This is a genomic window from Chryseobacterium wanjuense, from assembly GCF_900111495.1.
GTDB lineage: Bacteria > Bacteroidota > Bacteroidia > Flavobacteriales > Weeksellaceae > Chryseobacterium > Chryseobacterium wanjuense.
Map to the genome: position 1 here is coordinate 864,041 of NZ_FOIU01000001.1, position 115,343 is coordinate 979,383.

The window sequence follows — 115,343 nt, forward strand, 5'->3', positions numbered from 1 at the left end:
TGTAGAGCACTTTACAAGAGCTGCTTCTAAAGAATTTGGTTCTAGAGGAATTTCTGTAACGGCAGTTGCTCCGGGGCCAATGGATACCCCCTTTTTCTACGGGCAGGAAAGTGCAGATGCAGTTGCATATCACAAATCAGCTTCAGCTTTAGGAGGTCTTACTAACATCAAAGATATCGCTCCATTAGTTGAGTTTCTGGTAACTGATGGATGGTGGATTACCGGGCAGACCATTTTTGCAAACGGGGGATACACTACTAGATAATTCATTAAAAACCAGTTGTTATTTATTTAACAGCTGGTTTTTCCATCTACAATATATAATCTTCTTAAAATAATGAGCGAACAAAATAATGTAATTAGTGGAAGCTAATAACCTAAGGTGACGATATATTTGCCTTTAAAAAAAAATACTATTCTGAGTATTCTTTTAACAATTGTCTGTATCCCATCAGAATAGAGGACTTGGATATAAATCCTACAAATCTGTTTTCTTCGTCTACTACAGGTAAATTCCAAACTCCTGTATCATCAAAGACCTGAAGGATTTCCAAAGGTTTATCTTCTTTATGAAAAACAGCTGGCGGAGCTTTCATAATTTGTATAATATTTTTAGGGACATCATGATCCCCAAACAGGTAAGGCCTGATATCATCTATAGAAAACATTCCTCTTAAGGCTCTTTTGTCATCTACCACTGCAAATATATTCTTATTGCTTTTTTTGAAGAGTTCGAACATTTCACTTACCGATATATTTTCATTAATAGTCTGAGAATTATAATCTATAAAGTCCTCACTATGGAGTGCAGAAAGAAGATTTCTGTCGTGTTTATCGGTAAAAATCTTACCCTGGTCGGCCATTGACTGAAGCTCAGGAGATATGGGAGAGAACCATTTGGCAATGAGATAGGATATGACAGAAGCGATCATCAAAGGAATGAATAAATCATATCCGAAACTTGATTCTGCAATTAGAAATATAGCTGTAAGAGGGGCATATAAAACTCCGCTCATTGCACCAGCCATTCCTACAAGGACAAGGTTGGTGACCGGTACTTCGGTAAATCCGATTTGTTGGCATATCAATGCAAATAAATATCCTACAGTTCCCCCCGCAAAAAGAGAAGGTGCAAAATTACCTCCGTTCCCTCCACTGAAAATAGTAAAAGATGTGGCGAATGCTTTTAATAAGCAGACCAATAGCAGATAAAGGATTATAGTCCATTCCCTGATTTCAAAATACCTGAAAAAGCTGTTCTCAATGATTCGTTGGGTATTACCATTGGTAAATGCTTTTATTGTATCATATCCTTCTCCAAATAGAGGAGGAAACAAAACGCATAGAAATGACAACACTGCACCACCAAGCATCGCTTTCCGAAGACGTGTCAGGGAAAGCTTTTTGAGAAAATGTTCTACTTTTTGAGAAATAATAACAAAATAGCGGGCATATAAGCCGGTTACAATTCCCAAGATAAGATAATAGGGTACGTTTTTATAATTAAATGATTCCCTGGTATAAAATCTAAACAGGATGTCTTCCTGAAGTAAGATTCTTGACAGAAGGCTGCCGCATACAGCTGCCACAACCAGTGGAATGAAGTCTGTAAAGACAACCCCTGTTAATAAAATTTCAAAGGCAAACATAATTCCTGCAATCGGGGCATTGAATGCAGAAGCGATTCCCGCTGTGGCTCCTGCTGCCAATAATAAAGTTCTTTCTTTGTACCCAAGTCTATAGGTTTGGGCATAGTTTGAACCGATAGCAGCACCTGTTACAGCAATGGGGCTCTCTAAACCCGCAGACCCACCTAATCCGACTGTAATAGCACTTTGTACAATTTGGGAATACATTTTTACAGACGATACAATACTGGAGTTTTGGGCAATTTCATAAAGTATGGCACCAATACCTTTTCTATCCTGACCTTTAAATATGGTGATAACGACAATAGAGGTTAAGACGATTCCTAAGAAAGGAAACACTAAATAGAACAGCATCTGGTATTCAAAATGAACTTTACTGGATATAAAGTGATGGATATTATGAACTAACGTTTTTAGTATGACTCCAGCTAAACCGGCAGAACATCCCACAACAATCCCCGATAATAAAAGAAACTGACTTCTGCTGAGTCTGTTATGGAGCCAGTGAAGAACAAGTTCATAACTTCGGGCTTTTTCAAGCCCGTATTTCTGAAAGTCTCTTTTAAATTTGAGAAAGCTTAGGTATTTTTTTCTGTTATGAAGATTCATTGAAATTGTTTTACCTGACGGTATATATTAAGGGGTTAATCTTTTAATCACTTTTTCCACAGTAATTCCCTGAATAAGGATTGAGAAAATTACAATCACAAAGGTAATGGATACCAGAATATTTTTATAGGGATTTTGTGGCAAAGATAAGGCTAAAGCTATAGATATTCCACCCCTGAGTCCTCCCCATGTCATAATGAACAGAGATTTTGTTCCGAAGACTTTTTTAAATCTGAATAAAACAGCAGGAATATACAGGGATACAAAACGCGCAATTATAATGATTAATGCGGTAATAATTCCTATGGTAAGATAGCTTAAGTCGAAAGAGACGATTACGATTTCAAGCCCTATCAGCATAAATAAAACAGCATTAAGTATCTCATCCGTTACTTCCCAGAATTTTCCCAGATAATCTTTGGTAATATCACTCATAGCGAGTTCTTTTCCTCTGTTTCCGGTCATTAAACCTGCTACTACCATAGCCAAGGGACCTGAAACATGAATAGAGTGGCAAAGGCTGTAGCCTCCCATAACCATTGCCAGAGAAATTAAAATTTCAGTTTGAAAATGATCTATGGATTTCATTAGTTTATACCCTATGAAACCTATAATAAGCCCCATGAAAATACCGCCTACGGCTTCTTGGATAAAAAGTATTCCAATATCAGCAATTCCAAAGTTTTCTGCTCCATCGCTGGCTATTTTTAAAATGGTTGCAAATATTACTACTCCTATACCATCATTAAAAAGGGATTCTCCAACAATATTAGTCTCTATGTTTTTGGATAAATTGGTTTTTTTCAAAATTCCCATAACCGCTATTGGATCAGTAGGTGAGATCAAAGCTCCAAATAAAAGACAATAGATCAATGGAATAGGTTGGTTAAAGGCAGAGAGCAGGTAAAATAAACTGTAACCCACCACTACAGTAGAAATTAATGTTCCAATGGTGGCAAAACTAATGATGCTTTTAGCTGATTTTTTTAAGTCAGGAATGGAAACATGCATTGAGCCTGCAAATAAAAGAAAACTTAAGAGAATACCCAGTAAAAACTCAGAAAAATCAATCAAAGACAATTTTTCTCTTATCATTTCTGTAAATCCTACTGAAAAATAGCCTGTAACAATGACTCCGGTAGCAACTAAGACTCCCATAAGCATCAGGCTGATTCCGGAAGGAAGTTTTAAAAACTTTATATTGATGAAAGAAAAAAATGCTGCGAGTGTAATGAGAATAGAGAAGATTAAAAATAATTCCATGGATATGTTTTTAAGAGTTACAAAAATACTAAATGTTAGGGTAAATGAATGCTTTATATTCTCGGACTCTCATTAAAATCATTTAAAATTATGGATTCAAATTTATTACATCTATTATGTATTCTTTTGCATAATCTAAAGCTTTTGTTTTCGTATCGAAATTTTTTATTTTACTGACCGAAGGATCATGATATGAAACTCCTTTAGCCGATCCGTTCAGCGCATAGACCTTCCCATTACTGGCTTTACCATAGATCTCAGAATAACCGGAACAATAGACTTCCATTTCATCCACCGCAAATGGCCACTCTCCCGGATAATCCTGTTTGGTAAATTGTAAGGTATTACGTGTCGTACCGGTGCATGATAACACTAAAAACATAACCGACAAAAAATATATTTTTTTCATAATAAATCATTTAATCTAAAGATACCAACCCTCTTTCCCAAACCATTACGGCTTTCCGTAATCGCTCCAAAATCACCGTAACCGACCAGTGACAATATAGGTTACAGCCTGCCATTGTATCTTAAAAAACCTTCTATCCTTTATAAATAATACTATCCATACACTATTGCAGACAGAGATATGATTTTTTTGTGAATACCAGCTTCAACTTTTTGATAAAGCACAATTGAAAGATTTTATCAATAATGACTGAAGAATACAAAATGAAATATAGGTAATGTGGAAAAACCGAAAGGAATTTTTTTGAGATGATTAAAAAAACTGGTTCGTAAAGAATAAATTGATGACACCCTTAGATTATTAAAGAATCAATAAATGAACCCTCTGATCATTCGGAGGGTTTTCTTCTTTTTTATATTTGGTTCTTAAAATTAATAATATCTTTTCTTCATCCACAAACTGGCTCTTACCAATAGTATTAATACCGGTACTTCCACCAAGGGACCGATAACCCCAACAAAAGCCTGCGGAGAGTTGATACCGAACACTGCGATGGCTACTGCGATTGCCAGTTCAAAATTGTTTCCTGTGGCTGTAAAGGCTATTGAAGCATTTTTATCATAGGGTACTTTCAACGATTTGTTGATAAAGAAACTAACAAAGAACATTATTACAAAATAGACTACGAGAGGTATCGCTACTTTTATGACATCCATTGGCAGTTCCACGATCTTTTCACCTTTAAGGCTGAACATTAAGACAATCGTGAATAGCAAAGCATACAGTGTTATCGGTGATATTCTGGGTACAAATTTTCTATTATACCATTCAATACCTTTTAATTTAACTAAGAAGTATCGGCTTAGAAAACCCGCTAAGAAAGGAATTCCTAAATAGATCAATACACTTTCTGTAACATCCTTCATCGAAACACTTACATTGAAGTTGGCAAGACCTAATTTACCCGGTAGCACATTGATGAATAACCAGACAAAAAAACTATAGGTAAATACCTGGAAGATACTGTTTAATGCAACTAATAAAGCGGCATATTCTCTGTTTCCTTTGGCAAGGTCGTTCCATACAATCACCATAGCAATACATCTTGCCAGACCGATAAGAATTAGCCCAATCATATAGTTTGGTTCATTTCTCAAAAACAAAATGGCAAGAACAAACATTAAGACAGGTCCTATTACCCAATTCAACAAAAGGGATATACTGATTACCTTCTTATCTTTAAATGCAGTCGGTAATAAGGAGTAATCTACCTTAGCCAAGGGAGGATACATCATTAAGATCAGACCTATTGCTAAAGGAATATTGGTTGTACCTACAGATAAAGAATCTGTGATTTTTGAAATACCCGGAAATAAAAATCCTAAGCCCACGCCGATCGCCATCGCAAGGAATATCCATAAAGTCAGGTATCTGTCGAGAAATTTTAATTTTGGCTGCATACTGTTTTAATTTATTCCTATTGTTTTACTTCTTCTTTCCATGATAATCGTGTCGCGCCAGGTATTTCCAAGCTTGCCTATTTTCTCACGGTAACCAACGAGTCTGAAATCAAAGCGTTGATGAAGTGCTACAGTGGCTTCATTTTCAGGAAACATTCCACTCTGTAGCGTCCAGATTCCATTAGCTTCACTATCGTCGATCAGCTTTGATATCAAGGCTGTTCCGATTCCTTTTCCTTTGTGCATATTGGAAATATAAATGCTGACTTCCGCAACGCCTTCATATACACAACGGTTACTTACTGGAGAAAGTGCAGCCCATCCGACAACAGTATCATCAACGATGGCAGCCAGCCGGCTGTGTTTTAATTTACTTTTGTCCCAGTCTTCCCATTCTGGAACTGTTGTTTCAAAAGTGGCATGTCCCGTTTCAATACCTTCTTTATATATTCTTGAGATATTTGGATAATGCTCTTTTACAATTGCCGTTATTTCCATTCTATTTGCTTATTTGTGAAAAAATATAGAACATTTCTGTAGCGATCTGCAGACTCCTTTCTGTATATACCTGCGTTTGCTGTGGCGTATTATCAGAAGCTTTTGGATCATCGTATGTTATTGGAAATCTAGCTTCTGCACCGATTACCAATGGACAGCCTTCATCAGCGTTGTTACAGGTCATGATAGCTCCAAATTTATTTCTAGGATTAAATTCGTTGCTGTATTCTTTTGAAAAACAGATCACCGGAGCTTCATTTTCAGCATATTTCACTGCATAGACAGGATTTTCTGCCTCGCTGAGCTTTTGAATCGTAAACCCCTGAGTACCCAATGTTTCAGCCACCTTTGGGAACATTGCCGTTGCTTCAGTCCCTCCTGAATAGCAAAACACATTGGTAATCCCAAAATGATAAGCCATGGTCTGAGCCCAGATCTGGGATAAATGGCTTCTCCGGCTGTTATGGGTACAGATGAAATTTAACCTGATGGTGTGACCCGCGTCTATTTTCTTTTGGATATAATCTGTTAATGGCTGTAAAACTGTTTTTCTTTCCTCGGAAACAGTGTCTATTGAAATGGATTCAATTGTTTTTAGAATATTCTGATTCATTTTTACTGATTAAAATTAATAGCCTTTTCTTAAATTTTCTGCATATTCGTTGGGCAGGGGACTATCTTCTACTGCCTTTGCTGCTTTTTCAAAGTCATAGTCAAACCGTATGAATTCCACACCGATACTATCTTTGCTCAATACAGAACTATTTTCATTGATGGTGAGCATGACATATCCGCCCCGCACATCATTATCCTTAGGCTTTCCGACAGAACCTATATTGATGGCATGACGATAATAAGGAAGATCTTCAGTGCCCGAATTTAGAATTCTGTGGTAAGGTTTGTGCGTATGTCCGAAACACATGATATCGGCGTCTGCCTGCTCCATAATCCTGAGCGTGCTTTTTTCCTCCCGGTCTTCAAAAAGATACTCATTTATTTTCCTGGGACTGCCATGAGCCAGTAGCAAATTGAGTTTGTCTTCATTTAACTGAAACTCAACTTTGATGTGCGCCGGAAGTGTCCGCAAATAGGCACGTTCGTCGTTCTTCATCATAGCATTGGTGAACGAAATGGAAATATTGCCATTGTCTTTTTCACTATCCGTTTTGTACGCACAGCCGCAGTCATTACTCATACGTCCGATGCCAAAATCATAGTTTCCGGCAATCGTTGGAATTTTTCTTTTTCTGATTTCATTGACGACTTCATTCGGCCAAATATTGTAGCCTACCAGGTCTCCTAAACAATAGATACTATCCGGATTTCTTTTCTCAATATCTTCAAAGAAAGCTTCCAAAGCAGGTAAATTAGCGTGTATATCACTGAATAATGCAATTTTCATAGTCTGTTTTTGTTGATTTTGCTAAAAGGATTAACAGCAGCCTCCTCCAGGAGTACACGATGTATTTTGATTTCCAGCCAGTTCGGAAAGGTTTTTCTTCTGTTTTTCAGAAGGTATCCCGCAGGCATCCTGAGCAAGGCATGCCGTTCTTTTACTTTTTAGAATAAAAACTTTTCCATTAAATTCTAAATCATATTTGCCTATCGTGTCACTTTGATATTCTACTTCGATCTCAGCATCTTCAATGCCTAATTTTTCTTCAGAAAGACTGATAATATGCAGTAGTTTTCCAGGCTTTAAACGGTGTTCATAATCATCAGCATTCCATAGCTGAAAGTTCACAGCCTTCTCATCACGGATTACTCCACCACAGTCGATGAATTTTTTATTGATCTGTCCGACTTCGGTAAGGTGAAAGTGTTCCGGTACTAATGTTCCGTTTTCTAATTGAAATTCAACATTTTCTAATGTTGGAAGGATTCCTTTGATTTCTGATAATTTCATTGTCTTATATTTTTATAGTTATAATGCAATATTGCGATAGTTTTAAACAAATTTTTTTTAACATGTAAACAGCTTTCTTTATACTGGTACAGACGATTTGTACAAATGCAGATATACGTCATCAAATACTTCTGGTAATGACCGACTCTTCAATAATCACGAAAATAAAATGGAAACAGCTCCCATATTATTAACAGCATTTTTGATTGGTTACGGTGAATATTATCTTTGAGAAATATTCTCTCAATATATCGAAAGTATTTTCATCAATACAGTAGCATACAGAGTTGCCTTCAATACTTCCTTTTATCAATCCTGCATTTTTCAATTCCTTCAGATGTTGGGATACTGTTGGCTGTGCTAAGGGAAGCTCATTAACAATATCTCCGGTTATACAGGTGTTGACTTTCAACAAGTGTTCTATAATAGCAATTCGTGCAGGATGGCCTAATGCTTTTGCTATAACCGCAATCTGGTTTTGATGATCTGTAAAGTGATCTGTCTTCGTTGCTCCCATAATAATTATTATATTGCAATATTACGATTTAAGTCTTATTTAAAAAAATAATTTGAAAGAATTTTTTTAAGTTTATTCTTCCGGTAGCCAGTGTTTTGAGTTAGGGGTATTTTTGATACGTTGTATTTCGTTTTCACCCGTGGAATTGTAATAGAGGAGCCATAGACTTGCGCAGCGGCATAAATTATAGCGGTAGAGAATAGGGATAAAACGGCGGTTTACCTGGATTACAGTTGTGTTTGATGATACAATGAGTCAGTTTGATACTTTCAGGAAATGGAATCTATAATGCATTAACTATTGTTGAACAGTAAAAAGTGATAAAATTTTCCTTTTGGCGAAGCATATGAATATGAGAGTTCTACATTATTAAGAATACATATAATTCAAAAAAAGTCAATAAGCTTCTTTTTGGAGAGGCTTATTGATGAGGTTTTAAACTAACTGATAGTTAATTTTTTATATATGAAAATTACCTCTCAGGGGCGAGAGGCAAAAAAATCTATTACCACTAAGCAAAGCGGTAAGGTAAATTTATTTATAAATTAATCGTATTTAACATATGGTAGAAAAAAAATAACCATAATTATTTAAATAATAAAATATTTAAATCTATTTTACTGTTAAACCAATACAGCTCCACCGTCTATGACCAAAGACTGTCCTGTAATGTATTCCTGCTTCATAAGAAATACAAATGCTTCTGCAACATCCATCGGCTGCCCGACTCTTTTGAGCAGAAGGGTCTTTTCCAGATGACCAAAAAAGTTTTCTTTATCGTCTTTGCTTAGGTTTCCCCAAAGGTCGGTATCTATGACTCCTGCCGCAATGTTATTAATTCTGATGGGAGCAAGCTCAACAGCCATCGCCCTTGTAAAGGCATCCATTGCCCCACATATTGTCGCCCCCAGGCTATATCCAGCCGCTGGACGCTGTCCGAAGTTGCCGCTCATCAGATTAATGCTTCCGCCGTCGTTAATGTAAGGACGGCCATATTTAATGGCTGCAAATGCACCCCAAAACCGGATCGTGAAGAAATCTTTGGATTTTTCTATATCCGTATCATCCACCATGCTCATGGAAATGTTTTCTCCAGCAGTATAGATCAGGTGATCAAAGTTGCCGATATTGTTGAAAAAAGACTTTATATTTTCTTCTTTATCCAAACTCACAGCAAATCCTTTACTGTTTTCAGGTAAGCTTGCTAGTGCCTTATCGATACGCTGCTGATTGCTGGAAACAATGATTACTTCGGCACCATCCGCTGCTGCTGCCTGAGCTGTTGCCAATCCAAGTCCTGAGCTGCCGCCAAGAATAATCACTCTTTTGTCTTTTAATGTTTTCATTTTAAAATTTTTATGTTTAAATTGTATTTGCAGAAATTGTTTCTGTTAAAATTAATAGTGCGCTTGTCCTATCATCAACTGGTCAAACTTTCCGTCTTCACCTATCCTAAATTTAAAGTAAGTTTTGAAATCACCCCAGGTATCACTATGGAATTTTCCATAAATATCCATACTGTTGTTTTCAACCTTATCTATAGAGATAAAATGCTCTTTTCCGATTGCTTCTGTTGAGAATTTTATAAAATCTCTTGGATGTCCGTCGTCTAAAAGTGTGGCATTTTTACTAAAGTGTGAAAGCCATTTTGCACTATCTCCTTTTTGCCAGTCTAGGAGGGCAGCAAGGACTTTTGGGTTGTTAATTTTACTGTATTCCATTTTGTTTATTATCTTGTGATTATGACTACCAATCTGCCCACATGCATGAATACTACACAGGAGCAGGGCCGGTAATAAAGACCTGAGGATTTTCATTTACTTATTGATTTGCTCCACCATTGACCAACAGATGCTGGCCGTTAACGAACGAGGAAAGACCACTTGCAAAAAATTCTGCAGCATTGGCAACATCTTCCACTTCTGCAAGTCTGCCCATGGGACAACTTTCAAGCAGTGACTTTCTCAGATCTGGATAACTTCCTTCCTCTGTAAATATCCCTGAATGATCTACAGCAAAAGGGATGATGGAATTGACAGTTACCCCGCGGTGTCCGATTTCTTTTGATAAAACGTCAACGAGGTATCTGGGTGTTGTTTTACTTCCTCCATATACCGCCATCCCAGGCACTGGAAAAGCAGTCGTACTGGAGGCAATATAAATAATACGGCCATTGTCCTCAATAGTAAGGGCAGCCTGCTGCATAGTGAAATAAGCTCCTTTGGTATTGATTGAAAATAAACGGTCAAACTGTTCTTCGGTAAACTCTGTAACGGGTGTTTCTACCATTTCTATTCCGGCGTTGGCCACTACGATATCAATTTTACCAAATGCTTTTTTTGCTTCTTCAAACAAACGTTTAATGTCCTCGACTTTACTAACATCCGCCTGAATTGAAATTACCTTTACACCCATTGCATTGATGTTGCTTTCTACTTGATCTGTAGAAGACTTATCTTTTGAATAATTCAGTACGATGTTTGCACCTAATGCGGCATAACGTTCTGCAATGGCTTTTCCCAAGCCTCTTCCTGAGCCTGTGATCAAGGCTACTTTATTTTCCAGTGTGTTCATTGTATTAAGATTTAAGTTACTGATGTACTGATGTATTTTAGATATAAATTATATTATTAAGCCATTCCTCCAGTTTTGTCCGGAAATCCATTTGGCTTGATTGGAGGCATTCCAGTTTCTTTGTGTTGGTTTCTTTTTCTTAAGTCAAAGGTATAAATGCCAACCTCCTTAATTGTTGCGAAAATTAAAGCATGAGTTGTAAATTTTAAAGGATCCCGGCGTTTAGACTGATCGATATCTTAATTCCGGAAATTTCTGCACATTTATCTATAAACATTTCCTGTACGTCCGTGTTTACAGCATCAGGATGCACAGTTTGAGATTTTTTATGATAATAATATCCTCCAGATTTCATCACCTGGGCATCCTTCGAAGAAGACAGTCAGGCCTGTACGTTTAATTTTACTGATGAAATTTTAATACCTATTTTCCTGAATGAACAAATGAATTTTATTCAAGTGTAATTTATTGATTCAAAGGCATAAAGAGGATTTCCTTGGATTGTTGTAAATATTAAAACAAGAATTGCAAAATTTAAAGAACTTTAATATGGAATAACAAAAGTTTATATGACTACATTTTTTTCAAATATATAAAGCAAAAAAATTAGGGGTGATGAGATTTTCTGTATGAAATTGGTGACATTCCCTCATATTTTTTAAAAAAGTTACTGAAATGGGCGGTTTCGGTAAATCCTAATTTGTAGGTGATTTCCTTAATAGGGATATCATCATTTTGTAATAAAGATTTCGCTTCCGTAAGTGTTTTCTCGGCAATCCAGGCTGTAATATTTTTTCCTGTTTTGCTTTTGATCACACTGCTCAGATAATTGGGGTGAAGATTGAGGGCAGTGGCATAATCCTGTACTCGGAAAACCACATCTATTTTGCCTGAACTCAAATCACGATAATGCCGTTCTAAAATTCTTTTAAATGATATAATAATTTGCGAGCTGCGGTTTCCTTCGTATATAGGATTATAATCTGTCCAGATATGTTCTTTGATCTTGAAAAGAAGCACTGCCAATAGATGACCGATAACTCTGTATTTATAAATAGTATTTTTTCTGTATTCGTCTAATATCAGGGAATTTACAGCTTCCACTTCTCTGAAAAAAGTATCTGTCACAACTTTTGGTCTTACAATTTCGGTAAGCAGAAATGGAAAATCGGTGTAAACTTCTTCTCCGATATATTTTTTTAAAAAAGTCTCGTCAAAAGTAATCAATAATACATCATCTATTTTATTCCAGCTGAATGTGCGGTAGTTACTTGGATTGGTAAAATAAATCGAATGCGGTTCAACTTCAAAAGTCTGTTCATCAATAGTATATTTTCCATTTCCATTCTTTACAAATAAGAAAGAGAAAAAATTAGGTCGGAACGAATCGGATACATAGGGAAGTTCGAATCCAATCTCATTTAAATTGAAAACTGTAAAACCTTCCGCTAAATCAAATAATTCAACAGATAAGTTAAGAGCCTGATACAGTTGAAATAGTGAATTCGATTCAATCCTTTCAGAATTTGCCACTTGATTATTGTTTTTTGATAGAACTTTTTTCAAATATAATCATTTAAGGCAACAATATATATGAATGTACTGAATTGAAAAATCAAAGAAAATTTTAATTATTATAATATGAAATTTGTCCATTCTAAGTGAGTTGTCTCATTTTACTGATTGTTTTTAGAATAATTTATGCTTTGAATAATTCTGAACTTTTCACGATACTTTATGAACTTCTAATGAAATAATCACCTCAAATCCTGACCTAATTTTGTCTTATCAAAACTTAATTAAATACCTAAAATTTAAAATGAAAAAGATATTAATTATCATCACGCATCCTGATATGGACAATTCAGTTATCAACAAAAGATGGCTGACAGAACTAGAGAAATATCCTGAGAAATTTCACGTACATCAATTACACAAAGTTTATCCTGATCAAAAATTTGATATTGCAGCAGAACAAAAACTGATTGAAGAACACGATCATATCATCTTCCAATTCCCATACTATTGGTATTACGCTCCTGCATTATTAAAAAAGTGGCTGGACGAAGTTCTTACACACGGTTGGGCATACGGAAGCTCGAGTGGTTTTAAATTTGGAGGAAAGAAAGTTGCTTTGGCTATTTCATTAGGCTTAAAAGAAGAGCATTTACAACGAGGAACGCCCTTGAAATTTAATCTTGAAGATCTCACACATCCTTATGAAGCATTATTTGATTGGATAAAAGCTGATTACCAGCCCTATTTTGCTTACTATGGAATGACATTTGAGCCGTCGGAAGAGTGGGTAGAGAGAAGTGTACCGTTATATTTGGATTTTCTGGATCGCTTTAATTCTGATAAAAAAGATACAAATGTTGCTTAATCCAAAACAAGCAAATAAATAGTAAAAAAAAGAGATGTTCGATAATGCATCTTTTTTTAGGCTTAATATCAAAGCAGAAAATTTTATCCATTAGAAAATCAAAATTGTCCATTTTCTGTAAAATTTAAATTTATCAATTTTACGGGTCACAGCAAGAAATTATTGAACAATGAACAATCTCAATTGCAGTAAAATTATCAAAGAAAATCCTAGGGTTTTATCGTGGAATAAAGATATTCAGGTGATGCATTATCAGACACATCAGGAAATCATCAGAGCCAATATGTGTGTTCATATGAATATGATTAGCATTGTTATGCATGGTACAAAGGAGATCCTGGGATGTGGAATGAAGAGAATTGTTCCGTCTGGTTCCGGTTTTTTTATGAAAAAAGGTTCTTATCTGGTTTCCGATAAAATTGAAGATGAAGAAAAAGGATATGAATCGATTATTATTTTCTTTTCCGACGCTTGGCTCCAATCACAAATCGATACAATTTTCGACTGTAAAAATACTGCTGAGACAAAAGTTGAAGACTGTCTGAACGCTGATATTGCGTTGCTGGAGGAAGATGAATTGATGAATTCGGTTATTGCCCAATTTAAATCTTATTTTGAAGTTAATCAGGATAAAGAACGTTTACAAGTTTTATTACCATTTAAAATGAGGGAATTATTTCAGATTTTAATTTCCGCGCCTAATGGTTATCATTTTGAAAAACGATTACGCAGCCTTGATAATCATCAAAACCCTGATTTGGTGATATTAATGGAGAATAATTACAAAGAAAATATTTCTCTCGAACAGTACGCTTTTCTTGCTAACTGCAGTCTGTCAACTTTTAAAAGAAAATTTGTGCAGACCTTCAAAACAAATCCCGGAAGATGGATTATGCAGCGCAGATTGGAAGAGTCTTACGAATTATTAAAAAACTCAGAAAAGAACATTACGGAAATAGCATATGAAGTCGGGTTTGAAACTCCCGCCCATTTTATAGCATCATTTAAACAGAAATACAGAAACACACCGAAACAGCTGCAGCAGCAACTTTAGTACAAAATAATTCTAAACTTTTCACGATAGTTTTTGAACTTTTTAAGAAATCAATTTAATCAAAACAAAACGAACTTTGTCTTAGAAATTTAAAACAATTAAAATTTAAAATTTAAAATTATGAAATTGTATTATTTTGCAGACCCGATGTGTTCTTGGTGTTATGGTTTCAGTCCGGTGGTAAAGAAACTTAAAGAAAACTATCCCAATATAGATTTGCAGATTATTTCAGGTGGGTTTGCACCTGGAAGCAAGCAAAAAGTAACAAAAGAATATAAGGATTTTCTTGAATATCACTGGAGAAATGTAAATCTTCGCAGCGGTCAGTATTTTGACCATTCGATGAAATTTGTTAATGAAAATTTTCATTACGATACAGAACCTTCAAGTCGGGCATTAGTGGTTGTTCAGATGTTTTTACCGGAGAAAGATTTTGAGTTTTTGAGTCTGATGCAAAAATCATTTTATGTGGAAGGAAAAGACATTACCAATGATGAGGTTTTAGCAGATTTAGCAGAAGAAATAGGAGTTGAAAAAAGTGTTTTTTTAGAAAGTTTCCACTCGGAAGAGATAAAGCTAAAAACCGCTCAGGGATTTCAGTTCAGTAAACAGCTGAGAGTGCAAGGATTTCCTACTTTACTGACATTGGAAAACGGAGCTGTAAAAGTTCTTACCCACGGTTTTCAGCCTTATGAAAGTTTAAAAAATATTGTTGAGGAAAGTTTGAAAACGATGCTTATTCCTGAATCTAATAGCGGACAATTTTGTTCGGATATTTCCTGCGGATGCTGAGATGAAACTGAGGCTATATTCTACTGATAGAGGATATAGTCTATTTTAATTATTAAAAACAGCAATATGAAAAAGCAAAGTTTTTCTTCATCAATTAAAAAGCTTCAGGAAAATCTTCAGAAAGCACTTCCCGGAAAAAAAGCTCACCGGATTATGGAAGCTGTTTCTGCAAAATATTTAGGTTTGAATCCAACTGAGGAAACGCGCAAAAGTGCGGTACTGATGCTTTTATATCCAATCGATAATGAAATTCATTTTCCTTTAATTCTAAGAAACTCTTACGAAGGTTTTCATTCTGATGAGGTTGGTTTTCCGGGTGGAAGGTTTGAAATTTCAGATGAAAATCTGATTCAGACTGCACTTAGAGAAACACAGGAAGAAATAGGAATTAATCCGGGAGAAATTCAAGTTTTAGGAACATTAACAGACATTTTTATCGGTCCAAGCGATTTCAATGTTTTACCTGTGGTTGGATATCTTCCGTATCGACCTGATTTTGTACCTGATTCCCGTGAAGTTCAACAAATTTTTGACTTAAAACTGGATTATTTTTCAGACCCCAATATTGTAGGCTGTAGTGAAATCAGCATTCCGGGAGATTTGGTGATAACGCCTTATTATGAAGTGAATGGTCATAAAGTTTGGGGCGCAACCGCTAAAATAATTCTTGAACTGTTGTATGTTCTGAATAATAGTCTCTCAACTAAAAAAGATTGATCTAATCTTTTTCCAAACTTTCTCGATAAAAATCAGCTTTGCAAAATTGTAGAGTGAAGAATTCTTATGTCTAAAATTAAGCTTCAAAAAGATTTTAAGTGATTCATAAAGTGAACTTTAAAAGATACTTTTTGAACTTATTATGAAATTAATTCTCTCAGTACAAAGCTAATTTTGTCCTGTTTTAAATACAATAATATTAATCAAAAAAAACTTTAGATATGTCTGTTTCTGATTTATTTAAACCACTCACTTTGTTGCACGGTCCTGCGATGAGAAACCGTTTTATGCTGGCTCCGTTAACCAACCAGCAAAGTGAATTTAATGGTAAAGCATCTGAATACGACCAGTTTTGGATGCAGCAACTTTCGCAGGGAGGTTATTCATTAATTCAGACCTGTGCCACCCACGTAGAAGCTGAAGGTATCGCTTTTGCCCGTCAATTGGGAATTTTTAGCGATGACCATTTGCCGGGTCTGAGTCAAATGGCAGCAACGATTCGTGAGGGCGGAGCTTTATCCGCAGTACAACTGCATCACGCAGGACATCGCGCCAATCCTTTATTGGGAGGAATTCCTTCTCCTGCCTCAAGTTTTACTATTCCGGGTGTTAATGCCATTTCTACCGAAGAAGTCGAAAGAATTCGAGATAGTTTTATCGCCGCTGCAAAAAGAGCTGAACGGGCAGGATTTGATGGTGTTGCCGTTCACGGGGCTTTCGGTTGGATTTTGTCGGAATTTATGTCGCCTTATTTAAACGACCGAACCGATAAATATGGAGGAAGTTTAGAAAATCGTGCCCGATTGACCATTGAAGTCATTGAAGGGATCCGAAAGGCCTGTGGTCCTGATTTTCAAATCGGTTGGCGTTTGTCGATTGAACGTTACGGCTTGGTTCTGGAAGAATTACGTGAAATTACTGCTGAAATTTTAGATAAGGAATTGATTGATTATCTGGATTTGGCATTATGGGATTCTGCACAGATCGTTCAGGAAGGAAAGTTCAGAGGAAAAACAATGCTGAGTGTCTTTACAGAACTTCCTCGAAAAGGTGTTCGTCTTGGTGTTGCCGGAAAAATAATGACCGCTCAAAGAGCCGGAGAATTATTGGATGAAGGTAGCGATTTTGTTCTGATTGCAAGGGCAGGAATTCTTCAGCGGGATTTTCCGCTTCAGGTAAAAGCCAATCCATTTTATGAGAGTCCCAAAACACCTGTTCCGGCAGAATATCTTCGTCAGCGTGGATTGAGTGAGCGTTTTATCAATCATTTGCGGGGATGGCAGACTTTCGTAACCAGAGGTTCTATTTAAATATCAATAAAAATGGGAAGTAAGGAAAGAATTCAGCGCTTTAAAGATGATTCCAGAGAAAAGATTCTGGCAGCAGCTTTAAATATTGCCAAAAATGAAGGCTGGCAAGCATTAAGTATGCGGAAAATTGCAGATCAGATTGAATACACAGCACCTTTTATTTACGAATATTTTGTCAACAAAGAAGCTATTTTGTTTGCATTAACCAAAAGAGGATATGCCATCCTAACAAAAGTAATCATTGAAGCCCGAAATAAAAATGAAAATGCCGATGATAAACTCGAAGCAATGTGGATCGCCTATTGGGATTTCGCTTTTACGCATAAGGAATTGTATCGGTTGATGTACGGTGTTGATATGGTCTGTTTCACAAGCGAATGTGCAATGCCGGAGGTTGAAAATTTGTACGATATTCTGAGTGACGTTATTACCATTTATTTTGATGAAAAAAATGTTTCAGAAGAACGGGTTCGCATAAAATATTACACCTATTGGTCGATGATTCACGGGTTAATCTCTATTAATTTAATTCATCTGAACGGAAGAATCAGTTATGATCTCAACAGACAGATTCTACGAGATGCTATTCAAAGTATTACAAAATCCATTAAAAAATAAAAAATTTTTGTCCGAAAACTTAACACTGTTAGGTAATTAAACCACAATAAAAAACATTACAAATTTAAATTTTATGAATGCTATTCATCATTTTAGTCCATCAGACATTATTAAGAAATTTAATAGTGCGAGACATTTTTTGATTGTAGTTTTTACGGCTGCAATTCTTGTAAGCTGTGAAAATAAATCAGAGAAAACAACAGCAGATGCACCACCAAATGTGCCTGTGGGAAGCGTTTCAGAGAGCTCGGAAACTACTTTTGTAGAATATCCGGCTTCAGTCCAGGGTTCGGTTGATGTAGAAATCCGTCCACAGGTAAGCGGATATATTCAAAGAGTTTTGGTAAACGAAGGAGCTTATGTTTCAGCGGGGCAGACTTTGTTTCAGATTAATTCCCAACCCTTTGTTGAAGCTTTAAATAATGCCAAAGCCAATCTTCACGCATCTGAGGCAGCTATTTTAAATGCCAAATTGGAAATCGACAAATTAACGCCACTGGTTCAAAATAAAGTGGTTGCAGATTTTCAATTGAAAACAGCCAAAACAGCTTACAAAATTGCACAGGCTAACGCAGAACAGGCCAGAGCAAGCGTTGCTTCAGCACAGATTAATTTAGGATATACCAACGTAAAAGCGCCAGTGAGTGGATATATAGGTTTGATTCCTAAAAAACAGGGAAGTCTGGTTTCTCCGGCAGATCAGGAAGCTTTAACGCAGCTTTCAGATATCAGAGATGTGCATGTTTACTTTGCTTTAGCTGAAAAAGATTTTACCGTTTTCAATACGAATTACGAAGGAAAAACTCCCGCTGAAAGAATCAAAAACCTACCGTTTGTTGAATTGGTATTAAGTGATAATTCAGTCTATCCGATCAAAGGTAAAGTGGATATGATAAACGGTCAGTTTGATAAAAACACCGGTGCCATTACTTTCAGAGCAAGTTTTCCGAATCCGAACGGAAACTTACGCTCAGGAAATACGGGTAAACTTCGTTTAGGATTGAATCATAATAATGCGATTCTGGTTCCGCAATCTGCAACTGTGGAAATGCAGGATAAAGTCTTTGTTTTTTTGGTCGATAAAAGTAACAAAGTTACCAAAACACCTCTTGATGTTATCGGAAAAAGCGGGACAAATTATCTTATTAAACAAGGCTTAAATCAGGGTGACCAAATTGTATTGAGCGGTCTCGACAGATTACAGGAAGGCCAAGTCATCAATCCACAGAAAACTGCACGTATAGCTCAATTAAATAATAAAAAATAAGTTTTAAAAATGTTCAAAATATTTATAAAAAGACCTGTTTTGGCAACTGTTATTTCCGTCATTATGGTGATAATGGGAGTCATAAGTCTTATAAAACTACCGGTACAGCAATTTCCGGACATTGCACCGCCTTCTGTAATGGTCAGTGCCCTATATCCTGGAGCCAATGCAGAAACGGTTCTCCGTTCAGTTGCTCCGTCGTTGGAAGAATCTATCAATGGGGTAGAGGATATGACGTATATGAGCTCTACTGCAAGTAATGACGGGACGCTATCAATCTCTGTTTATTTTAAACTCGGAACAGATCCCGATCAAGCGGCGATTAATGTACAAAACCGTGTCTCACAGGCGTTGAGTCGTTTGCCGGCTGAAGTGGTTCAACAGGGAATCACCACTTCAAAACAGCACGTAACTTTTATGATGGGGATCGGTTTATACACCGAAGATGAATCTAAATACGACCAGACTTTCGTAGGAAATTACGCGGAAATTAATATTCTTCCAGAACTTAAACGTATTCCGGGTGTCGGTTCTGCAAGTTTGTATGGCGGACAAAAAGATTACTCAATGAGAGTTTGGTTAAATCCTTCCAAGATGAGTAGTTACAAAGTGTCGACAAGCGAAGTGATGAAGGCGATTCAGGATAAAAGTCTTGAAGCTGCACCGGGAAAATTTGGACAGCACAGTAAAGAGGTTTTCGAATATGTGATTAAATATAAAGGAAAATTGACAAAACCTGACCAATATGAAAATATTGTCATAAGATCAAATTCAGATGGGTCTGTCCTTCGTTTGAAAGATGTCGCTAAAGTAGAATTGGGCTCTTTTTCCTATAATAGTTTAACACGATTAAGTGGTAAAAAAGGAGTTGTTCTTGGTATTTTACAATTGTCGGGAGCCAATTCAAACGAGACACAGATTGCCATAAAAGAAGCGATGGACAAAGCTTCGAAAAGTTTTCCGAAAGGGATTAAGCACGAGATTTTCTTTAGTACAAAAAGAGCTTTAGACCAATCCATCGACCAGGTAAAAAGTACTTTGATCGAAGCTTTTATCCTGGTGTTTATTGTTGTGTATCTGTTTTTGCAGGATTTCAGGTCAACGTTGATTCCGGCGATTGCCGTACCTGTTGCGCTTTTAGGAACGTTTTTCTTTATGCAGCTGTTCGGTTTTTCCATTAATTTATTAACCTTATTTGCTCTGATTTTAGCTATCGGAATTGTTGTGGATGATGCCATTGTCGTCGTCGAAGCCGTTCACGCTAAAATGGAACACGAAAATTTGAAACCTAAAAAAGCGACACACGCAGCAATGCATGAGATTTCAGGAGCAATCATCTCGATTACTTTGGTGATGGCTGCTGTTTTCCTCCCGGTTGGTTCTATGGAAGGATCTACAGGTCTTTTCTATCGTCAGTTTGCCTTTACAATGGCGATTGCGATTGTCATTTCAGCCATTAATGCATTAACATTAAGTCCTGCATTGGCGGCTTTGTTTTTAAAAGGTGTTCATCCTGTTCAGAATGAAGAACATAAAGCTCTTGCCAAAAAGAGTTTTAAAGAAAAATTCTTTATCGGATTTAACAGCAGTTTTAATGCTCTGACCAAACGTTATGTAGGCGGATTGAAGTTTTTAATTCGTCATAAATGGTTAAGTTTAGGAGGTTTAGCTTTGATCTCATTAGCCACTGTTTTAATGGTAAGATCAATACCTTCCGGATTTATTCCTACAGAGGATCAGAATTTTGTTGCCATTGCAGTCAATACACCATCTGGAACTACATTAGATGGTACCCAAAAAGTGATGAAAGTTGCCGAAACAAAAATGAAAGCCTTGGAAGCCACCCGATTTGTAACGGCTATTTCAGGGTTCGATGCTCTTACCAACTCAATGAGCCCCTCAAAAGGGATTATTTATGTTCAATTAAAAGCGAATAAAGAACGTGGTGATTTCAAAAACATCGATAAATTGATGGATGAGATCCGCAGTCAACTGGGAACAATCAACGGCGGAAATTTCTTTGTTTTCAGTTTTCCGACGGTTCCGGGTTTCAGTAACGTGGAAGCATTAGATATCGTTTTACAGGACAAAAGTGGAGGAAATCTGGATAAATTTAGCGGTATTTCTCAGGAGTTTATTAAAGAATTAATCAAACGCCCTGAAATTGAAGTCGCATTTACAAGTTTCAATGCAGATTACCCTCAGTTACAACTGGATATTGACGACGATAAAGCAGACCAGTTGGGCGTAAGTGTAAAAGATATTCTGGAAACAATGCAGGTTTATTTTGGAAGTGCACAGGCTTCAGATTTCAACCGTTTCGGTAAATATTACAGAGTGGTTGTCCAGGCCGATGTTCAGGACCGAGCCGATCCATCTGCAATCGATCGGGTTTTTGTGAAAAACAAAAATGGAGAGATGGTTCCGATTAATACTTTAGTGAAATTAAGCAGGATATATGGTTCCGAAACCGTTTCAAGATACAATATGTTTAATTCAATTTCTGTCAATGCGATTCCGAAAGCGGGTTACAGCTCCGGTGCAGCTATTAATGCAGTGAAGGAAGTTGTGGAGAAACAATTACCAACAGGTTACAGCTACGAATTTTCGGGTCAGACAAGAGAAGAAATTGCTTCCGGCGGACAATCGACCATTATTTTTATTCTGTGTATGGTGTTTGTGTATTTCCTTTTGGCAGCACAATATGAAAGCTATATTCTTCCTTTAGCGGTAATGCTTTCCATTCCTGTAGGTGTTTTTGGAGTATTTGCAGCGATTGGTTTAACAGGAATTGCCAACAGCATTTACATTCAGGTTGCGTTGGTGATGTTGATTGGATTATTGGCTAAAAATGCTATTCTGATTGTGGAATTTGCCGTACAGAAAAGAAAAGCAGGAAAATCTTTAACTGAAGCCGCGATCGAAGCCGCAAAACTAAGACTTAGACCGATTATTATGACTTCACTGGCTTTTGTTGTGGGTTTAATTCCCATGATGTATGCGACAGGTCCATCGGCTCAGGGGAACCATTCCATCAGTATTGGAGCTGCTGGGGGAATGATTTCGGGAGTAGTTTTAGGATTGTTGATTATTCCTGTGTTATTTGTTGTTTTCCGTTTTTTACAGGAAAAATTATCTCAAAATTCTCAGGAAGATGAATATGATGATGTTGTTGAAGAACCTGTTAAATAAAATAATATGAAACGATTTAATTTAATTATAATATTGACAATGTGTGCATTCCTTGTGGGATGCACCGTTTCAAAAGATATTTCATTGCCTGATGTGGCACCGAACTCATTCAGAACAGATGCTGTTGAGCAAGACTCAGTAAATATTGGTTCTGTTCCGTTTAAAGATTTTATTAAAGATGAAACGGTTCAAAATCTGATTGATACCGCTTTGATAAAAAATTATGATATGCAGATTGCTTTGAAAAATATTGATGCTGCAGAATTATTGTACAAACAGTCTAAGTTAGGCAATTTGCCGGAAGTAAAAGCGATGGTTTCTGCCAGTTCAAACCGACCCTCTGATAACAGTATGAACGGTTTTACACTAAGCCAGTTTATGGGAACCAATCATATTGAGGATTACAACGCAGGAGTTAGTGTACTTTGGGAAGCTGATATTTGGGGTAAAATCCGTAACCGAAAAGCGGGTGCATTGGCTAGTTTTTTACAAACTGAGGAAGCAAAAAAGGCAATCCAGACAAGATTAGTAGCGAATATTGCACAAGGTTATTATAACCTGTTGATGCTTGATGAGCAGTTGGAGATTGCCAAAAAGAATTTAGAACTTAATGAAAACACATTGAAAATTGTCAATTTACAGTTTAATTCCGGGCAGGTGACTTCTTTGGCAGTTCAGCAGACTCAGGCTCAAAAACTGAATGCAGAAAAGCTCATTCCAAAACTCGAACAGCAAATTACTTTACAGGAAAATGCGTTAAGTGTTTTAATCGGAACTTTACCAAAAGCTATAAATAGAAAGAGCAGTTTGGACAGAATGATAATTCCGGAAAATTTAAATACAGGTTTTCCATCACAAATGCTAAGCTTCAGACCTGACATTAAAAGTGCAGAATTTGCCTTAAATGTTGCTAATGCAAAAGTCGGAATTGCTACAGCGAATTTATATCCGTCGCTGACAATTTCCGCAAGTGGAGGAATCAATTCTTTCAAAGCAAGTAATTGGTTCAATATTCCTGCATCTCTGTTTGGAATGGTTGCGGGTGGAATTACGCAGCCGATTTTTCAAAGAGGAGAACTGAAGACGAATGTTGAACTGGCAAAAATCGATAGAGAAAAAGTAGTGATTCATTTCCGTCAATCTGTTCTGAATGCAGTCGGAGAAGTTTCTGATGAATTGGTGAAAATTGAAAAGCTAAAAGAAGAATATTCTATTGCTGAAAAACGAGTTCAGACATTACAACAAGCTTCAAAAAATGCAGATCTATTATTTAAAAGTGGGATGGCAAATTACCTAGAAGTCATCACGGCGCAGGGTAATTTGTTACAAGGTGAATTGGATTTAGTAAACATTAAAACCTTACAATTAAATGCTGTTGTCGGATTATACCGTTCGTTAGGAGGTGGCTGGAAATAATTTTCGACTTAGCCTGGAGTATTGATTGATATTTTACACAAAAGCCTTTCAAATCTGAAAGGCTTTTACTTTTTTTTATTAAAATTATTTTTGCTTCGAAAGATATTCTGTAAATTTTTCATTCAAAATCTCACATTCATTCTGCAAAATTCCCGATTCAATTTCAGGCTTATTGCCCCATTTCGGAACATTTTCCGTTTCCAGAATTTTAAATTCAGAAGATTGTCCGCCAACAAAAGGAACTGAAACTCCAAAAACCAATTTTGCAATTTTATGATGTCTGATGAGATACGAACACATAATGCAAGGTTCGTGCGTTGAATACATCACAGATTTATCCAAAATCTCTCGGTAACCATTTTTCAAAGCATCTTTCACAGCTAAAATCTCGGCGTGCTGTGTAATATCTCCGCTGGATTTTCCGGATTCGATTCCTCTGCCGATAATTTTATCTTCAAAAACCAATACAGAACCAACCGGCGGATTTCCTTTTTCCAAAGCCTGTTTTGCAAGTTCGATGCATTCAAGCATATATTGATTATAATTGTTCATTTTTTAATTTAATTTAAGATTCTGCACCTCTGTTAAAACCAATGGTATTCCTGTAAATCTGAGGTGAAATATCCGTTTTATTCTTAAAAAGCCGACTGAAATAATATTCATCCTCATATCCCAATTCATAGGCAATTTCTTTAATCGTTTTGTCCGTAAGATATAATTCCCTTTTGGCTTCGACGATAATCCGTTCGGTAATCAAATCAGAAAGCGTCTTATTGAAATGATTTTTTGTAATTCTGGCCAAAGAAGCCGGAGTCTGATTCAGTAAATCCGCATAATCACTGGCTGAATGTTTGGTTCGGAAATGATCCTCAATCGCATTTTTCAGATTCTGAATGATAAATTGTTGCTTGATATTGACTGTTTCAGAATTTTGAATTGTTTGCTGTTCGAGTTTAATTCTTGTAGCAGTAACCAATAAAATTTTTAAATAAGAAATCAAAACTTCATCCTTTCTGAAAGCATCATTTTTAAGTTCATTGGTGATTCCGTTAATCAAATTCAAGATAGAGTTTTTACTGAATTCATTTAAGACAATAAATGGCTGTTGATAAACATTATTAAACAAAATTCCATTGGCTGCAATTTCCTTATGATGCCTGTAAATACAGAAAAAATCGTGGTGAAACTGTATCGAAATTCCCATGATCGGTTTCGCGGACTGTAACATAAAAGGCTGGTAAGGATAAAATGCAAACAGCGTATTTTCCTTGAATGAATAATCACAAAGGTCAACCGTTGCAGTACCTTCTCCCGAAGTAATCAGGATTAATGTAAAATAATTGTTCCGCTGAATATGGTCAAAATAACTGTTGTTATCAAACTCAAAAAGCTTGAAAGCCAGATTCCCGTTTTGCTCATTCACGAGCGTATAGACAGATTGTGATAACATTGTACCTGCAATTTAATTATTATTTTTAAACCAAAACTGCCCTCCGAAAAATTTCAAAGGGCAGTTTCAAAACAAGATTAGAAAATCAAAATATCGTAACCGTCATTTCTCAAGTTAATGAAACTTGGCAGACCAGGAGTTCCCGGAACTTCGTTTTCGTTCAATAACTCATAGCCTGAAACTTCCGTTCCAAATACCGCAACACAACCTTTCGAAAGACCGTGAACATAATCCTTTACTTCATTGTAAAGCCCATGTACCGGATGGTCTGCTTTTTCCAATTGTTCCGGCCATCTGATTCCTGTTCCCTGAAAAATGATTTTAACATCTTCACCTGCGTGCTTGAATTCGTAAGCCGAAGCTAAAGCGTTAAACACTCTTCCCAATGCCTCTTCCGAACCACTTTTAGGATCAGAAAGAATAATAATTGCTGTTTTTTTCATTGTATAAAAATTTAATTTACACTGCAAAGATGTAGGAATATAGCCCGCTAAAGAATGGATGATTTTCACTTTGTAATGGAGATTTTTTTAAAATAATTTCATTAATTATTTTAGCATAAATAATTTTAAAACTCACCAATACTTATTGATAAAACCAAAGCGAACTCTCATGAAAAGTTCGCTTTATTTGATTGCTAATTAAGAAATTTAAATTTGTTATGACCCAGGCTTTACAAAAGTTTGCCAGCCTCTCATCGTTTCGATAAAACGTTCACTCAGCCCGCCTTCACGAAGAAAATCTGCCGTTACGGGCAATTTTGGGCTATCATACATAGGATTTGCTTTTACCTGAAGCGGAAAATCCCGTTGAAGAATTCCGGCTCTTGCAATTAAGACAAAATCGCATCCTTCATCTAATAATTCTCCGGCTCGTTGTGCACTCATTATTTTCCCGGCAGCACCCAAACGAACACCTTTTCTTGGAAGTTCTGTAAAAACGCTCAACATCGTTTTTCCCTGAAAAGCTCCTTCCCTTACAAGCTGAGCCGAATCCCAAAGTGCCAAATCCAGATAATCAATCAATTCCTTATCAAAAATTTTGGCAGTAATTTCACGTAATTCTTCCAAACGCAATCCATATCGCTCAATCGACAAACGCCAACCGATTTGAAAATTGTTTCCACAAGCTTTTCGAATTCCTTCAATCACTTCAATCGTAAAACGAGCACGATTTTCTACACTTCCTCCATATTTATCTTTCCTGTCGTTAAGGTTTGGTGAAAGAAATTCAGACAGTATCCAACCAAAAGCACCGTGAACAGAAACTCCGTCAAATCCGGCCAATTGCGCTCTTTTTGCCGCTTCAATAAAACTATCACGGATTCTTTCTACTTCTTCCGTTGAAATGGCTTTGATATCTTTTAATGTTTTGCTTGATGCAGGAGCGGGAATTCCGCCTAAAGATGGCACGGCTCTGTGTCCAGCGTGATGCAATTGTACCGCAGACAATGCACCTCCTTCACGAATTGCTGTGGCCATCTTCGTTAATCCCGGCAAATGTTTATCGCTGTGGATGCCCAACTGACGTTCAAATGCAATCGCTCCGGCTTCTACTGTTGAAGCACTGGTTTGAATCAAACCATAACCGCTTTGTGCCAATTGTTCCATCCAGAATTGATCGTATTTTGATGCAGTACCGTCGAAATCACTTTGCTGGCTGGTCAATGGAGCCATCATAAAACGATTTCTCATGACGGGGCCGTGAAGAAAAGTAAGGGGTTTAAATAAATCAGAAACAGACATTATGTTTAAATTTTATGTTTTTATTTAGATAAGTTTTGTCTGTTTGCAAAGTTGGTTTTTCAGGCAGTTAGTAAAAATGGATGTTTTTAATTATATAATGGATATTTTTATAAAGAGTTTTAGGTATCATTATATTTTATTCCACAAAATTATTTAAGATCCATTTTAATATTTTTAAAGGTGACGATATACATGAATGTGCAGATCATATTTTTATAAAAATGTCGATTCTGCCACTCAATTAAACTAGATATGTTATAAAACAAATAATATTTATTTTTTTTGTTCGGTACATCCAAATATAGTTGCCTAATTTTTGTCACATTCTATTGAAAGAATCACAAAATGGAATTGTATCTAAATGAAATTTGATAAACGGAAATTTAAACATACAGGAATGAGAACCCTGGTTTCCTAAAACAACATGTATCTGCTCTAGCATTATTCTTTGTATTACACTCATTTAATTTTTTTGAACATTAGTTTCCGCAGTTAAGCACGGGGTGTTCGACATATAACGCTTTAATTCATTAAATAAGTTAATAAGCTAAAGCTTTTTTTAAGTGCTTTTATGAATAAAATATATAAGAAAAAAAAATTAAAACAATTTTATACCGATCGGTATAAAATTGTTAACTTTGTGATATTAAATATAGTCAACATGCATATTAAGTATATTTTTAAATGAAGAATGAAAATAATGTCAAGATTATTGAGATATACTTTTTGGTGTGTATTCAATTCACGTGGAAATATTTTGAGAAAAATTTTTCATCAGTGATTGTTTAATTGATTATTTCGAGATTTAGTAAAATTTTTTTAACCAATAATATACCGATCGGTATATTTTAATATTTTTTTTCAGAATGAATGAAGTATTTATTGTATCTGCTAAAAGGACTCCAGTTGGAGGTTTCTTAGGAAATTTAGCAGAGTTTTCTGCAACACAGCTGGGAGCATTAGCTATTAAAAATGCTTATGAAAGTATTTCATTAGATCCGGAATGGATTAGCAGTGTTTATATGGGTAATGTGTTAAGCGCAGGACTTGGGCAATCTCCAGCTAGACAGGCTGCGGTATTTTCACAGATACCTTATGATAAGGATGCAACCACCATTAATAAGGTCTGTTCATCGGGAATAAAAGCAACTATTTTAGGGGCACAGCAAATACAGACGGGCCTAGATGAAATTGTTGTTACGGGAGGAATGGAAAGCATGAGTAATGTACCACATTATGCTTTTTTACGCAAAGCTCTGAAATTAGGAGATGCCCAACTCATCGATGGATTGACAAAAGACGGATTATGGGATGTTTATAATGATTTTCATATGGGAAGCGCCGGAGAACTTGGGGTAAAAAAATATGGTTTAACCAGAGAGGAACTAGATAATTATGCCTTAGAATCATACAGAAAAGCCAGGGAAGCCACTGAAAAAGGTAAATTCAGAAATGAATTGATAGAAATAAGTATTTCATCTAAAAAAGAAAAGATTATTATCGACAGGGATGAAGACATTTATAAATTAATTCCAGAAAAGGTATCGCAACTCAAACCTGTTTTTGAAAGTGATGGTTCACTCACGGCTGCCAATTCAAGTAATTTAAATGATGGCGCAGCTGCTTTAATACTTGCCTCTGCAGATGCAATTAAGAAATACAATCTTCAGCCATTGGCAAAAATAGTTTCTTATGCTGATGCAGCACAAGCACCCGAATGGTTTACTACTTCACCCTCAGTTGCCATAACAAAAGCTCTTAGATTGGCTAATCTCAATTTATCAGAAATAGATTATGTAGAAATTAATGAAGCATATGCTTCTGTGGTTCTTTCTAATCAGCAAATTTTAGGTTTGGATCCTGAAAAAATCAATTTGTATGGAGGGGCAGTGGCATTAGGGCATCCAATTGGGGCGTCAGGAGCAAGAATTATAGTAACTCTACTCAGTATTTTGGAACAGGAAAAAGGTAAGTATGGTGTGGCAAGCATTTGTAATGGGGGAGGCGGAGCTTCGGCTATTGTTATTCAAAATTTGAACATATAAATCTACTTATCTATGAATACTCAGAAAAGAACAAGAACAACATGTATACTTTTCAACGTAAGTACAATTAACAAATAAAAATAATTATGAATGATCTATTGAAATTTGCAATAGAAGGCCACGGAGGCCTCGAAAACTGGAATAAATTTAATAAAGTGTCCGCCCATATAAATGTAGAAGGTCTGACTTGGGAGAGGAAACAACAACCTGGAATTTTAAAGGATGCTAATGTCCAAGTTGATCTCAAACAGCAAAAAGTATCATTTGTTTCGGTAAAAGAAGAATGGGAAACTATTTTTGAACCGCATCTTGTATATACTAAAGCCACGCATGGTGAAATTCTAGAAGAACTATCTAACCCCAGAGAATCTTTTGAAAAATACACCCGGGATACCCCTTGGTCACGTCTTCAAGCTTTTTATTTTGCAGGGTATGCCATGTGGACTTACTTTAATGCTCCATTCTGTTTTAATGACCCGGAATATGAGGTAACCGAGATTGAACCTTGGGAAGAAGATGGGGAAACTTACAGAAGATTGCAGGTAATCTTTCCTGAACATGTTGCCACACATAGTCGTGTCCAAACTTTTTATATAGATAAAAATGGTTTAATCAAAAGACATGATTATAATGTGGAAATTTCCGGAAATGCGGCAGGTGCACATTATTTATATGAATATCAGACAGTGCAGGGTATTCAATTTCCAACCAAAAGACGGGTATTTATTCGTCAAGAAGATAATACATCATTGCAGCCAGAGCCTATTTTAGTCTCCATAAATTTTAGTAATATTAGTCTGACATAAAAATAAAGAAGTAATGAAGTAATATTATATATGGCAACGATATATTTGAAAGTGCCGGATCATATTTATTTATATAAAAAAGTAATCCTGCCACTCTTATACAATTAAACTAGATATGTTATAAAAACAAATAAAATTCTATTTTTTGGGTTGATACATTCAAATATATAGTTGCTAATTTTTTTTTAATGAAATGCATTTCCGTAAATTTGACTTGTAAAAATAAATCTTAAGTAAGAATGGAAAAGTATAATTATGGGGTTATCGGTCTTGGAGTAATGGGCAGAAATCTGCTTTACAATATTGCCGATAATGGTTTTTCTACCGTAGGATTCGATTTGGATGAGGAAAAGGTAAAAGAACTTCACAATGGGGCAACTCCGGGAACATCGGTTAGAGGAACAGCTTCTCTGGAAGACTTTGTATCAGCTTTGGAAAGTCCGAGAAAAATTATTTTAATGGTTCCTGCTGGAAAGCCGGTGGATGCTGTTCTTGAAAGTATTACACCACTTCTCAACCCGGAAGATATTGTAATTGACGCAGGAAATTCTTATTTCAAAGATACTGAGAGACGCATTGCTGATTTAGCCGCTAAAAACCTTCATTTTATGGGGATGGGAGTTTCAGGAGGAGAACAAGGGGCAAGAAGAGGGCCAAGTATTATGCCCGGTGGAGATTGGGAAGCTTTTAATTTAGTTAAACCTATGTTAGAATTAATATCAGCAAAAGTGAATGATGAGCCTTGCACAGCTTACATGGGAAAAGGTTCCGCGGGACACTATGTGAAAATGGTTCACAACGGAATCGAATACGCTATCATGCAGTTAATCACTGAGGCTTACGATTTGCTGAGAAAAGGAGCAAACCTGAACAACGATCAATTGTATGAAGTTTTCAAAAAATGGAATGAAGGTGAAATGAATTCTTTCCTTATTGAAATTACCAGAGATATTTTCCTTCAAAAAGATGATTTCACAGGCGGTTTTCTTGTCGATCAGATTTTAGATAAAGCAGGGGCAAAAGGAACCGGAAAATGGACTTCAGAGCAGGCAATGGAAATCGGGGTTTCGATTCCGACTATCGATATTGCGGTAACTTCAAGAATTTTATCCGCTTATAAAGATGAGAGAGTGAAAGCATCTCAATTATATGCTAAGGGAGAAATGAAAAGACCGGAAAATATAGAATTGTTCATTAAAGAAGTAGGAGATTCATTATATTTGGCTACCTTGATCAGTTATGCTCAAGGTTTGGCATTACTGGTAAAAGCTTCTACAGAATATCAGTTTGAAATTCCGTTAAAAGATGTTGTAAAAATCTGGAGAGGTGGCTGCATCATTCGTTCTGTTTTATTAGAAAAATTCTATATGGCTTATTCTAAAGATCATAAATTATCTAATATCTTATTGGATCAGAAAATTTCAGAAATCGTAAAAGATAAAATTTCTTCGTTAAGAAAAACAGCTTCTTTTGCTGCATCAAATGGAATTCCAAGTTTAGGAATTCAGACAGCTTTAGGATATTTCGAAGCGTACACTACAGAATCTTTACCTGTAAACCTGCTTCAGGCTCAGCGTGATTATTTTGGTGCACATACTTACCAAAGAATCGACAGAGAAGGAATTTTTCATAGTTCATGGCAAAACCTAAACAACTAATTTCGAAGATGGGCGATAATACAATCCTGCATCCAACAACTGTTGTTATTTTTGGTGCTACTGGTGATTTGGCAAAAAGAAAACTTTTTCCTGCGTTTTATAATTTGTATGTAGATGGAAGAATGCCGAAAGGGTTTAATATTTTAGCTTTAGGAAGAGCTGAAAATACGGATGAAAAGTTCAGAGCTTATATAAAAGAAAATCTGGAGAGTTTTTCAAGAAGGAGTGTTACACCGGAAGACTGGGCAGGCTTTCAGGCACATATCAGTTATTTTCAGCATCAACTGGATGAAGAAAAATCCTATCAAAATTTATATCAAAAACTGGAAAGCTTTGATAAAGTTTACGGAATGAGAGGAAACAGGCTTTTCTACCTCTCCATTGCGCCAAACTTTGTATCGGTAATTTCAAATCATATTAAAAATACATCAATAGCATCGGATCCTGCAAAAGATCGAATTATTATCGAAAAACCTTTTGGGCATAATAAAGAATCTGCTATAGAACTAAATAATCTTCTTTCACAAACCTTTCAGGAGGAACAGATCTATCGTATTGATCATTATTTAGGCAAGGAGACGGTTCAGAATATTTTAGCATTTAGGTTTGGAAATTCAATTTTTGAACCCTTATGGAATCACAGGCATATAGAATCGGTGCAGGTTACTGTTGCCGAAGAAGTGGGGGTAGAGACGAGAGCCGGTTTTTATGAACAGACAGGAGCTTTGCGCGATATGATCCAAAATCATCTTTTGCAAATTCTTTGTATGGTTGCCATGGAACCTCCCGTTTCACTCGAGTCTGGTGAGATCAGGGATCGGAAAGTGGATGTGTTAAAATCGATCCGCAAAATTTCACCTGATAAAGTAGATCATTACGCTGTGAGAGGTCAGTACGGAAGAGGAAAAGTAAAAGGATTAAAAGTAAATGGTTATCGTCAGGAAGAAGGAATTGCTCCAGATTCAAATACGGAAACATTTGTTGCCATCAAGTTCTATCTGGATAATGAAAGATGGGAAAACGTTCCTTTCTATGTTCGTACAGGGAAGAAGATGAAGGAGAAACATTCTTATATTACGATTCAGTTTAAACCGCTTCCGCATTCTACATTTTCAGAAACTACGTCACTTCTGTCGGCAAACCGATTGATTATTAATATCCAGCCACAGATGGATATCAGATTACAGTTTATGTCTAAAAAGCCCGGCCTTTCCTTAGAACTGAAACCCGTGGAAATGATTTTTGATAATTTTGCCTGTCATACAGATACTCCGGAAGCGTACGAAACACTTTTACTGGAAGCACTTGTAGGAGATCTTACTCTGTTTATGCGCTCTGATCAGGTAGAAGAAGCTTGGGATGTTGTAAAAACGATTCAGGAAACGTGGGAGGAAACGAAGGATTCTTCTTTCCCGAATTACGAAGCAGGAAGTTGGGGTCCCGATGACAGCAATGCATTGTTGGAAAGACAGGGGCATCAATGGATTTAAAATTTAATTAAAAAGTAAATGGATATTACAATATTTAATGATCTGGATGTTCTGTATAAAAATGCAGCGGATCTATTCGTAGAACTTTCAGAAAAGGCAATTCAAAAACACGGAAGGTTTGTGGTTGCACTAAGCGGCGGTTCTTCTCCAAAAGCTATTTTCAGCTTATTAGCGACTCCGGAATATGTAGAAAAAATAGAATGGAGCAAATTCTATTTTTTTTGGGTAGATGAAAGATGGGTTTCTTTGGACGATGAAAAAAGTAATTTTAAAATGACTTTAGAAACGCTTTTGGATAAAATTCCCGTAAGTGAAAATCAGGTTTTTCCAATGTATAAAGACGGAATCGAACCTGAAAACTATGCCAAGGTGTATGAAGAGCAAATCAGAAATGTTTTGGGTGAAAATGGTATTTTCGATTTTATCCTTTTAGGAATGGGTGACGATGGTCATACGGCATCTTTATTTCCGGGGGAAAAAGTTTTAGAAGAAAAAGAAAAATGGGTAGATGCTTATTATCTAAAGCCTCAGGAAATGTACAGAATTACTTTAACTGAACCCATCATTAACAAAGCCGAAAATATCCTGATTGTTACGTTTGGTAAATCTAAAAAGCATGCTCTGAATGAGGTTTTGAATGGAAAATACAATCCACAACTATATCCGCTTCAGTTAATCGAAAAAAGAAATGGAGTAAAGATTTTTACTGATGAAGAGGCAGGAGTTTAATGTTTTTAAACAAAAAAATTGGTAGTGACTCACTAACTATGTAAATTAAAAAGTTATTCCGGAAAACTTTGAGCCCTTACAACTCAAAAAATTTTCCGGAATAACTTTTTCTGTATCGAAAAAAAAACTATAAACTGTTTCCTGTAGTAACATTTGGAGAATCTGGAAATGGTTTTGTTCGAATCAAAAATGTTGAAAAATTTTAGAAACAGAAAACCGTAACCAAAACGCGTATACGCTTTTGATGCAGCTTAAAAATGCAGCGAGTGAAGAGGAATAGTTTCTTCTTAATAAGAAGAAAATAAATTCTAAAACCTATTTTAACAATGTTAAGGTAAAGCTATTTTCTCCAAAATTAGATCTTGTTACATTAGACGTGCACCCTCCACTGGTTCGCACACGCATATAATATGTTCCAGATTGCAAATATGCTATATTGGAGGTATATACGAAATCAAACCCAATAGATCCGCTTGAAAGATGGATGTCTTGGTTGGGAAATGCATTGTTTAACCCTGTGGTTGGACTTTTACTTAAGTTGAAAGCAATAAATTCACCACAATTTACAGGTGATTTATCTGTAATCAGACGTGTTGTGATAATATAATCGCCAGGTAGCGCTCAAAGATTCCATTCAAATATATCGTTGCCTCTTCAAAATATTCAAGAAAAAACCTACTCTTAAGAACTCAAGAGTAAATATTCTGTTTTAAAGCATAATATTTTTTTCAATACTAGTAATATCGTTTGATTTTTTACGTTTGACAGTAAACTAAGAACCCTTATGCCTAACATTAAAACTTTCATTCATCTAATTTCTCCTCTACAATTAGCTTAACATCAAACCCAAATTTACTATTTGACAGATTTTTACTACATTAAAATTTAAACTCAATGCAAAAATTGTTTTTTAAGACTGCTGTCACCGCCGCTGTCCTCTGTTTAAGTTCCATGGCTCTGGCGCAGCAGAAATACTCAGTAAGCGGTACTGTGAAAGATCACAAAAATGGAGAGCTGCTGATCGGAGTTACCATAAAAGTAAGTGAAGATCCGTCTATCTCCGTGATTGCTAACGAATATGGCTTTTACTCACTGTCACTTCCCGCGGGGAGTTATACGCTGATTGTCTCATATCCGGGTTACCGGGATTTTGAGCTGCCTGTAAAGGTTGAACAGAATACAAAACTGGATCTGCCGCTCGACCAGGAAGAAAAAGAGGATGAAAAGGTAGGAAAGATTGATGAAGTTGTTATTTCAGGAATCAAAAAGGATAAAAATCTTACTTCGGCCCAGATGGGAACTGAAACTCTAAGCATCAAAAATATAGAAAAACTGCCAGTTTTATTCGGGGAAAAAGATGTCATGAAAACGATACAGCTTTTACCGGGAATCAAAAGCAACGGGGAAGGAAGCAGTGGATTCAGCGTAAGAGGTGGAGCTACAGACCAGAACCTGATCTTACTTGATGAAGCTCCTGTTTATAATGCTTCGCATCTGCTTGGCTTTTTCAGCACCTTCAACAGTGATGCACTGAAAGACGCCAGCATTATCAAAGGGAACAGCCCTGCCCAGTACGGAGGCCGCCTTTCCTCGGTGATGGATGTTAAAATGAAAGATGGAAATAATAAAGATTATAATGTGAATGGAGGGATCGGACTGATTAGCAGTAGGCTGAGTGTGGAAGGTCCAATTCAGAAAGAAAAATCTTCTTTTATCGTTTCCGGAAGAAGAACCTATGCTGATCTGTTTCTTAAGGCGAGTGATGATTATAAGGATAGTAAGCTGTACTTCTATGATCTGAATTTAAAAGCCAATTATCAGATCAATGAAAACAACCGCCTTTATCTGTCCGGGTATTTCGGAAGAGATGTCCTGGGGTTGGGCGATACGTTCTCAACAGATTGGGGAAATACAACCGCTACGCTCCGATGGAACAGCATCATCAGCAGTAAACTGTTTTCCAATACTTCATTAATTTACAGTAATTACAATTATAAGCTCAGCCTGAAAAGCAACGATAATACGTTTGGTTTAGATTCCCAAATTGAGGATTGGAACCTTAAACAGGATTTTACCTGGTTTGCGGGAAATAAACATTCGGTACGTTTTGGGCTTCAGTCTATTCATCATACAATTACACCCAGTAGTGCTTCGGGCACGAGTGTGAGCAGCTTTCCGAGAAATCCACGAAAATCATGGGAAAATGCAGTGTATATCAATGATGATTTTAAAGCCACTGATAAACTGACCGTAAATTATGGTTTAAGACTTTCTACCTTCAGTATTTTGGGCGGTGACACGTATAATACCTATGACAATGGGGTAATTACAGACAGCCGGTTTTTGGAAAAAGGTAAATTCGGGAAAACATATTTTAATCTTGAACCGAGAATTACCGCCAATTACCGTATTAATGAGGTGAGCAGCATCAAGGCCGGATATTCCCGCAACACACAGAATCTGCATCTTCTGAGCAACAGCAGTAGTGGAAATCCTACAGATCAGTGGATCGGGAGCAGCTACAGTGTAAAACCGGAGATAGCCGATCAGATCAGTGCAGGGTACAGCAGAAATTTCAATAACAACAATTATGAACTGAATGCTGAGATCTATTACAAGTCTATGCAGAACCAGATCGATTTTAAAAACGGTGCGCAGATCACTTTTGATACGGCAGCAGATGTAGAAAGTGAATTGCTGTATGGTAAAGGAAGAGCTTACGGATTGGAATTGATCGCCAAGAAGAAAAGCGGAAGACTGACCGGATGGATCTCTTATACTTTATCTAAAACGGAACGAAAAATAAACGGAATCAACGATAACGACTGGTACAACGCCAGAATGGATAAAACCCACGACCTTTCTATTGTAGCCACTTACGAGCTGAATAAAAAATGGTCTTTATCCGGATTATTCCTTTACAGTACAGGAAATGCCGTTACTTTCCCTACTGGGAAATACGAGCTGAACGGACAGACCATATTTCAGTACAGCAGCAGGAACGCAGACCGTATGCCTGCCTATCATAGAATGGATCTGAGCGCTACCTATGAACCGGAATCCACCAAACGTTTCAAAGGCTCATGGTCATTCGGTATTTATAATATCTACGGCCGTGAAAATGCTTACACAATTACTTTTGAGGATAATCCGAACAATCCGGGGACAACGCGAGCTATGCAGACTTCCCTTTTCCGTTGGGTCCCAAACATCACTTACAATTTTAAATTTTAGATCATGAAGAATATTATTTTTATCATATTATCGCTGTTTTTACTGACTTCCTGCGAAAAGGAAATAGATCTTGATCTGGATGACAAGAGTGGAAACATCGTCATAGAGGGCAATATAACGAATCAGCCGGGACCATATATTGTAAGAATCACAAAATCTGTAGCTTTTACCCAAAACAACCAGTATCCTGCGGTTGCTGATGCACAGGTTGTTGTAAGTGATAATACAGGCCAGACGGAAACCTTACAGTATGTGGGTGACGGAAAATATATAACAACAGCTTTTACCGGAGTGACCGGGAGAACTTATACCCTGAAAATACAGGCTGAAGGAAAACAATATACAGCTCAAAGTACAATGCCCGAAGTTGTCAACTTTGATGGTCTGACGCAGGATTCGTTTACGTTCGGAAGTGAAACCACTTATACGCTTTTACCTGTTTTTACTGATCCGGCTGTATTGGGGAACCGTTACCTATTCAATTTTACGATCAATAACATGACGAAAAAGACGTTTGAGGTATTTTCAGATAATGTGAATAACGGAATGGTCAACCAAAGACCTTTGTTCCTTCCCAATGAGGACAACGATGATGATCCCACTGATCATAAGGTAGTGCCTGGAGATACTGTTTATGTAGAAATGCAGTCCATCGATCACAATATATTCACCTATTATTCTGCTCTTCTGCAGATTTCAGAGGATGGCGGACCTGGCGGAGGTGTAACTCCTTCCAATCCTCCAAGCAATATTGATAATGGAGCCCTGGGATATTTCTCGGCACATACAGTACAGAAAAGAAGTATTATCATTCAATAGATTATAATCACCAAGCTATAAAAGGCTACTCTTAATGATGAGAGTAGCTTTTTTTGTCAGTTATTTCTTTTCAGATATGTTAAAAAGCTAAACAAAGCCGTTTAAAGGGTTTAATATCTCATAATATTTAATAGTTTTTTCCTTTTGTGCATCCGTAACCCAATCTTCCCATTGGCAAGTGTAGGGGTTGTACCCACATTTTAAAGGTTTAGAGACATCCATTCCGTCTTTGGTGTGTGTACGTTCTGTATAAGCTCTGCAATCGGTACAGATATATCTGAACTCACAATCTTTACAAATTTCTATTTTATCTTTGCTAAGATCCCAGTATTTTTTGAAATCCTGATGTTGTAATGCATGTTCCAAATTCGTATTTTTTACATTTCCGAAGGTTTGTGGCATAGACGGGCAGTTTTTGATATTACCATTAATATCTATGCTTATTTTACGATTCAGGCAGCTATTGTAATGGAGAGATTCTGTAAAAGTTGGAATATTAATTGAAAATAAAGAGCTATCCACAATACCACAATGGCTTTGGCTGTCGACCAATGTTTTAGTTTGTAAAATATATCCCATTCCGTGCATTCCTTCTTTATAAATATGAGTCTTTGCAGCTCCCGTAATAGTAAGATTACTAATTTTACCATTTTGCTCTACAAAATCTTCAACCTTCTTATAAAATTCAGTATCCGTAGTTTTATAGGGTACTATAATTTCTATTGATTTTATTTGTGAGTTGTTTATTAAAGCTAATATTCTGTGCAGTTCATCCCAATCAGCTTCCCTGAAAAAACGGAATTGGATGAAATTACAACATAAAATTTCCAGTTGTTTTAAAAAATCTTCGTCAAAATAAGATAGACTGCTTTGCCCATCTAAAACACAATGCGAAATGTGTGCTGGAAACAGCCATTCGTTGGACATTTTAGGAAAACAATTCAATTCCTGCTGTGAACAGTAAAAAGCCAGTTCCTTTTCTTCAAGAAAATCAAAATATTCTTTTAGAATTTCTCTTCCCTCATCATCCAGCTCTTCCATTGTCTTTACTATATCAATATACCTTTCGTCTTTAAATAAAGAGGCGAAAACAAGAGGAATGGGGTAGATGCTGCCTCGCTGCAGATCACAAATAATTGCTCTGGAAGCTCCATTCACGATAATACAATGGCTGTACAAAAGCAAAAAATTTTCCATAATTTACAATATTGAAGTCTTAGAATATGGTTTGTAGAATGGATCGGATCGGATGATCTCAGCATTGTATTTTCCCAGGCTTATTGTTTTTGGCCGGGAAGTTTTTTCTCGTTTAAAAACCTGAATATTCCAGCTGTCTATATTGAGAGGCAGCTTATCTCTGTTTTCTTCAATCCAGGTTTTTATTTTTTCTTTTATTTTATCTTCTTCAGTCATTAGTTTCATTTATTAAATCAAGCGCAATTTCCCTTTCTATATCATAATTACAGCTTTTTGAAAGCCACTGGAATTGTCCTACCGGATTCACCTCAAGGAATACATATTCTCCTTCCGGTGTGTAGATCATATCAATAGAGCCGGAATTCATATCGATACTTTGCATAAAACAGATGAGTTTTTGCTCAATTTCCTGTGGTAACTTATATGGTACGCAACGGTTTGGCCGTTCTTTATCATAATTTCTGAAATCAATCTTTGTTTTTTCGCTGGCTTGGGAGAATATAGCCATTGGATAAAATTTTCCCTTTAAATAGAAGATGCGGAGTTCATATTTCTTCTCAATGTATTGCTGGTAAAGAGAAAAGGTTCCTTTAGTTTTCTTATTTTTTGGTAGAATGTCCTCTCTGCGTAAAATTTTTACACTTGGTTCAATTACAATATTGTAGTTCTCATTATAAGATGCTTTTATTGCATTCATTTCAATATCTTTTGTGATTATCTTTTCGTGGATTAAAGAAAAATTAATCAGATCTGCTGTATTGTTTGTTACCAGAACATCAGGAATATTTAAGCCGATTTCCATAGCGGCAGACAAGTTTGCAATTTTATTGGTGAAATTATCATTGAATGTATTTATATTTCCTTTTTTTCTTAATATATGATACAGACAATTATTAATATGTTTGTTTTCCCTGTGAAAATTACTTTGTATTCCATTCATCAATTGTTGTGATAGGAGATTGTTTGTTTTCAGAATAGAATCGTTATAGCTAAATCTTCCTCTTCTATACCAAAATGATTTTATTTTTAGAGTTTCAAGGTTATTGTTGATATTAAAGTGCTCTCCATTTTTATAACTTAGCTGATATGTGAAATTGTCTACTATAATTGTATCGTTTAACCGAAATAGATCATTTCTGTTTTCATTGAGAAAAAGTATCCAATCTATTATATCATTCGTAGACTTGTCATCAGAGTTGCTTTGAATCAGATACATTCTTTATAAATTGAATATTAATTATAGTATTAAAAAAAAATGCCGAAGCAAATGCTCCGACAATTAAAAATTTCTTAGTGAGCAATGGGTGAAAGCCAGACACCATTAATCTGATATTCAGTACATCCATATATATAACCAGTAACAACGCCATGTATATTTTTAACTTCTGTGATCTCCTGTCTGTCTGGAACAGGAGCACCAGTATTAACATCTCTGGAGTTTGTTGCTGATATAAATCCTCCTTTAATCATTCCCATTTTTTCGTTGGACATTGCTTCAAATTTTGAAGACTTTAAGCTTTCTAGTTTCATGTTATTTAGATTTGGTTTTCGCTCCTTTCTTACCGCCACGGAGCAATTGTTCAGCGTACAGCATTGTATTCAGGATCGCTGTGTCCCCGGATATAATATGGTTGCAACTTATTATATTACTTACCAAGTGTGACAGATATTACATGCTTAGTACCATCTTCGCCCCAGAAAACCTGTGTTAGAAGCTGGCCGGTACTATCATTATAAACATTAACATCATGAGAAGAAAATTCTGGGTGCCCGTTGTTCATAAATATTCCTGAATTTGTTGCCACATTTCCGGCTCCTCGGATTTTACTCATTTGGTTATTGGTAAGCGGTTCAAGCTTTTCAGATGTTAAACTTTCTAATTTCATATTAAATTATTTGGTTGTTAATTTATTTATTTGGGTATTAATTTTTATAAGTGATTATGCATAATAGGACATTTGCAGACCGGTTTCAGAATCTACAAAACTTACATGCTGTAGTCCTTTCCCATTATCATCCCAGATCAATGTGTCAGAGCTGGCTGTACGTATACCGCCACCAGGTAATCCAATTAAGGATCCCGAGCCGGTTCTCTCGGTATACCCACCTTTAATCATACTCATTTGACTGTTCGTCATAGCTTCAAACTTTGAAGATTTTAAAGATTCTAGTTTCATGTTATTTAGATTTGGTTTTTGCTCCTTTCTTACCGCCACGGAGCAATTGTTCGGCGTACAGCACTTTATTCAGGTATAGCTGTGTTCTCCTGATCCTTGTTGTAAAACAAAAATACTATAGCATTGAAAACCAATATAGAATAAACCAGCAAGTGTTTACTTTCGGCGCGTAAGTGTAAAAATCCAGTAATAAGTGTCCGTTTAGTCCCGGTATTCTATCCGAAGCAGGAAATCGTTCTTTTTTCGCACAGATACTTCCAAAACAGAATTATCTGTCATCATCACCTGGCCGCCTTTCCCCTTTATATACTCTTTTAGATGAGAAAGATTAATTAAATGCTTGTGATGGATTCTGAAAAAGTTATATTCCAAAAGATGTTTTTCAAATTCAGAAAGTGTCTTGGATATCAGGATTTTTGTTTTATTGTTAAGATGAAAAATTGTATAGTTGGAGTCTGCTTCACAATGCACAATATCGGCAATATCAATTAATGTAAAGCCCTGAGCGGTAGGTAAGGCAATTTTATTCTGTCCCGGATTATTTACTAAGTTTTTTGTTTTTTTGATATTGTTCAATGCCTTGTTTACAGCAGTTACGAAATCTATTTTTTTAATAGGCTTTAAAAGATAGTCTGTCGCTCCGTTCTTAATGGCCTGAATGGCAAAGTTTTCAAAAGCAGTAATGAAAATAATTTCAGACTGAATCTCTTTAAATTTCGAAAGAAGGTCAAAGGCGTTGCCATCCTTCAGCTGAATATCCAGAAAAAGTATGTCGGGTGAGTTTTTAGTAAGATATATATAAGCATCTTCTACACTTGCTGCCTGAAAGGCGATTTGGATCTCCGGAAATTCATTTTGCAGCAAGAGGGAAATGTAATCTCTGCCGTCCTTTTCATCATCAATGATGCAGGCCTGTATTTTTGTTTTCATAAGGTGAAATGTATAGTTTTATCTGTGTTCCGTATGTTTTTTCAGAAAGACTGTTGATTTCCAAAACGACGTTGGTATCAAAGAGCTGTTTGAAAGTGTCAATTCTCTTTTGGGAAAGCTTAACCCCGAATGAATTATTTTTCGCCATTGTTTCCTGTTTATTTTGAATACCCACACCATTATCCTCAATAGCAATAGAAAGTGTAGAGTCTGAGTAATCAAATGCAATGTCAATTTTTCCTTTGCGGTCTTTAAGCCCGGAAATACCGTGTTTTATAGCATTTTCTACGAACGGCTGTACGAGTAGGGAGGGTATCTGCCATTCCGGGTTTACCCTCTCAGAAACAGTAATTGTATATTCGAGCTGATCTTTTAAGCGCAATTTTTCCATGTTCAGGTAAAGGGAAAGGTATTCTGTTTCCTCTTGCACCGACATAAATGTTTTTTCGGAATAGTGCAGTGTTTTCCTGATCATTTGAGAAAAGATGTCGAGATAGTTTTCCGTTTCATTATAATCTTTTTTGTAGAGAAGAAACTGGATAGAATTGAGACAATTATAGATAAAATGGGGATTTATCTGGGCTTTAATAGCCTGCAGTTCAAGTTCTGCAATTTTCTTTTCATGAATGATTTTCTTTAATTTTTTATCCCGCTGTTTGTGAAGCGTAATATTTATTACAATCACTATCGGTAAAATCATTAGTAATGCAGCCGCAGCTTTGAACCACCAGGTCTGCCAAAACCTGGGCTTAATCTCTATCGGCATTGAGGCATAGGTATAGGATTGTTTTCCACCATGGCCTAATCCAAACACTTTAAAAATATATTTCCCCGGAGGTAAAGAATTATATATGATTTTTGATGAATTACTGATGTTCCAGTTGTCATTAAGGCCTTCCATTTTATATTTGTAGCTTATTTTTCCCTGAGAGGTAAAATCAGGAAAGCTCAGATTAAAAATAATATCGTTGTGTGGACTTTCGGTGGTCAGATTGTTGCTGATATCAAAATACTCCCGGGCTCCTATGATGACTGAATTGATGATTACTTTTTTATTAATGAACTTTTGCTGGGTCAACAGCTCCTTAATGGATAAAATACCTAATCCCTTGGAAGTACCTATATACAAAGTATCTTTTTTGATCACGCATCCGGCAACTTTATCCGAGGGAAGACCGTCTGTTTGGGTAAAAAGGTTGATTTTAGGTTTATTCTTTGTTAGTTCTATCCTTATCAGCCCGGTATTGGTGCTGGCCCAGAGAATATTAGGCTTTTCAATATCTATTTTTTTTATTTGGTTTGTGACCAATCCGTCTGCCTGTGTAATCTGTTTAAGGATTTTGTGATTATTAAATATAACAATTCCATGCAGATTGGTTGCGCCGGCATATAAGTTGTCTTTCAGCTTTTTTAGATCGGTAAAATAATAGCCTTCCAGAAACAGTTTCTTTTGCTTATTTTTTACATTTACTTTATACAGATCTTTGAAACTCCCTACAAACAGGCTGTCGGGTTGATAAGATAATGCGGTGTAGGATCTTTCATTAAACAGAGTATCGACTATTTTTTTCAATTGATAGTTATACCGGCTTACATTCGAACTGTTGCAGATAAGCACTTCATTGTCGAGGTAGGGGACTATGTTTTTGATATTAAACGTCTGTAAAGATTTGGGTGTGAATGATTTAAAATTAGAAAGATTCATCTGAGATACCCTTTGGGTTTGCCCAAAAAGTACAGTTTTGTCATTGGCAAAGATTGCCCTGTGTTCATTTTTTTGTGAATGGTCCAATACAAACTCCGTGTATTTTTTATTTGGGGAATAGATAGCTGCTTTGGATACATTATAACCGAGGAATACCGAATTGGAATTAGCAGCGATACTCGTAATATTGGCAGAATTTTTTATCTCGGAAAAATAGTTGATATAATTGGCAAAAAAATTTTTAGAAATAAAGAATATGCCGTTGTCCCGGGACGAAAACCAGATGTTTTTATCCTTGTCTATTAAAATATCATTGATAACATAATCCTGAAGGAATAAATAGGGCTTCTTTGAGGGAGAGAAATTTGTAATAGGTTGATTAAAAAATAATATTCCGCCACTATTCAGGCTTACTAAAAGTCTTTCATTATCATCGATATGAATGTCATGAATGTCATGCTCTTTTTCTAGTTCGAGGGTATGTATTTTATTAAAAGTGTCTCCTTTACGGCGGTATAAGAAGATCTTATTACCGTTTTTGTTAATTGATATGAGGATATTGTTTTTTAATTGAACCAGCCATTCCTTTTTTTCTAGCTTAATAATAAAAACATGTTTTTTCTTTTTTAGAATATTATATGAAAAAATGTTGTTGTTTTGATCAGATAAAAGAAGCTCAAAAGAGTTTGTATCAAAATCAATAAGGCTAAATCGGTTTTTATCAGGATTAATATATAATGGAATCGTTTGTACCTTACCATTTTTATATTTGTAAATACAGCTTAAGTCGGTTGTATTTAAAATGAAAGATTCATCTCTCTGCTTATTGTAATACGCTTCAAAACCTCCTGTTCCGGTTTTTATTTTACGCAGCTCCGGATCTGTATCTGTATTGTAAATAGCCCCTTTTTCTAAGTATGCAATATTATTAAGGAAAGGGATGATTAAAATTTTGTTTTTTAATGTTAATACTCCCAGTACTTCTATATTTTTCAGTCCCTGTTTCGCATTATAATTTTTAAATTCAATCCCATCAAATCTGAAAAAACCATTATCACTGCCTATCCAGAGAAAACCCTGCTCATCCTGGATCAAACGGTAGGTTACTGTACAATTCAACCCATCTTCCTGATTATAATTTATCATCCCTGGAATTTGTGCAAAAAATAAGGATTGAAAGAAAATTATAAATATAAAGACAGCGAAATGATAAACATTTTTCATAATCTTTGTTGAAAGACTATCCCTAGCAGATGGTCATTTGTTTCATGGGTTACTAGATAACTATGGAATTACAAATAAGTTACTTTTTAAACAAAGCTACTCTTTAGAGGATTTTCGAGCTTCTCCTCTATGTATTAGCATAATCATAAGCGGTAAATATATAAAATATTTCAATTGAACATGAAATATTTTACAAAAAGCCAGAGAATCCATAATTATTAAAATATTCGTCTTGTTTCCTGAAAGTATACCATCACAATTATACATGTTGATACTCTGAGTTGTCCTATAGGTGAGGTTTTAAGGCTTTACCCACACTATAACTTTTGCCTCATTTCGACGTCAAGAACCCCGCTGAAGAAAAATATGAAGGCTAAGAACGGAAAAAAAATTAATGCTTTCCTAGTCCTTAAAGAAGATCCATACTAAGAGCAATCGCAGCTCAACCATCATCAAAAACAGCCCCGAAGAATCATTGAACTCTTCAGGGTTGTTTTTTTTATGTACTACTTGTAATCTTAATCAGTGTTTACCAATCCCTCGGTCGGTGCTCTACCAAATTTCTTCTTGAAGGCATAAGAGAAATGCGACAGGCTTTCAAAACCCAGGTCGAGATAGATGGAAGACGGTTTTTTATTTTTACTTTCAAGGAGATGCCGGGCCTCATTCAGTCTTTTATCCTGCAGCCACTTACGTGGAGGCATTCCGAATATCTTCTGAAAATCCCTTTTAAAACCTGAAAGGCTTCTCCCGGTCAGCTGTGCCAGCTTTTCAACTGGCACATTGAAATGATAATTGCTCAACATAAATCTTTCCAGATCTATCTTGTAAGGCTCTGAAAAGTCGAACAGAAAATTATGAAGCTCAGGAACGGCAATCAGTATTAGCTTGATGCCTTCCTTCACCTTTAACAGCCCCAATTCATCGGTCATTTCAGTACCAGAGCTTCTGGCATAGGGAACGATCGACTGGAAATACCCGGTGAGAAACGCATTATTGGGGAGGCATAGATTCGGAGGTCCGGTGTATTTACCGTGAACTTCCATTTTATCCTCCAGCGCGATCTGGCGCATCAGATCCTCTTGCAGGGAGATGACGATCGTTTCATAATGACCATTTGGTCCAGGCGTTTTAGTCAATGTTCCAAGCTGATTTTTATGGACCAGCAATACATCTCCGGCAGAGATGCTGATATTCTGATCCGAGGTTTCCAGAACCATCTGTCCGGAGACCTGCAATACCAGGGTATGGTGATTCCAAACACAGGCCTTTTCCTTCCGTTCTGAAGAAAGGTAGGAGTAGAATATAACACCGGGAAGAATTTCTGCTGGACTTTCCATTTATCTTTGTAGGTAAGTACCACCTTTGATGGCACCTATTGCAAATGTAGTGTTTAAAATGTTCATCTCATCCGGGGTAAACACAATTTCCATTGCAGGGATATTTTCAGGCAGCCTTGACCTTCGGCTCATGCTCACCAATGGCATGATATGGTCGCCCTGTTCTTTCACCCAGGCAATCGCAAGCTGTGTCGGGGTAACATTTTTAACGTGAGCCATTTCTTTTAATACGGCCACTTTTTCAAGATTATGGATCAGGTTGTCACCCTGAAAACGGGAGAAGTGATTCCGATAATCGTCAACTGGCAACGGTGCCTGTAGGTCACCGGTTAAAAGACCTTCTGCCGTATTGGTAAATGCTACGACGCTGATCCCTAATTCTTTAGCCGCCGGCAAGAGGTCATTTTCAATCTGACGATCTGCCAGGGAGTAACCGATCTCCAGTGCGCTGATAGGATAAACGCTGTTGGCTTTCCGAAGCTGATCAGCAGTGATTTCAGATACCCCGATATGACGTACCTTGCCTTCCTCCACCAGGCCGGCGATCGTTCCGATAATGTCTTCGATGGGCACGCTGTCGTCCATTCTGCAGGGCTGATACAGATCAATGGTTTCAATACCCAGACGGGTCAGCGAATAATTGACAAAGTTCTTGATTGCTACAGGACGCAGATCCAGCCCGATCCATTGACCATTATGGAATATCGCTCCGAATTTTACACTGATGAAGGCCTCATCCCGTCTTCCTTTTAAGGCTTTTCCGATGAGCATCTCATTGTGGCCTGCACCGTAAAAATCTCCGGTATTTAGGAAGTTGATGCCGCTGTCCAAAGCCTGATGAATGGTTGCAATACTTTCCGTTTCATCCGGTGTCGGCCCGCCCCAGACCGAAGACATTCGCATACACCCAAGACCCAGCTTGGATACCATAGGTCCATTCTGACCTAATTGAATTTTTGAAATTTCTGACATGTGATTGATTTAATGTAACAGGACAAAGGTCTCCATTTATCAACCAACTGACTTTCCTGTATGGTTCAATTTACTTTCCTGTATGGTTCACTATTATAGCAGTAAAGCAAGGTCATTGAAGATGTTCTCTTTACAATTTAAGCTAAAAATTATCATTTTTCACAGGAGATCACTTCCTTCGCCAATTGCTTATTGCCCCAATGATGCAGATGTTTGATGAAGGGGATCAGTTCCATCCCGGTTTCGCTTAAAGCATATTCTACTTTTGGCGGTACCTCGTGGTACACTTTTCGGGTAATCAACCGGTCGTCCTCAAGTTCCCTTAAAGTCTGTGTCAGCATTTTGGTGGTAATATCTGGCAATGTCCTTCTCAGTTCTCCGTAACGTAATACTTCCTTGGAATTAAGGTGCCACAATATCCTTCCCTTATATTTTCCTCCAATCCGTTTGAAGGCATAATCCACACCACATTGCTGATCGATCTCAGCAGGTGCTATTTTATTTTTCATCTTTTTATAAATTTAATATATTGATTTTCAGTAATACATACCTTTTAGTTCATAGATTACCAAAAAGTACATACTTGTGGTAAAGATACCATTAAATTAATTTTGTACCATCATTTTAAAAAAATTAAAGATGCAACAATCAGATAAAAACAAAAGCCATTTTGGAAAAGATAAAATAATGAAAGCCGTGCGTCAGCATGAGTTCGGAGGTCCTGAAGTACTGATATATGAAGATGCTCCTGTTCCAGAATTAAACAAAGGAGAGGTACGCGTAAAAGTTAAGGCAATAGGCCTCAATCCCCCTGACTGGTACCTGCGTGACGGATACAAAATGTTACCTCCCGAATGGCAGCCGAAAGTTCCTTTTCCCATCATTCTGGGTACAGACATTTCGGGAGTCATTGAATCGGTTGCCGATGATGTGAAGGAATTCTCAGTAGGTGATGAAGTATATTCGATGGTGAGATTTCCAAGCTATGGCCCAAGTCAGGCTTACGCAGAATACGTTAATGTGCCTGTGTCAGAACTTGCTGTAAAACCAGCCGGTGTTGACCATATCCATGCAGCCGGAGCTCCGATGTCGCTTCTTACCGCTTGGCAGTTTATGATTGAGGTCGGTCACGATGAGCAGAATCCACTTCAGCCGAATAAACACATGCCGGTTCCTCTCGAAGGTAAAACCGTACTGATCAATGGAGCAGGGGGTGGAGTAGGTCATTTCGCAGTACAGATCGCTAAATGGAAAGGCGCCAGAGTGATTGCCGTAGCTTCCGGCCGGCAGGAAGAATTAGTAAGAGAGCTGGGTGCCGATGAATTTATTGATTATACCAAAACAAATGCTGACGAAATCTTAAAAGATATCGATCTTGTTATTGATGCGGTAGGAGGACCCAAGACAGGAAGATTTTTAAAGACATTGAAGTCCGGCGGATCATTATTTCCGATCTTCCCTTTAGGGTTTTCAGATCGTGATGAAGCAGAAAGGTTAGGGGTCAGTGTATCGGCGACCCAGGTACGTTCCAATGGCAAGCAGCTTTCAGAACTTGCAACGTTGCTTGATCAGGGAATCATCCGTGTTGTGATCGACAGCACGTTTCCCCTTGCTGAAGCCCGTCAGTCTCATGAAAGAGCGGCCAGAGGGCATATACAGGGAAAGATCGTCTTAACTGTAGATCAGTAATTATTAATCTAAACATTAAAAATAAGCAAGGCTTTCTTTGAACTCAGAAAGCCTTGCCTTATAGTATACTCTAATAGTAATTCGATGAAAAAGACATTAACAGAAGACAAAATACAGCTCAAAGAGCTTATAGACCAAGTATCCATTTTGGGAGACCAAAAAGATTTCAACAACCAGGTACAGCTTTTTACAGAGAACGCCCTATCAGAAACCAGAGCAGAAGGTAAAGTTATTATGGAATTAAAAGGACGCGATGTTATGGCTAAGGCTTTCGCAGAATTTCTTAAAGATGTGGAGACCGTTTACCATTTTAACGGACAATCCCTATTTACCATCAAAGGAGATGAGGCTACAGGCACCTGTTATTGCCTGATCACATTGATCAGCAATCAAAAAGACAAGAAGATCAGGACTACCATAGGAGCTGTTTACAATGATCACTATGTCCTTCACGATCATCAATGGCTTATTGACAAGCGCATAGGAGATTTTTTGTGGCAAGAAAAATGCGAAATTCACTCTTCCGAATTATAGCAGCCGTTTAGGTTGTCTTCTCTCTAAATAATTAATTATTTTTTGTTTCAGCCCAAATGATAAATCCGGCCATAGCCATCATAAGAAGGTTAAATGTAATATCGCCCGTTTCATGTCTAAGTACATGAAAAACAATTGCTGACAGCATCAAAAAAATGATTCCAATGGAGGAGAGGACTGTAATTTTACTTTTTAAACCAAAAATGGGGGATAGAACAATTCCAATACTTCCCAGAATGTCAAAAACTCCGGTAATAAGAACTAATTGGGGATGATCTTTAATCCAGGGAAAAGGAAGATCATCCGAATTAAAAAATTTCATCATTCCTGCCCATCCCAATATAAAAAAAAGGAGAACTTGAAATATCACCTTTAGGATGTTGACGGTTTTTTTTGATTTTGACTGCTTGTTCATAATTCTGTAGTTAAATATTAAAAACAAAATTATATATCTTTACTATCCAAAATATATTACTATGCTTTTGGATAGCGCTTTCCAATAAGGTAGTAATGACAAAATCAGACATATATGCTATCAAATGGCGGTTGCCCAAAAACAATGTTATCTATACAGGATGCATTAGAAGCTGTAGAAGGCCGATGGAAATTGCTCATATTATTTTCATTATCGGAGAAACCAAAACGTTTTAAAGAAATTTCCCGCGAGGTCAGAGGAATTACCGATAAAACCTTATCGAAAGAATTAAAAAGCCTTGAAGCAAACAAGCTTCTGAGACGTGAGGTTTTCAGTACATTTCCACCCAGAGTTGAATATTCAATCACAGAGCATGGGTTGTCTTTAGGTAAAGTTCTGGATGAATTGCATTTCTGGGGATTACTTCATAGAAGTATTGTGCTTAATGATAATTAAAAAGTAAATGATTACGTCTTGTTTTACTATTAAACCATAATTGCATTAAAGAAATAGTATTACAAATAACGATTGATTTTAATTCTTTAAAAAAAGTTGTTTAAGATCAGTTCTAAGTATGAAACACCATCAAAAATAAGTTTTGATTGATGATTTCCTGAACGTGGCTAAAGGTATTTTCAGTCTGAGGAAACGGGTTTATTTTATCTGTATGTGTTTTTATCAAAAAAAACAAAAGATTCACCAATGCAAAAACAATGTAAGTTGAAAAAGATTTGTAAGCACTTAAAAAGCAAATCATCAAAATAAATTTTTATATTAGTACCAAATAGCTTTACGAAAGTTATATAGAAGATTTACGCAATGCATAAATTTGAAAGTTACCTGCAATCTTAACCCCAAAAATTCTTTTAACCCAAATGTTGGATATATTTAAAAAGCATATAACCAAATTCGCACAAGTCTCTGACGATGAATTTGAAGAAATTAAAAAATTCTTTGATACGAAAGAGGTGGCTAAAAAAGAAAACTTATTAGAGGAAGGACAAATCTGCAGACATTATTATTTTGTTTTGAGCGGCTTGTTGCGAAAGTTTTACATCAACGAAAAAGGCACTGAGCAAACCACTGAATTTGCCATTGAAACCTGGTGGCTTACCGATAACTTTGCCTACGAAAACCAAGTCCGTACGGAATTCTATATTCAGGCTGTAGAAAAATCTATTGTACTTTACATCACTCAAGATAAGCAGGAAAAACTATTGAAAGAATTTCCGGTAATGGAACGCTATTTTCGTTTTATTTACCAGCGGGCTTATGCAGCGGCTCAAAAGCGTATCAAATTTCTTTTTTCGTTTTCGAAAGAAGAATTTTATTTCCAAGCTGTAAGAAATCATCCCGAATTTGTGCAACGTGTTCCCCAATACTTAATCGCTTCATATCTGGGGTTTACTCCCGAGTATTTAAGCGAAATCCGAAAGAGGCTTCTTTCTTAAACCGGTTTAAGTTTTTTCATTTTCTTATTCTCCAATTTTGTATTAAACAATTTTAAAAGAATAATATAATGCAAAAACGATTTAACATTAAAGAAGTTTCTCCAAATGCACTAAAAGCGATGGTTGGTTTAGAAATCTATCTTTCACAGGCATCTATATCCAAGACCACCAAAGAGCTTATAAAAATCCGTGCTTCACAAATCAACGGCTGTGCGTATTGTATCAACACTCACACTCAGGACGCAATTAAAAATGGCGAAACAAGCCAGCGTATTTTTCTATTGAATGTCTGGAGAGAAACAGAGGATATTTTTACGGAAGAAGAAAAAGTAGTATTGGCAATAACGGAAGAAATTACATTAATCCATCAAAATGGATTATCAGATGAAACCTATTCAAACGCCTTACAATTTTTTAGCGAAACCCAAATTGCAGATATTATAACTGCCGTCATTACCATCAATCTTTGGAACAGGGTTGTATTAAGCACCCACCTGCTGATAGGACAAAGTCTTGCATAAGATTTTAGCAAGGATACTTTTGTCATTTAACTTTGTCTAACCATAGTATGCGACAATATATGGCGCAATTAATAGGATACGCGGAAAAGTGAGCGATGTGGACTTTCATATGAGTCAATTGATCACTATATTAAAATAATGAAAATTATTTTAGATAGATTTAATAATAAGACACTCTATATTGTTAAAAATTTTTCGGACATAAAATAATGAAAAAATATATTGTGCTTTTCCAAGTAAATTTGTTATAAAATACAGTATTGAATACTCAATTTGTATTTTAGAAATTTAACAAACTTAAATTTTTAAGTAACAATCTATTTAAATATACCACAGGCTTAGTTATATAAAATATGACCTAATAATGTAGTAATAATGTTACGAGATTGTAGTGTTATTACTACAATTTTATCATAATGTTGTGACTTAAATATTCTATTTTTATCGTAATCTTAAAATAAAGTTTATGAAAAAATATTGCAACTTGATAATAGTTTCACTATTATTAAGTTCCCTGTCGTACGCTCAGGTTGGGGTAGGAACAGAGATGCCTTCTGCCGGATTGGATGTCGTGTCCAAGGGCAATACGAATGCCACAAAAGCTTTGGAAATCAACAATTCCGCAAATACAGAAATGGTAACGGTATTAGACAACGGAAATATGGGAATTGGAAATGTAGCACCGACCAGAAAACTGGATATCAATAACGGAACAACCGCGGGTGCCATAAAGATCGTAGATGGAACTCAGGGCGCAGGCAGAGTGTTGACATCTGATGCTAATGGAGTCGGAACCTGGTCGCCAACACCTGCAACTTCCCTTTATTTTTTATCCTCTAATATTTATGCAGGTACTACTGAACCTTCAGATTTTACAGGAACGGTTAATCCTGTGGCAGGAGCCTCGGTGCCTAATACTACAGCAGCACGTTTCTTAGTAAATCCCAGCAGTGCGGTATTAAATTTAGGGCCTCCAACTACTTACACGACAGGATCTACCGGATTATCATATAGAATACCTGTAAGTGGCATGTACAGAATAACATTATACGTTGATTCGGGTTATCCCGCAACAGGTACCCCTGGAAGTAATGGTGGCAGAATTGATGTTACTGCTTATCGAGGAACAGTTATATATAAATACAATAGAGACTTTGTTACGAGTAATAATGCAGGTACGATGATCAATATATGGCAGTTAGAAGCAGGTGATGTAGTTGTTCCTATCTCAGTAGGTATACCTGCTCCAGGTACAAGCCAATTTGTCGAGACAACTTTTACTGTCGAGCGGGTAAATTAATATTGATTCAGAAAATATATGGAACCGAATTATTCAGTCTGTTGAAAAATTCCATACAGAATTCTTCTCAAAGGATAGCCGAGTTATTGGATAACTCGCTTTCTTCACAGACCAATACCAGTTCTTCCGTAATGCAGAAAGACGAGGTTAATGATTTTGATATCAATGAATTCATATGACGCTTAGTAGTTTGATAGTTAACATTGAAATTCAAACTGTCGGCTCATTAAAAACACAACCAATTGTAATTCAATTGGTTGTATTTTTTTTAAATTAAACCGTTGGTGTACTGCCGCCATCAACTGCGTAGGTGGATCCCGTCATATAAGATGCTGCCGGTGATGCCAAGAAATTCACCAGTTCCGCAATCTCTTCAGGCTCGCCCATCCTCTCCAATGGAACGCCTCCTATTTTACTGAATAATCCGGTAGTGGCCTCTTCTACCGAAATACCTGCCGATTTTGCAATACCTTCTACAAATTCAACCATCATAGGTGTTTTAACTGCTCCCGGCAATACCGTAAGTACGCGAATCCCATGACGGGCAACTTCCGTAGAAAGGGCTTTGCTGTAACTGTTCAACGCGGCTTTTGAAACGGCATAGGCCATATTGATATCCCAGATCGGTAATTTGCTGCTGCCGGTGGAAATATGAATGATTACGCCGCTTTTCTGATCGATCATTTTGGGAAGGATCGCTCTGTCCAACCGGATGGCGGCCAAAAGGTTAAATTGGATCTCGTCCTCCCAATGCTTATCCGTCAAGGCACTGAAGCCTCCTCCGGGTGTTGTAAGTCCGCCGATATTGTCTATCAGGATATCAACTGTTCCAAATTTTTCTGTGATTTGTTCCGTGAGCCTGGAAACATCTTCAGCTTTTGTCAGGTCTGAGGCAATAAAATAATGTTCCAAATTTTCTTTTGGCTGATGGCGCGCTGTGACAATAACTTTTGCTCCCGATTCAGCAAGTCTGTTTGCGATTGCTAAACCAATTCCTTTTGTTCCTCCCGTTACCAAGGCAATTTTACCCATTAGGTCTGATTTGTTTTTTTGTGTTGTCATACTGAATGATTTATTTTAAAATGATTGTTTCAGAATTAATTAAAATAATGAAACGATTGTTTCAGAATTGTTCAAAATTTTTTATTTCAAGATTTGCTTTATGATGTACCCGGCTATACTTTTAATCTGCTGGGGATCTTTATTGATGAGGTACATTTCGTACCAACCTGAAAATGAGCTGATGAGAAAATCGGCTAAAATGGCAGGCGTAGTGTGAATATTCATTTCCTTTGAAGCTACAGCTTTTTCAATAAGATCAACTAAAAAGGAATGTGTAAACGTCGTGTCCTTCTGAAGCAGCAATTGTACAGTTTTATCCTTCTGGGCAACTTCAAAAGCTGTTTTTACCACCATACATGGATTTGAATCATTTGCAATTGCGGTAACAGAATCATGTAGGAAATCCTCTAAAATTCGAAGCGGCGATTTGCCCTCAATAATCCTTTCAGTCAGATTTTTTTTCTTTACTTCAATATAATGATCAATACACTTCAAAAACAATTGATGTTTGTCGCCAATAGTATTGTAAAGGCTGCTGCTGTTGATTTTCATAGCATCCGTAAGATCCCGCATGGAAGTAGCATAATAGCCTTTCTCCCAAAAAACGTTCATCGCTTTCTGGATTGCCACTTCTTCATTGAATTCAATATTTCTAGCCATCAGTAACTTTCTGAAGCAAAGGTATAAAAAAATCTGAAACAATCGTTTCATAATTAAATTTATTCCATAATTATTTTTCCGGAATCTTTTCTAACAGGCATTACCATACAAGCTTAAAGCATTATCAGCTAACGCTTTGCCTTTGAAAGGCATATAATCTTCGGTACTGTCAGTCTATATGAACGCTTCAGCAGATCGTTTCAGAAAGCAAAGAATTCGACATCAAGACAAAATAAAAAATATGCTCGACGCCATGGAAAACCTTGTAAACCTTTATCAGCAGGGGAATTTTCAGACAAAAAGAACGATCGGGTGTTTGATATTTCCCGAAAAAGTTGAATTTGACGGAAAAAGTTTTCAAACACCTAAAATGAATATTGTGGCTCAATGTATCTACCAGTATAACAACGGATTAGGAAATAAAAAAAACCGACATCAAAGAGTGAAATCTTCAAATGTCGGTCTTGTGACCTCGACAGGATTCAAACCTGTAACCTTCTGAGCCGTAATCAGATGCGCTATTCAGTTGCGCCACGAGGCCTTCATTAAAGGTTTGCAAATATAGCACTTTTTTCTTTTCTTTGAAAGATGAAATCAAGAATTTTACTTTTATTTGCCTTCTGCGCGCTAATCTCTTGTAAAAGAGAACCAAAAAATTCATCTGCAGAATCGATTTCCATCTCAAATCTGGTTGAATATAAAGAACAGAATGGTGTTTTACACTTAAAATCGGGAAATTTTAATTATAATTTTAAACAAAATCAGGTTCCGTTCAAGAAAATTATTTTGCTTAATGCAAGTATGGCCGGATATATTTCAGCATTGGGAGCGGAAAATCTGGTGGTCGGAGTTTCAAGCCCGGAATATATTTATTCTGAAAAAATTCAGAGCTTATTAAAGGAAGGAAAAATTCAAAATGTCGGAAATGAACAGAAATATGACGTTGAAAAAATCATTTCTTTACAGCCTGATGCCATTTTTACCAATCATATCGCGAGTTTCGACAATACCTATCAATTATTGAAAAACAATGGAATTCAAGTGATTTTCCTTGATGAATACATGGAACAAAAACCATTGGAAAAAACAGCTTATATAAAACTTTTCGGAAAGCTTTTCGGCAAAGAAAAAGAAGCGGAAACTCAATATCTGGAAGTTGAGAAAAATTATAACGCATTAAAACAATTAGCCTTACAAGCAAAAGAAAAGCCAACCGTTTTGGCAAGTGAAATGTACGGAGATATCTGGTATCTTCCGGGTGGGAAAACTTCGGTAGCCCATTTTATTTCTGATGCCAATGCCCATTATATTTTAAAAGGAAATGCAGAAGAAAAAGCCGTTACCATGAGCTTTGAAGAGGTTTTTGCAAAGTCAGACGCTGTGCAATATTGGGTAAATGCAGGAAATCATGTTTCAAAAAAAGAAATGCTGGTCATGAATCCTTTTTATGCTAAATTAAATGTCTTTAATAAAGGTAAAATATACGTCATCACAGGTCGGGAAAGGGCAAAAGCCAACGATTTTTTCGAAAGCGGAATCATAAGATCCGACCTTGTTTTAAAGGATTATATTAAAATTTTTCATCCTGAGCTTTTACCGGATTATCAATTAACTTACATGAAAGAGTTACAATAACTCAGACTATTTCCTTATTTTTGCCATTCCTTTTACGATGTTTATGTGGAAAAGAATTAAACAAATTATATTCATTCTTCTGATCCTGAATGTAGTATTTATCATTTGGGGAAGATTTTTCAATCCGCCCATTACCATTACGCAGATCGGCGGACTTTTCGAATACGGAAGGCTGCAGAGAGACTATATTTCCTATGACGAAATGGGAGATAAAGTAAAAAAAGCCGTGATTGTCTCCGAAGACCAGAAGTTTTTTTCGCATAATGGCTTCGATTATACTGCGATCGAAAAGGCAATGAAACACAACGAAAAGGGCAAAAAAATCAGGGGGGGAAGTACAATTTCCCAGCAAACTGCAAAAAATGTTTTCCTTTGGCAGGGCAGAAGCTGGCTCAGAAAAGGGCTTGAAGCGATCTATACTTTTATTATCGAAAAAGTCTGGAGCAAAGATATTATCCTTGAAAGATACCTGAATTCTATCGAAATGGGACAGGGCGTTTTCGGGGTGGAAGCCGCTTCACAGTATTATTTCGGAAAATCTGCCAAGAATCTTACCACTTCTGAAGCAGCCTGGATTGCAGCCATATTGCCAAATCCAAAGAAATATGACCCGAAAAATCCCTCGGCATATTTGAGAAAGAAACATAACTGGATCATGAGGCAAATGAGGAATGTGAGTTTGAAATAGTATCTTTGTACTAATGAAACTCTTTACTTCCAGTACAAATTTTGACTCCGTTCTTAAAAAATATTTTTCTTTTAGGAATGAAACCCTTTCTCTGGAGCCATTTGCCGAATTTATGGACAGTGTAAAAAGGGCGGATTTTAAAGATGTGCTTCTTTTTTTTCAGAATAATAAAGAATTAACTGAAAATTTTAAATATTACCTTCACCATATTTTTCTAGGAAGATCATTTAATCTTTCCCTCACGGAAGCAAATGTTTTGTCTGAAAATGCTTTCGTTCCCGAACTTAAAAAAAGGATTCTTAATAAAATTTTACCACCTGTTGTCAACGAAAAAACCGTTTGGTATATGATTGACAATGTGAGTGTAAGACCTAGAAAAGATCTTGAATATCTTCATAATCTGCCTGAGAATGAGATTGATGAATTGTTTAAAATCTTAGGAATTTCCGATTTTATTATCAATCCCAATATCAAAAAAGAAATGATTTTCTCTATGAATATCCTTTCTTGGCGGGTGACGGGAGCAGCGATGGAAGTGGAAGTTGTAAGAATGGCTCCTGAATACAGGAACTTCGACAACCCATTTTTGGCACTGCAGAACGAACTGGAAGATCTCGCAGATGAACTGGAAAGAAATCCCGATCTGCAGCTGGATTCAAAAAACAGCCGTTACAAACAGATTAAAATTTATGTTGAACAATGTTTGGAATTTGTAAATATTTCCTTTAAAAATTCATCTAAATATGGTATTTCAGGGAAAATTAATCAGTCACTTTTAAAAATCCGTCAACAGATTCAAAGAATTTATGAGATTGTTCAGTTGTTGGTAATCGATCGTGAAGAAGATATTTTAACGAATTCTAAAAATCTGGTTTTTAATATTTTAAATTATAAATCACACAAAAATAATATCTCAGATCTCATCAACGATAGTACGAGATTGATCTCACATTTGATCACCAATCATACCGCAGAAACCGGTGCACATTACATCACTTCGACCCGCAAAGAATATATGAGAATGTTCTACAAAGCCAGTGGTGGTGGGATTATTGTGGGGGCTCTCTGTGTTTTGAAAATGCTGTATGGTTATGTGCCGGGAAGTGATTTTTCACATGCCTTTTTATATTCCATGAACTATGCGATGGGATTTATCATGATCTATCTTATGGGTTTCACGTTGGCGACAAAACAGCCGGCGATGACGGCTGCAACGATGACTAAGGTTCTTGCCGACGAAGGAAATAACAAAAGCAATCACACCGAATTTGCGCATTTGGTTTCAAAATTATTCAGAAGTCAGTTTATCGCCTTTATAGGGAATGTTTTACTGGCTTTTCCTGTAGCTTTGTTAATAATTTACGGTTTGGATGTATTTTTTTCGGAGAATCTTGCGGTTGAAAGATCAGATAAATTATTAAAAGATCTGAATCCTTTTGAGTCTAAAGCGATCCTCCATGCCAGTATTGCAGGTTTTTATCTTTTTATTTCAGGAATTATTTCAGGAAATATCGGGAATAATTCGGTTTTTTATCAGATTCCGGAGCGGATAGCAAAAAATTTATCAATCAGAAGGTTTTTTGGTAAAAAATTCGCAAAAGGTTTATCTAAATATTATGCTAAAAACTGGCCGGGAATTATCTCCAATTTTTGGTTCGGGGTTTTTCTGGGGGCAACAGCGCCTGTAGGGTTATTCTTTGGCTTGGATCTGGATATCCGTCACATTACTTTTGCTGCCGGAAACTTCGCAATCGGCTTGTACGGAAAAGACTTTTCAGTGGATTCTTATACTTTCTGGCTTTCTTTCGGAACAGTTTTCCTGATCGGATTCTTTAATTTTTTAGTGAGTTTCAGCTTATCCATGTTTTTAGCATTCAGGTCAAGAAAGTTGAATTTTGGACAGGTAAGTGAGATTTATAAAGAAATTTTCAGGTATTTTATAAAGCACCCGTTTAAATTTTTCTTTCCGTTACGTTCAAGATTAGACAAAAAAGCGGACGATCTTATGAGCAGTACGATTCCTACAAAATCTGAAGATCATTAAATTTTTCAGCACCAAATTTGTCCTGAAACTTTTTCAGAAAAAAACTTTTACGCATCTGGAAATCATGCTTTAATAAAGGAGAATTGATTTTAATAATAACTGTTTGCTCTTCAATATTTACACTTTTAATTTCACAGAAAAGACTTTCATCAAGATATTCTTCAAGGAAATCTTTAATTTCGAAAGCTATGAGTTTATGCTCAAAACCATGAATCCTTGCAAAAGATTTTACAAGTTCAGACGATTGGAATTCACGTTTTTTATTCTTTTTCATAAATTGAGTTCCGGGTTTCGGGTTTCGCGATTCGGGTTTGTTAGTTCGTGTAAAAAAATCAAGGTTTATTTTCAATCCAATTTTCTTTTACCCATTTTTTATAATTATTGATTTTTCCACCTAATAAATCATATTCTTGTTTTAAAATTCCGAACTCAGCTGAAAATTCAGGATATAATGCTATAATTTTATCTAAATGGTTGATAGTTTCATCATTACTTGCATGACTGAAAACCAGAAAACGAATGTAATCATTTTTATAAACTGATCTACCATATCCTTCTACAATATTGGTAATAACAGAATCTGATGACCTTCTCAGCTGACTTCCCAGCTCAAACAATTCATATTTTGGGAGCAAGAAAGAAGCCTTGTGTGCTTTTAAAAACAAATTAAAAGAAATTTTGTAAATGTCTAAATTTTTGTAACTCATTTGTGTAGTATATGTATCTAAATTATATCTAAAATTCATAGTCCATTCTTCATTACTATTATCAAATCTCGAAATCCCAACTCCGAAATCTTCATCCTCGAATCCCGATTCTTGCATCTCGAATCCCGCACCTATCACCTTAAAGCCCTATTTTCGCACCCCCGCATCTCATAACTCGAATCCCGCACCCCGCATCATACCTCAAAAATTATGCTTTCCTCATTAATTTTTTTCACAACACTTTCCGTGCGTTCTCTGTGGGTATCGGTAATAAAAATCTGTCCAAAATTTTCTTGATTCACTAGTTCGATTAATTGAGAAACCCTGTGATCATCAAGTTTATCGAAAATATCGTCCAATAGGAGAATCGGTGTTTTTTTTGTTAATTCTTTAATTAAACTCATTTGGGCTAATTTTAGAGAAATTAAAAAAGATTTTTGCTGTCCCTGTGAACCGATTTTTTTAATTAAAACAGAATCCATTTCAAAAAGAAGATCATCTTTGTGGATGCCTTTTGAAGTGTATGTCAACATTCTGTCTCTTTCCAGACTTTCTTTTAAAAGATCATAGAATTTTTTTTCAGGCTGATTTTGGTCAAAATCTTCAAACAAGTGAGATTCATAAATTACAGAAACGCTTTCTTTTCCGCCGGAAATTATCTGGTAAAAATTCTGAACAATAGGATTTAATTTTTCAACAAAATTTCTTCTTTTGATGAATATTTTTGTTCCAAATCGGGTGATCGGATCATCGTAAATGTCTAAAGAATCTTTATCCCAAATTCTGTTTTTAGAGAAATATTTTAACAAAGCGTTTCTCTGCTGAATAGTTTTCTGGTACTGTATCAAATCAAAAAGATATTCAGAATCGGTCTGAGAAATCATGGAATCCAGGAACTTTCTTCGGCTCTCTCCCGAATCGGAAATCAGATTAGAATCATACGGAGAAATCATCACACTGGGTAAATATCCAATATGATCGGCAAGCCTGTCATAGTTTTTATCGTTTTTTTTAATGATTTTTTTTGCTTCTTTCGGCTGGGAAATCTTGATAATATCTTCACTTTCCTCGTTCTGAACTTCCGCGTCAATGGTAAAAAAATCTTCGTCAGCTTTAATATTGTTAATATCCGTATTTCCCAAAAAACTTTTCCCTACAGATAAATAATGAAGAGCATCCAGAATATTGGTCTTTCCCACGCCGTTATTTCCCACAAAACAATTGATTTGTGGCGAAAATTCGAATTTTTTTTCAGAATGGTTTTTGAAATTGTACAGGGAAAGCTTCTTAATTATCATTCGTCAAAAATACTTCATTATTAGTAAAAATAAAAAGGGAAGTGCAGAACAGGTTTCTACTCCGAATGAAAAATAGGCGTCATTTTTCTCATTTTCAGAGAAGTAAATTAAAATATAAGTGATAATTCCTGCTAGAAAAAATGCTATAGAATAATTTAAATCCAAATAGAAGATTGATAGAATATTACTCACAAAAACCATTAGATAAGCAATATATTTTGTGTTTTGAACACCTACTAATTTTGGGAAAGTTTCCACGGTATCGCTCTTCATATCGCGGATATCAAAAGGCAGAACCAGAGCTGTTATGAAAAAAAAGCTGATAAAAAATATTGGAAAGCTGAACTCAGGCAGGGTAAGCCAGCAATTGACCAAAGCCCAGATCAATCCTACATAAAATACCTTCAGGAAAGGGATTTTCCGGATATAAACTTCAAGAAAAAAACTGTTGTAAAGCAATCCTAAAAAAACAATGATAAACCATTTGATCAAACGAACTTCATTATGATTATGAATAATCAGAACTGCAGAAATTACACCTGTAATTACATTTAAGATTAAAATTTTAAAGAAATGTCTGGTATATTGATATTTCGTATAAAGGTAACCGCTGAAATAAGTGATAAAAATTAGGACTACTGTGGGAAAACGGAACGTGTTTTGCTCCTCCATGAAAAATACTGCGAAAAGAGTTCCCATTAAGGATACGTAAAATTGGCTGTCGATAACGGATTTTTTCAGTATTTTTAAGAAATTCATTTATCAAAAATAACACATATGAAAAGATTTTCCAAGATTTTTGTGGTTTTGCTTCTGCTGCTGAATTTTTCAGCTGTTTTTGCCCAGAAATATTATGACGAACAATGGAAGAAAGTAGCAGAGAATTCTCAAAAAGGAGCTTATAAATCTAATCTTCCTATCATTTTAGACATACAAAAGCAAGCGATGAAAGAAAATAACACTTTACAGCTTATCCAGTCTCTGAAGGCAGAATTCAGCATTGTGAATCAGACCAGAGATGATGAAGAAAACAATTCTGCATCCCAGTTTTTCAGCAAATTGCAAGGAGTGGAAAAACAATTGAAGGGTGAAGAGAAAATCGTGTATGAGGTTTTGCTTAATGGCTTTTTCATGGATTATTACAATCGGAATTTATGGAAAATCAATGGGCGAACCAATCTGAATTCTCAGGATGTTTCGCAAATTGAAACGTGGAGCAAACTTGATTTTAAAAATTATCTTACCCAAAGTTTCAAGGAGCTCGATCAACGGAAAGGTGAAATGAAAAAGGTTTCTCTGGCAAAATATCAGGAGCTTTTTAGCAATACAAAAGATATTTCGTTTTTCCCGACTTTGGCAGATTGGTACGATCTTAAAAAAGTTGATTTCCTATCAAACAACGGAATTTTTACAAAAAATGAATTAACGGAAAATCAAAAACAGATCAATAGTATTTTTGATGAATTAATTGCACAGAACAGCGGGAATCCGAAGTTGTATTTTATGCATCAGAAACTGCAGGAAAACTGTAATTTTAGTCAATGCAAAGATAAATTAGACCAGCTTAAAAATCTTGTGAAATCTAATGTAGAAGGGGATTACAAAGTACTCATCATGGAAGATGTCATGAATGAGCTTACAGGTAAAAAGAAGGAAAAAGAGGCATTGGAAATCGCAGCTCAGGCAAAAAGCCAATATCCGAAATCTCCTTTTATTGAGAATATTAAAAATAAAGAAGAACAGATCAAATTGTCTTCTTTAAATATAAAATACGAGCAGCAGACCCAAGGCAATTTGCCGATTCACTTTGTGGCAGAATATAAAAATCTTTCGGAATTTTCTTTAAATATTTATGAAGTAAAAGAAGATATTAAGTCTTTCTTACAATATTCGAGAAACTCTTACGCGGATATATTTGGAAAGGTGAAAAAAAATCTTGTGAGAAAAGAAACGTATCAGCTTTCAGATCCTAAAGATTATCAGCTTCATAAAACTTCTTTGGAAATAAAACCGCTTCCGTCAGGAATTTATATGGTTGAATATCTGGTGAATGAAGGAAATAATGAAAAAAATCAAAACTTCTATTTCTTTGTTTCTAATAATAAAATCATTTATCAGTCTAAAGGTGATAGAAAATATTCTGATAATGAACTGAAATTGGTGAATAGCGAAAACGGAAAACCTGTCATTAATGAAAATATTACCTTTTATGAATTTGTGGCCAATACAACTTTGAACAAGACCGATGGTAAAACAAATGATAAAGGAGTTTTCAAATTTCCAGCGACATCTAATAAGGAATATTACAGAACTTTCCTGATTCAGCAGCCTAAATCCAACGATTTCCAAATCATGCAGGTGTATGGTGATGATTACGATACTGATTATGATCTCAACGAAAAATCACGGTCAAAAGCTCAGATTTTCATCGACAGAGCGATTTACAGACCTGGTCAAACGGTTTATTTTAAAGTAATTAATACAAAAATCAACAAAGAGATTGAATCTGTCAATTCAGGATTGAAGCAAAAAATTACTTTGATGGATGCCAACGGACAGGAAGTGTCGTCCCAGAATTTTACAACCAACGAGTTCGGATCTTATCACGGAAGCTTTATTCTGCCAAAAGGAAAACTGAACGGAATGTTCGTTTTAAAAACAGATGGAGAACAGGAACAATACAAAAATTTTAGGGTAGAAGAGTACAAAAGACCAAAATTTGAAGTGACTTTTGAACCTATAAAAAGTGAATATAAATATGGACAAACCATTGAGCTGAAAGGAAAAGCCATGATGTTTTCCGGAGTTGCTCTAAGTAATACAAAGGTAAGCTACGAGATTAAAAAACATAATATCCGCTGGAAATATTTCTGGTGGTATCCGCAGGATGATGACAACGAAAATTCTATTTTGGGAGAAACGCAAACCAACGAGAAAGGAGAGTTTGTCATTCGTCTGGAACTTAAAAAAGATGAAAAACTGGACGGCATTCAGATTGATAATTATGAAATCAATGCTTCCGTAACAGACATCAACGGGGAAACTCAATCTGCAGACACACAGCTGAAAGTAGCGTCGGTTTCCCATTACATCAAAGCGGATGAAATTAAAGATGCTTTTTCCGATGAAAATGTAAAAGTAAAAGTTGAAACCAAAAACTACAACGAACAAAATCTTAAAAAACCATATCAGGTAAAATTATCAAGACTTCAAGCTCCGGATAGAATTTTCAGAAATAATTTTAAACAGGCTGTTCAGGATCTGCCGAAATTCTCAAAAGAGGAATTTGTAAGCAAATTTCCACATGATTTTTACGACAAAAATGATGAAATTAAAAACTGGAAAACCTCTTCTGTTATTGTAAATGGAGCACAGAAAAGTGAAGAATCTCTTGATCTGGGCAAACTGGAAGCCGGAGATTATCAGCTTGAGCTTTATAATTTTGAAGGAAAAGACACGATCAAAACGGCTCAGTATTTCAGTGTTTGGGACAAAAATTCCTTAAAGCCAAACCAGAAAACTTTCCTTACCGCTTTACAGCCTAAAAATGAGTTTTCAAGAGGGGAAAGAGCAAAAGTTTATGTCTATTCTGCAATTTCTGATGCCTTGGTGAATGTTTTTGTACAGGATGGCTCGGGAAAAACCATTTCGGAAGTTCAGAAGTTCAAAAACGGTGTTTTGGAATATATGGTTGATATTCCGAAAGATAAAGCAGTTACTGCACTTAACCTTCAGTTTCAGTTGGTTGCTTATAATGACATTCAGACGGAAACCATTAATGTAAAAATTAAAAATATCGAACAGCCTTTAAAAATTGAAACCATTACGTTCAGAGATAAACTTGAACCAAATTCAAAGGAAAAATGGTCGGTAAAAGTTTTGGGAAGCGAGAAAGAGAAAATCAATGCAGAAGTCTTGGCAAATATGTACGATATGTCTCTGGATCAGTTTGCAGCCAACAATTTCACATGGGAAAATCTGTACCTTCCTTATTCATCCATCACGATGTATGATGTGAGACAAAATCTTTTAACAGAATATTATCAGAAAAGAATAAAATATTTCGATGGAAATTATGTAGAAGTTCCACAATTTAATTGGTTCGACAGAAACGGGTTGATGATGTTGCAGGGAAAAGCGGCGGGTATTAAAATTCGTGGGGTGGCAAATCCAGCTCCTGCAGCTCCAGTTGCTATGGCGGATAGTGCAGTAAGTCAGAACCTTGAAGAAGTTGTTGTGACAGGATACAAAGCGAAAAAAGAAATGGCTGTAACAAATTCTAATGTTGCAGATGCCGAAGGCGGACTTGATGAAGATGCGCAAGAATTGGAAAAAGTTCCTGTTCGTCAGAATCTCACCGAAACAGCATTTTTCTATCCTGATCTAAAAACAGATTCAGAAGGAAATGTAAGCTTCGAATTCACCTCTCCGGAAGCCCTTACAAAGTGGAAATTAATGTTCCTGGCACACACAAAAGACGCTAGAGCAGCCACATTGGAAAAAGAAGTGGTAACGCAGAAAGAATTTTCGGTTACCCCCAATTATCCGAGATTTTTAAGAGAAGGTGATGAATTGAATCTTCAGTCGAAACTGTCGAATTTAACGAGTAAAAAATTAAACGGTTCTGCAAGTTTACAAATATTGGATGCTTTCACCAACGAGGATATTTCGACGAAATTTGGTTTAAATTCAGCGACTCAGAACTTTGACATCAATGAAAACGGAAATTCGGCTTTAACATGGAAATTAAAAGTTCCGAATAATGTTTCATCCATCATTTTAAAAGTCGTGGCAAAAGCCGGAAATTACTCTGATGGCGAACAGCAGGCCGTTGCCGTACTTCCGAACCGAATGCTGGTGACGGATGCGCTTCCGGTTTTCGTGAAAGAAGGTGAGACAAAGACTTTTGTTTTAGATAACCTTAAAAATGCAAATTCTACAACCATTTCAAATGTGGCTAATACATTAGAACTGACGACCAACCCGATCTGGGAAATCATGTTTGCGCTTCCGAGCCTTAAAAATGATCAGAATAATTCGGCGGATGTAATCTTTAATAAATGGTTTGCCGATGTTTTGGCTTCAGAAATTTTTAAGGCCAACCCGAAAATGAAAACGGTTTTTGAAGAATATCAAAACAAAGGTTTATTAAATTCAAATCTTGAGAAAAATCAGGAGCTGAAACAGCTTTTATTGGAAGAAACACCTTGGGTGTTGGAAAGTAAAAACGAACAGGAACAAATGGCGAAACTTTCGCTTTTATTCGATACAAATACCATGCGTAATGCCATGCAAAGCGATTGGGAAGACTTCAGGAAGCTGCAGAATCCGGATGGTGGTTTCTCTTGGTATCAAGGATACCCGAGCTCGTATTCGACGTCGCTTTATCTCCTTAAAAATTTAGGAAAAATCAATTCCTGGTTAAAAGATAATGTTAAAGATTATCAAAGTCCGGGACAAAAAGAATTGGTGAAAAACCTGATTCAATATGTTGATAATGAAGTTAATAAATATTGGGATGTGAAAAAAGAAAACGTCTGGACCAATTGGACATTGGATTATCTCGATACAAGAAATTACTGGGAAAAAGAATATCCTCTGAAAGGAAAAGGCGCAACCCTGAAAACTTTAGTAAAACAGAAAGCCAAAACCGCAAAACTAACGGATTTCACATTCTTCGGATTGCACCGCGCCGCTTTGTTGATGAGCGATTACGGACTGAAAGATGTTTCGGATAAATTAATGAATTATTTAAAAGAAACCTCCACAGATACAAAAACTCAGGGTGTTTACTGGAAACAGAACCTTGATGACTGGGGCTGGTTCAGTTCAAAAGTAGTGAATCAGGCGGGAGCTTTGGAAGCTTTCAACAAATTGAAACCAAACGACCAGAAGTTCATTGAAGACATGAAAATCTGGCTGATCACGCAGAAAGAGGTGAATTCCTGGGGAAGTTCGAGAGGAACTTCGGAAGTGATTTTTACTATCCTTAATTCTGGAAAATCATGGACAAGCGCTGAAAGCAATAAAGCGACCATCGTTTGGGGCGGAAAAGAACTGCAGCCGCAGACTCAGGCGACAGGTTATGTAAAATCTACCATGAAAACTGATGTTGTGGATAAAAATCTGGCAACGGTTACGGTAACAAAACCTGGCCCGGGAATCGTGCAGGGTGGATTGTTCTGGCAGTATTATGAGGATTTGGACAAGATAAAATCTTCTGAAAATTACATCTCCGTCACCAAAGAATTATACAAAAAAATAAAAACGGTAAATGGGGAAGAATTGCAGAAAATCTCTCCGGAAACGCCATTAAAAATCGGGGATAAAGTAACCGTAAGAATGATCCTGAATACAGACCGCCCAATGGAATTTATCCATATCAAAGACATGCGGGCTGCAGGTTTTGAGCCGGTAGATGTATTGTCGGGGTATCAGTGGAAAAATAATTTAGGATATTATCAGTCTACCAAAGATGCATCCACCAATTTTTATATTCAATCGATGCCGAAAGGAAAATACGTGTTTGAATATGATTACATTGCCAATGCTTCCGGAAAGTTCTCAAACGGGATCACTACGATACAAAATTATTATGCACCGCAAATGAATGCCCATACAAAAGGATCTAATGTTCAGATCGCGGAATAATTTCAAATCAGAAAAGTGAAATTTACAGAAAATAGATAAATAAAACTCCTCAAATTTGGGGAGTTTTTTATTTAACTAAAAGTTTAAAAAAGTTCTAGTTTAGGATATTTATTTTATTAAAAAAAATTATTTTGAGTAGATTTCCAATCTCGGATTTTCTTACTAAGAAGTCAAGTTTTAACGCGGCGATCACAAAGATTAATAGGATCATGTTTATTGTTTTTTTGTTCGCAAAGGCACTCTGTTCAGCAAATGATAGCACAAGCCTCAGTTGAGTATTACGAATAACTTCCAACTTCTTTCTTTCAGCCTTTTTCTTCAATTCCTTAATTTAAATGAATAAAATTCAATAGACGATATCAATGAAATGTAAATTTTTAATTTATAAGGTTTTAAATAGTTTAACATTACATTTATTTGAGTAATTTATAGTATTTAATTTGTATTGTTTTGATTTTTAATTGATTAATTTCTTTTTTGCAAATACTTAAAAAAGATAAAAAAAACTGATATATTTGTTTTTTAACAATTAAATATACTATGGAAAACGTTTTTGATGCTAAAGATGCTCAGAATTACATTGATAGGATAAATAATCTTACACCGGAAACACATGGTTTATGGGGAAAAATGACAGTTGACCAAATGTTGGCGCACTGTAACGTATCTTATGAAATGGTTTACGAACCGGAAAAACACAAAAAACCGGGATCAATTGCAAAATTTATTTTAAAAACTTTTGTAAAATCTAAAGTGGTGGGCGACAAAGCCTACCCTCAAAATGGTCCTACTGCCCCTCAGTTTATCGTTTCAGAAAGAAAAAATTTCGAGGAAGAAAAGAAAAGGTTGATCGGTTTTATCCAGAAAACCCAGCAGTTGGGAGCTTCGGCTTTCGATGGCAAAGAATCTTTTTCTTTCGGCAAACTGAAAGCTCAGGAATGGAACAATATGTTTGCAAAACATCTCAACCACCATCTGGCGCAATTCGGAGTTTAATATTTTAAATAAAAATTAAAACCACATGAAAAAAATTTTATTATTCTTTATCCTTGTTTCCAATTTCGCGTTCGCACAAATGCCGGATATTTCGAATGTCTGGCTGAATAGTAGCAAGCCATACACAGGAACAATCGGAAATAAAAATCAGGAAATTAAGCTTAAGATCAATATTTCTGAACAGAATAAGAAAAACGACCAGGAATATTTCGTTTCGGGATATACGCTGGTTGATAAAAACTATACAAAATTTGAGGGTAAGCTTACCATCACCAAATACAAAGATGCCAAGAAAAAAGGCACTGTTTATGGTGAATATGAGCTGGCAGAAGAAAATAAAGGAAAACATTCCGGGCTTTTCAAAGGCAAGTTCATTTATACCTTCAAATGGAATAAAAACACAGAAAAAGTTGAAGCACAGTATATCGATTTGATAGGTGACTGGAAAAGCTACGACGGAACGCTGGATTTTAAGACAAGAATAAAAAATCAATAACCATGTTAAGACGAATTTTAGCTGTGATAGCCGGAATCATTGTAGGTTCCATCGGCATTTGGCTTATAGAAAGAGTGGGGCATTCTTTGTACCCGCTTCCAGCAGGCTTGAAACCCACTGATATGGAAGGTTTCAAAACATACGTGGAAAATTTACCTTTTATGGGAAAATTTATAGTCATTCTGGGCTATGCTTTGGGCGCTCTTCTTTCGGGATTTGTGGCGACAAAAGTGGCGAATAACAACAAACCTACCGCAGCTATTATTTGTGGAATCATCTTTATGTTTTTTACGATCTACAATATGGTTGTTTTGCCGACTCCGGCCTGGTTCTGGGTTCTTGGAATTGCAGTTTGGGGATTGGTTTTAGCAGGATATAAATTAGCATTAAATACAAATAAAGCATGAAATTAGGCGCATTTTCAGTGAGTTTAAGCGTAAAAGATCTTCAGAAATCAAAAGATTTTTACGAAAAATTAGGGTTCAGCTGTATGGCCGGAGCGATGGAACATAATTATCTGATCATGAAAAACGGTGAACATATTATCGGTCTTTTTCAGGCGATGTTCGACGGAAATATGCTGACTTTCAATCCGGGATGGGATCAGAATGCACAAAACCTCGAAACTTTTGATGATGTACGTGTTATCCAGAAACACCTGAAAGAACAGGGCATAGAAGTACAAAAAGAAACGGACGAAACATCTTCCGGTCCGGCACACATCTATTTGAAAGATCCGGATGGAAATATGATTTTAATCGATCAGCATAGATAAAACTGTTTTAACCGTAAAATAAGCAAAAGCTCATTTTTAAACAAGATAAGTTCTCAAAAGAATAAAATCAAAGATTTTTAAAAACTAATGTGTTCTTATTGGCAGGTTAATAATGAACTTAAAATAATTAATAGGCTAATTTTTTGTTTCTTTTGTGGTGAAAATAAAAGCTAATAGATTTAATTTAAAAAAAACATTCATATGAAAATTTTAAAGTGGACAATCATTGTCTTGGCTTCAATTTTAATATTTTGGCTGGTGACTGCATTTTTTATCTCGGGAGATTGTAAATATGAGAAATCTATTACAATCAATGCTCCGGTTGAAAAAGTATGGCAGAATACCAATACCTTGAAAGCAATGGATCAATGGAGTCCATGGAATGACATCGATCCCAATATGAAAAAAGACTGGACGGGAACCACCGGACAACCGGGTGAAAAAGTTTGCTGGAAAAGCCAGAAAAAAGAAGCTGGAGAAGGCTGTCAGGAAGTGAAAAAAGTAGACAATGCCCAAAAAAGAATTGATACGGAAATCGTTTTTCTTACCCCATACAAAAGTGAAGCAAATGCTTATGTAACGGTAGTTCCGGAAGGAAACGGAAGTAAAGCAACATGGGGATTCACTTCTACGATTCCCTATCCTTTTACGGTCATGAAATTATTCATGAATTTGGAAGAAGCAATCGGAAAAGATTATCAGGAAGGCCTTACAAGGCTTAAAAACCTATCCGAGAAGCAATAAACCTTAAACTCAGAGCACAAAACCCGGAACTCGGAACTCAAAACCCTGAACTCAAAACAATTAAAACTAACATATAAAAAGAACACATTATGGCATCAGTAAATGTTTATTTAACATTCAATGGAAATTGCAGAGAAGCATTTGATTTTTACAAATCTGTTTTCGGAGGAGAATATCCTTACATCGGAACTTTCGGGGAAATGCCTCCAATGGAAGGGCAGGAGACCAAAGAAGAGGACAAAAACAAAATCATGCACGTTTCTCTTCCGATTTCTAAGGAAACTGTTCTAATGGGAAGTGATGCAGGTTGCGACTGGACTTCTCAATTCAAAGCGGGAAATAACTTCTCAATTTCTATCAATGCAGAATCTAAGGAAGAAGCAGAGAAATTATTCGCTGGACTTTCTGCAGGAGGAATGGTAACAATGCCAATGGCAGACACTTTCTGGGGAGCATATTTCGGAATGTTTACAGATAAATTCGGCATCAACTGGATGGTAAACTACGATGATCCTGCAAAAATGCAGCAACATCCTTAATCTCTATTCAGAGCGTATGAAATAAACCGGCAGCAGATTCTGTCGGTTTTTTGTTTTATAATCATTTTTGCATTTCAAAAATTTTTAAATTTGAAAGGATAAAGGTTTAAAGTTCAAGGTTTAAAGTTTTAAGTTTAGTGTTTTGAGTTCAGGGTTTAATGTTTATTTTAAAATTAAGCCTTTGCTGAGTGTTAAAGCCTTTGCGAACGAAGAATATTCACAATCCATTTAAAAAATCCTTATGTCCTTTGCGTTTAAAAAAAAATAAAGATGAAATTCACAATCGAGCAAATCAAAACGGAACATCAGAAAGTGAAAAGTGGTGCCGATTTTCCAAGATATATTCAGGCACTCAAAGATTTAGGTGTTTCATACTATACGTCTTATATTTCAGATAATAATATCGATTATTTTGATTCTCAAAACCAGCTAACAGCGACTACCAGAGGAAAAGATGAAGCCGTTAGAAGCGTTTCCGGGATAGTAAATTTAGATCAATTTAAATCAAGGTTAAAGCTTCATCAGCAAGGAGGAACAGATTATGCAACCTTCTGCCACGACTGTGCTGAAAACGGAATAGAAGGCTGGAATATGGATTTAAATAAAATGACGTGTTCTTATTTTGACAAAACAGGAAATGAAGTCTTGATAGAACAGGTACCGACATTATAAATTATTTTAATAGAAAGATAAATTTCCATAGAAAATTTTTTTTGCTTATTATTGATAATTGGAATCACTTTTTAAAATGTGATAGATTTTAATAATAAATTTAAAAATATGAGAATGGTAAGGTCATTTTTAGCTGTAATGATTTTTGGGTTGGCTGTAACGGCAACTTACGCTCAGAAGAGTGATTTGGGAGCATGGTATATGTATTTCGGGAATAATAAGATCAGTAAAAAGCTCAACTTTCACAATGAAATCCAATACCGGAATTTTGATGCAGGTGGTGATCTGGAGCAGCTTTTAATTCGTACGGGAATCGGATATGACTTAACGGAAAATAATAACAATATTTTGCTGGGCTATGGTTTTATTTTAAGCAAACCTTATATAAACGGTGAAAAAACTGAAAATATAGAACACAGGATTTTCCAGCAGTATATTACAAAACAGAAGTTCGGACGTTTCAATATTCAACATCGTTACAGGTTGGAAGAGCGTTTTTTACAGGATGATTTCAGAATGAGGTTTCGTTATCTTTTAGGTTTCAATATCCCGATCAATAACAAGGAAATGCTTCCAAAAACCTTTTACGGATCTGTTTATAATGAAATTTTTCTTCATTTTGACAGCCCTGTTTTCGACAGAAACCGTGTCTATGGAGCTTTGGGATATGTGATCAACAAAAATATGAGGATTGAAGCAGGATATATGAACCAGATTCAGGAAAATAAAAACCGCGGACAGATCCAGATTGGTTTTTATAACAATATTTCTTTCACAAAAAATGATTAAAAATGAATGGTAAACGATCATTAATTGTCTGTTTAAACTTTATTTTTAAATAAAACTCAAATAATTAAAAAATAAAACTCATGCACTCAGGGAAAAAATTTGGAGCAGGTGAATTCATTTTCTGGACAAGAAGAAGTATCTATGGTTTATTGGTTTTATCGGCAATCCCTACGATTCTATATTATTGCGGATGGACGTTTTTGTCATTTCCGTGGCAGCCGATCGCCATCATGGGAACTGCGGTAGCTTTTATTGTTGGTTTTAAAAACAATGCAAGCTATGGCCGTCTTTGGGAAGCAAGACAAATTTATGGAGGAATCATCAACGACAGCCGTAGTTTTGGCTATATGTTGCGGGATTCTTTAAAAAATCCGGATGAGGTAAAGGATATGTTTCTTCGTCATTATGCCTGGTTGACGGCACTTCGTTTTCAGCTTCGCGAGCCGAGAGCCTGGGAAAATATGACCACCGCTCAATTTGATGAATATTCAAAAAAATATGAAATTCCGGAAAGACTTTCAAAGTTGGAAGATGAACTGAAAAAATATCTTTCGGGAGACGAACTTCAATATATTTTAACTAAAAAAAATAGGGCAACGCAGCTCATGGCCGTTCAGAGCAAGGTCTTGTCAGAGGCCTATGCAAAAGGAGAAATTAAGGATTGCCAATGGATGCAGGTCAATCAGCAGTTGGTGAAATTCACTGATAATCAGGGAAAAGCGGAGCGTATTAAAAACTTTCCTTATCCAAGAAATTTTTCCTCGATTACAACTTACCTTTTGTTGCTGTTCATTGCTTTCGTGCCTTTCGGATTATTGAAAGAGTTTGACAAACTAGGCGACGGAACCATGGTAGAAGGCTTCACATTGTGGTTCAATATTCCGTTTTCCTTATTGGTAACCTGGTGTTTCCATACATTAGACTCGGTCGGGGAAGCTTCTGTCAATCCGTTTGAAGGCAGTCCGAATGACGTTCCGATCACGCAGATAAGCAGAACAATTGAAATTGATATGAGAGATATGCTGGACGAAACCAATCTTCCACCGGTTATCACAGCGAAAAATAATATTGTTCTTTAAAAAGAAGGGAAAAAAGATTTGCTAAATCAGCAAAATCTGCGAAAGAATAAAAATTAACATCAAAAAAATATAAATAAATGATTCACAACTATGTCATAATATCAATCGCGGTGTTATTGTCTGTGATGATATTGGTAATGATAGGACAAAAACTGAGAGTTGCTTATCCGATTTTCCTGGTAATTGCAGGGCTTCTGATAAGTCTAATTCCTGGAATGCCACATATTGAAATAGAACCGGATTTGGTATTCCTGATTTTCCTTCCGCCGATCTTATTTGAAGCGGCGTGGTTTACCTCATGGCAGGATTTTCATAAATGGAGAAAACAGATCTTTTCGATGGCTTTCGGATTGGTGTTCCTTACCTCAATGGTCGTAGCTTACCTTTCATCATCGATTATTCCGGGACTTACGGTCGCGATGGGATTTTTATTGGGAGGAGTAAATTCTCCGCCGGATGCGGTTGCCGCTACTTCAGTATTAAAACACATGAAAATTCCGAAAAAGATCACAACAATTTTGGAAGGTGAAAGTTTGATCAACGATGCATCGAGTTTAATTGTATTTAAATTTGCCTTAGCCGCAGTGATTTCCGGGCAATTTATTTTCGGGGAAGCCGTGAAAGATTTCTTTTCAATGGCGATCGGAGGAATTGCGGTGGGAGTCGGATCCGGACTTCTTTTCGGAACATTACTGAAAATTATTCCGTCAAATTCTAATATTGATACCATTATTACATTAATAGTTCCTTATGTGATGTACGTTGCAGCAGAACATTTTCACTTTTCTGGGGTATTGTCAGTGGTTACGGGAGGTTTGTTGATGTCTTACAATTCACACTGTTACCTGAGCCATACTTCAAGGATCCAATCGGGAAATGTCTGGAGTGTCCTGATCTTCCTGATGAATACGATTATTTTCATCCTCATCGGCCTGGAATTACCTGTTGTAGTGGCAGCCATGAAAGATTACACCATTACGGAAGGGATTTTTTACAGCATTGTGATTGGCGGAGCCATTATTTTCACAAGAATTCTGTACAGTTATGCCCTGATGTATTTCCCAAGATTTTGTTCAAAAGAGATACGGCTTAAAACCCCGAAACCGGATTGGCGGGAGCCGTTCATCATCAGTTTTGCGGCGATGAGGGGAGTGGTGTCTTTGGCAGCAGCATTGTCGATTCCTGCATTTCTCCCGAATGGTGAAGCGTTTCCGCATAGAAATATCATTTTATTCGTAACTTTCGTTATTATATTGATAACTTTAGTCGGACAAGGACTGTTATTAACCCCAATTTTAAAATTATTAAAAATAGACGATGCCGGAAGCGAACTTCCCGAAGAAAAACAGGAGGTGATCTTAATGAGAAAGCTGAAGGAAACGGCTTTACAGAAATTAGACTCGGATTTTTCGGAGCTGGCACAAAGAAACAGTCTTGTACAGCACCAGAAACACAAGCTGGAAAATGAGATGATGATGATGGCGGATAAAGCCCAATGTATGGCTTCTACAGGAGATTATGTAACGGCGATGAGTGAAAATAAAGACGTAATGCGGCAGGTCATCCAGGCGCAGCGAAACGAACTTCACCGCCTAAAGCGTGAGAAGATTTTTGATGATCATGTGATGAGAACCATCGAAATGCAGCTTGATTTTGATGAAGCAAAGATTACGGGATTCTCGCATGGATAGTGAAATGTTCAGCTTGTCATTGAGAACGGAGTGAAGAATCTACTGAAGTGAAATTGTGATTAAATTATAAGCTTCAATAATTTTAATTAAAAAAAACATCAAATATGAGCAACCCAATTATCGTTGAATACAAAGTAAATGCACCCATCGAACGGGTTTGGAAGGCATTAACCGACAAAACCGAAATGAGATCCTGGTATTTTGATATTCCGGATTTTGAATTGGAAACCGGAAAAGTTTTTAATTTTTATGAGCCTGGAGACGAAAAAAAATATCATCATCAGGCGGAAGTTGTTGAAATTATTCCTGAACAGAAATTAAAGCACACCTGGACATATCCTGAGTTTTCAAATGAAAAAACAATGGTAACCTGGGAACTTCAGCCGCAAGGAAACGAAACATTGGTCAAATTAACTCATGATGGTATTGATAATTTCAGTGATCTGGGTGAAAATTTTTCACAAAATGCATTTACGGAAGGCTGGAACGGAATTATTGGGCAAAGCTTGAAGCCGTATTTGGAAAATAAATCTTAATGGTTTAAAACAAATAATATTTCAATTAAAAATAAATAAATAATGACCAAATTCACGTCCCTCCGTCCGGTTTTATGGACAGAAAGATTGGATGAAACCATTGGATTTTACACCCAGTTTCTCGGTTTTATTTTACAGGAAAAAAATGACGACTGGCAATGGGCATCACTTGAAAAAGACGGTGTACAGATCATGCTTTCCAAACCGAATGAAATTGAAAATTTTAACGGAATTGGCTTTACAGGTTCATTTTATTTTAATGTAAATAATGTCGACGAGCTCTGGGAAGATTTGAAAACAAAGGCGAAAATCTGCTACGAAATCGAGACTTTTGACTGGGAAATGAGGGAGTTTGCGATCTATGACAACAACGGTTATATATTACAATTTGGTCAACATATTAACGAAATTAGCAAAGCGGAATAAAATTTGCTAATTTTGGGGAAATATTTAGAAATTCAATGAAAAAAAATATTATAGCAGGTTTTGCAGCAGTTTTGTTGTTGGCTTCTTGTAAAAATGATAAGAAGGTTCTCGATTCTTTAGCAGACTATAATAACTCAATGGAGCAGAAAGGGTATCATTTTGGAGATAAACTGGCACTGCCAAAAGAAGTTACAGATGATGCAGCAAGCATTACAATCAGTTTTGGAGATAAAGAAACTTCAAATTTAACGATTGATCCTAAATTCTTTACACTGGGAGACAATGCCGTAACTTTTAATGTCAAAACAAAAGGTGGCGAAACGCTTACTCAGGACGCAACCATCAATGTTTTTGCAAAAAATCCTGAAAAAAATATTGCTTATCAAGTCGTAGCCGAATATCCGCATGATCCGAAGAATTTCGTGCAGGGTTTCCAGATTGAAGGGAATACCATCTACGAAAGTGATGGACAGAACGGTTCTTCACAGATTTTAAAATATACATTGGGAACCACAACCCCGTTAGCTTCTACCAAACAGGCTCAGGAAGATTTTTCTGAAGGAAGCACAATTGTCGGGGATAAAGTTTATCAATTGACCTGGCAAAGTAAAAAAGGTTACATTTATGATAAAAATTCATTAAAATTATTAAAAGAATTCCCATATCCGAATGTACTGGGTGAAGGTTGGGGCTTAACCTACGACGGTAAAGACCTGATCGCATCCGACGGAAGCAAATTATTATATTTCCTTGATCCGAACAATCCTTCAAAATTGGTGAAATATATTGCTGTTGCAGGAAGTTCTCAGGCTTACGATCAACTGAACGAGCTTGAATATCACAACGGATTTATCTACGCAAACGTTTGGCAAAAACCGATTATCTTAAAAATAGATCCTGCAAATGGAGAAGTTGTCGGCACATTTGATTTCACAGATATTGCAAAACAAAATACAAAAGGAAGTGACGATGTACTCAACGGAATTGCTTTCAAAGGAGATAATATGCTGGTGACGGGGAAAAACTGGTCGAAGATTTATGAAGTTGCGATCAAATAATTAAAATGCATCACAATTTCTATTGAAAATAAAATAAAATGGTAAATTGGTAGCGTTCCTTTTGGGAGCGCTATCTTTAGTAATTTAAGTAAAAATTTGAGAATATTACACATTATATTTATACTGATTTTCTGTTCGTTATCTGCACAGAAACTCCTTCCTTTAGATACTTTAAAGCTTAAAGGAACGGTAGATATGCTTGCCGACGATTATGGAAATCTGTACCTCTATACCAATAAAAATTTCAGTTTTACGAAGTATGATTCTTTAGGGAAACAGATCGGGAAAATGATGCTTACGGTTCCGTATAAAGTTCAGAGCGTGCAAAATCCTTTGAGCGTTCCTTTATTTTCTGAAAATGCCCAGGAACTAAAATTCGTAGATCAAAATCTGAACGAAATTCAGCGTGTGGATTTTAAGCAGAAATTTGGATTTATTAAAATGGCGTATGCCGAAGATCTTCAGCAGTTATGGTTGTTGGACGACAGTACAAAACGTCTGATTCAATACAACTTCAGGAACGAGACGACCATTAATTCTTATCCTTTTGATGCAAGTTTTGACGATCTGATGGATCTTTTGGTGTATGAAAATAAGGTGTATATTTTAACAAGAACTTACATCAGGGTGTATTCATTAAAATTTGAAAAAATCTTTGAAGCCCCGATTGATAAAGGAAAACGTTTCAGAAGAGAAAATGAATTTATTTTGGTAATTACCAACAATTCGATTTTAAAATACGTTCCTGAAAAAGAAATGGTGAAAATTTTTGATGATCCCGATGCACAAATTGTGGATAAAAACACCCTTTCTTATTTTGAAATCAAAGCCAACAACGTTTATCTTTACAACCTCGAAACAAGTAAAGAAACTCAACCTAAAACAGATCCGCAGCCGGAACAAAAAACTACCGAAAAAGAAGTAGAAAAAGTAGAAGAGAAAACTGCAGAACCGGATAGCCCGGAAGGAAAGCTGGAAAAAAAGACGAAGGAAATAGAAAATGATAATCCGGCCAAAAGCTCTCTGCAAAATCTGATTGAAGATGCTTCGGAAGTGCAGTCTGCAGGGGTTCAGTGAAAAATCAAAAACATACCAAGGGAAAAATATGCACATTGCGGTTACAGGAAATATTGGGGCAGGAAAAACTACATTAACGACGATGCTGGCCAAGCATTACGGATGGGATGCTCAGTTTGAAGATGTAGATCACAATCCTTATCTGGAGGACTTTTATGCGGATATGAGCAAATGGAGTTTTGCTTTACAGATTTATTTTCTGGGAAGCAGATTCCGACAGGTAAAAGAGATCAGAGAAAGCGGAAAAAGTATTATCCAGGATCGTACGATCTACGAAGACGCTCATATTTTTGCGGAAAACCTGAATGATATGGGTCTGCTTTCGGACAGGGATTTTAATAATTATGCATCTGTGTTTAGTTTGATGAAATCTTTCGTTTCTGCGCCGGATTTATTGATTTATCTTAAATCTGATGTTCCTAATCTGGTTAAAAAGATTTACAAAAGAGGCCGTGAATATGAAGCGTCCATCAGTATTGAATATCTTTCAAAATTGAATCAGAAATATGAAAAGTGGATTTCCGATTATACCGAAGGGAAACTGCTGATTATTGAAGTTGATGATCTGGATTTCGTTGAAAAGCCTGAGGATTTTGGATTCATTTTAGAAAAAATAGAAGCGGAACTGAATGGTTTGTTTTAACAAAGATTTAGTATAAATTAAGGTTTTCATAACTTGATTTCTTTCTAACTTTGTTTAGGACGAGTTTTAATTTTTAAATACAATTAAAAATGTTAGTTAAAGTTTTACATAACGGAAATTGTTCCAAGTCGAATGCGGTTTTGGAATATCTGGACGAGAATGGAGTACCATTTGAGATCATTAATATGGTGGAAGATCCGTTGAGTATCCTGGAAATTAAAACTGTTTTAAAAAAACTGAATCAAAGTGTTTTTCACATCATCAGAAAAACAGAAAAATTATATCTTGAAAATTTTGCGAGTAAAAATTTATCCGAAGAAGAATGGATAAAGATCTTATCTGAAAACCCTTCACTCATCCAAAGACCTATTCTTATTAAAGGTTCTGTGGCGATGTTGGGAAGACCGATAGAGAATGTCAAGTATTTTATCGAAAAATAATAAGCATTAAAAATCTAAACTAAAAAGTCAGCGGTAAAGCTGACTTTTTGTTTTTTTACAATAGAATAACTCCTTCTATTTTTGCTACTTCTTTATAAATATTTACCACCTGATTGGCATCCAAAACAAATGCATTGATATTGCAGGCCGTATATTTTCCGTTTTTGCTTTCGCGGTTTCCCAATGTAAATTTGATACCGTCGAAAACCCTGTAAATTTCCGTAAGTTTCGACTGATCCGTCGGAATGATAAATTTGAATAAATAATCTTCCGGAAAATCGTGGTGATCTTCCAGTTTCTCCCTCAAAGAATTGTAGAAATCTTCGGGGCTCGCGTGTTGATTTCCTTGTAATATATCCATCTACAAATTTTAAAAATATATATAAATATAACGAAAATTTTTCTATTTTCCAAGTGGTCCCAGAAGAGCCTTGGAGTTTTGCTGTTCGTAATCTTCGATAATATTAAACATTCCGTTTACCAGTTGTTCTGAGGCGAGTTGGCTCAAACCACCTGCATTTACGCTAGTCTTATTTCCACCTAACAAACTTCCCAGTAGATTGCTTCCTGACAAAGCGGTGTTGATGCTTTTTACGATCCCGTATTTATTCAGCTGTTCATCTACTTTCGGAGCAATTGCCGCGATAAGCTGTTGGGAAGTTTTTTCTTTCAGAATAAGGGTTGCCGTTCCTTTTTCACCCTGGATGATTCTTGTTACGTCCTGTGCGTTCAAAGTATTCACCGCATTCACTAAAATCGGTTTTGAAATATTGACTGTATACACAGCGGCGTCTGCAATATATTCTCTTTCTTTTGCCACCAAAGACGGAGCTACTTTTTCCAACATAGAGTTGATGTCTCTAAGCTGCTTCGGAAGGGCTTTGTCAACCATATTATTTTGAAGGAATGCCTGTTTATTGCTGTAAATATTCACTCCTTTATCAATCCCATTCAAAAGAAATTTTTTGATAATTGATAAACCCAGGTCTGTTGTCGCCAGTGTAGTGCAAGATTGCATTGTCGTATTGATAACAGCTCCTGTCCCGATAAGTAAGGCTGCAGCGATGATGTATTTTTTCATTGATATATATTAAACGATTATAGTTTCCAAATAACGAACCAAATTTAACCACAATATTCATTTTAACAAAATATTAAAAGTTATTGGGCTTTATTGGGTGATTTTATTAGTAAAATGTTAGGAAAAGCTATTTCATTTTTTTATTTAAAATATGGTTAACATTAATGAAGAATTGTTAAATTTTTATTTTCATTAATTTTTTTCTTATTAAGTGGTGTTTTTGTAGAATTTTTAAGAAATATTAACTATATTACATATAATTTTATAATTTTGGCTAATGTCTTTTTTTGAGATAAAGAAAGTATTTCAAAAGCTGGTATACAAAAGGGGTTACAGCCAACCTCAAATAAGTGATTGTACGAATAAAATTAAACTATATGAAACAAAGTGATTTAAAGTATTCATGTCTCATTGCTGTTTTATACTTCGGTATGAACGTCAATGCGCAGGTTACTCCAAAAGATTCTACGACTAAGGAGCAGAAGATTGAAGAGGTGGTTCTTATTGGATATGGAACGCAGAAGAAGGAGAATGTGACGGGGAGTATTGGTGTTGTTTCAGCAAAAGACCTTGCAGATAAGCCAAACGCAAACCCAATAAGCTCAATTCAAGGGAAATTATCCGGTGTGCAAATTTTAAATTCAGGATCGCCGGGAGGATCTCCCAGGATTGATATTAGGGGAATTAGTTCCATGAGTGGTAAACCTGTATTTATTGTAGACGGTACGATTACAGATGATATATCGTTTTTAGGACCTCAGGATATCGAGTCCATGAGTGTTTTAAAGGATCCTTCGAGTTTAGCAATTTATGGAGCGAGAGCAGCGAATGGTGCTGTAATCATTAAAACAAAAACTGGAAGAGGGAAGAAGCCTGTTTTTAATTTTAATTCTTATTTAGGATTTAAAACAGTAACAAACATTCCTAAAATGGCTAACAGCGACCAGTACATCGAACTATATAATGAAAAGCTGATCAATGATACGGGTTCCAGTAATGGATCTATATCAAGAGCTCAATTTCCTGCTGATACAGACTGGTTTAAAGAGATTTTTAGAACCAGTGTGATTAATTCTAATGATTTTTCAGCTTCAGGAAGTTTAGGAAAGCTTAATTATTATGGAAGTATCGGGTATTTACAAGATCAAGGTAATTTAGCAGCAGGAAGAGGAATTAACTCTGGAAGCGAATTTAACAGATTAAATACTAAGTTAAATTTAAGCTATAAAATTACAGATAACATTACAATTGGTGACAACTTTACATTCTCCAAAATGCGTACGGATTTAGCTCAAAATCCTTTGCTGGATGCTTACAATTCGCCACCAATTTTCCCAGTAATGAATCCAAATACTGGAAATTATCAATACTTTACCGGATATTCAATACCGAATTCCAGAGCAAAATTAGATTTATATAGATCTCAAATAAGACAAGAAAGATTATTAAATAATGTTTGGGGAGAATATAAATTCTTAAATGACTTTACTTTAAGAGTAAGTTATACTACCGATAACACCAATAGTAATCAATACGAGTTTACACCAACATTTACATATGTTCCTGTTGACCAGCAGAAAGCATCTGTATTAATTACAAGAGATTCCAGAAATAGAAATTATGTTTGGGATAATACTTTAACTTGGAAAAAAGCTTTTGGCGGTCATAATATTGAATTATTAGCGGGCTTTTCGAGAACAAGAAACTCATTCACACCAATTTACGGATCTGCATTAAATGTTAATTACGACGGTACAAATGGTTCATTACAGATTGCTAATGGAACAGATGGTTTCTATGTTTCGAATTACGATGTTATAAGAGGAAATTTACCTGATGAATATAGAATAGAATCGTTTTTCGGAAGACTTAATTATGATTATAAAGGAAAATATTTAATTAATGCATCTCTTCGTAGAGACGGAACTTCCAAATATTCTTCTGATGATAGATACCATTTCTTTCCTGCTGTAAGCGCAGGTTGGGTTATTTCAAAAGAAAGCTTCATGAGCGAGCAGAATATCTTTAATCTTTTGAAATTGAGAGGAAGCTGGGGTAGATTAGGAAATCCTGATGTTCAAAGGGCTTATACACTTAATACTTCAATAATTAATGCTGGAGCATATTTCGGAAATAATGGAAATCCTGCACAAACAATTGATACTATTATCGATCCATCTATTGGTTGGGAGATTTCAACAGGTAGAGACATCGGACTTGAAATGGCTTTTTTAAATAATAAGTTAAAAGTTGAAGCGACTTATTTTGATAAGGATACTAAGGATGTTGTATATGGTGTTGTACAAGGAACGGTATCTGGAGCAAGCAACTGGAACAATTATATTACAAATGCTTATTCTTTCAATAACCGCGGATTTGAAGCTTCTGTAAATTATGATGCAAAAATCAGCGAAAACGTAAGACTTGGAGTGTATGGAAATATTACTACTTTGAAAAATGAAATTACTTCAGTTTTCAGTGGTTCCTATTTAGAAACAGGAGCTAGTTTATTTGGTAACTCTATTATCAGATTACAAGAAGGACAGGCTGTAGGTTCTTATTATGGGTATCAGGTTGCAGGTGTATTCCAAACAGATGCTGAAGCGGCAGCATCAGGTCAAAATGGAGGTCTTGCAAAAGCAGGTTGGTTCAAATTTGCAGATTTAGATGGAAACGGGATTATTGATGCAAGAGATAAAACGTTTCTAGGAAGCCCTGTTCCTAAAGGAACTTACGGATTTGGTGTGAATATGAATGTTTATGATTTTGATTTTGCTATAGATTTCCAGGGCGTATTTGGTAATAAAATTTATAACTATAATAGAGAACAACGTTTCGGAAACGAGAACTGGGATTTGGATTTCTATAACAATAGATGGCATGGCGCGGGTACTTCTAATAGTTACTCGATGACAACAAACAATCAATCTGTCATCTTACCAAGCAGTTTCTATGTAGAAGATGGAAGCTACTTCAGAATTAGAAATATTCAGGTTGGATATACCTTGCCAAAAGTGTTTAGCAAATCTCTTTCTATCACAAGATTGAGATTATATGTAAGTGCTCAAAACCCTTGGACTAGTTTTAAATATCACGGATTCTCACCAGAAATCCTAAATACTGACAGGGTACAAATGGGAATAGATAATAATATTTATCCTATTTCAGCAATCTACACTTTTGGTATGAACTTAACATTTTAATTAGAAGATCTCATGAAAAAAATATTTTTATCAATAGCTTTACTATCAGTAATAGTAAGTTGTAACGATTACTTAGATATACAACAAGAAGGGAGAACAGAGGCTTCATCATTCTTTAAAACGCAGGATGATGCATTGCAGGCAACAAGTGCTATATATAGTTTCCTTAGAAGCTGGGAAAACTCGGCTTTTCCATACCAGTTTGTTTTTGGTGTTCCGGCAGATGATGTTATCAAAGGATCTAATCCAGGCGATGCATCTTTTATCAATGCCTATGATAATTTTAGCTATACAGTAAGTGACGAAGGAGTAAGAGGATACTGGATCGGACAATGGCAGGCTGTGAACAGATGTAATCAGGTGATTACGAATGTTCCGAATATAGATATGGATAGTACGCTAAGAGGTAGACTTGTTGCAGAAGCTAAAATGCTGAGAGCTTATTTCTATTTCAATTTAGTAAGGATTTATGGTGGAGTTCCAATCTTCGATGGTATTCAGCAAAATTATAATATTCCTAGAAATTCAGTAGAAGAAGTTTATAATTTTATCATCGCCGATCTTACCAGTGCTGCAGAGGTACTTCCTCAGACGTATGGAGCAGCAGATTTAGGAAGAGTGACGAAAGGGGCAGCTTTAGGATTATTGTCTAAAGTATATCTTTATAAAAAAGACTGGCAAAAAGCTTATGATACTTCAAATCAGGTAATTGCAATGGGATATGCCTTAGATCCGGATTTCAATCATTTATTCAGACCAGCTGGAGAATTCGGATCAGAATCTGTTTTTGAAGTAAATTGCCAATGTTCTGCTCAATACGGAGGTAGTCAATATGCCGAAGTTCAAGGTGTTAGAAATCAGTTTGGATGGGGCTTTTTCACACCTTCTCAAGCATTAGAAAATGCATTTGAACCTGGAGATATTCGTAAAGAATATACAATTCTTAGAAATGGTGAAGTAACACCGGAAGGTGATCTTATAGCTATGCAGGATCCAAATTCTGTTACGACATTTAATCAAAAGATTTATGTTCCTACGTCATTGAATAATAGTGCTTGTGGTTACGGATCTATCCAAAATATCAGAATTTTAAGATTTGCAGAAATTCTTTTAATTAATGCTGAAGCAGCTAATGAGTTAGGAAATACAGGAACAGCTGTAACAAATCTTAATAAAGTTAGAACCAGAGCTCAATTGCCGAATACAACGGCTTCTACCCAAGGAGCTTTACGTACAGCAATCTGGCATGAGCGTAGAGTAGAATTGGCTTTAGAAGGTGATCGTTTTGTAGATCTTGTAAGAACAGGACAGGCGGCTACGGTTTTAGCTTCTTACGGATTTAAAGCTAATAAAAATGAAGTTTTCCCGATTCCTTTGGATGCAATGAACCAAAGTAACGGAACTTATACCCAGAACCCTGGCTATTAAAATTAATCAATAAAAAACTTTAGAGGAGAATGAAAGTTCTCCTCTTCTTTTAGGGATGAATTTTAAAATATTTAAATTATGAAAAGGATTGTACTATCAATTGCTGCAGCATCATTACTCGCAGCTTCCTGCAAAAATTCTCAGACTGTTAAGCCTTCAGACTCACAGGTTCAGGTGGTAAAAAATGATATTACCGACCAGCAGCTTATGGACAGAGTCCAGAAAGATGCCTTGAAATACTTCTGGGACTATGCAGAGCCCCATTCGATGTTGGGAAGAGAGCGTTATCATGAGGATAATATTTATCCGGATAATGACAAGCATGTCGTGACGACAGGAGGTTCAGGTTTTGGTCTGGCTACGATTTTAGTCGGGGTAGAAAGAGGATTTGTTCCTAGAAAAGAAGCGGTGAAACGATTGACCACGATGATGGATTTTCTGGCAAAAGCCGATCGCCACAAAGGAGCCTGGTCGCACTGGATTAATGGAGAAACAGGAAAAACTGTTCCTTTCGGGAAAAAAGATAATGGTGGAGATTTAGTTGAAACCGCATTCCTTACTTCGGGGATTTTAATGGTTCGTGAATATTTCAAAAACGGAAACGCCGAAGAAAAAGCACTTGCCCAAAAATGCGACGAACTTTGGAAAGGAATTCAGTGGAATTGGTATACAAAAGGAGGTCAAAAAGTACTGTATTGGCACTGGTCACCGGAATATCAGTGGGAAATGAACTTTCCGCTGGAAGGCTATAATGAATGTTTAATCACCTATATTTTAGCTGCATCATCACCAACTTATCCAATCGATGCCGAAACTTATTACAAAGGCTGGACACGAAACGGAACTTATCTATCCGACAAAGAAAAATACGGACTTCCAATGTATGTAAAGCACAACGGAGCCGAAGAATATGGCGGACCGTTGTTCTGGGCACACTATTCATATATCGGTTTGGATCCAACAAATTTGTCGGATAAATTAATAAAAAATTATTTTGATTTAAATAAAAATCAAGTCCTGATCGACTACAAATACTGTGTCGAAAATCCGAAACAATGGAAAGGATACGGACCAAATTATTGGGGATTGACGGCAAGCTACTCAAGAAACGAGGACGGAAGTGTAGGCTACAACGCACATTTTCCGCAAAATGATCACGGTATCATCACTCCGACTGCGGCGTTGAGCAGTTTCCCGTATTCACCAAAGGAATCTATGGATTTTCTGAGGTTTATTTATACTCAAAAACCTGAATTTATTGGTTCTGCAGGGCCTTACGACGCCACTTCGATCAATTATAATAACTGGACAACACCAAGATATTTAGCCATTGATCAGGGAACCATTGCCCCAATGATTGAAAATTACAGAACAGGATTTTTATGGAAATTATTCATGAATGCTCCTGAAATTCAGCAAGGATTAAAGAAATTAAGCTTTAAATCTGAAAAATATAATATTAAATAATTTTAAGAGTTAAAACAAAGCCTTGTCAAGGTTTTAAACCTTGACAAGGCTCATAAATGAAAACCAAAACCAAAAAACTTTATCCAACCTAAATATTAAAAATGAAATTAAAACTAAACCATTTACCACTATTACTTCTGCCGTTTTCATTGAGTGTACATGCTCAGGAAATCAAAGCAGAATTAAACAAAGAAGTCAAAAAACAGGAAAAAATTTCCTATGTCCTGGATTATCCGCAGAAAGTGAAAGGAAACGTTCCATTGATCGTGTTTCTTCACGGCTCGGGCGAAAGAGGAAGTGACCTTGAAATGGTAAAAGCGCACAGCCCGTTCACGTACAAGAACCTGATCAAGGAGCCTGTGGCGATTTTAGCTCCTCAATGTCCGGAAAATATGTGGTGGGATACGGTAACGGTTTATCATTTAATAAAAGAAATTCAGAAAAAATATAAGATTGATGCATCCAGAATTTACCTTACGGGACTCTCAATGGGAGGTTGGGGAACCTGGAAATTGGCGATGGAACATCCGGAATTATTTGCCGCTGTGGCTCCGGTTTGCGCTCCTGCAGACAGGGTGATGGAAGCGAATGTTGATCAGTATAAAAACTTACCGATTAAAATTTTTCATGGAGGAAATGACGATATCGTTTCACCTATCAATTCAATCAACATGTATCAGGCGGTTAAAAAAATTAACCCAACTGTGACATTAACTATTTTTCCTGATGACAACCACAATTCCTGGGACTCTACCTATTCAGACCCAAAACTGTATGAATGGATGCTGTCTCAAAAAAAAGAAAAATAATTTATTTAATCTAATAATGTCCGGAATTTTAAAAAGTTGTTATCAATTGCTGAGTGAAACGCCCTCGCGAACAAAAAATATCAGCAATAATTGTTATAAAACTTAGCGGACTTTACGTTAAAAACCTGACACTATTAAAAAATAAGTAAAGTGTAAAAAAGCTTTGCACTTTACCAAAAAAAATTAAAACAAAAAAATAGAACTATAATTAAAGAAGATAGATTTATGAAAAAGTTAATTGTAATCGCGACTTTAGCGCTTTCGCCCGTGTTTTCTGCACAGGAAATGGTAACGAAACCTGTTCAGTCTTATCAGACGGCTCAGTATCAGGCGAAAAAGAAAGCTTTCGTAGACAATCTTTTGTCGAAAATGACATTAGACGAAAAAATTGGGCAGCTGAATTTGCCAAGTTCGGGAGATTTCACGACCGGATTAGCCCAAAGTTCGGATATCGGAAAAAAAATTGAAAAAGGTTTAGTCGGAGGATTATTCAATATAAAAGGGGCAGATAAAATCAAAGCCGTTCAAAAAGTTGCCGTTGAAAAAAGCCGTCTGAAAATTCCTTTGATTTTCGGGATGGATGTGATCCACGGTTATGAAACGACTTTCCCGATTCCATTAGGGTTGGCTGCTTCTTGGGACATGAATTTGGTTCAGCAGTCGGCAAGAATTGCAGCAAAAGAAGCTTCTTCAGACGGAATCAACTGGACATTCTCTCCAATGGTCGATATCTCCCGCGAACCAAGATGGGGAAGGGTTTCCGAAGGTTCGGGTGAAGATCCGTATTTAGGAAGTGAAGTGGCAAAAAACATGGTGTACGGTTATCAGGGGAAAGATTTATCTGTTGGAAACACAATCTTAGCCTGTGTAAAGCATTTTGCATTGTATGGAGCTGGTGAAGCGGGTAGAGATTACAATACGGTTGACATGAGCCATGTGAGAATGTTCAACGAATATTTTCCACCTTACAAGGCAGCTGTAGATGCAGGGGTAGCTTCTGTAATGGCTTCTTTCAATGAGGTTGACGGAGTTCCTGCAACCGGAAACAGATGGCTTCAGACTGAAGTTTTAAGAAACAGATGGAACTTCAAAGGTTTTGTAGTGACAGATTACACCGGTATCAATGAAATGGTAGACCACGGAATGGGAGATCTTCAGCAGGTTTCGGCTTTGGCTTTAAAAGCGGGAATCGATATGGATATGGTAGGTGAAGGATTTTTAACGACTCTTAAAAAATCTTTAGACGAAGGAAAAGTTTCTCAGGCTGATATTGACATGGCGGCGAGAAGAATCCTTGAAGCGAAATATGATTTAGGACTATTTACCGATCCTTACAAATACGGAGATGCAAAATTGGCAGCAAAAGAAGTTTTCAACATGGAAAACAGAAATATTGCGAGAAGCGTTGCGGCTCAGTCAATGGTTTTGATGAAAAACGATAATCAGGTTCTTCCTTTGAAAAAATCAGGAACTGTTGCCGTGATCGGGCCATTGGTAAACAATTCATTAAATATGCCGGGAACATGGAGTGTGGCAGCTCAGCATGATAAAGCGGTTAATTTAATGCAGGGTCTTCAGGCAAATTACGGAAAAGATGTAAAATTCATCTCTGCTAAAGGTGCCAACATCGATTATGATGCAAAATTAGAAGATATTTACGCAGCTCACGGAAAGAAAACCGACAGAGACAACCGTTCAAAAGAAGCTTTATTGAAAGAAGCGGTAGACGTTGCCAATAAAGCAGACGTTATTGTTCTGGCGATCGGAGAATCGGCAGAAATGAGTGGTGAATCGTCTTCAAGAACTGAAATCACGATTCCTCAGTCTCAGGTTGATTTGTTAAATGAATTAAAAAAGACAGGAAAGCCAATCGCAATGGTGCTTTTCACAGGTCGTCCGTTAGCTTTAACGAATGTAAAAGATACTCCTGATGCCATTCTTAACGCTTGGTTCGCAGGTTCTGAAGCTGGAAATGCCATCGCTGACGTTCTTTTCGGAAAAGTAAATCCTTCAGGAAAACTTCCGATGACGTTCCCGAGAAGCTTAGGACAGGTTCCTATTTATTATAATGCTAAAAATACAGGTCGCCCGTTAGATCAAAAATTAGTTGACAAGTGTGAATACCAAAGATTCCGTTCCAACTATATGGATGAGTGTAACACGCCGTTGTATCCGTTTGGATTTGGGTTGAGTTATTCTAAATTCAATTATTCTGATATTACAATTTCCAATGCCAATCCGAAAGGAAATCAGACAATCCAGGCTTCTGTTACGGTGACAAACTCCGGAAACTATGATGGAGCTGAGGTTGTTCAGTTATACATCAGAGATATGGTGGGAAGCATCACAAGACCGGTAAAAGAATTGAAAGGTTTCCAAAAAATTATGTTGAAGAAAGGAGAATCTAAAAAAGTGACCTTCGACATCACTCCAGAAAATCTGAAGTTCTACAACGGAGATCTGAAATACGATTGGGAGCCGGGAGAATTCGACATTATGATCGGTACCAATTCTGAAGAGGTGAAACACTCAAAAATCAATTGGTCAAAATAAATCTTATATAAAGTCATTTACTTGTTAAATGGCTTTTTTATTTGGGGAAAAATTTCTCATCCCTACTTGGTATTGTTTTTGCTATGTTTAAAACTTAAAAAAATATAAATAATGAAAAAAACAATTTTATTCGGAGCCATCCTAATTGGCTCTTTAGCATCTGCTCAAATGAGGATGGGTGGTGGTACAGATTCTTTCGGTTGCCCTTCTGATGGTGGATATAGCTATTCTGTAATATTGAATGATTGTATACAAATTTTTAACCAGAAAATTATAATGAAGCAGGTCGGTGCACCCCAAGGGCAGCCAATATCTAAGACTTGCGTCATCTTTAGTAAGAATAAGAAGCAAGCGGAAACCTTTCTTCCTGGTCAAAAACAAAGTATCATTCTTAGAAAAATGGGTAATTATTGGACAAATGGAATCTATCAATTAATTCCTACTGCTAACGGCGGTTATGCGCTTAAGCAAGATGGGGATGTAATTTTCCAGTCAAATATTTAAAATATAAAATCACTCTTTCGAGTGATTTTTTTTATTTCAGGAATTTTTTCACGCTTTTTCCATTAAGATTCTAATTTCGACGAAGGAGAAACCTACTTCCGTTATTTTAAATTAAAAGTAAATCCATTTGACCTTGGAAACTGTAGCGTTAAGAAAATGAATTCTGTAAATGTTAAGGAAATTCTAGTGTTTGAAGCGCGACACAAATTTTGAGATGAAAACAAATTTTTGAATTCGCAAGTTTAGAATTTTTAAAGAACAGAAATCATTTTTAGCAAAAGGCTCCGGTCTTGAACTTTTGGTGCTTTTGTTTCAAGACAAAAGCACGTGCAGATTTTCATCTCTCACCGAAAAACCGTATTTTTGCATATCAAAAAGTAAAAGAAAGAATGAATTCCTACAAAAATCCATTGGAAGAGCGCTACTCCAGTGAAGAAATGTTGTTTAACTTCTCACACAATAACAAATTCCGTACTTGGAGACAGCTTTGGATCGCTCTTGCTGAGATCGAAAAAGACCTTGGGCTTGAAATAACAGACGAGCAGATCGCAGAGTTGAAAGCTAATGCAGAAAACATCGATTACGATAAAGCCGCTGAGTACGAAAAAAAATTCCGTCATGATGTAATGGCTCACGTTCACACGTATGGTGATGTGGCGCCTTCAGCAAAGGGAATTATTCACTTGGGAGCTACTTCGGCATTTGTAGGAGACAATACAGATTTAATTCAGATTCGCGACGGGCTTTTAATTTTAAAGAAAAAGTTGGTTAATGTTATCAAAAGTTTAGCAGATTTCGCTATTCAGTATAAAGATTTACCGACTTTAGGATTCACGCACTTCCAGCCGGCTCAGTTAACAACTGTCGGAAAAAGAGCAACACTTTGGTTACAGAGTTTGGTTCTTGACATCGAGGAGCTGGATTTCTTCCTTGAAACATTGAGGTTCAGAGGAGTAAAAGGAACGACTGGAACTGCTGCAAGTTTCCTTGAGCTTTTCAACGGTGATTATTCTAAAGTGAAGCATTTAGATAAAGAATTGTCAAAAAGATTCGGTTTCGAAAAAGTTTTCGGAGTTTCCGGGCAGACTTACGACAGAAAAATCGATGCGAAAGTAGTGGCTTTATTAGGAAATATTGCTCAATCTGCACATAAATTTACCAACGACTTACGTCTTCTTCAAAATTTGAAAGAAATTGAAGAACCATTCGAGAAAAACCAGATCGGTTCATCGGCAATGGCTTACAAGCGTAATCCGATGAGAAGCGAAAGAATCGGAGCATTGGCAAAATACGTAATGTCTTTGACGACAAGTTCTGCAATGGTCGCTTCTACACAATGGTTTGAAAGAACATTAGACGATTCTGCAAACAAGAGATTAACAATTCCACAAGCATTTTTAGCAGTTGATGCCATTCTATTGATATGGAACAACATCATGAACGGAATTGTTGTATATCCGAACAGAATCAACAAACATATTGAAGAGGAACTTCCTTTCATGGCGACAGAATATATCATCATGGAAGAGGTGAAAGCGGGTGGTGACCGTCAGGAAATCCACGAAGTGATCAGAGTTCACTCAATGGAAGCGTCTAAAAAAGTAAAAGAAGAAGGTAAGGAAAATGACCTTATCGAAAGAATCTTAAATGACGATTCTTTAAAATTAGATAAATCAAAATTAAAAGAAGTTCTTGATCCTAAAAACTTTATCGGTTTTGCACCAATTCAGACGGAAGAATTCATCGCGAATGAAGTTCAGCCGATTATTGATGCCAACAAAGACCTGATAGGATTAGAGGCTGATCTTAAAGTATAAAACGATATGCAGTCTTTTTGGGCTGCATATTTACTTTGTCAAAGTTTTTAGATCTTTGACAAAGTTTAAAAAACAGGTGCAATCACCATCCACTAAGAAAACTGGAAATTTCATCTTGTATATGAAAAAAATACTTCTAATCATATCATTGATTCCTATACTTTCTTTTTCTCAGCAGAAAGAAGTTTTAAAGTATTTTAAATCAAAAGATTCTTTGGTTGGAGTTAAAAATCAGGACGGGAAAATCATTGTTCCTGCACAGTTCAAAGTTTTTTCATATTTGAAAGATGGAGAATTGGTAAAAGAAGAAACCATCTATTTTGATGGTGATAAGAACAATGAAAAACCTGGGAAAAATGAATGGGGATATGTCTACGACAGAAAAGGAAATTTCCTGTACAGACCTTTCTTTTATGACAACGGAGCAGATTATTTCTCTGAAGGTGTAAGAAGGTTTGTCAAAAACGGGAAAGTCGGCTTTGTAGACAGAAATGGAACAGTTATCATTCAGGCTGAACATGATTTTGTGTCACCTTTCAATTATGGATATACTGCATTTTGCGACGGTTGTGATTGGGAAAAAACGGAAGACGAACATAAAGCAATGGTAGGCGGAACGTGGGGTGTGATGAATTTCAAAGGAGAAATTATCCAGCCCGTTTCAAAATCTGAAAATACTATTGAAATTGACGGAAAATATTTCCCGAATCCATTCAGATACAATGAAAAAGAGAAGAATATTCTTCAGTTTTTCGAAAAACAAAATAAACAGCTTTCCGATATTTATTATGTTAATCATTATAATAAATTGTCTGAAAATGAAAAAAAGCTATTCTTTGAAATCGTCGAAAGACCAAAGGAAAATTTTCCATTTTATCAGATAAACAGTTATGATTACAGAAAAATGGAAGCAGGATTATCGGATTTTAAATTTTTAGTTTCAGAAGATGGTAAAAATGTGTTTGCCCTTGAATTTGAAAATGAAAAAATTCCTTTTGAAAAATGGCTGAAAAAAGAAATAAAAGAAGCCGAAAATTTTCAAAAAGAACATCCGGATAATCCGAATAAATTAAGTAAATAAGTCTAATAAAATAATATCTGACATCTAATGTCTCAAAACAAAAGAATTTTCGTAGAAAAAAGAGGAATTTTCGATGTTGAAAGTCCAAAAATTTTTGATGAAGTAAAAGCGGTTGCTCCGTCTATCCAAAATGTAAAGGTGTACAACGTTTACGATATTTTTGGATTAAATGACGGTGAATTCGAAAAGGTGGTCAACAGCACTTTCGTAGATCCGGTTACTGATATTTTGCACACAGAAAATCCGGCGAAAGGAATTAATTTCGGAATGGAATTTTTACCGGGACAATACGATCAGCGTGCAGATTCTGCGCAACAATGTATCGCTTTACTGACTGAAAATGAGAAGTCTAAAGTAAGAAGCGGAAAGTTGATCGAATTTGAAGGCGTTTCAGAATCTGATTTGGTTAAGATTAAAGATCTTTTAATCAATAAAGTAGAATCTCAGGAAAAAGATTTGTCAATTTTAGATATTCCTGCGGAAGAAGTTCCGTCAAAAGTGATAGTTCATGAAAATTTTAATTCGTTTAATTCGGATGAATTAGAGCAATTTTATAATTCTCACGGTTTTGCATTAGGTTTGGATGACTTGAAATTCATTCAGGAATATTTTAAATCTGAACAAAGAAATCCTACAGAAACTGAACTTAAAGTTTTAGACACCTATTGGAGCGACCACTGCCGTCACACAACATTTGAAACAGAATTGTCAAATATTGAATTTGAAGGACAATTTAAACATACATTGGAAACGATTTTCAATGATTATATCGAAAAAAGAAAATTCTTAGGACGTGAATTAAAACCGATTTCTTTGATGGATTTGGCGACAGTTTGCGGAAGATATTTCCATAAAACAGGCAATTTGGAAAACTTGGTGGTTTCTGATGAAATCAACGCTTGTACCATCCAAATCGAAGCCGAATACGATGGCAAAAAAGAACCTTGGTATTTATTATTCAAAAATGAAACCCACAATCATCCAACGGAAATTGAACCTTTTGGTGGGGCTTCAACGTGTTTAGGAGGCGCAATCAGAGATCCTTTGTCCGGACGTTCTTATGTTTTCCAGGCGATGAGATTAACGGGTGCTGCTGATGTGTTGGAGCCTGTTGATAAAACATTACCAGGAAAATTACCACAAAAAACCATCACAAAACAGGCGGCGAACGGATATTCTTCTTATGGTAACCAAATCGGTTTGGCAACTACAATGGTTTCTGAAATCTATGATGAAGGTTACAAAGCCAAAAGAATGGAAGTTGGTTTCGTTGCCGGAGCGGTTCCTGTGGATTGGGTAAGACGTGAAAAGCCTGAAGCTGGTGATTCTATCATCATTTTAGGAGGTGCAACGGGTCGTGACGGTGTTGGTGGAGCAAGTGGAAGTTCAAAAGAACAGGACGAAACTTCGATCCACACAATGAGTTCTGAAGTTCAGAAGGGAAATGCGGTTGAAGAACGTAAAATCCAGAGATTATTCAGAAATCCTGAAGTAACGAGATTGATTAAAAAATCAAACGACTTCGGAGCGGGAGGTGTTTCCGTAGCGATCGGTGAAATCGCTGATTCTTTGGAAGTTAATCTTGATGTTTTACCTTTAAAATATGAAGGTTTGAACGGAACTGAGCTTGCAATTTCTGAATCTCAGGAAAGAATGGCAGTTGTGGTTGAACCAAAAGATAAAGAACAGTTCATCAAGTTCTGTGAGGCTGAAAATATTGTAGCTGTTGAAGTTGCAAAAGTGACAGATTCAGGAAGAATGCAGATGTTCTGGAAAGGCGATAAAATTGTTGATCTTTCAAGAGCTTTTTTAGATACGAACGGGTGTTCAAAAAGCCAGGAGGTGAAAATTACTCACCTTAATGAAGTAAAAGAAGAAACTCCATCATTCAATGAAGAGAATTTCTTAAAAATATTAAGCGATAAAAATGTTGCTTCTCAAAAAGGTTTGTTAGAAATGTTTGATTCATCGATTGGTGCGACTACGGTTGCGATGCCTTTAGGTGGAAAATATCAGCAGACTTTAATGGAAGGAAGCGTTCAGACATTACCAATCATCGGAGCAAAAAATATTGAAACAGTTTCTTTGGCGAGTTGGGGATTCGATGCGGAGATTTCTAAGCAGAATTCTTTGTTGGGATCTTCTTACGCGGTGGTTGAAAGTGTTGCAAAAATCGTTGCAATGGGTGGCGATTATAAAAATATCAGATTCAGTTTCCAGGAATATTTTGAGAAATTGGGTCAAAATCCTGAAAAATGGGGTAAACCTTTGGCTTCTCTACTTGGAGCTTATGATGCTCAGATTAATTTCGGATTGGCTGCCATCGGAGGTAAAGATTCTATGAGTGGAACATATCAGGATTTGAATGTTCCGCCAACGTTGATTTCTTTCGCTTGTGCAAACGGAGAAAAGAAAAATATTATCTCTCCTGAATTTAAAAACGAAGGAAATAAAGTATACTTCTTCAATCATGTTGCTCAGGAAAACGGGCTTCCAAATTATGATGCTTTAAAAAATATTTATGAATTAATTTTCGAAAATATCAAAGCCGGAAAAATAGTTTCAGTGAAGACGGTGAAAGAAGGCGGTGTTGCAGTTGCTTTAGCGAAAATGAGCTTCGGAAACAGATTAGGAGCTGAAATTACTGTTGATGAAAACGTTTTATTAACGAAAAATATCGGAAGCTTAATCATCGAATCAAAAGAAGAATTAAGCTATGTAAATCTTCAATTGATCGGAAAAGTTGTAGCTGACGAAGTTTTAACAATCAACCAGCAACCAACAACTATCAACAAGCTTCTAGCTGCAAACACAGACACCTTCGAAAATCTTTTCCCGACGGTTGAAAAAGAAAAATTGACGGTTGAAATTGATGAGAAATTAAACTCCATCAACCCTAGAAACATCATCATTAAAAAACACGGAATAGCTCAGCCAAAAGTATTTGCACCGGTTTTCCCCGGAACAAACTGCGAATATGAAACGTTGAACGCTTTCGCAAAAGAAGGTGCCGTTATCAGCAGTTTACCTTTGAAAAATATCAATCATCAATTGTTGGATGAAAGCATTGATGCATGGGTAGAAGAAATCAAAACTTCTCAGATTTTGGCTTTCTCAGGAGGTTTCTCAGCAGGTGACGAGCCGGATGGTTCTGCAAAATTCATCGTCAACGTGTTGAAAAATGAAAAGATGAGAAATGCAGTTCATGAATTACTGGACAGAGACGGGATGATTATCGGTATCTGTAACGGTTTCCAGGCGTTGGTAAAATCCGGATTACTGCCTTACGGAAGAATCAAGGATCTGGATGAAAATTCACCAACATTGGCTCACAACGCAATCAGAAGACATATTTCCCAGATGGTGAATGTAAGAGTGGTGAATGATGAATCGCCTTGGTTAAAAGGAATGAAAGATCAGGTTTTCACCATTCCGGTTTCTCACGGTGAAGGTCGTTTTATGGCTTCAGAAACGGAAATCCAGAAGTTGTATGAAAACGGGCAAATCGCGACGCAGTACCTTGATTTAGAAGGGAATATCGCTCACGGAATGCCGTTTAACCCAAATAATTCATTGTTCGGAATTGAAGGAATCACGAGTCCGGACGGAAAAATATTCGGTAGAATGGGGCACCCGGAACGTTTTGCGGAAGGGCTGATGAAAAATATTCCAACTGCAAATTACCATAATGTATTCAAAAATGGAGTGGAATACTTCAAATAAGCTGTAGGCTTTTGATTATTTTAACGGGTTTTTAAAACCCGTTAGGTTTGATAAAATAAAAAAACAATTTGTAAAAATTCTTAATTGATCGACTAAAATCAATGAAAAAAATAATTGCAAATAAAAAAATGACTGTCATCAATGGCAGTCATTTTTCGAATCTGGAGGGTTTTTACGAAGAAGTTTCTACTGTTTTCATGAAAGATGCCGATTGGAAAGTAGGAACTCTGGATGGTTTTAACGATGTTTTGTATGGAATTGAAACAGACATCACCTGGAAAAATTCCCAAAAGTCAAAGGAAGATTTAGGTTTTAATGTAACTAAAGAATTTTACGAAAATAAAATCAGACAGGGAAAACCTTTTAATGTTCAATTAATTCAACAAAAGCTTGATAAAATGATTGATGGAAACGGACAAACCTTATTTGAAATTTTAATCGAAATTATAGAATCGCATAAAAATATTACATTAATTTTGGATTGATTTTATGTGAACCATTAAGGTTTTAAATAAGAAATTAAGATTATTAAGCTCTATAAACTGGACTTAGTTTAAAGTTATTTTAAATTAATACAGTTAGTATTCGCGATGTCATGCTGAACCTGTCGAAGCATCTTAATCATTCTTAACTCCTTATTTAAAACCTTAATGATTCAAAAAAAATAAAAAAAGTTATCAATGCCCAAGCTATTTTCCTACGGAACCCTACAAAAAGAACAAGTACAAATCGAAACCTTCGGAAGATTTTTACAAGGTGAAAAAGATATTCTAACAGGCTACAAACTTGAAATGTTGGAAATCACAGACCCCGAAGTTTTACGCAAAAGCAATCAAAAATACCATCCGATTTTAGCATTTTCCGGAAACGCTGAGGATGAAGTGGAAGGCGTTTTATTTGAAGTAACGGACGAAGAAATTCTTCAGGCCGATGAATATGAAGTGGATGATTATAAAAGAATTGAAACGGTTTTTAAATCTGGAAAGACTGGATTTATTTATGTTGGGAAATGATTTATTTGAACAGGAATAACACTAATTTTTTCACGAATGACACAAATATCTGTGTAAATCTGTGGAATCTGTGGGAAATTATTTGTTGAGATTGCTTCATCACTTCATTCCTCGCAATGACAAAGAGTATCAATTAAAAACATATTTCCAATACACCAAAACTCCGACAACCACAGAAGCTGCCGTCATCAAAAGAACAGCACCCGCTGAAATATCCTTGATAAAACCAATCCTTTTGTCAAATTCCGGTTGAATGATGTCGCATATTTTTTCGATCGCCGTATTGAAAATTTCCGCAGATAAAACGCCAAAAGAAGCAATTAAAATTAAAATAGTATCAATTGCTGAAAGTTTTAAATAAAAAATCAAAAAAAGATTAACAAAAAAGGCCAGAAGCTCAATCTGGAAATTTCTTTCATGTTTAATCATCAGGAAAACACCTCGAAAAGCATTAAAAAAACTTTTATGGATGGGAGGTTTTCGCATTTTTATTTTTTACAAATATAGGATAAGTATTTTGACGTTACCCACTTAATCAGCTATCTTTGACGAAATTTTTTAATAGCCATGAAGAAAAATATACTCATTACATTATCTGTTTTTATTTCCGGTTTTGTTTTTTCACAGGATTACAAACAGAAAATAGCTAAAGCAACCTGCGACTGTGTAGCTAAGGTAAAGTCTGAAAATAAAAATTCTAAAAATTTAGAAGCTCAATTGGGAATTTGTATGTTAAAAGCATCATCACCATATGCTGCGGAACTGAAAAGAGATTATAATATTGATGTTTCAAAAGCGGATGCATTTGATGATAATAATAAAGCCATGGATGATTTTGCTGGAGCAATAGGAATAGCGATGGTAAGTGAGTGTTCAGACGTTTTTCTGGAAATTATGAACTCAAAAGAAGGTGCTCAGGAAGGTGAAGTTCAGCTGTTGATCAGCGGAACAATTACTAAGATTGAAAAAGAGAATTTTGTGATTTTCCATGTGGTAGGCGACAATAAAAATTTAACTAAACTGTACTGGATTTCAAATATTGAATCAAATCTGGATCTTCCTAAAGAATATAATTCGCTCATCAATAAAAAAGTGAGCATCAGTTATTATACATCCGAAATTTTCGATGCAAAAATTAATGATTATAAAAATGTGAATATAATCTCAGGTCTGAAAACAGATTAATGATCTTTGTTAAAAACTACTAGACATTATTTTTTTCATTCTTACATCTATTTATTATATTTGTAAAAACTTATTTTTAAATCTATGAAATTTATTATTTCAAGTGGTGAACTGCAGAAGGCTTTGCAAACTGTAAGTGGCGTAATATCAAGCTCTCAATCGAGACCTATTTTAGAAAACTATCTTTTTGAATTAGACGGAAATAATGTTACCATTACAGCATCTGATGGCGAGACAACTCTTGTAACTTCTCTTGAGGTGAAGTCTGATGACGCAGGTAAATTTGCCGTTCCTGCTAAGATTTTTCAGGATTTTATAAAGACTTATGGGGAACAACCTCTCACATTAGCTGTAAAGGATAATGCGGAAGGAACCGGAAGTCAGCTTGAGATTTTAGATGAAAAAGATAATTTCGCGGTAGCATTAGACAACGCAGACGATTATCCGGAATTGCCGGAATTTGACGCTTCCCAAAGTGTTACTATGTCTGCCGGAGTATTGTCTGAAGCACTTACCAACACTCTTTTTGCAACGAGTAATGACTCTCTTCGTCCTGTAATGACGGGAGTTCTATTCCAGTTTGGAGAAAATGAAACGAATTTCGTTTCTACAGATTCTCACAGATTGGTAGTATATAAAAGAACGGATCTGATGAATGCCGAGCCAATGGAATTCATCATGCCTAAAAAACCGTTGAATATTTTCAAAAATATTTTAGCAAGTTCCAATGATGACGTTACCATCGACTTCAACGAGAACATGGCTAAATTTACTTTTGGAAAACACATCTGGATCTGTAGACTGATCGATGGAAAATATCCGAACTATACGGCGGTAATCCCGAAAGAGAATCCGAATGTGCTGACAATCAACAGAAATCTTTTGTTGGGAGCCATCAAAAGAGCTTCTATCATGTCTAATAAATCTACCAACCAGGTACGATTTAAGCTGTCGGCAAACATTCTTCACCTTCACGCAGAAGATACGGAATACGCAAACAAAGCGGATATGCAGATTCCTTGTGACTACAACGGAGAAGATATCAACATCGGGTTCAGCTCTAAGTTTCTGACGGAAATGTTGACGATTCTTAGTTCAGATGATATCACCATGAAAATGTCTCAACCCAACAGACCGGGAATCATCGAACCTCTTGATGGTCTTGAAGAGAACGAAAATATCTTAATGTTATCAATGCCGGTAATCGGGTTGTAATATTAATTTTGATAAAATTTACAGAGGTTTTGATTTTTCGGAACCTCTTTTTATTTTTTATTTGAAGCTTTATTCCGTTTGAAATTTATGTTGAGCTTATTGAAGTACTATATCTTTTGGGTTGCGGGCGGAGCGAAGCGGAGCCCGTAACCCAAAAGGATACCGCTCCAATTGGGGCTAGGATTACTCTATCGTCATTGCGATGAACAAAGTGAAGAAGCAATCTCTTAAAATAAAATATAAAGCTTGTCATTCCTTCAAGGATCTAAGAATAGTTATTAGAAAAGATTCTGGAAAGATTCACTTTTAGATGCTTTGACTATGTCGACAAACTTAATGCTTATTTGCGCATATTGATCTGTGAAAATTTTATTTAATCAAAATAAAAAATAAAATCTGCACAATCTGCCAAAATCGGCGAGAGGAAGAAAAAAATATAGGGAAAATTAACAATTTAAAGTCCCGTATAAATTTCTCTATTTCTCAAAAAAACACGACATTTGTAGATTCAAAAATTCAAATAAAATTCAAAATAGATTAAATGAAACCGAAAGGTTCCATCTGTCTAAAAAAATAAATAGAAATTATCAGATGAAAATATCAAACAACTGGCTGAAAGACTTCATCAAAACGGAATTAAAAACTGAAAGAATCGGTGAATTCCTTACGGATATAGGTCTTGAGGTGGAAGGGATAGACAAATTTGAAAGCATAAAAGGAAGCCTGGAAGGAATTGTTGTAGGCAAGGTTTTAACTTGCGAAAAACATCCGAATGCCGACAAATTGAGAAAAACGACTGTAGATGTAGGAAACGGAAAAGTATTGAACATCGTTTGTGGAGCTCCGAATGTTGAAGCCGGACAAACAGTTCCTGTGGCAGTTGTTGGAACCAAAATCTATGATAAAAGCGGGAACTTTTTTGAAATCAAGGAAGCGAAAATCAGAGGAGAAGTTTCTCAGGGAATGATTTGTGCGGAAGATGAGCTGGGTCTTAGTGATGACCACGGCGGAATCATGGTTTTGGATGAAGAAAAATATGAGCTTGGGAAGAATTTTGCAGATTATTTTGAATTAACAAACGACGAAGTTTTTGAAATTGGTTTAACGCCAAACAGAACCGATGCTATGTCTCACTACGGCGTAGCAAGGGATCTTTTTGCATACCTTTCGACCAACAAACAAAAATCTGAATTTGAAAAAGTATCTTCAGATGTTTTAAATAACGAAGGAACCCACGATTTTACACTGGAGGTTGAAGATGCGGAACTTTGTCCAAGATATATCGGAGCGGTGATCGAAAACGTAAAAGTTGCAGATTCTCCGGCTTGGCTGAAAGATAGGTTAAAAGCGATCGGGTTGAGTCCGATCAATAATATTGTAGATATTACAAATTATGTTCTTCACGGCTATGGACAGCCGCTTCACGCTTTCGATGCAGATAAGATTGAAGATAAAAAAGTGAAAGTGGGAACTGTAAAAGAAGGAACAAAATTTACCACTTTAGACGGTATTGAAAGAACCTTGAACGGTTCTGAGATCATGATCAAAGATGGAAAAGATAATCCGATGTGTATCGCCGGAGTTTTCGGAGGGGCAAACTCGGGAGTTTCTGATGAAACGAAAACTATTTTCCTTGAAAGTGCTTATTTTAATCCGGTTGCAGTAAGAAAAGGAGCAAAATTCCATGGGTTGAATACAGATGCTTCTTTCAGATTCGAAAGAGGAGTTGATCCTAATATTACAAGAACAGCGATCACAAAAGCGATTACATTGATTCAGGAATTGGCTGAAGGGAAATTGGTTGGTGATTTGCTGGAAGAATATCCTAAGAAAATCGAGGATAATTATGTGATTATCAGATTCTCGAAAATCGAACAGATTTTAGGAACAAAAATTCACAGGGAAAAAGTAAAAGAGATTTTAAAAGCCCTTGATATTCAGGTGTTAAATGAAATTCAGAACGGCTTGGAAATCTCTGTTCCTGCTTACAGAGCAGATGTGACACGAGAAATTGACGTTATTGAAGAAATTTTAAGAATCTACGGGTACAATAAAATTGATGCGCCGCAAAAAATTTCGTTTACACCGGTAAAATTAACTGCTCAGGATCAGGACGAACTGGAAAACAACTGGGCGAGAACTTTACAGGGACTTGGTTTCAACGAAGTGATGAACAATTCATTAACTTCTGTGAAAGACGAGACCGATGCTGTAAAATTATTAAATCCGTTGAGTAATGATCTGGCGTTTATGAGAAAGTCTTTATTGGAAGGGCTTCTTCAAAATGCAATTTACAATATCAACAGAAAGAATCAGGATATTAAATTCTTCGAATTCGGAAAAATTTACCATAAAAAAGAAAAATACGAGGAAAGAAAACAGCTTGCTATTTTGGTTTCCGGAAGAGATGTTGCGGAAAACTGGCTGCAGCCAAAATCTGCGACAAGTTTCTATAACTTAAAAGCTTACGTAAAAGTATTATTAGAGAAATTAGCAATTGATTATAAAGAAGTTGCTTTATCTGATGAAAGATTTTCTGATGCTTTGGCTTATGAAGTTGATGGCAAAGCTTTGGTAAGAATAGGAAAGGTTTCATCTCAACTCCTGAAAGACTTTGATATCGACCAGGAGTGTTTCTATGCTGAAATTGAGCTTGAATTTGCTCAGCAACTACGTTCTAAAAACGAATTGAAGTTTAAGGATATTCCTAAATTCAACAAAATCAGAAGAGATTTGGCATTATTGATCGATAAGCATATCAATTATGAAGATCTTTATCAGACGGCTAAAAATAATAAATCGCCTTACATTAAAAATATCAACTTATTTGATGTTTATGAAGGAAAAAATCTTCCTGAAGGTAAGAAGTCATACGCAATGAGCTTTGAACTTTTGAATGAAGAAAAAACTTTGGAAGAGAAAGAAATTGCAGCGGTAATGGATTCTTTGGTGAAGTCTTTCCAAAAAGAATTCAATGCAGAATTGAGAGGATAATTTTACAGATTATAATTAAAAATATATCAATAGGAACGGGCTTTAGCCCGTTTTTTTTGTTTAAATGTGAATATAAGGCTCAGTATGACATTACAAATTAACTATCAAATAAGCAGTTAGTATTAGGAGTGTCATGCAGAGCCAGTCGAAGCATCTATTTGAGAAAATAGGATAAATATTCAAACAATTCACAGTGAAAAACAATCGTTAAAAAAACAATAAAATTCCCTGAAAACCGTTCAAATAATATAATTTCCGTAAATTTGATTAACTCAAAAAGAACAAAATGAAAAATCTTTTTTTAAGTATATGTGCGGCAGGAATTTTGGCTTCTTGTGGAACAATGTCCAGCTCATCTGCTTCAAAAGTGGGAAAAGCTCAGCCGTCTCTGGCGGGTACAAAATGGGCTTTAGCTGATAATGTGAAAGGAAAAATTCCTACATTGAATATTGAAGGTGAAAAAATCAGTGGAAACGCAGGTTGCAACAATTACTTCGGGACGGCAAAAGTAGATCCTTCTACAGGTAATTTTTCTGCAGGACAAATGGGATCGACCAGAATGGCCTGTGATAATATGAATGTAGAGAAAAACTTCATGGATATGATGGGGAAGGCCAACAAATACGTAGTTTCCGGAAGTACTCTGGAATTGTACCAGGACAATCTTTTACTCTTAAAATTCAATAAAGCTGAATAAAAAAAACAAAAGGAACTCGTTTGAGTTCCTTTTTTATGTTTAAAGTGTTAATTAATCTTCTTCCTCGTCGTCGTACTTAGCCAACTCTTCATCACACCATTTAAACGCAGCTTCTACCACTTTCGTAGCTTCGTCTGCCATAGTTTCTTCATCATCACCTTCAAGATCGTCTAACCACTCCACTTCTTCTTCCTCAACGTTTAAGATAAATCTTGGATATTCTGTGTGAACTACGAATAAATCTTCTGGAAATTCCGAATTATCTGCTAATAAAAACTTTGGTAATTTCATTTTTTTAATGTTTTAACTTTAAACCAAAGATAATAAAATTATTGGTATTTGTTCTTGTCGATCTTAATTTTTTGTAAAACTTTATACCTCGTTAACGTAGCCTTTTGAAGCGTGTCTTTAGGCTTAAAAGTGAGATTAATATTAGGATTTATGGTACTTATCAATTCTGCGACCTGTATTTTTTCAAGATCTTCGGTGGTTTCTAGGTAAAATTTCAACGGAACCTTGTCCAGATTCTCAGATTGCAGAAATTCGGTCATCTCTTTTCTGTTTTCCAAATAGTTCCCTTTGGAGAGCCAGGTGAAAACAATTCCGGACATAATACTTAAAATTCCGACCGCATATGTTTTAACATCAAGAATTTGAAATAATTTTTTAAAATAAATCAACCAGATCGGAAAGCTGAAAGGCGCCATCAAACGATAATCAATCGCATTCACAGGATAAAAATACTGTACAAAATAAGAACAGACAATCCCCGAAATACTTACAAATACAAAGAAAAATTCAGCATCCGAAAGTTTATATTTTATAAAAAGATAAATGATTAAAATAATATTCAAAAAACCGATTCCGTAAATAGCGTAATTAATCACTCCACCGCCCGGATTGGCAATATGAATGAATGGATTAAACGTCGTACACAAGCCTTGAAACAGTTCTTTCAATAATTGTGAAGTCGGATGTAAACCTGTTATTAAAGCGTCTTTAATATAATTTTCGTTAAAATAATCGATAAATAGAAATTTATACAAAACCACAAAAACAAAACCGATAGCTCCTGAAATGATAAAAGTTTTAGCATAGTTTCTCTTCCAGAAAATAAGTCCGTAAAGTCCGGTTCCGCCGATAATAAAGAGCGAACTGTACCTGATGTTATAAAGAGCAATTAAACTCAATGAAAGATAAAAAATAGCTTTTCCTTTCTCTAATTTTCCGTTGATAATTAATGATGAAACATATAAAAACAGGATAACAAAAGGCAGTATCAACGCTTCGCTCATCGTGTATGAAAAAATAGACAGAAAACTGAATAATGCACAGGCGACAATGGATTCTTTAAAGAAAAATTTCTTTTTCCATGTGAAAAAAATGATGAAAAGAAATGCCGCAATTCCAATGATTTTACTGCTCCAGAATTCATCCGTACCAAAAAAGGTAAAGAATTTTATAGCAGCTGGATAGCCAAGCGGAGTAGTGGTATTATCAATTTCCGGTAGGTTATGCGCAAACCTCATATAACGGATAGAATCAGGGTTTGTGCGCCCTTTTTCATTGAGCAAAAAACGCAAAATGGTCATCACTAAAGTAATGATGACCAATGATATCTGAATATATTTTTCTTTGAATTTCATGAAAAATGTGAATTTAGTGAATTTTGCATTGCCAATCAATTTTCTTTCGAAGTGAATTTAATTTTGATAGTAAAGATCCACAGTTGAAAAAATTCACTATTGACGATTCACGTATTCACCTTTCTTATTTCAAAAACATTTTCGCTACTTTTTCAGCTTTCTTGCTTTCTGAGTAGTCGTAGAAACCTTCTCCTGATTTTACGCCCAATTTTCCGGCCATTACCATGTTTACCAATAATGGATTTGGTGCATATTTAGGATTTTTGAAACCGTCGTACATTACATTTAAGATCGCCAGACAAACGTCAAGACCGATGAAATCTGCCAACTGAAGCGGTCCCATCGGATGAGCCATTCCCAGTTTCATTACGGTATCGATTTCCTCAACACCTGCAACACCGTTGTACAGGGTTTCGATCGATTCATTGATCATCGGCATCAAAATTCTGTTTGCCACAAATCCTGGATAATCGTTTACCTCTACCGGAACTTTTCCTAATGTTTTGCTCATTTCGTAAATAGAGTCAAAAGTTTCTTTAGAAGTAGAATATCCCTTAATAATTTCAACCAATTTCATGATTGGAACAGGATTCATAAAGTGCATTCCGATAACTTTATCTGCTCTTTTGGTAGCTGCTGCGATTTTTGTAATAGAAATAGACGAAGTATTGGTAGCCAAAATACAGTTTTCAGGTGCAAACTCATCCATCTGACCGAAAATTTTCAACTTCAGATCCTGATTTTCAGTAGCCGCTTCTACGATAAGATCGGCGTTTCCTACTGCATTTTTCAGTTCCGTGAAGGTTGAGATATTTCCTAATGTTTCAGCTTTTTGTTCTTCTGTAAGGTTTCCCTTTGCAATTATTCTGTCAAGATTGGTGGTAATGGTTTTCAGCCCTCTGTCTAAAGCTTCCTGAGATACATCTACTAAGTTTACTTTAAACCCGCTTTGTGCGAAAGTATGTGCAATACCATTTCCCATGGTTCCTGCTCCAATAACTACAATGTTTTGAATCATTTTTCCTTATTTAATTAAAATTATTTTTTATAAATATTTAAATTTCTTGCGTTGGAAAGATCAGCTTTTTTCACCAGTTCGGCTTCATTAAAATTGACAATTCCGTCTCTGTTTTGTCTTCTGGCACTATTTTGAGCATCGATGGCTCCTTTTAACCCTTTGATAAAGTTGGCTTTCTGTGTTTTCGAAAGTTTATCAATTCCGATATACAGATTGTATTCACCTTCTCTTCCCAAGCCGCTTTGTTTGTAGATTTCCAGTTCTTTTATTTTATTTTTTTTCTGAAATTGGCTTACAAAATCCATTACCGGCTTATCAGACGGGGTACCGCAGCAGATACTTGCGTAGCCGATCTGCAGATAGTTTTCACTCTTCTGTGCAAAGAAGAATGTACTTAAAAATAATCCTAGTGCGAATAATATTTTTTTCATTTTAAATTGGTTTTAAAAATAAGGTTAATATTTTATTTATTAAAATAATCCCAGACCGTCTTTGAAATGTCTGAAATCATTTTACAGTTTACAGCATCCGTTTCCGTTGAATTACTGACAAATACAGCTAATGCATAATGCTTGCCATTTGGCAAAGTAATGATCGCGATTTCGTTTTCTGCGCCCGTTAATCCGTCTTTATTCTTTCCGGAAGCTCCCGTTTTTCTTGCCACCACTGTGTTTTTTGGAAGTTGCTCTACTATTTTGTTTAATCCGGTGGATGTTGAAATCATTATTTTCATCAGATAATCTGTAGATTTTTTGGAAAGCAGTTTACCGTCATAGAATTTCTTCAAAGTCTGAACGGCAGAAGCAGTCGTGCTGTAATTTTGATATTGGGTATTCCAGTCCTTGTGCATTTCTTCTTCATTATATTTGATTTGGAAGCCTTTTATGCCCTTAGAATCGATGAATTTTTGAACAGTCTGAGTTCCTCCGATTAATTTTAAAAGAATGTCACAGCCATTGTTATCGCTTTTGGCAACTGTAAATTCAATGATTTCGCTTAAAGGAACTTCAACGCCTCCGTTTGGATATTTATCCCGAAGTGGCGACCAAGTATTTTCTAATAAATTGGATTTATCAAGTACAATTTTCTGATCTAATGAAAGTTTTCCTTTATCCACAAAATCCAGAACTGCAGCGGCAATATGGAATTTAAAAACACTCTGCATCGGAAGTTTTTTGTCTCCGTTTTTATTGTAGATAAAGCCATTTTCAAAGCCTAAAACCGAAACACCGACGGTCGCTTTTTTGTTTTTAATAATGGAACTGATTTTTTGATCTAAAGCTGATTTTTGGGCAAATGTAAATGCGGAAATCAAAAGAAGGAATAATCCTATTTTTTTCATAATATTTGGGTTTAAAAAATCCCTCTGAAACAGAAGGATTATGATTAATTTTAAAATTTTTGATCTATCTGATACCGCTAATGCCTGCAATCATTGCACCAAAAATGGCCAAAATGTAAAGTCCGAAAACAATAATAGTAAGAATTCCTATAAATTTGTAATGAGACTTCAAATATTCAAATGCTTTTGTAAGTTCTGCCTGATTATTTGAACGTAAAGCAGACTTCATATTGGAAGAAAATTTGTAAAGATAATTGACTGGAAAAAAATAAAGAGCCGCAAACGCCAGATAAATAAGCGAAAACAGCAGGCCTCCCCCCATCGGCATTATGCTTTTGTAGGAGCTCATCGATGCACCCACTGTCATCATAAACAATGCTGCAATTACCATAAACCCTATTCCAATATATCCCAGAATTGCTAAAAATGTCGTCCATCTTGCCGCTTCTGTGAGGAAGAGCTTTCCTGCGTTGTCGATTCTTAATTCATCAAATTGTTCAAAAGGAGATTGTGTTTCCATGTAATTATTATTTTTTGGCAAAATAATTAAAATTATTTGAACTGTGCTTTGTATTAATGAAATATTTTTTCGGTGAGTTTTACCCTTTATTTTATTTCAAAATAATTCAGATTTACACCATCATTTTCAAAGATAATTCTGATTTTATTTTCGCCTTTTTTAAGGTTAATTGCTTTTACGGAAGCTGTTTTCCAGGTTTCATTTCCTCCTGTTGAGCTTAATGAAACGCTTGCCAATTGTTTTCCGGAAGCATCTTCAATCCTGATTTTTGCATCGTTGTTACTTGCATATCTGATGTCAAAAGTATAGGCTTTATCGGCTTTTGCATTGAAAGTGTACTGAAGCCATTCTCCGGTTTCCGTTTTCCCTATATAATATTGATTGTCTTTCGATTTGTAAATATCAACACCATCATTTCTCAGTTGATTTCCGGAATTCCATTCAGATCTTTTTGCAGGATCACTCACCCAAAGATTGATGAAATCTTTATCGAGATAAGCAGAGCCCATTTTACCTAAATCATAATCTGTAGCGAAAATTTTTCCGGGAGCCTGAAGGTTTTTAAATGGTTTTGTAGAACCGTCGGTCGTCTGTCGGAACATCGCATCAATAATATCATTTTTGATTTCAACATTACTGAATTTATAATTTTCGGCAATTTGCATTAATGTTTTCTTAGCAAATTCTTTTGAAGGTTTTTCACCACCATTTTTCCAATAATCTAATAATTTCTGGTATTCAGGCGTGATTTTCACGTTGGTAATTCCGGCAATATTGTCGATTTTTTTCATTGGCCAGAATGCATAGCCGATGTTGTGCTTATCTAAAAGCTGAATCAGTTCCGTAAACCAAACATTCGAGTTTTCTCCGGTTTCTCCCAACCAGATCGGGATATTGTGTTTTTCCCTTAAATCAAGGGCAAATTTCAAGGTTGCATCATCATTATAGTTCCAGTATTTATGAAAACTGAACACCAGATTGTTGTCCCAGAGCGGTGTTAACCCATTGTAATTGTTGCCCCAACCGTTTCCTTCGATGATGATGATGTGTTTTTTGTCAACCTGACGAATCGCGTCAGTAATATCTTTCTGTAACTTCCAAAGCGGAGCATTTGACATTTCATCCGTTCCGTTCGGGTTTTTCCCTGTGAAATTGATGTTCGGTTCGTTGATCAAATCATAACCTCCGATCCACGGCTCATTTTTATATCTTTCTGCCAACTTTTTCCAAAGGGCAATCGTTTTTTTCTGATTGTCTTCACTTTCCCACAGCGATGGTTTCGATTTGTCGTTATCAGAAATATTCACATCGTTTCCCTGTCCGCCGGGAGCAGCGTGGAGATCCAGAATTAGGTACATTTTATTGTCTGCACACCACTTCAGAAGATCATCTGTCATTTTGAAACCTTCTTCCAGCCAGGTGTTTTGTCCTTTTACCGGCTCTTTTTCAATGGGTAAAGTATACAGATTATAGTGCATCGGAAGCCTGATCGAGTTGAATCCGGCTTTCTTCAAAAAATCAATATCCTGTTTTGTAATGCCGTTTTTTAGGTAAGCTTTGTAAAATTCATTCATTCCGTCTTCCCCGATGAGCTCTGCAATTTTCTGTTTAATTTTATATTGCGGACCGGCAAAATCGGCGGTTTTCAACATATATCCTTCCTGCAACATCCATCCTCCCAACCCGAGACCTCTCAACTGGATATTTTCACCTTTATCATTAACGATTTTTTGACCATTTGTTTTTAAAAGCTGTGATGTCCCAAATTGAGACAATAAAAAAGCGGATAGTAGGATGGCTCTTTTCATAGTTGTTTTAATTTAAAATATTAGGAGATTTGTTTTTAAGAATTATTGTTTACGTAATGACAAATATATTTAAAAATTATTGAATAAAAATTAAATACGAATGAAATCAAAAAGATTTTATTTAAATTAAAAACAAAGATCAGGTTTATTTAATCTTAATCATTGAATTAGTTTAAAATTTTTTTGGAGCTTATCCCGCAAAAGGACGTCATTGTATGAGGGGGTAGGGTTTTACTCATTTCTTTCAAACGCGTAAAATCTGCATAAAGTTTGTCATCCTATCAAGGATCTAAACATAGTAGTAGAAAAATGAATGAAAAAATTTAGGTCTTAATCCTTAGCAGGATGAGAAACTTAGTGTAAATAAATTGAATGTACATAAGTTTTGGCTAAAGCCAATAGAAATTAATCCATAAAAAAAAACGGGCTAAAGCCCGTTCCTATTGATATAAAGCTAGTTCTTATTGTTTTAAAAATTCGTGTAATTCGTGAAAAATTCGTGAAATTTGCGCTACATCAAGAAATCAATTTCATAATCTCCAAAGCCACTTTCAACGCTTCCGTACCGTCTTCGATGGAAACTTCCACGTGTTTATCTTCGGTAATGGAATCCGCGAAAGAATTCAACTCATCCAAAATCGCATTATTCGGCTGAATATTAGGATATTCAAATAAAATCTGATTTTTTTCCCCTTCTGCATTCTCAATGATCATATCAAATGGAGTAGGGTTTTCTGGAGCATCTTTCATACGGATAACTTCCGCTTTTTTCCCAAGGAAATCAACAGAAATATAAGCATCTTTCTGGAAGAAACGGCTCTTTCTCATCGCTTTCATCGAAATTCTCGAAGTGGTAAGATTGGCAACACATCCGTTTTCGAATTCAATTCGGGCATTGGAAATATCAGGAGTTTTACTTACTACACAAACGCCGCTTGCATGAATATTTTTAACTTTAGATTTGACAATACTTAATAAAATATCCAAATCATGAATCATTAAATCCAATACAACAGAAACATCCGTTCCGCGAGGATTAAATTCAGCCAGCCTGTGGATCTCAATAAACATCGGATTGTTGATAAACTCTTTGGTAGCAATAAAGGCAGGATTATACCTTTCAACATGTCCTACCTGTGCTTTGATGCCGTTTTCCTGGCATTTGCGAAGGATTTCTTCTGCCTGTTCGAGCGTTTGGGTTACCGGTTTTTCAATGAAAAAATGAAGCCCTTTTTCAATGGCTTTTAAGGCATAATCGTAGTGGTAAATTGTCGGCGTGACAATATCCAGCATGTCGATCTGATCAAGCAATTCATCAAAATTTTCAAAATATTTATATCCGAATTCGGCTTCCAGTTTTTTCCCGTTTTCCACATCCTTATCGTGAAAACCTACAAATTCATATTTATCTGACTGATTTAGAAGTCTCAAATGTATCTTTCCCAAATGTCCGGCACCTACCAAACCTGCTTTTAACATAGCTGTATTAAATTTTTGTAAATATAATAATTTGTAGCTGGTTGATGGTCGGAAGTTGCCGGAAATTTAGAAAACAGACCGCGAACTACTTCCAACAAACAACAAAAATTCTTATTTTTGTCTCATGCATGATTCGTTTGTACACAAGGGAAAAAGAAAGATTTTGGTTGATTATCTTCGAAACCGGATCGGAATTTCAGACGAAAATGTTCTTTCAGCAATGAATGAAGTTCCGAGACATCTCTTTATCGAAAGTATTTTTGAGGATTTTGCCTATGAAGACCGGGCTTTTCCGATTTTAGCGCATCAGACGATTTCGCATCCTTCGACAGTGGCGGAACAATCTGAGCTTCTTCAGGTGAAAGCAGGGGAAAAAGTGCTTGAAATCGGGACGGGATGTGGGTATCAGACTGCGGTTTTGCTGGCGATGAAAGCGTTGGTTTACACTGTGGAAAGGCAGAAAGACCTTTTTGATTTTTCAAAGAAAAAATTCCGTGAGATGCATCTTTATCCAAAATTTCAGAGCTTTGGCGATGGTTTTGCTGGGCTTCCAACCTTTGCTCCGTTTGATAAAATCATCGTGACTTGTGGTGCATCGATTTTACCGACAGAGTTATTAAAACAATTGAAAGTGGGCGGAAAAATGGTCATTCCTTTAGGTCCGACCGACCAACAGGTATTGTACAGATTCACAAAAGTTTCCCAGACTGAATTTGAAAAGGAAGAGTTTGGAGCGTATAAATTTGTTCCGATGTTGGGTAATACGAATCAATAATTTTAAACACGAATATCACGAATTTTTTCACAAATTGCACTAATTTTTATATTAATAAGAACTAGCTTTATATCAATAGGAATGGGTTTTAGCCCGTTTTTTTATAGATTAATTTCTATTGGCTTTAGCCAAAACTTATATTATTAAAAAGATTATCCAAAGATTTCTTAATTTTAAAAGATAATTAAATTAATATGAGTTCAGAAATCCAACAATATAATAGCTCACAAACCGAATCCGATCAGGAAATCTGTTCAAGATTAGCTGAAATTATTGATGAAAACCTTCCCAATGCCGAATCGAAAATCTGGCATGCTCATCCGGTTTGGTTTTTAGAGGAAAACCCGATTGTGGGATACAGTAAGCAGAAGAAGGGAATTCGTCTGATGTTCTGGAGCGGGAAATCCTTTAATGAAGATCTTTTGAATGTACATGGAGGGAAATTTCAGGATGCTTCGGTGTTTTATAATGATCTTTCTGAAATCAATGAGGATGATATTAAGCGATGTCTCAAAAAATCAGAAAAAATTCAATGGGATTATAAAAATCTTGTAAAAAGAAAAGGTGAGCTGATACAATTAAACATACATTAAATTTTATCCTAAATAATAAAACAGCCAATCACGACTATTTAAAATCTTTTCAAATTTTAATACATTTTAAGTCTGTTTCGGAATGAAAATTGGATTAGAAATAACAACCTAATCACTTAAATTTTATTATTATGGATACGAATAGATTTAAATCGTCACATGATTTTAGCAATATTCAGAAAAATCTACATAATAATCCCGGTTACAGTGTAGAAAGTTATTCCCAGCAAGTCAAAGATTATATCAATGACATGAAAAGCCAGAACAAAGAGGTTACGAAGCAAGGTTTCATGACTCATGCTCAAAAATCTGCAAAAGAAGTTTGGGAAGAAATTCAGGAGATGGCTTCTGAAGCTTGGGAAAAGCACAACGAATCAGATAAAAAGCAGTAATTTTTAATATTAAAGTTAGAAGAACCTCACTTTTTTGCAGGAGTGAGGTTTTTATTTGGAAATTTTTAAACGAAATCAATTACAAAATACAATGAAAGTATTCATCAATAAAAGAATTCCCGAAATCGGAATCAAAATGCTGGAAGAGGCGGGACTGGAGGTTTTTATTCCCGAATATGATCTGTCGAATGCGGAATGGCTGAGCTATTGTAAAAGTCATGACGTTATTTTAAGTGTCGGCACAGATTTCAAATATGATAAAGATTTTTTCAACGAATGTCCCAATATAAAAGCGATTGCGCTGTATTCTGTCGGTTTCGACCATGTGGATATCAAAGAAGCCAATAGACTTAAAATTCCCGTTGGAAATACACCGGATGTTTTAAGTAAAGCTACTTCCGATGTCGCATTTTTATTAATGCAATCGGTTGCAAGAAGAGCTTCATATAATTTTGAAAAGGTAAAATCCGGAAGTTGGGATTCATTTGATCCCCTGCATGCTTTGGGACAGGAACTGTATGGAAAAACACTGGGAATTTTCGGACTGGGAAGAATCGGTTTTGAAATGGCAAAAAAGTCAAAAGCAGCGTTTGATATGAATATTATTTATCACAACCGCCATCGCAACGAAGAAGCGGAAAATGAGCTTAACGCAAAATATGTTTCTTTCGACGAATTGATTGCGGAGTCTGATGTTCTGAGTATTCATGCAAATTTTAAACCTGAACAAAATGAGTTGTTCAATAGTTCTGTTTTTGAAAAAATGAAGCCCGATGCGATTTTTGTAAACACGGCGAGAGGTGGCTTTCATCATCAGAAAGATCTGTATGAAGCCCTGATTTCAAAGCAGATTTGGGGAGCAGGCCTTGACGTGACAAATCCGGAGCCTATTTTTAAGGATGATCCTATTTTGGAACTTTCCAATGTCTGTGTTTTACCGCACATCGGTTCTGCAACGATTGAAGCGAGAAACGGAATGGCAAAGCTCGCCGCCGAAAACCTGATCGCTTTCTCGAAAAATGAAAAGATGCTACATTGTGCAAATCCTGAAATTTATTCTTAAAATTCTTAAGCACTTGGAATTATTTTGTTTAATTTTATTCAACACTAAAATCTATTATTATGGTACCCGAAAATAGTCCTAAAGAGCAGGACAGAAAACTAGAACAGATGGATTACAATCCAAATGAAGATATTTTCAGACAGGAAAAACACATCCCCCTCGATGG

Annotated in this window: 111 protein-coding genes and 1 tRNA gene (2 of these 112 running past the window's edge); 65 read left to right on the top strand and 47 right to left on the bottom strand. The window is 36.0% G+C overall.

What is annotated here, in order from left to right:
• Positions 1-265, top strand: partial view of an SDR family oxidoreductase gene (locus BMX24_RS03880; RefSeq protein WP_089790751.1) — the 3' portion only. Its footprint begins 491 nt before the window's first position; 265 of the gene's 756 nt are visible here — the last part of the coding sequence; its start codon lies beyond the left edge, outside the window; it ends in the stop codon at positions 263-265.
• 148 nt (positions 266-413) lie between these two features.
• On the opposite strand, the gene BMX24_RS03885 is transcribed toward BMX24_RS03880, so the two are convergent.
• From BMX24_RS03885 to BMX24_RS03945, 13 genes are all read right to left on the bottom strand, one after another.
• Entirely contained in the window at positions 414-2,258 is a 1,845-nt protein-coding gene (locus tag BMX24_RS03885; protein WP_089790752.1) for a chloride channel protein, read from the bottom strand.
• A 27-nt stretch (positions 2,259-2,285) separates the two neighbouring features.
• Positions 2,286-3,521: a cation:proton antiporter gene (locus tag BMX24_RS03890; protein ID WP_089790753.1), complete on the bottom strand. Its 1,236-nt coding sequence runs from the start codon at positions 3,519-3,521 to the stop codon at positions 2,286-2,288.
• 88 nt (positions 3,522-3,609) lie between these two features.
• Positions 3,610-3,930, bottom strand: a complete 321-nt coding sequence (locus BMX24_RS03895) for a hypothetical protein (RefSeq protein WP_139176722.1) — start codon at positions 3,928-3,930, stop codon at positions 3,610-3,612.
• Between the two features lie 431 nt (positions 3,931-4,361).
• Positions 4,362-5,390, bottom strand: a complete 1,029-nt coding sequence (gene arsB, locus BMX24_RS03900; RefSeq protein ID WP_089790755.1) for an ACR3 family arsenite efflux transporter — start codon at positions 5,388-5,390, stop codon at positions 4,362-4,364.
• Positions 5,391-5,396: 6 nt separating this feature from the next.
• Positions 5,397-5,888, bottom strand: coding sequence for a GNAT family N-acetyltransferase (locus BMX24_RS03905; protein ID WP_089790756.1), 492 nt, complete (start codon positions 5,886-5,888; stop codon positions 5,397-5,399).
• A 1-nt stretch (position 5,889) separates the two neighbouring features.
• On the bottom strand, positions 5,890-6,501 hold the full coding sequence (locus BMX24_RS03910; RefSeq protein WP_089790757.1) for an arsenate-mycothiol transferase ArsC: 612 nt from the start codon (positions 6,499-6,501) through the stop codon (positions 5,890-5,892).
• 15 nt (positions 6,502-6,516) lie between these two features.
• Positions 6,517-7,290 carry a metallophosphoesterase family protein gene (locus BMX24_RS03915; RefSeq protein ID WP_089790758.1) on the bottom strand — a complete coding sequence of 258 codons (774 nt, stop codon included), beginning with the start codon at positions 7,288-7,290 and terminating at the stop codon, positions 6,517-6,519.
• A gap of 30 nt (positions 7,291-7,320) precedes the next feature.
• On the bottom strand, positions 7,321-7,794 hold the full coding sequence (locus tag BMX24_RS03920; protein WP_089790759.1) for a DUF6428 family protein: 474 nt from the start codon (positions 7,792-7,794) through the stop codon (positions 7,321-7,323).
• Positions 7,795-7,984: 190 nt separating this feature from the next.
• On the bottom strand, positions 7,985-8,311 hold the full coding sequence (locus BMX24_RS03925; protein ID WP_089790760.1) for an ArsR/SmtB family transcription factor: 327 nt from the start codon (positions 8,309-8,311) through the stop codon (positions 7,985-7,987).
• 623 nt (positions 8,312-8,934) lie between these two features.
• Positions 8,935-9,657 (bottom strand): SDR family oxidoreductase, encoded by a 723-nt coding sequence (locus tag BMX24_RS03930; protein WP_089790761.1) that lies wholly within the window; start codon positions 9,655-9,657, stop codon positions 8,935-8,937.
• 51 nt (positions 9,658-9,708) lie between these two features.
• Positions 9,709-10,032: a hypothetical protein gene (locus BMX24_RS03935; RefSeq protein ID WP_089792728.1), complete on the bottom strand. Its 324-nt coding sequence runs from the start codon at positions 10,030-10,032 to the stop codon at positions 9,709-9,711.
• A 100-nt stretch (positions 10,033-10,132) separates the two neighbouring features.
• Positions 10,133-10,885 carry an SDR family oxidoreductase gene (locus BMX24_RS03940; RefSeq protein WP_089790762.1) on the bottom strand — a complete coding sequence of 251 codons (753 nt, stop codon included), beginning with the start codon at positions 10,883-10,885 and terminating at the stop codon, positions 10,133-10,135.
• Between the two features lie 606 nt (positions 10,886-11,491).
• Positions 11,492-12,451, bottom strand: coding sequence for an AraC family transcriptional regulator (locus BMX24_RS03945; RefSeq protein WP_228404670.1), 960 nt, complete (start codon positions 12,449-12,451; stop codon positions 11,492-11,494).
• A 253-nt stretch (positions 12,452-12,704) separates the two neighbouring features.
• Here BMX24_RS03945 and BMX24_RS03950 point away from each other — a divergent pair, with 253 nt between their 5' ends.
• From BMX24_RS03950 to BMX24_RS03990, 9 genes are all read left to right on the top strand, one after another.
• A complete protein-coding gene (locus BMX24_RS03950; protein WP_089790764.1) occupies positions 12,705-13,268 on the top strand; it encodes an NAD(P)H-dependent oxidoreductase in 564 nt (187 codons plus the stop codon).
• Between the two features lie 169 nt (positions 13,269-13,437).
• Complete coding sequence (locus BMX24_RS03955; RefSeq protein ID WP_089790765.1) at positions 13,438-14,322, top strand: helix-turn-helix transcriptional regulator; 885 nt, start codon at positions 13,438-13,440, stop codon at positions 14,320-14,322.
• Between the two features lie 120 nt (positions 14,323-14,442).
• Entirely contained in the window at positions 14,443-15,114 is a 672-nt protein-coding gene (locus BMX24_RS03960; RefSeq protein ID WP_089790766.1) for a DsbA family protein, read from the top strand.
• Positions 15,115-15,180: 66 nt separating this feature from the next.
• Positions 15,181-15,831 carry an NUDIX hydrolase gene (locus BMX24_RS03965; RefSeq protein ID WP_089790767.1) on the top strand — a complete coding sequence of 217 codons (651 nt, stop codon included), beginning with the start codon at positions 15,181-15,183 and terminating at the stop codon, positions 15,829-15,831.
• A gap of 221 nt (positions 15,832-16,052) precedes the next feature.
• On the top strand, positions 16,053-17,141 hold the full coding sequence (locus tag BMX24_RS03970; RefSeq protein WP_089790768.1) for an NADH:flavin oxidoreductase: 1,089 nt from the start codon (positions 16,053-16,055) through the stop codon (positions 17,139-17,141).
• 12 nt (positions 17,142-17,153) lie between these two features.
• On the top strand, positions 17,154-17,759 hold the full coding sequence (locus BMX24_RS03975) for a TetR/AcrR family transcriptional regulator (RefSeq protein ID WP_089790769.1): 606 nt from the start codon (positions 17,154-17,156) through the stop codon (positions 17,757-17,759).
• Between the two features lie 73 nt (positions 17,760-17,832).
• Positions 17,833-19,026, top strand: coding sequence for an efflux RND transporter periplasmic adaptor subunit (locus BMX24_RS03980; protein WP_089790770.1), 1,194 nt, complete (start codon positions 17,833-17,835; stop codon positions 19,024-19,026).
• A 9-nt stretch (positions 19,027-19,035) separates the two neighbouring features.
• Entirely contained in the window at positions 19,036-22,218 is a 3,183-nt protein-coding gene (locus BMX24_RS03985) for an efflux RND transporter permease subunit (protein WP_089790771.1), read from the top strand.
• Between the two features lie 6 nt (positions 22,219-22,224).
• The gene (locus BMX24_RS03990; RefSeq protein WP_089790772.1) at positions 22,225-23,634 is read left to right on the top strand and encodes a TolC family protein; all 1,410 of its coding nucleotides are present in this window, start codon (positions 22,225-22,227) and stop codon (positions 23,632-23,634) included.
• A gap of 84 nt (positions 23,635-23,718) precedes the next feature.
• Here the strand turns inward: BMX24_RS03990 and BMX24_RS03995 are convergent, their stop codons facing one another.
• From BMX24_RS03995 to BMX24_RS04010, 4 genes are all read right to left on the bottom strand, one after another.
• Positions 23,719-24,186, bottom strand: a complete 468-nt coding sequence (locus BMX24_RS03995; RefSeq protein ID WP_089790773.1) for a nucleoside deaminase — start codon at positions 24,184-24,186, stop codon at positions 23,719-23,721.
• Between the two features lie 13 nt (positions 24,187-24,199).
• The gene (locus BMX24_RS04000) at positions 24,200-25,084 is read right to left on the bottom strand and encodes a helix-turn-helix domain-containing protein (RefSeq protein WP_089790774.1); all 885 of its coding nucleotides are present in this window, start codon (positions 25,082-25,084) and stop codon (positions 24,200-24,202) included.
• A gap of 77 nt (positions 25,085-25,161) precedes the next feature.
• Entirely contained in the window at positions 25,162-25,527 is a 366-nt protein-coding gene (locus BMX24_RS04005; protein WP_089790775.1) for a DsrE family protein, read from the bottom strand.
• Between the two features lie 216 nt (positions 25,528-25,743).
• Positions 25,744-26,829, bottom strand: coding sequence for an NADH:flavin oxidoreductase (locus BMX24_RS04010; protein ID WP_089790776.1), 1,086 nt, complete (start codon positions 26,827-26,829; stop codon positions 25,744-25,746).
• 866 nt (positions 26,830-27,695) lie between these two features.
• Between BMX24_RS04010 and BMX24_RS04015 the strand changes: the two genes are divergently transcribed.
• The 7 genes from BMX24_RS04015 to BMX24_RS04045 all read left to right on the top strand — a co-directional run bounded on the left by BMX24_RS04015 (position 27,696) and on the right by BMX24_RS04045 (position 37,610).
• Positions 27,696-28,874 (top strand): acetyl-CoA C-acyltransferase, encoded by a 1,179-nt coding sequence (locus BMX24_RS04015; RefSeq protein ID WP_089790777.1) that lies wholly within the window; start codon positions 27,696-27,698, stop codon positions 28,872-28,874.
• Positions 28,875-28,960: 86 nt separating this feature from the next.
• The gene (locus BMX24_RS04020; protein ID WP_089790778.1) at positions 28,961-29,680 is read left to right on the top strand and encodes a hypothetical protein; all 720 of its coding nucleotides are present in this window, start codon (positions 28,961-28,963) and stop codon (positions 29,678-29,680) included.
• A gap of 239 nt (positions 29,681-29,919) precedes the next feature.
• Complete coding sequence (gndA, locus tag BMX24_RS04025; protein WP_089790779.1) at positions 29,920-31,338, top strand: NADP-dependent phosphogluconate dehydrogenase; 1,419 nt, start codon at positions 29,920-29,922, stop codon at positions 31,336-31,338.
• An 8-nt stretch (positions 31,339-31,346) separates the two neighbouring features.
• Positions 31,347-32,828 carry a glucose-6-phosphate dehydrogenase gene (gene zwf / locus BMX24_RS04030; protein WP_089792730.1) on the top strand — a complete coding sequence of 494 codons (1,482 nt, stop codon included), beginning with the start codon at positions 31,347-31,349 and terminating at the stop codon, positions 32,826-32,828.
• Positions 32,829-32,846: 18 nt separating this feature from the next.
• Positions 32,847-33,557, top strand: a complete 711-nt coding sequence (gene pgl, locus BMX24_RS04035) for a 6-phosphogluconolactonase (protein WP_089790780.1) — start codon at positions 32,847-32,849, stop codon at positions 33,555-33,557.
• An 894-nt stretch (positions 33,558-34,451) separates the two neighbouring features.
• Positions 34,452-36,791, top strand: coding sequence for a TonB-dependent receptor (locus tag BMX24_RS04040; RefSeq protein ID WP_089790781.1), 2,340 nt, complete (start codon positions 34,452-34,454; stop codon positions 36,789-36,791).
• 3 nt (positions 36,792-36,794) lie between these two features.
• On the top strand, positions 36,795-37,610 hold the full coding sequence (locus BMX24_RS04045) for a DUF4249 domain-containing protein (protein WP_089790782.1): 816 nt from the start codon (positions 36,795-36,797) through the stop codon (positions 37,608-37,610).
• An 87-nt stretch (positions 37,611-37,697) separates the two neighbouring features.
• Here BMX24_RS04045 and gwsS read toward each other — a convergent pair whose 3' ends face one another.
• From gwsS to BMX24_RS04095, 11 genes are all read right to left on the bottom strand, one after another.
• On the bottom strand, positions 37,698-38,807 hold the full coding sequence (gene gwsS, locus BMX24_RS04050; protein WP_089790783.1) for a grasp-with-spasm system SPASM domain peptide maturase: 1,110 nt from the start codon (positions 38,805-38,807) through the stop codon (positions 37,698-37,700).
• Between the two features lie 3 nt (positions 38,808-38,810).
• Entirely contained in the window at positions 38,811-39,023 is a 213-nt protein-coding gene (locus BMX24_RS04055; protein ID WP_089790784.1) for a hypothetical protein, read from the bottom strand.
• Entirely contained in the window at positions 39,016-40,023 is a 1,008-nt protein-coding gene (gene gwsG / locus BMX24_RS04060) for a grasp-with-spasm system ATP-grasp peptide maturase (RefSeq protein ID WP_089790785.1), read from the bottom strand. The genes BMX24_RS04055 and gwsG overlap by 8 nt, the downstream gene beginning before the upstream one ends.
• Before the next feature lie 74 nt (positions 40,024-40,097).
• Complete coding sequence (locus tag BMX24_RS04065) at positions 40,098-40,337, bottom strand: hypothetical protein (RefSeq protein ID WP_139176725.1); 240 nt, start codon at positions 40,335-40,337, stop codon at positions 40,098-40,100.
• Between the two features lie 116 nt (positions 40,338-40,453).
• On the bottom strand, positions 40,454-40,693 hold the full coding sequence (locus BMX24_RS04070; protein WP_089790787.1) for a hypothetical protein: 240 nt from the start codon (positions 40,691-40,693) through the stop codon (positions 40,454-40,456).
• 54 nt (positions 40,694-40,747) lie between these two features.
• The gene (locus BMX24_RS20990) at positions 40,748-40,984 is read right to left on the bottom strand and encodes a hypothetical protein (protein ID WP_139176728.1); all 237 of its coding nucleotides are present in this window, start codon (positions 40,982-40,984) and stop codon (positions 40,748-40,750) included.
• A gap of 201 nt (positions 40,985-41,185) precedes the next feature.
• The gene (locus BMX24_RS04075; protein ID WP_089790788.1) at positions 41,186-41,914 is read right to left on the bottom strand and encodes a LytR/AlgR family response regulator transcription factor; all 729 of its coding nucleotides are present in this window, start codon (positions 41,912-41,914) and stop codon (positions 41,186-41,188) included.
• Positions 41,883-44,765 carry a sensor histidine kinase gene (locus BMX24_RS04080; RefSeq protein WP_170835650.1) on the bottom strand — a complete coding sequence of 961 codons (2,883 nt, stop codon included), beginning with the start codon at positions 44,763-44,765 and terminating at the stop codon, positions 41,883-41,885. Before BMX24_RS04080 ends, BMX24_RS04075 begins: the two co-directional genes overlap by 32 nt.
• Positions 44,766-45,361: 596 nt before the next feature.
• Positions 45,362-46,183, bottom strand: coding sequence for a helix-turn-helix domain-containing protein (locus BMX24_RS04085; RefSeq protein ID WP_089790790.1), 822 nt, complete (start codon positions 46,181-46,183; stop codon positions 45,362-45,364).
• Entirely contained in the window at positions 46,184-47,155 is a 972-nt protein-coding gene (locus BMX24_RS04090; protein WP_089790791.1) for an aldo/keto reductase, read from the bottom strand.
• Between the two features lie 152 nt (positions 47,156-47,307).
• Positions 47,308-47,664 carry a winged helix-turn-helix transcriptional regulator gene (locus BMX24_RS04095; RefSeq protein ID WP_042722127.1) on the bottom strand — a complete coding sequence of 119 codons (357 nt, stop codon included), beginning with the start codon at positions 47,662-47,664 and terminating at the stop codon, positions 47,308-47,310.
• 130 nt (positions 47,665-47,794) lie between these two features.
• Between BMX24_RS04095 and BMX24_RS04100 the strand changes: the two genes are divergently transcribed.
• Positions 47,795-48,844: an NADP-dependent oxidoreductase gene (locus BMX24_RS04100; RefSeq protein WP_228404672.1), complete on the top strand. Its 1,050-nt coding sequence runs from the start codon at positions 47,795-47,797 to the stop codon at positions 48,842-48,844.
• Between the two features lie 84 nt (positions 48,845-48,928).
• Positions 48,929-49,378 carry a nuclear transport factor 2 family protein gene (locus BMX24_RS04105; protein WP_089790792.1) on the top strand — a complete coding sequence of 150 codons (450 nt, stop codon included), beginning with the start codon at positions 48,929-48,931 and terminating at the stop codon, positions 49,376-49,378.
• A gap of 31 nt (positions 49,379-49,409) precedes the next feature.
• Here the strand turns inward: BMX24_RS04105 and BMX24_RS04110 are convergent, their stop codons facing one another.
• Positions 49,410-49,793, bottom strand: coding sequence for a DoxX family protein (locus BMX24_RS04110; RefSeq protein WP_089790793.1), 384 nt, complete (start codon positions 49,791-49,793; stop codon positions 49,410-49,412).
• A 144-nt stretch (positions 49,794-49,937) separates the two neighbouring features.
• On the opposite strand from BMX24_RS04110, the gene BMX24_RS04115 reads away from it, so the two are divergent.
• The 5 genes from BMX24_RS04115 (at position 49,938) to BMX24_RS21130 (ending at position 53,244) form a co-directional block, all read left to right on the top strand.
• On the top strand, positions 49,938-50,249 hold the full coding sequence (locus BMX24_RS04115; RefSeq protein ID WP_228404674.1) for a winged helix-turn-helix transcriptional regulator: 312 nt from the start codon (positions 49,938-49,940) through the stop codon (positions 50,247-50,249).
• A gap of 419 nt (positions 50,250-50,668) precedes the next feature.
• Positions 50,669-51,244, top strand: coding sequence for a Crp/Fnr family transcriptional regulator (locus BMX24_RS04125; protein WP_089790796.1), 576 nt, complete (start codon positions 50,669-50,671; stop codon positions 51,242-51,244).
• Positions 51,245-51,312: 68 nt separating this feature from the next.
• The gene (locus BMX24_RS04130) at positions 51,313-51,765 is read left to right on the top strand and encodes a carboxymuconolactone decarboxylase family protein (RefSeq protein WP_089790797.1); all 453 of its coding nucleotides are present in this window, start codon (positions 51,313-51,315) and stop codon (positions 51,763-51,765) included.
• Between the two features lie 466 nt (positions 51,766-52,231).
• Positions 52,232-53,065 carry a hypothetical protein gene (locus BMX24_RS04135; protein WP_089790798.1) on the top strand — a complete coding sequence of 278 codons (834 nt, stop codon included), beginning with the start codon at positions 52,232-52,234 and terminating at the stop codon, positions 53,063-53,065.
• 2 nt (positions 53,066-53,067) lie between these two features.
• On the top strand, positions 53,068-53,244 hold the full coding sequence (locus BMX24_RS21130; RefSeq protein WP_170835651.1) for a hypothetical protein: 177 nt from the start codon (positions 53,068-53,070) through the stop codon (positions 53,242-53,244).
• Positions 53,245-53,338: 94 nt separating this feature from the next.
• Here the strand turns inward: BMX24_RS21130 and BMX24_RS04140 are convergent, their stop codons facing one another.
• Positions 53,339-54,127, bottom strand: a complete 789-nt coding sequence (locus BMX24_RS04140) for an SDR family oxidoreductase (protein WP_089790799.1) — start codon at positions 54,125-54,127, stop codon at positions 53,339-53,341.
• An 81-nt stretch (positions 54,128-54,208) separates the two neighbouring features.
• Positions 54,209-54,787, bottom strand: a complete 579-nt coding sequence (locus tag BMX24_RS04145; RefSeq protein WP_170835652.1) for a TetR/AcrR family transcriptional regulator — start codon at positions 54,785-54,787, stop codon at positions 54,209-54,211.
• Positions 54,788-54,965: 178 nt separating this feature from the next.
• Between BMX24_RS04145 and BMX24_RS04150 the strand changes: the two genes are divergently transcribed.
• Entirely contained in the window at positions 54,966-55,289 is a 324-nt protein-coding gene (locus tag BMX24_RS04150; RefSeq protein WP_089790801.1) for a hypothetical protein, read from the top strand.
• Here BMX24_RS04150 and BMX24_RS04155 read toward each other — a convergent pair.
• Positions 55,255-55,328: transfer RNA gene (locus BMX24_RS04155), tRNA-Arg, on the bottom strand. The genes BMX24_RS04150 and BMX24_RS04155 overlap by 35 nt on opposite strands.
• Positions 55,329-55,375: 47 nt before the next feature.
• Between BMX24_RS04155 and BMX24_RS04160 the strand changes: the two genes are divergently transcribed.
• Genes BMX24_RS04160 through BMX24_RS04170 form a run of 3 tightly spaced genes read left to right on the top strand, consistent with a single transcriptional unit; the run spans position 55,376 to position 59,154 of the window.
• Entirely contained in the window at positions 55,376-56,422 is a 1,047-nt protein-coding gene (locus tag BMX24_RS04160; RefSeq protein WP_089790802.1) for an ABC transporter substrate-binding protein, read from the top strand.
• Positions 56,423-56,465: 43 nt separating this feature from the next.
• Positions 56,466-57,110 (top strand): monofunctional biosynthetic peptidoglycan transglycosylase, encoded by a 645-nt coding sequence (mtgA, locus tag BMX24_RS04165; RefSeq protein WP_089790803.1) that lies wholly within the window; start codon positions 56,466-56,468, stop codon positions 57,108-57,110.
• A gap of 13 nt (positions 57,111-57,123) precedes the next feature.
• A complete protein-coding gene (locus tag BMX24_RS04170; RefSeq protein ID WP_089790804.1) occupies positions 57,124-59,154 on the top strand; it encodes a recombinase in 2,031 nt (676 codons plus the stop codon).
• On the opposite strand, the gene BMX24_RS04175 is transcribed toward BMX24_RS04170, so the two are convergent.
• The 4 genes from BMX24_RS04175 to BMX24_RS04190 are packed head-to-tail and all read right to left on the bottom strand — an operon-like array spanning position 59,132 to position 61,918.
• A complete protein-coding gene (locus tag BMX24_RS04175; protein ID WP_089792734.1) occupies positions 59,132-59,428 on the bottom strand; it encodes a hypothetical protein in 297 nt (98 codons plus the stop codon). The genes BMX24_RS04170 and BMX24_RS04175 overlap by 23 nt on opposite strands.
• A gap of 58 nt (positions 59,429-59,486) precedes the next feature.
• Positions 59,487-59,999, bottom strand: a complete 513-nt coding sequence (locus BMX24_RS04180) for a four helix bundle protein (protein ID WP_228404676.1) — start codon at positions 59,997-59,999, stop codon at positions 59,487-59,489.
• 56 nt (positions 60,000-60,055) lie between these two features.
• The gene (recF, locus tag BMX24_RS04185) at positions 60,056-61,159 is read right to left on the bottom strand and encodes a DNA replication/repair protein RecF (RefSeq protein ID WP_089790805.1); all 1,104 of its coding nucleotides are present in this window, start codon (positions 61,157-61,159) and stop codon (positions 60,056-60,058) included.
• A gap of 3 nt (positions 61,160-61,162) precedes the next feature.
• Positions 61,163-61,918 (bottom strand): UbiA prenyltransferase family protein, encoded by a 756-nt coding sequence (locus BMX24_RS04190; RefSeq protein ID WP_089790806.1) that lies wholly within the window; start codon positions 61,916-61,918, stop codon positions 61,163-61,165.
• A gap of 18 nt (positions 61,919-61,936) precedes the next feature.
• Between BMX24_RS04190 and BMX24_RS04195 the strand changes: the two genes are divergently transcribed.
• The 17 genes from BMX24_RS04195 to BMX24_RS04280 all read left to right on the top strand — a co-directional run bounded on the left by BMX24_RS04195 (position 61,937) and on the right by BMX24_RS04280 (position 79,771).
• Entirely contained in the window at positions 61,937-67,810 is a 5,874-nt protein-coding gene (locus BMX24_RS04195) for an alpha-2-macroglobulin family protein (RefSeq protein ID WP_089790807.1), read from the top strand.
• A gap of 540 nt (positions 67,811-68,350) precedes the next feature.
• Positions 68,351-68,806 carry a DUF1569 domain-containing protein gene (locus tag BMX24_RS04205; protein WP_089790809.1) on the top strand — a complete coding sequence of 152 codons (456 nt, stop codon included), beginning with the start codon at positions 68,351-68,353 and terminating at the stop codon, positions 68,804-68,806.
• A gap of 25 nt (positions 68,807-68,831) precedes the next feature.
• Entirely contained in the window at positions 68,832-69,302 is a 471-nt protein-coding gene (locus tag BMX24_RS04210; RefSeq protein WP_089790810.1) for a hypothetical protein, read from the top strand.
• Between the two features lie 2 nt (positions 69,303-69,304).
• Positions 69,305-69,709, top strand: a complete 405-nt coding sequence (locus tag BMX24_RS04215) for a hypothetical protein (RefSeq protein WP_089790811.1) — start codon at positions 69,305-69,307, stop codon at positions 69,707-69,709.
• Positions 69,706-70,077 carry a VOC family protein gene (locus tag BMX24_RS04220; RefSeq protein ID WP_089790812.1) on the top strand — a complete coding sequence of 124 codons (372 nt, stop codon included), beginning with the start codon at positions 69,706-69,708 and terminating at the stop codon, positions 70,075-70,077. The genes BMX24_RS04215 and BMX24_RS04220 overlap by 4 nt, the downstream gene beginning before the upstream one ends.
• A gap of 201 nt (positions 70,078-70,278) precedes the next feature.
• Positions 70,279-70,821, top strand: coding sequence for an SRPBCC family protein (locus BMX24_RS04225; RefSeq protein WP_089790813.1), 543 nt, complete (start codon positions 70,279-70,281; stop codon positions 70,819-70,821).
• Positions 70,822-70,910: 89 nt separating this feature from the next.
• Positions 70,911-71,360: a VOC family protein gene (locus tag BMX24_RS04230; protein WP_089790814.1), complete on the top strand. Its 450-nt coding sequence runs from the start codon at positions 70,911-70,913 to the stop codon at positions 71,358-71,360.
• Positions 71,361-71,630: 270 nt separating this feature from the next.
• Positions 71,631-72,032, top strand: a complete 402-nt coding sequence (locus tag BMX24_RS04235; protein WP_089790815.1) for a DUF1398 domain-containing protein — start codon at positions 71,631-71,633, stop codon at positions 72,030-72,032.
• 108 nt (positions 72,033-72,140) lie between these two features.
• A complete protein-coding gene (locus BMX24_RS04240; RefSeq protein ID WP_089790816.1) occupies positions 72,141-72,821 on the top strand; it encodes a DUF2490 domain-containing protein in 681 nt (226 codons plus the stop codon).
• Positions 72,822-72,901: 80 nt separating this feature from the next.
• Positions 72,902-73,900, top strand: coding sequence for a bestrophin family protein (locus BMX24_RS04245; RefSeq protein ID WP_089790817.1), 999 nt, complete (start codon positions 72,902-72,904; stop codon positions 73,898-73,900).
• A gap of 77 nt (positions 73,901-73,977) precedes the next feature.
• Entirely contained in the window at positions 73,978-75,591 is a 1,614-nt protein-coding gene (locus BMX24_RS04250; RefSeq protein ID WP_089790818.1) for a Na+/H+ antiporter, read from the top strand.
• Positions 75,592-75,695: 104 nt separating this feature from the next.
• Entirely contained in the window at positions 75,696-76,127 is a 432-nt protein-coding gene (locus BMX24_RS04255; RefSeq protein WP_089790819.1) for an SRPBCC family protein, read from the top strand.
• 42 nt (positions 76,128-76,169) lie between these two features.
• Complete coding sequence (locus BMX24_RS04260) at positions 76,170-76,553, top strand: VOC family protein (RefSeq protein WP_170835653.1); 384 nt, start codon at positions 76,170-76,172, stop codon at positions 76,551-76,553.
• Between the two features lie 35 nt (positions 76,554-76,588).
• Complete coding sequence (locus tag BMX24_RS04265) at positions 76,589-77,611, top strand: glutaminyl-peptide cyclotransferase (RefSeq protein ID WP_089790821.1); 1,023 nt, start codon at positions 76,589-76,591, stop codon at positions 77,609-77,611.
• Between the two features lie 96 nt (positions 77,612-77,707).
• The gene (locus BMX24_RS04270; protein ID WP_089790822.1) at positions 77,708-78,688 is read left to right on the top strand and encodes a hypothetical protein; all 981 of its coding nucleotides are present in this window, start codon (positions 77,708-77,710) and stop codon (positions 78,686-78,688) included.
• A 28-nt stretch (positions 78,689-78,716) separates the two neighbouring features.
• Positions 78,717-79,331: a deoxynucleoside kinase gene (locus BMX24_RS04275; protein ID WP_089790823.1), complete on the top strand. Its 615-nt coding sequence runs from the start codon at positions 78,717-78,719 to the stop codon at positions 79,329-79,331.
• 89 nt (positions 79,332-79,420) lie between these two features.
• Positions 79,421-79,771, top strand: coding sequence for an ArsC/Spx/MgsR family protein (locus tag BMX24_RS04280; protein WP_089790824.1), 351 nt, complete (start codon positions 79,421-79,423; stop codon positions 79,769-79,771).
• A 55-nt stretch (positions 79,772-79,826) separates the two neighbouring features.
• Here the strand turns inward: BMX24_RS04280 and BMX24_RS04285 are convergent, their stop codons facing one another.
• Both BMX24_RS04285 and BMX24_RS04290 read right to left on the bottom strand, forming a co-directional pair.
• Entirely contained in the window at positions 79,827-80,132 is a 306-nt protein-coding gene (locus BMX24_RS04285; RefSeq protein ID WP_089756627.1) for a DUF493 family protein, read from the bottom strand.
• A gap of 42 nt (positions 80,133-80,174) precedes the next feature.
• On the bottom strand, positions 80,175-80,852 hold the full coding sequence (locus tag BMX24_RS04290) for a DUF4197 family protein (protein ID WP_089790825.1): 678 nt from the start codon (positions 80,850-80,852) through the stop codon (positions 80,175-80,177).
• Between the two features lie 377 nt (positions 80,853-81,229).
• Here BMX24_RS04290 and BMX24_RS04295 point away from each other — a divergent pair, with 377 nt between their 5' ends.
• The 11 genes from BMX24_RS04295 to BMX24_RS04345 all read left to right on the top strand — a co-directional run bounded on the left by BMX24_RS04295 (position 81,230) and on the right by BMX24_RS04345 (position 98,450).
• Positions 81,230-84,055, top strand: a complete 2,826-nt coding sequence (locus BMX24_RS04295; protein ID WP_089790826.1) for a SusC/RagA family TonB-linked outer membrane protein — start codon at positions 81,230-81,232, stop codon at positions 84,053-84,055.
• Positions 84,056-84,067: 12 nt separating this feature from the next.
• The gene (locus tag BMX24_RS04300; RefSeq protein ID WP_089790827.1) at positions 84,068-85,483 is read left to right on the top strand and encodes a RagB/SusD family nutrient uptake outer membrane protein; all 1,416 of its coding nucleotides are present in this window, start codon (positions 84,068-84,070) and stop codon (positions 85,481-85,483) included.
• Between the two features lie 78 nt (positions 85,484-85,561).
• The gene (locus BMX24_RS04305; RefSeq protein WP_089790828.1) at positions 85,562-86,950 is read left to right on the top strand and encodes a glucoamylase family protein; all 1,389 of its coding nucleotides are present in this window, start codon (positions 85,562-85,564) and stop codon (positions 86,948-86,950) included.
• A gap of 101 nt (positions 86,951-87,051) precedes the next feature.
• A complete protein-coding gene (locus BMX24_RS04310) occupies positions 87,052-87,759 on the top strand; it encodes a carboxylesterase family protein (RefSeq protein WP_089790829.1) in 708 nt (235 codons plus the stop codon).
• Positions 87,760-87,984: 225 nt separating this feature from the next.
• A complete protein-coding gene (gene bglX / locus BMX24_RS04315; RefSeq protein ID WP_089790830.1) occupies positions 87,985-90,312 on the top strand; it encodes a beta-glucosidase BglX in 2,328 nt (775 codons plus the stop codon).
• Positions 90,313-90,423: 111 nt separating this feature from the next.
• Entirely contained in the window at positions 90,424-90,816 is a 393-nt protein-coding gene (locus tag BMX24_RS04320; RefSeq protein WP_089790831.1) for a hypothetical protein, read from the top strand.
• A gap of 389 nt (positions 90,817-91,205) precedes the next feature.
• Entirely contained in the window at positions 91,206-92,633 is a 1,428-nt protein-coding gene (purB, locus tag BMX24_RS04325) for an adenylosuccinate lyase (RefSeq protein ID WP_089790832.1), read from the top strand.
• A gap of 121 nt (positions 92,634-92,754) precedes the next feature.
• Positions 92,755-93,714, top strand: a complete 960-nt coding sequence (locus tag BMX24_RS04330; protein ID WP_089790833.1) for a WG repeat-containing protein — start codon at positions 92,755-92,757, stop codon at positions 93,712-93,714.
• A gap of 27 nt (positions 93,715-93,741) precedes the next feature.
• Positions 93,742-97,437, top strand: a complete 3,696-nt coding sequence (locus tag BMX24_RS04335) for a phosphoribosylformylglycinamidine synthase (protein ID WP_089790834.1) — start codon at positions 93,742-93,744, stop codon at positions 97,435-97,437.
• Between the two features lie 101 nt (positions 97,438-97,538).
• Positions 97,539-97,922 carry a barstar family protein gene (locus BMX24_RS04340; protein ID WP_089790835.1) on the top strand — a complete coding sequence of 128 codons (384 nt, stop codon included), beginning with the start codon at positions 97,539-97,541 and terminating at the stop codon, positions 97,920-97,922.
• 195 nt (positions 97,923-98,117) lie between these two features.
• Positions 98,118-98,450 carry a gamma-glutamylcyclotransferase family protein gene (locus tag BMX24_RS04345; RefSeq protein WP_089790836.1) on the top strand — a complete coding sequence of 111 codons (333 nt, stop codon included), beginning with the start codon at positions 98,118-98,120 and terminating at the stop codon, positions 98,448-98,450.
• A 129-nt stretch (positions 98,451-98,579) separates the two neighbouring features.
• Here BMX24_RS04345 and BMX24_RS04350 read toward each other — a convergent pair whose 3' ends face one another.
• A complete protein-coding gene (locus BMX24_RS04350; protein WP_089790837.1) occupies positions 98,580-98,936 on the bottom strand; it encodes a diacylglycerol kinase family protein in 357 nt (118 codons plus the stop codon).
• 81 nt (positions 98,937-99,017) lie between these two features.
• On the opposite strand from BMX24_RS04350, the gene BMX24_RS04355 reads away from it, so the two are divergent.
• The 4 genes from BMX24_RS04355 to BMX24_RS04370 all read left to right on the top strand — a co-directional run bounded on the left by BMX24_RS04355 (position 99,018) and on the right by BMX24_RS04370 (position 104,541).
• A complete protein-coding gene (locus tag BMX24_RS04355; protein ID WP_089790838.1) occupies positions 99,018-99,635 on the top strand; it encodes a hypothetical protein in 618 nt (205 codons plus the stop codon).
• A gap of 84 nt (positions 99,636-99,719) precedes the next feature.
• Positions 99,720-100,850: a DNA polymerase III subunit beta gene (dnaN, locus tag BMX24_RS04360; RefSeq protein WP_089790839.1), complete on the top strand. Its 1,131-nt coding sequence runs from the start codon at positions 99,720-99,722 to the stop codon at positions 100,848-100,850.
• Between the two features lie 591 nt (positions 100,851-101,441).
• Positions 101,442-103,844, top strand: a complete 2,403-nt coding sequence (pheT, locus tag BMX24_RS04365) for a phenylalanine--tRNA ligase subunit beta (protein WP_089790840.1) — start codon at positions 101,442-101,444, stop codon at positions 103,842-103,844.
• A gap of 286 nt (positions 103,845-104,130) precedes the next feature.
• On the top strand, positions 104,131-104,541 hold the full coding sequence (locus BMX24_RS04370) for an META domain-containing protein (RefSeq protein ID WP_089790841.1): 411 nt from the start codon (positions 104,131-104,133) through the stop codon (positions 104,539-104,541).
• A gap of 51 nt (positions 104,542-104,592) precedes the next feature.
• On the opposite strand, the gene BMX24_RS04375 is transcribed toward BMX24_RS04370, so the two are convergent.
• The 8 genes from BMX24_RS04375 to BMX24_RS04410 form a co-directional block, all read right to left on the bottom strand.
• Positions 104,593-104,832: a hypothetical protein gene (locus tag BMX24_RS04375; RefSeq protein WP_089790842.1), complete on the bottom strand. Its 240-nt coding sequence runs from the start codon at positions 104,830-104,832 to the stop codon at positions 104,593-104,595.
• A 38-nt stretch (positions 104,833-104,870) separates the two neighbouring features.
• On the bottom strand, positions 104,871-106,187 hold the full coding sequence (locus tag BMX24_RS04380; protein ID WP_139176731.1) for a hypothetical protein: 1,317 nt from the start codon (positions 106,185-106,187) through the stop codon (positions 104,871-104,873).
• Positions 106,188-106,311: 124 nt separating this feature from the next.
• Positions 106,312-107,202 (bottom strand): 3-hydroxybutyryl-CoA dehydrogenase, encoded by an 891-nt coding sequence (locus BMX24_RS04385; protein ID WP_170835693.1) that lies wholly within the window; start codon positions 107,200-107,202, stop codon positions 106,312-106,314.
• Positions 107,203-107,225: 23 nt separating this feature from the next.
• The gene (locus BMX24_RS04390; RefSeq protein ID WP_089790845.1) at positions 107,226-107,636 is read right to left on the bottom strand and encodes a hypothetical protein; all 411 of its coding nucleotides are present in this window, start codon (positions 107,634-107,636) and stop codon (positions 107,226-107,228) included.
• 32 nt (positions 107,637-107,668) lie between these two features.
• Positions 107,669-108,547, bottom strand: coding sequence for a CGA/CIA family class A beta-lactamase (bla-A, locus tag BMX24_RS04395; protein ID WP_089792737.1), 879 nt, complete (start codon positions 108,545-108,547; stop codon positions 107,669-107,671).
• 64 nt (positions 108,548-108,611) lie between these two features.
• Positions 108,612-109,067 (bottom strand): DUF5362 family protein, encoded by a 456-nt coding sequence (locus BMX24_RS04400; protein WP_089790846.1) that lies wholly within the window; start codon positions 109,065-109,067, stop codon positions 108,612-108,614.
• Positions 109,068-109,153: 86 nt separating this feature from the next.
• Complete coding sequence (locus BMX24_RS04405) at positions 109,154-110,875, bottom strand: cellulase family glycosylhydrolase (protein ID WP_089790847.1); 1,722 nt, start codon at positions 110,873-110,875, stop codon at positions 109,154-109,156.
• Positions 110,876-111,391: 516 nt separating this feature from the next.
• Positions 111,392-112,354, bottom strand: coding sequence for a Gfo/Idh/MocA family protein (locus BMX24_RS04410; RefSeq protein WP_089790848.1), 963 nt, complete (start codon positions 112,352-112,354; stop codon positions 111,392-111,394).
• 124 nt (positions 112,355-112,478) lie between these two features.
• Between BMX24_RS04410 and BMX24_RS04415 the strand changes: the two genes are divergently transcribed.
• The 5 genes from BMX24_RS04415 to BMX24_RS04435 all read left to right on the top strand — a co-directional run.
• Entirely contained in the window at positions 112,479-113,129 is a 651-nt protein-coding gene (locus BMX24_RS04415; RefSeq protein WP_089790849.1) for a protein-L-isoaspartate(D-aspartate) O-methyltransferase, read from the top strand.
• Between the two features lie 194 nt (positions 113,130-113,323).
• A complete protein-coding gene (locus BMX24_RS04420; protein ID WP_089790850.1) occupies positions 113,324-113,722 on the top strand; it encodes a DUF1801 domain-containing protein in 399 nt (132 codons plus the stop codon).
• Positions 113,723-113,853: 131 nt separating this feature from the next.
• A complete protein-coding gene (locus tag BMX24_RS04425) occupies positions 113,854-114,114 on the top strand; it encodes a prevent-host-death protein (protein WP_089790851.1) in 261 nt (86 codons plus the stop codon).
• Between the two features lie 91 nt (positions 114,115-114,205).
• A complete protein-coding gene (locus BMX24_RS04430; protein WP_089790852.1) occupies positions 114,206-115,177 on the top strand; it encodes a 2-hydroxyacid dehydrogenase in 972 nt (323 codons plus the stop codon).
• Between the two features lie 59 nt (positions 115,178-115,236).
• On the top strand, positions 115,237-115,343 hold the 5' end (the start) of the coding sequence (locus tag BMX24_RS04435) for a hypothetical protein (protein ID WP_089790853.1). Its footprint extends 187 nt past the window's final position; 107 of the gene's 294 nt are visible here — the first part of the coding sequence; the start codon lies at positions 115,237-115,239; the stop codon falls past the right edge of the window.

Coding starts and splice junctions, on each gene's coding strand:
- BMX24_RS04245 (WP_089790817.1), top strand. CDS start 72,902: ATGCACTCAGGGAAAAAATTTGGAGCAGGTGAATTCATTTTCTGGACA.
- BMX24_RS04070 (WP_089790787.1), bottom strand. CDS start 40,693: ATGAAATTAGAAAGTTTAACATCTGAAAAGCTTGAACCGCTTACCAAT.
- BMX24_RS04300 (WP_089790827.1), top strand. CDS start 84,068: ATGAAAAAAATATTTTTATCAATAGCTTTACTATCAGTAATAGTAAGT.
- BMX24_RS04160 (WP_089790802.1), top strand. CDS start 55,376: ATGAAATCAAGAATTTTACTTTTATTTGCCTTCTGCGCGCTAATCTCT.
- BMX24_RS04130 (WP_089790797.1), top strand. CDS start 51,313: ATGCAAAAACGATTTAACATTAAAGAAGTTTCTCCAAATGCACTAAAA.
- BMX24_RS04320 (WP_089790831.1), top strand. CDS start 90,424: ATGAAAAAAACAATTTTATTCGGAGCCATCCTAATTGGCTCTTTAGCA.
- BMX24_RS04260 (WP_170835653.1), top strand. CDS start 76,170: ATGACCAAATTCACGTCCCTCCGTCCGGTTTTATGGACAGAAAGATTG.
- BMX24_RS04390 (WP_089790845.1), bottom strand. CDS start 107,636: ATGAAAAAAATATTATTCGCACTAGGATTATTTTTAAGTACATTCTTC.
- BMX24_RS04040 (WP_089790781.1), top strand. CDS start 34,452: ATGCAAAAATTGTTTTTTAAGACTGCTGTCACCGCCGCTGTCCTCTGT.
- zwf (WP_089792730.1), top strand. CDS start 31,347: ATGGGCGATAATACAATCCTGCATCCAACAACTGTTGTTATTTTTGGT.
- dnaN (WP_089790839.1), top strand. CDS start 99,720: ATGAAATTTATTATTTCAAGTGGTGAACTGCAGAAGGCTTTGCAAACT.
- BMX24_RS04085 (WP_089790790.1), bottom strand. CDS start 46,183: ATGGAAAGTCCAGCAGAAATTCTTCCCGGTGTTATATTCTACTCCTAC.
- BMX24_RS04095 (WP_042722127.1), bottom strand. CDS start 47,664: ATGAAAAATAAAATAGCACCTGCTGAGATCGATCAGCAATGTGGTGTG.
- BMX24_RS04345 (WP_089790836.1), top strand. CDS start 98,118: ATGCCCAAGCTATTTTCCTACGGAACCCTACAAAAAGAACAAGTACAA.
- BMX24_RS04020 (WP_089790778.1), top strand. CDS start 28,961: ATGAATGATCTATTGAAATTTGCAATAGAAGGCCACGGAGGCCTCGAA.
- BMX24_RS03975 (WP_089790769.1), top strand. CDS start 17,154: ATGGGAAGTAAGGAAAGAATTCAGCGCTTTAAAGATGATTCCAGAGAA.
- BMX24_RS04335 (WP_089790834.1), top strand. CDS start 93,742: ATGTCTCAAAACAAAAGAATTTTCGTAGAAAAAAGAGGAATTTTCGAT.
- BMX24_RS04370 (WP_089790841.1), top strand. CDS start 104,131: ATGAAAAATCTTTTTTTAAGTATATGTGCGGCAGGAATTTTGGCTTCT.
- BMX24_RS04140 (WP_089790799.1), bottom strand. CDS start 54,127: ATGACAACACAAAAAAACAAATCAGACCTAATGGGTAAAATTGCCTTG.
- pgl (WP_089790780.1), top strand. CDS start 32,847: ATGGATATTACAATATTTAATGATCTGGATGTTCTGTATAAAAATGCA.
- BMX24_RS03960 (WP_089790766.1), top strand. CDS start 14,443: ATGAAATTGTATTATTTTGCAGACCCGATGTGTTCTTGGTGTTATGGT.
- BMX24_RS04145 (WP_170835652.1), bottom strand. CDS start 54,787: ATGGCTAGAAATATTGAATTCAATGAAGAAGTGGCAATCCAGAAAGCG.
- BMX24_RS04415 (WP_089790849.1), top strand. CDS start 112,479: ATGCATGATTCGTTTGTACACAAGGGAAAAAGAAAGATTTTGGTTGAT.
- BMX24_RS03910 (WP_089790757.1), bottom strand. CDS start 6,501: ATGAATCAGAATATTCTAAAAACAATTGAATCCATTTCAATAGACACT.
- BMX24_RS04150 (WP_089790801.1), top strand. CDS start 54,966: ATGAACGCTTCAGCAGATCGTTTCAGAAAGCAAAGAATTCGACATCAA.
- BMX24_RS03985 (WP_089790771.1), top strand. CDS start 19,036: ATGTTCAAAATATTTATAAAAAGACCTGTTTTGGCAACTGTTATTTCC.
- gwsG (WP_089790785.1), bottom strand. CDS start 40,023: ATGTATCTGATTCAAAGCAACTCTGATGACAAGTCTACGAATGATATA.
- BMX24_RS04195 (WP_089790807.1), top strand. CDS start 61,937: ATGAAAAGATTTTCCAAGATTTTTGTGGTTTTGCTTCTGCTGCTGAAT.
- BMX24_RS03990 (WP_089790772.1), top strand. CDS start 22,225: ATGAAACGATTTAATTTAATTATAATATTGACAATGTGTGCATTCCTT.
- BMX24_RS04125 (WP_089790796.1), top strand. CDS start 50,669: ATGTTGGATATATTTAAAAAGCATATAACCAAATTCGCACAAGTCTCT.
- BMX24_RS04410 (WP_089790848.1), bottom strand. CDS start 112,354: ATGTTAAAAGCAGGTTTGGTAGGTGCCGGACATTTGGGAAAGATACAT.
- BMX24_RS04420 (WP_089790850.1), top strand. CDS start 113,324: ATGAGTTCAGAAATCCAACAATATAATAGCTCACAAACCGAATCCGAT.
- gndA (WP_089790779.1), top strand. CDS start 29,920: ATGGAAAAGTATAATTATGGGGTTATCGGTCTTGGAGTAATGGGCAGA.
- mtgA (WP_089790803.1), top strand. CDS start 56,466: ATGTGGAAAAGAATTAAACAAATTATATTCATTCTTCTGATCCTGAAT.
- BMX24_RS04175 (WP_089792734.1), bottom strand. CDS start 59,428: ATGAAAAAGAATAAAAAACGTGAATTCCAATCGTCTGAACTTGTAAAA.
- BMX24_RS03885 (WP_089790752.1), bottom strand. CDS start 2,258: ATGAATCTTCATAACAGAAAAAAATACCTAAGCTTTCTCAAATTTAAA.
- BMX24_RS04090 (WP_089790791.1), bottom strand. CDS start 47,155: ATGTCAGAAATTTCAAAAATTCAATTAGGTCAGAATGGACCTATGGTA.
- BMX24_RS03965 (WP_089790767.1), top strand. CDS start 15,181: ATGAAAAAGCAAAGTTTTTCTTCATCAATTAAAAAGCTTCAGGAAAAT.
- BMX24_RS04110 (WP_089790793.1), bottom strand. CDS start 49,793: ATGAACAAGCAGTCAAAATCAAAAAAAACCGTCAACATCCTAAAGGTG.
- BMX24_RS04045 (WP_089790782.1), top strand. CDS start 36,795: ATGAAGAATATTATTTTTATCATATTATCGCTGTTTTTACTGACTTCC.
- BMX24_RS04400 (WP_089790846.1), bottom strand. CDS start 109,067: ATGGAAACACAATCTCCTTTTGAACAATTTGATGAATTAAGAATCGAC.
- BMX24_RS04290 (WP_089790825.1), bottom strand. CDS start 80,852: ATGAAAAAATACATCATCGCTGCAGCCTTACTTATCGGGACAGGAGCT.
- BMX24_RS04000 (WP_089790774.1), bottom strand. CDS start 25,084: ATGTTATCACAATCTGTCTATACGCTCGTGAATGAGCAAAACGGGAAT.
- BMX24_RS04065 (WP_139176725.1), bottom strand. CDS start 40,337: ATGAAACTAGAAAGCTTAAAGTCTTCAAAATTTGAAGCAATGTCCAAC.
- recF (WP_089790805.1), bottom strand. CDS start 61,159: ATGATAATTAAGAAGCTTTCCCTGTACAATTTCAAAAACCATTCTGAA.
- BMX24_RS04105 (WP_089790792.1), top strand. CDS start 48,929: ATGAAAAAGACATTAACAGAAGACAAAATACAGCTCAAAGAGCTTATA.
- BMX24_RS04405 (WP_089790847.1), bottom strand. CDS start 110,875: ATGAAAAGAGCCATCCTACTATCCGCTTTTTTATTGTCTCAATTTGGG.
- BMX24_RS20990 (WP_139176728.1), bottom strand. CDS start 40,984: ATGAAACTAGAATCTTTAAAATCTTCAAAGTTTGAAGCTATGACGAAC.
- BMX24_RS04220 (WP_089790812.1), top strand. CDS start 69,706: ATGAAATTAGGCGCATTTTCAGTGAGTTTAAGCGTAAAAGATCTTCAG.
- BMX24_RS04375 (WP_089790842.1), bottom strand. CDS start 104,832: ATGAAATTACCAAAGTTTTTATTAGCAGATAATTCGGAATTTCCAGAA.
- BMX24_RS04225 (WP_089790813.1), top strand. CDS start 70,279: ATGAAAATTTTAAAGTGGACAATCATTGTCTTGGCTTCAATTTTAATA.
- bla-A (WP_089792737.1), bottom strand. CDS start 108,547: ATGAAAAAAATAGGATTATTCCTTCTTTTGATTTCCGCATTTACATTT.
- BMX24_RS04190 (WP_089790806.1), bottom strand. CDS start 61,918: ATGAATTTCTTAAAAATACTGAAAAAATCCGTTATCGACAGCCAATTT.
- BMX24_RS04005 (WP_089790775.1), bottom strand. CDS start 25,527: ATGAAAAAAACAGCAATTATTATTCTTTCTGATCCTAAAAGTGGTTCG.
- BMX24_RS04380 (WP_139176731.1), bottom strand. CDS start 106,187: ATGAAATTCAAAGAAAAATATATTCAGATATCATTGGTCATCATTACT.
- BMX24_RS04295 (WP_089790826.1), top strand. CDS start 81,230: ATGAAACAAAGTGATTTAAAGTATTCATGTCTCATTGCTGTTTTATAC.
- purB (WP_089790832.1), top strand. CDS start 91,206: ATGAATTCCTACAAAAATCCATTGGAAGAGCGCTACTCCAGTGAAGAA.
- BMX24_RS03940 (WP_089790762.1), bottom strand. CDS start 10,885: ATGAACACACTGGAAAATAAAGTAGCCTTGATCACAGGCTCAGGAAGA.
- BMX24_RS04430 (WP_089790852.1), top strand. CDS start 114,206: ATGAAAGTATTCATCAATAAAAGAATTCCCGAAATCGGAATCAAAATG.
- pheT (WP_089790840.1), top strand. CDS start 101,442: ATGAAAATATCAAACAACTGGCTGAAAGACTTCATCAAAACGGAATTA.
- BMX24_RS04010 (WP_089790776.1), bottom strand. CDS start 26,829: ATGTCTGTTTCTGATTTATTTAAACCCCTTACTTTTCTTCACGGCCCC.
- BMX24_RS04230 (WP_089790814.1), top strand. CDS start 70,911: ATGGCATCAGTAAATGTTTATTTAACATTCAATGGAAATTGCAGAGAA.
- BMX24_RS04100 (WP_228404672.1), top strand. CDS start 47,795: ATGCAACAATCAGATAAAAACAAAAGCCATTTTGGAAAAGATAAAATA.
- bglX (WP_089790830.1), top strand. CDS start 87,985: ATGAAAAAGTTAATTGTAATCGCGACTTTAGCGCTTTCGCCCGTGTTT.
- BMX24_RS04210 (WP_089790810.1), top strand. CDS start 68,832: ATGAAAAAAATTTTATTATTCTTTATCCTTGTTTCCAATTTCGCGTTC.
- BMX24_RS03995 (WP_089790773.1), bottom strand. CDS start 24,186: ATGAACAATTATAATCAATATATGCTTGAATGCATCGAACTTGCAAAA.
- BMX24_RS04015 (WP_089790777.1), top strand. CDS start 27,696: ATGAATGAAGTATTTATTGTATCTGCTAAAAGGACTCCAGTTGGAGGT.
- BMX24_RS03925 (WP_089790760.1), bottom strand. CDS start 8,311: ATGGGAGCAACGAAGACAGATCACTTTACAGATCATCAAAACCAGATT.
- BMX24_RS04330 (WP_089790833.1), top strand. CDS start 92,755: ATGAAAAAAATACTTCTAATCATATCATTGATTCCTATACTTTCTTTT.
- BMX24_RS04250 (WP_089790818.1), top strand. CDS start 73,978: ATGATTCACAACTATGTCATAATATCAATCGCGGTGTTATTGTCTGTG.
- BMX24_RS04310 (WP_089790829.1), top strand. CDS start 87,052: ATGAAATTAAAACTAAACCATTTACCACTATTACTTCTGCCGTTTTCA.
- BMX24_RS03905 (WP_089790756.1), bottom strand. CDS start 5,888: ATGGAAATAACGGCAATTGTAAAAGAGCATTATCCAAATATCTCAAGA.
- BMX24_RS04355 (WP_089790838.1), top strand. CDS start 99,018: ATGAAGAAAAATATACTCATTACATTATCTGTTTTTATTTCCGGTTTT.
- BMX24_RS03890 (WP_089790753.1), bottom strand. CDS start 3,521: ATGGAATTATTTTTAATCTTCTCTATTCTCATTACACTCGCAGCATTT.
- BMX24_RS04170 (WP_089790804.1), top strand. CDS start 57,124: ATGAAACTCTTTACTTCCAGTACAAATTTTGACTCCGTTCTTAAAAAA.
- gwsS (WP_089790783.1), bottom strand. CDS start 38,807: ATGGAAAATTTTTTGCTTTTGTACAGCCATTGTATTATCGTGAATGGA.
- BMX24_RS04285 (WP_089756627.1), bottom strand. CDS start 80,132: ATGGATATATTACAAGGAAATCAACACGCGAGCCCCGAAGATTTCTAC.
- BMX24_RS04135 (WP_089790798.1), top strand. CDS start 52,232: ATGAAAAAATATTGCAACTTGATAATAGTTTCACTATTATTAAGTTCC.
- BMX24_RS04115 (WP_228404674.1), top strand. CDS start 49,938: ATGTTATCTATACAGGATGCATTAGAAGCTGTAGAAGGCCGATGGAAA.
- BMX24_RS04235 (WP_089790815.1), top strand. CDS start 71,631: ATGAAATTCACAATCGAGCAAATCAAAACGGAACATCAGAAAGTGAAA.
- BMX24_RS03895 (WP_139176722.1), bottom strand. CDS start 3,930: ATGAAAAAAATATATTTTTTGTCGGTTATGTTTTTAGTGTTATCATGC.
- BMX24_RS03915 (WP_089790758.1), bottom strand. CDS start 7,290: ATGAAAATTGCATTATTCAGTGATATACACGCTAATTTACCTGCTTTG.
- BMX24_RS03935 (WP_089792728.1), bottom strand. CDS start 10,032: ATGGAATACAGTAAAATTAACAACCCAAAAGTCCTTGCTGCCCTCCTA.
- BMX24_RS03950 (WP_089790764.1), top strand. CDS start 12,705: ATGAAAAAGATATTAATTATCATCACGCATCCTGATATGGACAATTCA.
- BMX24_RS03920 (WP_089790759.1), bottom strand. CDS start 7,794: ATGAAATTATCAGAAATCAAAGGAATCCTTCCAACATTAGAAAATGTT.
- BMX24_RS04075 (WP_089790788.1), bottom strand. CDS start 41,914: ATGAAAACAAAAATACAGGCCTGCATCATTGATGATGAAAAGGACGGC.
- BMX24_RS04055 (WP_089790784.1), bottom strand. CDS start 39,023: ATGACTGAAGAAGATAAAATAAAAGAAAAAATAAAAACCTGGATTGAA.
- BMX24_RS04350 (WP_089790837.1), bottom strand. CDS start 98,936: ATGCGAAAACCTCCCATCCATAAAAGTTTTTTTAATGCTTTTCGAGGT.
- BMX24_RS04305 (WP_089790828.1), top strand. CDS start 85,562: ATGAAAAGGATTGTACTATCAATTGCTGCAGCATCATTACTCGCAGCT.
- BMX24_RS04280 (WP_089790824.1), top strand. CDS start 79,421: ATGTTAGTTAAAGTTTTACATAACGGAAATTGTTCCAAGTCGAATGCG.
- BMX24_RS04080 (WP_170835650.1), bottom strand. CDS start 44,765: ATGATAAATTATAATCAGGAAGATGGGTTGAATTGTACAGTAACCTAC.
- BMX24_RS04205 (WP_089790809.1), top strand. CDS start 68,351: ATGGAAAACGTTTTTGATGCTAAAGATGCTCAGAATTACATTGATAGG.
- BMX24_RS03930 (WP_089790761.1), bottom strand. CDS start 9,657: ATGAAAACATTAAAAGACAAAAGAGTGATTATTCTTGGCGGCAGCTCA.
- BMX24_RS04275 (WP_089790823.1), top strand. CDS start 78,717: ATGCACATTGCGGTTACAGGAAATATTGGGGCAGGAAAAACTACATTA.
- BMX24_RS04340 (WP_089790835.1), top strand. CDS start 97,539: ATGAAAAAAATAATTGCAAATAAAAAAATGACTGTCATCAATGGCAGT.
- BMX24_RS04265 (WP_089790821.1), top strand. CDS start 76,589: ATGAAAAAAAATATTATAGCAGGTTTTGCAGCAGTTTTGTTGTTGGCT.
- BMX24_RS04425 (WP_089790851.1), top strand. CDS start 113,854: ATGGATACGAATAGATTTAAATCGTCACATGATTTTAGCAATATTCAG.
- BMX24_RS03980 (WP_089790770.1), top strand. CDS start 17,833: ATGAATGCTATTCATCATTTTAGTCCATCAGACATTATTAAGAAATTT.
- BMX24_RS04215 (WP_089790811.1), top strand. CDS start 69,305: ATGTTAAGACGAATTTTAGCTGTGATAGCCGGAATCATTGTAGGTTCC.
- BMX24_RS04240 (WP_089790816.1), top strand. CDS start 72,141: ATGAGAATGGTAAGGTCATTTTTAGCTGTAATGATTTTTGGGTTGGCT.
- BMX24_RS03955 (WP_089790765.1), top strand. CDS start 13,438: ATGAACAATCTCAATTGCAGTAAAATTATCAAAGAAAATCCTAGGGTT.
- arsB (WP_089790755.1), bottom strand. CDS start 5,390: ATGCAGCCAAAATTAAAATTTCTCGACAGATACCTGACTTTATGGATA.
- BMX24_RS03970 (WP_089790768.1), top strand. CDS start 16,053: ATGTCTGTTTCTGATTTATTTAAACCACTCACTTTGTTGCACGGTCCT.
- BMX24_RS04255 (WP_089790819.1), top strand. CDS start 75,696: ATGAGCAACCCAATTATCGTTGAATACAAAGTAAATGCACCCATCGAA.